This is a genomic window from Aquamicrobium terrae (assembly GCF_040545735.1).
GTDB lineage: Bacteria > Pseudomonadota > Alphaproteobacteria > Rhizobiales > Rhizobiaceae > Mesorhizobium > Mesorhizobium terrae_A.
This window is the reverse complement of the sequence record NZ_JBEPML010000001.1, coordinates 450,647-533,672: the sequence shown is the minus strand read 5'-3', so window position 1 is coordinate 533,672 and position 83,026 is coordinate 450,647. Positions and strand designations below refer to the sequence as shown.

Annotated in this window: 77 protein-coding genes, 2 tRNA genes and 1 pseudogene (1 of these 80 only partly in view); 27 read left to right on the top strand and 53 right to left on the bottom strand. The window is 63.7% G+C overall.

The features are described 5' to 3' along the window. Window positions 1-313 precede the first annotated feature (313 nt). The 7 genes from ABID37_RS02530 to ABID37_RS02500 all read right to left on the bottom strand — a co-directional run bounded on the left by ABID37_RS02530 (window position 314) and on the right by ABID37_RS02500 (window position 7,778). The gene (locus ABID37_RS02530; RefSeq protein ID WP_354192428.1) at window positions 314-1,132 is read right to left on the bottom strand and encodes an MBL fold metallo-hydrolase; all 819 of its coding nucleotides are present in this window, start codon (window positions 1,130-1,132) and stop codon (window positions 314-316) included. Beyond that, a complete protein-coding gene (locus tag ABID37_RS02525; protein ID WP_354192427.1) occupies window positions 1,129-1,929 on the bottom strand; it encodes a TatD family hydrolase in 801 nt (266 codons plus the stop codon). Before ABID37_RS02525 ends, ABID37_RS02530 begins: the two co-directional genes overlap by 4 nt. Continuing rightward, window positions 1,929-3,479: a methionine--tRNA ligase gene (gene metG / locus ABID37_RS02520; protein ID WP_354192424.1), complete on the bottom strand. Its 1,551-nt coding sequence runs from the start codon at window positions 3,477-3,479 to the stop codon at window positions 1,929-1,931. The genes ABID37_RS02525 and metG overlap by 1 nt, the downstream gene beginning before the upstream one ends. 90 nt (window positions 3,480-3,569) lie before the next feature. Continuing rightward, window positions 3,570-4,610, bottom strand: coding sequence for a DNA polymerase III subunit delta' (locus ABID37_RS02515; RefSeq protein WP_354192422.1), 1,041 nt, complete (start codon window positions 4,608-4,610; stop codon window positions 3,570-3,572). Further along, the gene (gene tmk, locus ABID37_RS02510; protein WP_354192421.1) at window positions 4,607-5,281 is read right to left on the bottom strand and encodes a dTMP kinase; all 675 of its coding nucleotides are present in this window, start codon (window positions 5,279-5,281) and stop codon (window positions 4,607-4,609) included. The genes ABID37_RS02515 and tmk overlap by 4 nt, the downstream gene beginning before the upstream one ends. A gap of 43 nt (window positions 5,282-5,324) precedes the next feature. Further along, a complete protein-coding gene (locus ABID37_RS02505; protein ID WP_354192420.1) occupies window positions 5,325-6,491 on the bottom strand; it encodes a D-alanyl-D-alanine carboxypeptidase family protein in 1,167 nt (388 codons plus the stop codon). Window positions 6,492-6,596: 105 nt separating this feature from the next. Then, window positions 6,597-7,778: a septal ring lytic transglycosylase RlpA family protein gene (locus ABID37_RS02500; protein ID WP_354192419.1), complete on the bottom strand. Its 1,182-nt coding sequence runs from the start codon at window positions 7,776-7,778 to the stop codon at window positions 6,597-6,599. A gap of 254 nt (window positions 7,779-8,032) precedes the next feature. On the opposite strand from ABID37_RS02500, the gene ABID37_RS02495 reads away from it, so the two are divergent. Beyond that, complete coding sequence (locus ABID37_RS02495; protein ID WP_354192418.1) at window positions 8,033-8,563, top strand: dihydrofolate reductase family protein; 531 nt, start codon at window positions 8,033-8,035, stop codon at window positions 8,561-8,563. A 60-nt stretch (window positions 8,564-8,623) separates the two neighbouring features. On the opposite strand, the gene ABID37_RS02490 is transcribed toward ABID37_RS02495, so the two are convergent. Then, window positions 8,624-8,713, bottom strand: a tRNA-Ser gene (locus ABID37_RS02490). Between the two features lie 232 nt (window positions 8,714-8,945). Here ABID37_RS02490 and ABID37_RS02485 point away from each other — a divergent pair. Next, window positions 8,946-9,593: a TerC family protein gene (locus ABID37_RS02485; protein WP_354192417.1), complete on the top strand. Its 648-nt coding sequence runs from the start codon at window positions 8,946-8,948 to the stop codon at window positions 9,591-9,593. Between the two features lie 6 nt (window positions 9,594-9,599). Here the strand turns inward: ABID37_RS02485 and ABID37_RS02480 are convergent, their stop codons facing one another. From ABID37_RS02480 to pcsA, 7 genes are all read right to left on the bottom strand, one after another. Beyond that, window positions 9,600-10,247: a glutathione S-transferase family protein gene (locus tag ABID37_RS02480; RefSeq protein ID WP_354192416.1), complete on the bottom strand. Its 648-nt coding sequence runs from the start codon at window positions 10,245-10,247 to the stop codon at window positions 9,600-9,602. Between the two features lie 134 nt (window positions 10,248-10,381). Further along, window positions 10,382-11,449 carry a BMP family ABC transporter substrate-binding protein gene (locus tag ABID37_RS02475; protein ID WP_354192415.1) on the bottom strand — a complete coding sequence of 356 codons (1,068 nt, stop codon included), beginning with the start codon at window positions 11,447-11,449 and terminating at the stop codon, window positions 10,382-10,384. A gap of 46 nt (window positions 11,450-11,495) precedes the next feature. Further along, window positions 11,496-12,470 (bottom strand): ABC transporter permease, encoded by a 975-nt coding sequence (locus tag ABID37_RS02470; protein ID WP_354192414.1) that lies wholly within the window; start codon window positions 12,468-12,470, stop codon window positions 11,496-11,498. Beyond that, window positions 12,470-13,576: an ABC transporter permease gene (locus ABID37_RS02465; protein WP_354192413.1), complete on the bottom strand. Its 1,107-nt coding sequence runs from the start codon at window positions 13,574-13,576 to the stop codon at window positions 12,470-12,472. The genes ABID37_RS02470 and ABID37_RS02465 overlap by 1 nt, the downstream gene beginning before the upstream one ends. Further along, complete coding sequence (locus tag ABID37_RS02460; RefSeq protein ID WP_354192412.1) at window positions 13,576-15,168, bottom strand: ABC transporter ATP-binding protein; 1,593 nt, start codon at window positions 15,166-15,168, stop codon at window positions 13,576-13,578. Before ABID37_RS02460 ends, ABID37_RS02465 begins: the two co-directional genes overlap by 1 nt. Before the next feature lie 118 nt (window positions 15,169-15,286). Beyond that, a complete protein-coding gene (locus tag ABID37_RS02455) occupies window positions 15,287-16,264 on the bottom strand; it encodes a quinone oxidoreductase family protein (protein ID WP_354192410.1) in 978 nt (325 codons plus the stop codon). Window positions 16,265-16,268: 4 nt separating this feature from the next. Further along, on the bottom strand, window positions 16,269-17,036 hold the full coding sequence (gene pcsA / locus ABID37_RS02450; protein ID WP_435521525.1) for a phosphatidylcholine synthase: 768 nt from the start codon (window positions 17,034-17,036) through the stop codon (window positions 16,269-16,271). Window positions 17,037-17,291: 255 nt separating this feature from the next. Here pcsA and ABID37_RS02445 point away from each other — a divergent pair, with 255 nt between their 5' ends. Next, a complete protein-coding gene (locus ABID37_RS02445) occupies window positions 17,292-18,518 on the top strand; it encodes a UbiH/UbiF family hydroxylase (RefSeq protein ID WP_354192408.1) in 1,227 nt (408 codons plus the stop codon). Here ABID37_RS02445 and ABID37_RS02440 read toward each other — a convergent pair. Continuing rightward, the gene (locus tag ABID37_RS02440) at window positions 18,495-19,454 is read right to left on the bottom strand and encodes an AEC family transporter (protein ID WP_354192406.1); all 960 of its coding nucleotides are present in this window, start codon (window positions 19,452-19,454) and stop codon (window positions 18,495-18,497) included. The genes ABID37_RS02445 and ABID37_RS02440 overlap by 24 nt on opposite strands. A gap of 120 nt (window positions 19,455-19,574) precedes the next feature. Here ABID37_RS02440 and hspQ point away from each other — a divergent pair, with 120 nt between their 5' ends. Further along, window positions 19,575-19,898 carry a heat shock protein HspQ gene (hspQ, locus tag ABID37_RS02435; RefSeq protein WP_354192405.1) on the top strand — a complete coding sequence of 108 codons (324 nt, stop codon included), beginning with the start codon at window positions 19,575-19,577 and terminating at the stop codon, window positions 19,896-19,898. Window positions 19,899-19,975: 77 nt separating this feature from the next. Here hspQ and aspS read toward each other — a convergent pair whose 3' ends face one another. Continuing rightward, window positions 19,976-21,766, bottom strand: a complete 1,791-nt coding sequence (gene aspS / locus ABID37_RS02430; RefSeq protein WP_354192404.1) for an aspartate--tRNA ligase — start codon at window positions 21,764-21,766, stop codon at window positions 19,976-19,978. Between the two features lie 218 nt (window positions 21,767-21,984). Here aspS and rnd point away from each other — a divergent pair, with 218 nt between their 5' ends. After that, on the top strand, window positions 21,985-23,142 hold the full coding sequence (gene rnd, locus ABID37_RS02425) for a ribonuclease D (RefSeq protein WP_354192402.1): 1,158 nt from the start codon (window positions 21,985-21,987) through the stop codon (window positions 23,140-23,142). Between the two features lie 6 nt (window positions 23,143-23,148). Here the strand turns inward: rnd and ABID37_RS02420 are convergent, their stop codons facing one another. Together ABID37_RS02420 and guaB are read right to left on the bottom strand one after the other, a co-directional pair. Next, window positions 23,149-23,571, bottom strand: coding sequence for an MAPEG family protein (locus ABID37_RS02420; protein ID WP_354192401.1), 423 nt, complete (start codon window positions 23,569-23,571; stop codon window positions 23,149-23,151). A gap of 43 nt (window positions 23,572-23,614) precedes the next feature. Beyond that, window positions 23,615-25,117, bottom strand: a complete 1,503-nt coding sequence (gene guaB, locus ABID37_RS02415; RefSeq protein WP_354192400.1) for an IMP dehydrogenase — start codon at window positions 25,115-25,117, stop codon at window positions 23,615-23,617. A 268-nt stretch (window positions 25,118-25,385) separates the two neighbouring features. On the opposite strand from guaB, the gene ABID37_RS02410 reads away from it, so the two are divergent. Further along, the gene (locus ABID37_RS02410) at window positions 25,386-26,804 is read left to right on the top strand and encodes an MFS transporter (protein WP_354192399.1); all 1,419 of its coding nucleotides are present in this window, start codon (window positions 25,386-25,388) and stop codon (window positions 26,802-26,804) included. Between the two features lie 6 nt (window positions 26,805-26,810). Here the strand turns inward: ABID37_RS02410 and ABID37_RS02405 are convergent, their stop codons facing one another. Then, window positions 26,811-27,521 (bottom strand): RlmE family RNA methyltransferase, encoded by a 711-nt coding sequence (locus ABID37_RS02405; RefSeq protein WP_354192397.1) that lies wholly within the window; start codon window positions 27,519-27,521, stop codon window positions 26,811-26,813. Further along, window positions 27,518-28,924, bottom strand: coding sequence for a Ppx/GppA phosphatase family protein (locus ABID37_RS02400; protein WP_435521522.1), 1,407 nt, complete (start codon window positions 28,922-28,924; stop codon window positions 27,518-27,520). The genes ABID37_RS02405 and ABID37_RS02400 overlap by 4 nt, the downstream gene beginning before the upstream one ends. Before the next feature lie 250 nt (window positions 28,925-29,174). Here ABID37_RS02400 and ABID37_RS02395 point away from each other — a divergent pair, with 250 nt between their 5' ends. Beyond that, complete coding sequence (locus tag ABID37_RS02395; RefSeq protein WP_354192394.1) at window positions 29,175-30,107, top strand: lysylphosphatidylglycerol synthase domain-containing protein; 933 nt, start codon at window positions 29,175-29,177, stop codon at window positions 30,105-30,107. A 157-nt stretch (window positions 30,108-30,264) separates the two neighbouring features. Beyond that, window positions 30,265-30,338 (top strand) — tRNA-Gln (locus ABID37_RS02390). 38 nt (window positions 30,339-30,376) lie between these two features. On the opposite strand, the gene dusA is transcribed toward ABID37_RS02390, so the two are convergent. Further along, complete coding sequence (gene dusA, locus ABID37_RS02385) at window positions 30,377-31,408, bottom strand: tRNA dihydrouridine(20/20a) synthase DusA (RefSeq protein WP_354192393.1); 1,032 nt, start codon at window positions 31,406-31,408, stop codon at window positions 30,377-30,379. A gap of 343 nt (window positions 31,409-31,751) precedes the next feature. On the opposite strand from dusA, the pseudogene ABID37_RS02380 reads away from it, so the two are divergent. After that, window positions 31,752-32,036, top strand: a pseudogene (locus tag ABID37_RS02380) (GNAT family N-acetyltransferase); the annotation flags it as partial. Between the two features lie 54 nt (window positions 32,037-32,090). Continuing rightward, a complete protein-coding gene (mazG, locus tag ABID37_RS02375; RefSeq protein WP_354192462.1) occupies window positions 32,091-32,915 on the top strand; it encodes a nucleoside triphosphate pyrophosphohydrolase in 825 nt (274 codons plus the stop codon). Window positions 32,916-32,964: 49 nt separating this feature from the next. Here mazG and hflX read toward each other — a convergent pair whose 3' ends face one another. From hflX to ABID37_RS02330, 9 genes are all read right to left on the bottom strand, one after another. Continuing rightward, window positions 32,965-34,368: a GTPase HflX gene (gene hflX / locus ABID37_RS02370; protein ID WP_354192392.1), complete on the bottom strand. Its 1,404-nt coding sequence runs from the start codon at window positions 34,366-34,368 to the stop codon at window positions 32,965-32,967. 10 nt (window positions 34,369-34,378) lie between these two features. Further along, window positions 34,379-34,615, bottom strand: a complete 237-nt coding sequence (gene hfq / locus ABID37_RS02365) for an RNA chaperone Hfq (RefSeq protein WP_035028646.1) — start codon at window positions 34,613-34,615, stop codon at window positions 34,379-34,381. A gap of 139 nt (window positions 34,616-34,754) precedes the next feature. Then, window positions 34,755-35,615 carry a D-amino-acid transaminase gene (locus ABID37_RS02360; RefSeq protein ID WP_354192391.1) on the bottom strand — a complete coding sequence of 287 codons (861 nt, stop codon included), beginning with the start codon at window positions 35,613-35,615 and terminating at the stop codon, window positions 34,755-34,757. 237 nt (window positions 35,616-35,852) lie between these two features. Further along, on the bottom strand, window positions 35,853-36,662 hold the full coding sequence (gene dapB, locus ABID37_RS02355) for a 4-hydroxy-tetrahydrodipicolinate reductase (RefSeq protein WP_354192389.1): 810 nt from the start codon (window positions 36,660-36,662) through the stop codon (window positions 35,853-35,855). A 106-nt stretch (window positions 36,663-36,768) separates the two neighbouring features. After that, window positions 36,769-37,326, bottom strand: a complete 558-nt coding sequence (locus ABID37_RS02350; protein ID WP_354192388.1) for an OmpA family protein — start codon at window positions 37,324-37,326, stop codon at window positions 36,769-36,771. Window positions 37,327-37,441: 115 nt separating this feature from the next. After that, complete coding sequence (locus ABID37_RS02345) at window positions 37,442-38,011, bottom strand: GNAT family N-acetyltransferase (protein WP_435521521.1); 570 nt, start codon at window positions 38,009-38,011, stop codon at window positions 37,442-37,444. Beyond that, a complete protein-coding gene (gene sseA / locus ABID37_RS02340; protein ID WP_354192387.1) occupies window positions 38,011-38,877 on the bottom strand; it encodes a 3-mercaptopyruvate sulfurtransferase in 867 nt (288 codons plus the stop codon). Before sseA ends, ABID37_RS02345 begins: the two co-directional genes overlap by 1 nt. Before the next feature lie 42 nt (window positions 38,878-38,919). Continuing rightward, complete coding sequence (locus tag ABID37_RS02335; RefSeq protein ID WP_354192459.1) at window positions 38,920-39,663, bottom strand: alanyl-tRNA editing protein; 744 nt, start codon at window positions 39,661-39,663, stop codon at window positions 38,920-38,922. Then, window positions 39,663-40,697, bottom strand: a complete 1,035-nt coding sequence (locus ABID37_RS02330; RefSeq protein WP_354192386.1) for a cysteine synthase A — start codon at window positions 40,695-40,697, stop codon at window positions 39,663-39,665. The genes ABID37_RS02335 and ABID37_RS02330 overlap by 1 nt, the downstream gene beginning before the upstream one ends. 199 nt (window positions 40,698-40,896) lie before the next feature. Between ABID37_RS02330 and ABID37_RS02325 the strand changes: the two genes are divergently transcribed. Next, window positions 40,897-41,736 carry an SDR family NAD(P)-dependent oxidoreductase gene (locus ABID37_RS02325; RefSeq protein ID WP_354192385.1) on the top strand — a complete coding sequence of 280 codons (840 nt, stop codon included), beginning with the start codon at window positions 40,897-40,899 and terminating at the stop codon, window positions 41,734-41,736. A 389-nt stretch (window positions 41,737-42,125) separates the two neighbouring features. Beyond that, complete coding sequence (locus ABID37_RS02320; protein ID WP_354192383.1) at window positions 42,126-43,574, top strand: DEAD/DEAH box helicase; 1,449 nt, start codon at window positions 42,126-42,128, stop codon at window positions 43,572-43,574. A gap of 75 nt (window positions 43,575-43,649) precedes the next feature. Here the strand turns inward: ABID37_RS02320 and pyrG are convergent, their stop codons facing one another. The 4 genes from pyrG to tpiA form a co-directional block, all read right to left on the bottom strand. Further along, a complete protein-coding gene (pyrG, locus tag ABID37_RS02315) occupies window positions 43,650-45,278 on the bottom strand; it encodes a CTP synthase (protein WP_354192381.1) in 1,629 nt (542 codons plus the stop codon). Window positions 45,279-45,413: 135 nt separating this feature from the next. Beyond that, on the bottom strand, window positions 45,414-46,535 hold the full coding sequence (locus ABID37_RS02310) for a L,D-transpeptidase (RefSeq protein WP_354192380.1): 1,122 nt from the start codon (window positions 46,533-46,535) through the stop codon (window positions 45,414-45,416). Window positions 46,536-46,746: 211 nt separating this feature from the next. Beyond that, window positions 46,747-47,190: a preprotein translocase subunit SecG gene (gene secG / locus ABID37_RS02305; RefSeq protein WP_354192379.1), complete on the bottom strand. Its 444-nt coding sequence runs from the start codon at window positions 47,188-47,190 to the stop codon at window positions 46,747-46,749. A 153-nt stretch (window positions 47,191-47,343) separates the two neighbouring features. Further along, on the bottom strand, window positions 47,344-48,108 hold the full coding sequence (gene tpiA, locus ABID37_RS02300; RefSeq protein WP_354192377.1) for a triose-phosphate isomerase: 765 nt from the start codon (window positions 48,106-48,108) through the stop codon (window positions 47,344-47,346). A gap of 125 nt (window positions 48,109-48,233) precedes the next feature. Between tpiA and ABID37_RS02295 the strand changes: the two genes are divergently transcribed. The 6 genes from ABID37_RS02295 to lexA all read left to right on the top strand — a co-directional run bounded on the left by ABID37_RS02295 (window position 48,234) and on the right by lexA (window position 54,524). Next, window positions 48,234-50,123, top strand: coding sequence for a SurA N-terminal domain-containing protein (locus tag ABID37_RS02295; RefSeq protein WP_354192376.1), 1,890 nt, complete (start codon window positions 48,234-48,236; stop codon window positions 50,121-50,123). Next, window positions 50,120-51,130 (top strand): anthranilate phosphoribosyltransferase, encoded by a 1,011-nt coding sequence (gene trpD / locus ABID37_RS02290; RefSeq protein ID WP_354192375.1) that lies wholly within the window; start codon window positions 50,120-50,122, stop codon window positions 51,128-51,130. The genes ABID37_RS02295 and trpD overlap by 4 nt, the downstream gene beginning before the upstream one ends. Window positions 51,131-51,132: 2 nt before the next feature. Next, window positions 51,133-51,948: an indole-3-glycerol phosphate synthase TrpC gene (trpC, locus tag ABID37_RS02285; RefSeq protein ID WP_354192374.1), complete on the top strand. Its 816-nt coding sequence runs from the start codon at window positions 51,133-51,135 to the stop codon at window positions 51,946-51,948. Next, window positions 51,945-52,448 carry a cyclic pyranopterin monophosphate synthase MoaC gene (moaC, locus tag ABID37_RS02280; protein ID WP_354192373.1) on the top strand — a complete coding sequence of 168 codons (504 nt, stop codon included), beginning with the start codon at window positions 51,945-51,947 and terminating at the stop codon, window positions 52,446-52,448. Before trpC ends, moaC begins: the two co-directional genes overlap by 4 nt. Before the next feature lies 1 nt (window position 52,449). Next, entirely contained in the window at window positions 52,450-53,658 is a 1,209-nt protein-coding gene (locus tag ABID37_RS02275; RefSeq protein ID WP_354192372.1) for a molybdopterin molybdotransferase MoeA, read from the top strand. A 146-nt stretch (window positions 53,659-53,804) separates the two neighbouring features. Beyond that, entirely contained in the window at window positions 53,805-54,524 is a 720-nt protein-coding gene (gene lexA / locus ABID37_RS02270; protein ID WP_354192371.1) for a transcriptional repressor LexA, read from the top strand. Between the two features lie 326 nt (window positions 54,525-54,850). On the opposite strand, the gene ABID37_RS02265 is transcribed toward lexA, so the two are convergent. After that, window positions 54,851-57,415 carry a ComEC/Rec2 family competence protein gene (locus ABID37_RS02265; protein ID WP_354192370.1) on the bottom strand — a complete coding sequence of 855 codons (2,565 nt, stop codon included), beginning with the start codon at window positions 57,413-57,415 and terminating at the stop codon, window positions 54,851-54,853. 94 nt (window positions 57,416-57,509) lie between these two features. On the opposite strand from ABID37_RS02265, the gene gltX reads away from it, so the two are divergent. Further along, window positions 57,510-58,931, top strand: coding sequence for a glutamate--tRNA ligase (gltX, locus tag ABID37_RS02260; protein WP_354192368.1), 1,422 nt, complete (start codon window positions 57,510-57,512; stop codon window positions 58,929-58,931). Between the two features lie 180 nt (window positions 58,932-59,111). Continuing rightward, window positions 59,112-60,401: a citrate synthase gene (gene gltA, locus ABID37_RS02255; RefSeq protein WP_354192366.1), complete on the top strand. Its 1,290-nt coding sequence runs from the start codon at window positions 59,112-59,114 to the stop codon at window positions 60,399-60,401. An 85-nt stretch (window positions 60,402-60,486) separates the two neighbouring features. On the opposite strand, the gene lpxB is transcribed toward gltA, so the two are convergent. The 15 genes from lpxB to ABID37_RS02180 all read right to left on the bottom strand — a co-directional run bounded on the left by lpxB (window position 60,487) and on the right by ABID37_RS02180 (window position 75,010). Next, window positions 60,487-61,668: a lipid-A-disaccharide synthase gene (lpxB, locus tag ABID37_RS02250; RefSeq protein WP_354192364.1), complete on the bottom strand. Its 1,182-nt coding sequence runs from the start codon at window positions 61,666-61,668 to the stop codon at window positions 60,487-60,489. Continuing rightward, window positions 61,665-62,576: an LpxI family protein gene (locus ABID37_RS02245; RefSeq protein WP_354192458.1), complete on the bottom strand. Its 912-nt coding sequence runs from the start codon at window positions 62,574-62,576 to the stop codon at window positions 61,665-61,667. The genes lpxB and ABID37_RS02245 overlap by 4 nt, the downstream gene beginning before the upstream one ends. Next, window positions 62,563-63,396: an acyl-ACP--UDP-N-acetylglucosamine O-acyltransferase gene (gene lpxA, locus ABID37_RS02240; protein WP_354192363.1), complete on the bottom strand. Its 834-nt coding sequence runs from the start codon at window positions 63,394-63,396 to the stop codon at window positions 62,563-62,565. The genes ABID37_RS02245 and lpxA overlap by 14 nt, the downstream gene beginning before the upstream one ends. A 9-nt stretch (window positions 63,397-63,405) precedes the next feature. Continuing rightward, window positions 63,406-63,870, bottom strand: coding sequence for a 3-hydroxyacyl-ACP dehydratase FabZ (gene fabZ, locus ABID37_RS02235; protein WP_354192362.1), 465 nt, complete (start codon window positions 63,868-63,870; stop codon window positions 63,406-63,408). Continuing rightward, window positions 63,863-64,915 (bottom strand): UDP-3-O-(3-hydroxymyristoyl)glucosamine N-acyltransferase, encoded by a 1,053-nt coding sequence (gene lpxD / locus ABID37_RS02230; protein ID WP_354192361.1) that lies wholly within the window; start codon window positions 64,913-64,915, stop codon window positions 63,863-63,865. The genes fabZ and lpxD overlap by 8 nt, the downstream gene beginning before the upstream one ends. Window positions 64,916-64,989: 74 nt before the next feature. Further along, the gene (gene bamA, locus ABID37_RS02225) at window positions 64,990-67,353 is read right to left on the bottom strand and encodes an outer membrane protein assembly factor BamA (RefSeq protein ID WP_354192360.1); all 2,364 of its coding nucleotides are present in this window, start codon (window positions 67,351-67,353) and stop codon (window positions 64,990-64,992) included. Window positions 67,354-67,566: 213 nt separating this feature from the next. Then, entirely contained in the window at window positions 67,567-68,703 is a 1,137-nt protein-coding gene (gene rseP, locus ABID37_RS02220) for an RIP metalloprotease RseP (RefSeq protein WP_354192359.1), read from the bottom strand. 106 nt (window positions 68,704-68,809) lie between these two features. Beyond that, complete coding sequence (locus ABID37_RS02215) at window positions 68,810-69,625, bottom strand: phosphatidate cytidylyltransferase (protein WP_354192358.1); 816 nt, start codon at window positions 69,623-69,625, stop codon at window positions 68,810-68,812. Continuing rightward, window positions 69,622-70,356, bottom strand: coding sequence for an isoprenyl transferase (locus tag ABID37_RS02210; protein ID WP_435521520.1), 735 nt, complete (start codon window positions 70,354-70,356; stop codon window positions 69,622-69,624). The genes ABID37_RS02215 and ABID37_RS02210 overlap by 4 nt, the downstream gene beginning before the upstream one ends. A 45-nt stretch (window positions 70,357-70,401) precedes the next feature. Then, a complete protein-coding gene (gene frr / locus ABID37_RS02205) occupies window positions 70,402-70,956 on the bottom strand; it encodes a ribosome recycling factor (RefSeq protein ID WP_354192357.1) in 555 nt (184 codons plus the stop codon). A 77-nt stretch (window positions 70,957-71,033) separates the two neighbouring features. Beyond that, on the bottom strand, window positions 71,034-71,756 hold the full coding sequence (gene pyrH, locus ABID37_RS02200) for a UMP kinase (protein WP_354192355.1): 723 nt from the start codon (window positions 71,754-71,756) through the stop codon (window positions 71,034-71,036). Between the two features lie 129 nt (window positions 71,757-71,885). Then, a complete protein-coding gene (gene tsf / locus ABID37_RS02195) occupies window positions 71,886-72,806 on the bottom strand; it encodes a translation elongation factor Ts (protein WP_354192353.1) in 921 nt (306 codons plus the stop codon). 118 nt (window positions 72,807-72,924) lie between these two features. After that, window positions 72,925-73,710: a 30S ribosomal protein S2 gene (rpsB, locus tag ABID37_RS02190; protein ID WP_354192352.1), complete on the bottom strand. Its 786-nt coding sequence runs from the start codon at window positions 73,708-73,710 to the stop codon at window positions 72,925-72,927. A gap of 171 nt (window positions 73,711-73,881) precedes the next feature. Further along, window positions 73,882-74,166 carry a DUF4031 domain-containing protein gene (locus ABID37_RS02185; protein ID WP_354192351.1) on the bottom strand — a complete coding sequence of 95 codons (285 nt, stop codon included), beginning with the start codon at window positions 74,164-74,166 and terminating at the stop codon, window positions 73,882-73,884. 10 nt (window positions 74,167-74,176) lie between these two features. Beyond that, window positions 74,177-75,010: a cell envelope integrity EipB family protein gene (locus ABID37_RS02180; RefSeq protein WP_354192350.1), complete on the bottom strand. Its 834-nt coding sequence runs from the start codon at window positions 75,008-75,010 to the stop codon at window positions 74,177-74,179. Window positions 75,011-75,147: 137 nt separating this feature from the next. Here ABID37_RS02180 and ABID37_RS02175 point away from each other — a divergent pair, with 137 nt between their 5' ends. The 3 genes from ABID37_RS02175 to ABID37_RS02165 are packed head-to-tail and all read left to right on the top strand — an operon-like array spanning window position 75,148 to window position 77,629. Further along, window positions 75,148-75,612 carry a RidA family protein gene (locus tag ABID37_RS02175; RefSeq protein ID WP_354192349.1) on the top strand — a complete coding sequence of 155 codons (465 nt, stop codon included), beginning with the start codon at window positions 75,148-75,150 and terminating at the stop codon, window positions 75,610-75,612. A gap of 6 nt (window positions 75,613-75,618) precedes the next feature. Continuing rightward, a complete protein-coding gene (locus ABID37_RS02170; protein ID WP_354192348.1) occupies window positions 75,619-76,344 on the top strand; it encodes a glycerophosphodiester phosphodiesterase in 726 nt (241 codons plus the stop codon). Between the two features lie 46 nt (window positions 76,345-76,390). Further along, window positions 76,391-77,629, top strand: coding sequence for a GNAT family N-acetyltransferase (locus ABID37_RS02165; RefSeq protein ID WP_354192346.1), 1,239 nt, complete (start codon window positions 76,391-76,393; stop codon window positions 77,627-77,629). On the opposite strand, the gene ABID37_RS02160 is transcribed toward ABID37_RS02165, so the two are convergent. Beyond that, window positions 77,598-77,927 (bottom strand): DMT family transporter, encoded by a 330-nt coding sequence (locus tag ABID37_RS02160; RefSeq protein ID WP_354192457.1) that lies wholly within the window; start codon window positions 77,925-77,927, stop codon window positions 77,598-77,600. The two genes, ABID37_RS02165 and ABID37_RS02160, sit on opposite strands and share 32 nt — an antisense overlap. A gap of 76 nt (window positions 77,928-78,003) precedes the next feature. Here ABID37_RS02160 and ABID37_RS02155 point away from each other — a divergent pair, with 76 nt between their 5' ends. From ABID37_RS02155 to ABID37_RS02140, 4 genes are all read left to right on the top strand, one after another. After that, complete coding sequence (locus ABID37_RS02155; RefSeq protein ID WP_354192345.1) at window positions 78,004-78,426, top strand: HIT domain-containing protein; 423 nt, start codon at window positions 78,004-78,006, stop codon at window positions 78,424-78,426. A 377-nt stretch (window positions 78,427-78,803) separates the two neighbouring features. Further along, window positions 78,804-80,615 (top strand): LTA synthase family protein, encoded by a 1,812-nt coding sequence (locus ABID37_RS02150; RefSeq protein WP_354192344.1) that lies wholly within the window; start codon window positions 78,804-78,806, stop codon window positions 80,613-80,615. A gap of 135 nt (window positions 80,616-80,750) precedes the next feature. Beyond that, window positions 80,751-80,918, top strand: coding sequence for a 50S ribosomal protein L33 (gene rpmG / locus ABID37_RS02145; protein WP_035033210.1), 168 nt, complete (start codon window positions 80,751-80,753; stop codon window positions 80,916-80,918). Window positions 80,919-81,049: 131 nt separating this feature from the next. Next, window positions 81,050-81,373, top strand: a complete 324-nt coding sequence (locus tag ABID37_RS02140) for a BLUF domain-containing protein (RefSeq protein ID WP_354192343.1) — start codon at window positions 81,050-81,052, stop codon at window positions 81,371-81,373. Window positions 81,374-81,687: 314 nt separating this feature from the next. Here the strand turns inward: ABID37_RS02140 and ABID37_RS02135 are convergent, their stop codons facing one another. Next, window positions 81,688-83,026 carry the 3' portion of a PleD family two-component system response regulator gene (locus tag ABID37_RS02135; RefSeq protein WP_354192342.1) on the bottom strand. Its footprint extends 38 nt past the window's final position, so only the last 1,339 of its 1,377 coding nucleotides appear in the window; its start codon lies beyond the right edge, outside the window; it ends in the stop codon at window positions 81,688-81,690.

The following is an 83,026-nucleotide window of genomic DNA, read 5'->3' as shown; positions in this document are numbered from 1 at the left end:
GAGGTGAACACTGGCACCTCAAGGGCAGGAGCGACATTCCAACTTTGCAGAAACAGGACATTTCTATTTTGCGGCAATATGTCAAAGTCGCATAAGATAGATTATGGAACCAAAAGGCCTTACGACTGGCGAGAGAAGCGATCCGTAGTTTCGTCAAATCCCTTGGCTATTGCTGATCCGATGAGAGATGGCGGTTGCGTCGGAATTCGAGATTTCACGCGCGACTGTCGGCAACGATATGCACCAGACCCGCCGTCATGAGGTGAAAGTCTGGACTTTCGGCTTCCATCCACAACGCCAACGTCCATACGCATCATATTGATTGGATGGGAAACTCCAGCGCCATGCCGTCATAGGCAGGCTCGACAATATCCGGCGTCTCGGCGCGCACGGTCTCGTAGTCCAGCGGCACATGCATGTGCGTCAGCACCGCCTGTTTGGGTTTCAGCCGTTCGATCCACTCCAGCGCCTCGCCAAGCGAAAAATGACTGGGATGCCGCCGGTATTGCAAGGCGTCGATGATCAGCAGGTCGAGCCCGTTCAATCGCGCCGCCGTTGCCTCCGGGAAAGCGCTGACATCGGGACAATAGGCAATGTCGCCAACCCGGAAACCGAGCGAGGTGATGTCGCCATGCACCTGCGGCAGCGGCTCGAAGGCGAGGGCACCGCCCTCTCCTTCCACCGTAATTGGCCGATCGTGATCGATATTGCGCGCCCACAGGATCGGCGGATACGAGCTGCCCGGAGGCGTCTCGAAGCAATAGCCGAACGCCTCGCGCAGCCGCGCCATGGTGAAGCTATCGGCATAGATATCGATCAACCGCTTCTGTTCCAGCACATAGCCACGCAGGTCGTCTATGCCGTGAATATGGTCGGCATGCGGATGGGTGTAGAGCACTGCGTCGATGCGCTTCACGCCGGCCATGAGCATCTGGGCGCGGAAGTCCGGTCCGGTATCGATGACCACGGTGGTGCGGCGTCCGTCTTCCTTGATGCGCTCGAACATGGCCGCGGCGCGCATGCGGCGGTTCTTCGGATTGGCAGGATCGCACGCGCCCCAGTCACCGGTGATGCGCGGCACGCCCGGCGAAGAGCCGCATCCCAGGACGGTAAAGCGCAGCCGGTCGCTCACGCCTTCGGCACCACTTCATCCGGGCTCGGCATCTTGCTGAAAAGACGGAAGAAATTATCTGTCGTCAGCCGCGCTACCTCGGCGCTGTCGAGACCGATCGTCTCGGCCAGAACAGCCGCCGTATGGGCCACAAAGGCAGGCTCGTTGCGCTTTCCGCGGTGCGGGATCGGCGCAAGATAGGGCGCATCGGTTTCCACCAGCAGGCGGTCAAGCCGCACGGCGGCGGCAATGTCCCTTATGTCCTGCGAGTTGCGGAAGGTGAGTATGCCCGAAAACGATACATAGCCGCCCAGCGCCACGCCGACCTCGGCCAGCCGTTTGCCCGACGAGAAGCAATGCAGGACGAAGGGGAAGGCCCCCTTCCCGGTTTCCTCTTCCAGTATGGCCGCCATATCGTCGTCGGCCGAGCGCGCATGAATGACCAGCGGCAAGCCGGTTTCGCGCGCGGCCGCTATGTGGGTGCGGAAACCCTTGGCCTGCGCATCGCGCGGCGCATGGTCATAGTGGTAGTCGAGGCCTGCCTCGCCGATGGCGACCACCTTGGGGTGCCCGGAGAGACGCACCAGTTCCTCGGCGGTCACGTCCGGTTCTTCGGCCGCATTGTGCGGATGAGTGCCGATCGAGCAGTAGACTTCGTCGAAAGTCTCCGCAATTTCGCGAATCTGGTCGAATTTCCGCACACGGGTGGAAATGGTCACCATGCGTTCGACGCCCGCCTCCCGGGCGCGGGCAACGATCGCAGCCCGCTCCTCGGCGAAATCCGGGAAATCCAGATGACAATGGCTGTCGACCAGCATCAGGCGTTCTGCTCCGGCTCGACATAGCGCGGGAAAACGGGCTGCGGAGCCGGCAGCGCCGCCCCCGGCGCCAGCGCCTCCAGCGTATCGACACGGTCGAAGCCGCGCTCTCCCTCGTCCACCGCCAGCAGATCCAGCAGCTTGGCCGCGGAACCGGGAATGAAAGGCTGGCACAGGATGCCGACGCGGCGGATGATCTCGGCGGTCGTCCACAACACGGTTTCCATGCGCGCCGGATCGGTTTTCTTCAGCGCCCAGGGCTCCTGCCCCGCGAAATAGCGATTTGCCTCGGCCACCACGCCGAAGATCGCCGCCAGCGCCTGATGGATCGCCTGCTCGGCCATCGCCTTGCGTGCGGTCGCCAAGGCATCCACCGCCTGCGCGAGGATGGCCTTGTCGGATTCAGCGAGGTCGCCACGCTTCGGCACCACGCCACCGCAGTTCTTGGCGATCATCGACAGCGAACGCTGCGCCAGATTGCCGAGATCATTGGCAAGGTCAGCATTGGTACGATTGACGATCGCCTCGTGGCTGTAGCTGCCGTCCTGCCCGAACGGCACTTCGCGCAGGAAGAAGTAGCGCACCTGATCGACGCCATAGTGCTCGGCCATCGTAAACGGATCGATGACGTTGCCGAGCGATTTCGACATCTTCTCGCCGCGGTTGAACAGGAATCCGTGGCCGAACACGCGCTTCGGCAGTTCGATGCCCGCCGACATCAGGAAGGCCGGCCAGTAGATGGCATGGAAGCGCACGATATCCTTGCCGATAATATGCGCATCGGCAGGCCAGAAACGCCATTTTGCTTCATTTTCATCTGGATAGCCGAGTGCGGTAATGTAGTTGGTGAGTGCATCCACCCACACATACATCACATGCTTCTCGTCGCCCGGCACCGGCACGCCCCAGTCGAACGTGGTGCGCGAGATCGACAGATCCTTCAGGCCCGAGCGAACGAAGTTTGCCACCTCGTTGCGGCGCTCGGCCGGCCCGATGAAGTCCGGCTGATTTTCGTAGAGTGCCAGGAGCTTGTCCTGATAGGCGGAGAGGCGGAAGAAATAGCTTTCCTCCTCGACCCATTCGACCGGCGTGCCCTGCGGCCCGTAGCGCACGCCGTCATCGCGCAACTCGGTTTCTTCCTCGCCGTAATAGGCCTCGTCGCGCACCGAATACCAACCCGCATAGCCGCCCTTGTAGATGTCGCCTTGGGCGGCCATCGCCTTCCAGATCGCCTGCGAGGCCTTGTAGTGGCGCTCTTCGGTGGTGCGGATGAAATCGTCGTTCGAGGCATTCAACGCCGTCGCCATGCGCTGGAACTCGGCAGCGTTGCGATCGGCCAGCTCGCGCGGCGAAATGCCTTCCTTGCGGGCCGTCTGGAGCATCTTGATGCCGTGCTCGTCGGTGCCGGTGAGGAAGAACACGTCCTTCCCGTCGCAACGCTGGAAACGCGCCAGCGCATCCGTGGCGATCAGCTCATAGGCATGGCCGATATGCGGCTTGCCGTTCGGATAGGAAATGGCCGTGGTGATGTAGAAACTGTCGCGCGACATGAAATGAACCGTCTTGAAGCCTGCAGGGTACGAATGTGCGGTGGATATAGCATCGGAATGGCGATTGCCATCCCGCGGCAAGGCGGAGCATCACATTCGAAATGCAGAATTCAGGCGGTCGATCATCGAAAGCGCGTGCTGCTTCTTGTCGAGGTTGTAGGTTTCCATTTCGATTATCGCATCGCGCGCTTCCTGCCAAGCGTCGGTTAGCATCTTGGCGCGGGCGAGATCGCCGGCAAGGGCCGCCTGTCGCGCGGTTTCCGAAAGCAGGTCCAGCGCATGGCGGTTGAAGATATCGAACGGAACGGCCCCATCACGGCCCGCGACCACATCGGCCAGCCGATGGGCCGCGGCAATTTCATAACGGGGTGAACGCACCAGATTTTCCAGCGCTTCGGCAATTTCCAGGCCACCATATTGCCAAAGCAGGATGGCAGTGCGCACGCTGCCCCCTGCCCGCTCCAGCAGCCCGCCGTCGCCGGCCGGCTGCCCCACGGCTTGCAGCACCTGCCCGAGGCTCTGCGGCTCCAGTGGCGACAACCGCACCACCTGGCAGCGCGAGCGGATCGTCGGCAACAGCGAGCCCGGCGCATGAACGATGAGGATGAACAGCGTGCGCGCCGGCGGCTCCTCCAGGTTCTTCAGAAGCGCGTTGGCCGCGTTGGCATTCATGTCGTCGGCCGGATCGACGATGACGACACGGTAGCCGCCGTCATGCGAGGTCAGAGACAGGAAACCGCCGACCTTGCGGATCTCGTCCACCGTGACCACCGACTTGAAGGCTTTGGTGCGCTCGTTGAGCGGCCGCGTAAGGTGCAGCACGGAAGGATGGGCGCCTTGCGCGACCTGCCGGAACAAGGGCGATGCCGGATCGGGAACCGCTAGTTGTTCGGGTGCCTCTTCATGGCGGGGATATTTCAGCAAATGATGGGCAAGATGGAAGGCGAACGTCGCCTTGCCGATCCCCACCGGCCCCACGAACATCAACGCATGCGGCAGCTTGCCGGCGCGATAGGCGCTTGCCAGCATGCCGGCCGCTTCCGCGTGCCCGACCAGAAACGGGGTTTCGGCAGGTTCCGGCACGCCGTCCAGCGTGTCGTGCTGTTCCGGGGCCAGCCGTTCGAACATCATTCGGCCGCGCCTTTCGACCGCTTTGCAGGCATCCGCTTTTCGAGCCGCTCGAAGACCGCTTCCGTGACGGCGTCTTCCACATCCTGTGGAGTGGCGGCGGCGTCGATCACCACGCAGCGTTCCGGTTCCGCTTTCGCGATGGCCAGAAATGCCTCGCGCCGCCGCTCATGGGTCTCCACCGTCTCCTTCTCGAAACGATCCGGGACGTCGCCGGCGGAACGGCGTGCATTGGCGCGCTTGAGGCCCTCGACCGGATCGATATCGAGAATGACCGTCATGTCCGGCATCATGCCGTTCACCGTCACCTTCTCCAGCGCGTCCATGAATTCGGCCGGCAGACCGCCGGTCACGCCCTGGTAGACCCGCGATGAATCGACGAAACGGTCGCACAGTACGATGGCGCCGCGCTCGATGGCTGGCCGGATAAGCTGCTCGACATGATCGGAACGGGCCGCCGCGAACAGCAATGCCTCCATTTTGGGGCCGAGCGCTTCGGCCGCGCCCGACAGGATGACATGGCGCACGGCCTCGGCGCCGGGCGAGCCACCCGGTTCGCGCGTGACGACGACATCATATTTCTTGGCGCGCAGCTTCCTGGCCAGCCGCTCGATCTGGGTGGACTTGCCGGCCCCCTCCCCACCTTCGAAGCTTATGAAGAATCCCTGGCGCACTGGCTGATGTTTCGTCCCGTTGTCGCGGTATCGCTACCGCTTATCAGCGCAGCCACCCGATGGCCAGTTCCTTCACGGCATCGAAGGCACGGCTGTGAAGTTCGCCAACCTCGACAGTCTCGGCGGCGAACAGCGGCATTTCCTGGCTGAGCGTGTCGCCGATCCATATGCGCAGCGACCCGACCGGCTGCCCTTCCTCCACCGGAGCGGGCAGCGGCCCCTGATAGACGATCCTGGCCGTCAGCTTGTCGCGATTGGCGACCGGCAGCAAAAGGTCCACCGGCCCCCTGGCCTTCAGCGCCACACCGCTTTTGGCGCCGCCATAGACCTGCGCGGTGCCCACCACTTCGTCAGCCGCGAAAATCTCGGTCTTCTCGAAGGAGCGCAGCCCCCATTCCAGCAGCTTGCGCGCCTCTTCCGCGCGCTCGCGGTCGGAGGCCAGTCCGCTCAGCGCCGCGATCACCCTTCTGCCGTTCTGGGAGATCGCGCCGACGATGGCGAAACCGTTCTGCTCGCTGGCGCCCACGGCCAGCCCTTCGGCGCCTATATCCATGGCCAGCAACGGATTTCGGTTGCGCTGGGTGATCTTGTTCCAGGTGAATTCGGTTTCCGCAAACAGACCGTAGAGGTCGGGATAGGTTTGCTGGAGATGGCGGGCAAGTTGCACGAGCTCGCGCACCGTCGTCACCTGCCCCTCGGCCGGAAGGCCGGTCGAGTTGACGAAGACGGATTTCTGCAGCCCGATCTTGCGGGCGCGCTCATTCATCTGAAGGGCAAAATTGCCTTCCGAGCCCGCCACGCCCTCGGCAATGACGATGCAGCCGTCATTGGCCGCCTGCACGGCGATGCCGCGCATGAGGTCTTCCAGACGGATGCTCGACCTCACGGCGGCAAACATGGTCGAAGTGCGCGAGGGAGCCCCGCCGGTGCGCCAGGCGTTCTCGCTGACGACGAAGGTGTCGTCGAGGGTCAGGCGCTTTGATTTCACCGCATCGAAAGCCATTTCAAGGGTCATCAGCTTGGCGAGCGACGCCGGCTGGACCGGCGCGTCGGCATCCTTGGCGAACAGGACGCTGCCCGTTTCTCCATCGACCATGAAAGCCTGCGCGGCCTTGGTTTCGAACAACTGGGCGAAGGCCGCACCGCTTCCCGCCCAAATGCAGGCAAATACGGCAAGGCCGATAAGCGGAACGCGCGGGAAAAATGACATGAAGGAACTTGTCCGTACTGCCTTGGCGGAAAGTGCCTCAGGCTACCAGTCCACGACCCGCCAAATCAACAGCCGTGCGCAGTCACCAACAGCCCTTGTGCCGCGTCAGTTGCGAACCACCAGCGCATCCGGCGCGCCGCTTGCCCAAGCGGCCTGCAGCATGGTGTCGAGATCGGCATGGCCATCGGCATAAACTTCGACGGCATGCCACTCCCTGCCCCCGGCCATGGAGCGCTTGACCGTGACCTTGCCGATGCCGGAGAGGCGCCGGGCGACCTCACGGGCAGCCGAGGCGCTGTCGAAAGTGCCCGCCGCGATGTAATCGCCGGGGCCTGCCTGCCCGGGATTGTCACGCTTCCACGAGGCCGCCACCGCCTGCGACGTCAGGCCATTGCCATCCAGAGCCGCAAAGGCCTGAGCCGCGCTGGCAATACGCTCGTCGGCATAGGAGAGCGACGCGAGCGCAAAAGGCGAATCCGACGGCAGGCCGGAATCCGGCCGGATCGGCACGATCGGCCCGTAATCGGGCAGTGGAACATCGCCGAAAGCCAGCGCCTGCCCCGCGTCGGGGAACGGCGTTCTGCGCCCGCCGCCCAGGCTCGGCGTTGCGCCATTCATGGCGATCATCACGCCCGTCGGCAGGCCGACCGATGGATCGGGCGCGCGATTTCCGGGTTGGTAGGAGGCCACCAGATAAGGCTCGTCGTCGCCGTCCAGAGGAGCACGGCCGATATAGTCGACCTTCACCTTGGCGGTTCCCGCGGCGCTGTAGCCCAGCATGTCGGCGGCTCGTTTGGACAGGTCGATGATGCGATTGCCGTGGTAGGGTCCGCGATCGTTCACGCGCACCACCACGGAACTGCCATTTGCAACGTTTGTGACGCGGGCATAGCTCGGCAAAGGCATGGTCGGATGGGCGGCTGTCAGGTGGGCTGTGTCATAGATTTCGCCATTCGCCGTCAGACGCCCATGGAAGGCATCGCCATACCAGGAGGCGGCACCGACCTTGGAGTATTTCGGGTCTTCCTTGGGATAATACCACTTGCCGGCGACCTGATAGGGCTTGCCGACCTGGTCGCGCCCGCCTCCCCGCTTGATCTTGGTGCCGTAGGCGACACGCGGGCTGGCCTTCACGCCATATTTGGATTCGGGGAAATATTCCTTGGAGCGCTTGGCCGACGCCTCCTTGGGCTGCGGTGTCCCGCAGGCTGCAAGGGCGACCGCCGATACGGCAAAAGACATGATTGTGAAAGTGCGACGAAGACGCCGTCGCGCCACGGCCTGCATGTAAGACAATCCCCTGACTTAAGAAGAAAGCCTTGCTATCGGAAGCCCGAACCGCGCGCTTCCGAAGCCAGACATCCTGCTTCCGCTCATTCGCATTTGCGCAGGAATTCGTTATCGGCCCATTAACCGATTGTGGCGGGAACTGGGCGTCTTTGTGTCAGTGTGCGCTCGGCATGGCAATTTGCGGCCAGCTTCACTTTCTGCGTCCTCCTGCTCATACTATCGCGAACACCTTGGAGCGGAGATTAAGTAGCATGGCGAAGCTTGTCTTCGGAATGAACCAGTCACTGGACGGCTACGTCGACCACCAGGAATTTGCGCCAGATCCCGCACTCTTTCGTCACTGGATAGAGCACGTGCGCGATCTGACCGGCAGTGTGTACGGCCGCCGCATGTACGAGGTCATGCGCTATTGGGACGAAGACCATGCTGACTGGAATGCGGAGCAACACGAGTTCGCGACGGCGTGGCGGCGCCAACCGAAGTGGGTCGTATCGCGCTCGTTGAGATCAGTCGGCCCCAACGCCACCCTTGTCCGGGATGACATCGAGACGGTGATACGCGACCTGAAGGCGCGGCTCGGCGGGGAGATCGCTGTTTCCGGACCAGACCTGGCCCGAAGCCTGACCGACCTTGGCCTTATCGATGAGTATCGGCTCTACTTCCACCCCGTCGTGCTTGGTCAAGGCAAGCCCTTCTTTGCCGGCCCACGGCCGCCGCTTCGCCTTGTTTCCACCGATCTCATTGGCGAAGGCACGGTCAGGTTGACATACGTTCCTGCCTAATCGGGAGCGCTTGCAATTTCACGGCAAACGCCCAGAATTCCGGTCCTTTACGAGAATTTGTGGCGGAGGGAGTGGGATTCGAACCCACGGAGACATCGCTGCCTCGCCGGTTTTCAAGACCGGTGCCTTAAACCGCTCGGCCATCCCTCCCCGCGTCGCTGCATCTGCCGATACGGACGGAGACGGCTTTAGCCCCGAGCATGCCACGCCGTCAACTCGTCCCGGCGTCCGCCGCACCCATTAACCGGCTGCGCGCTGCAACACGAACGGCAATGAACCTTCATACAGGTTGTACGTTCAGGCCATCGACAACCCTTGACGAGCCCCTGCCGCCGGGCGTACGCCCACTGGCATCCCCACAAACGGAAACGGCATTCTGGCGATGGAAATCTTTACCGCGGCTGGCCTTACTGCGCTCCTCCAGGTCATTCTCATCGATCTCGTCCTTGCCGGGGACAATGCCATCGTCATCGGCCTCGCCGCTGCGGGCCTGCCGGCGGACCAGCGCAAGAAAGCCATTCTCATCGGCGTGCTGGCGGCCACGGTGCTGCGCATCGTCTTTGCAGCGATTACTGTCCAGCTCCTCGCCATCCTCGGTCTCCTGCTCGTCGGCGGCATCCTGCTTCTGTGGGTGTGCTGGAAGATGTGGAGGGAATTGCGCACCTCCCACGAAGAAGAGGAAGAGGCGACCGAAGCGCTTTCCGACGGGCAGCGGTCGACTGCCAGCAAGATACCTCGCAAGACGTTGATGCAGGCCGCAATCCAGATCGTCGTCGCGGACGTATCGATGTCGCTCGACAATGTGCTCGCCGTCGCCGGCGCCGCGCGCGATCATTTCACCGTGCTCATCGTCGGCCTCATGCTGTCGATCGCGCTGATGGGCCTGGCGGCGTCCTTCATCGCGCGTCTTCTCCATCGCTACCGGTGGATCGCCTATATCGGCCTGCTCATCATCCTCTATGTCGCACTCGACATGATCTATCGCGGCGCGCTCGAAGTCTGGCCGCATGTCAACGGCGCGTTGGGCTGACGGCCCTTACCCTTCGTTCCGCGGGAACTGGGGTGGCGGCGTGACCCTGCCTGCAAGCTCGGCCTCCTTCGCCGCATAGCTGCGGTAGGCCGGGCGGTCGATCGCGCGGGCCAGGTAGTCCTGGAACACCTGCAGGTCGGGCAGCACCTTCAGGATGTTCATGGTGAAATGAATGCCGGACGCGAGCTGGGTGTCGGCCGCCGTAAACCTGTCGCCCGCCGCATAGGGATGAGCCGTCAGAAGCCGTTCGAGATTGGCCACCATGTCCTCGAACAGGCCGAAGGAAAAGCTGTTGCCGCCCTCATAATGCCAGCCTTGCGCGCGCGCCGCGATCACCGGATCAAACACGGCATCGCAATAGACGAGCCGTGTCAGATAGGCGGCACGATCGCTGTCGCCGATCGCAGGCGCAAGCCCCGCTTCGGGAAAGGCGTCGGCCAGATAAATGGTGATCGCCGCACGCTCGGTGACCACGGTGCCGTCATGGTCTATCGCCGGCACCTTCTTGTTCGGCTGGATGGCCCGATAGCTTTCGGGAACGCCACCCGGTGCGCGAATGTCGATCAACTCGATCTCGTAAGGCGCGCCGATCTCTTCGAGCAACCAGAAAACGCCGGAAGAACGCGACCAGGGCATGCAATAAAAGGTGAGCATCCGAACCTCCAGAACACCATGAGCGAATCCACGCTAACAGCTCCCTCCTGACACGGCACTGTCAGGAGGCATGTCAGGCGTCAAATGAAAAAGGGCGCCTGACGGCGCCCTTCTCATGCTATCAGGGCCGCCGCTTATTGCGGCAGCTTGTCGTCGATACCCTTGACGTAGAAGTTCATGCCGAGAAGGGTCTGGTCGTCGGCGACCTCGCCTTCCTTCAGCCATTCCGAGCCGTCCTGCTTGGCGATCGGACCGGTGAAGGGGTTCCAGCCGTCCTTGATCTTCTGCACGGTGGCCTCGGCTTCCTTCGCAACCTCATCGGGCACATTGGTGTAAGGCGCCATGTAGATGATGTTGTCCTTGAAGCCTTCCCAAAGGTTTTCGGCCTTCCAGGTGCCGTCCATGGCGGCCTTCACCCGGCTGACATAGTAAGGGCCCCAGTTGTTCACCGCTGCGGTAAGCTGGGCCTTCGGCGCGAACTTGGCCATGTCCGCCGCCTGGCCGAAGCCGTGCAGGCCGCGCTCCTGCGCGATCTGGAGCGGAGCTGTGGAATCGGTGTGCTGGACGATGATGTCGGCTCCCTGATCGAACAGGGCCTTGGCAGCGTCGGCCTCCTTGCCCGGATCGAACCACGAGTTGATCCACACGACCTTCACCTTGAAGTCCGGATTGACGGACTGGGCGCCGAGCATGAAGGCGTTGATGCCCATGACCACTTCGGGGATCGGGAACGATACGATGTAGCCTGCGACACCGGCCTTCGACTGCTTGGCGGCGATCTGGCCGCTGACATAGCGACCTTCGTAGAAACGGATGTTGTAGACACCCATGTTCTCGGAGGTCTTGAAGCCGGTGGCATGCTCGAACTTCACATCCGGGAACTTCCTGGCCACTTCGAGTTCGGCATCCATGAAGCCGAAGGACGTGCCAAAGATGATCTTGCAGCCGTCGCGCGCCAGTCGTTCGAACGAGCGCCCGGCATCCGGACCTTCGGCGACGTTTTCCAGATAGGCGGTTTCGACCTTGTCGCCGAGTTCCTTCTCGACTTCCAGGCGCCCCTGGTCGTGCTGGAACGAGAAGCCGAAATCGCCGATCGAACCCACATAGACCCAGCAGGCTTTGAATTTCTCCTGTGCCTGGACCGGTGCGGTCAATGCGAGGGCGGCAACAGCCGTCATGAGGCCGATCAGTCTTCTTTTCATAACAACGTTCTCCATCTGAGGTTTAACTTCATTCATGCCGATTTCTTTAACGCTCGGGCACGAAGGGTTGGGCCAGCGATGCCGGCGTGTTCATCATGGTCAGTCGCTTGTTCCGCGAGATCAGCACCAGCACCAGTATGGTCGCGAGATAGGGCAGCGACGACAGGAACTGGGACGGCAGCGACTTGATCAACGCTATCGGCTGGTAGATCAGCCAGGACGAGTTGGCGAAGCTGGAAAGATCGATCGCCTGCACGTGAAGCTGCCCGATCCAGATCGCGCCGAAGATGTAGGCTCCGGCCAGCACCCGCCACGGCCGCCAGGAGGCGAACACCACCAGGGCCAGCGCAATCCAGCCGCGCCCGGCGCTCATGTTCTCGACCCATTGCGGGGTATAGACGAGCGACAGATGCGCGCCGGCCAGACCGGCACAGGCACCGCCGAACATCACCGCCAGATAGCGGTAGCGGATGACCTGTATGCCCAGCGCGTGCGCCGAGGTGTGGCTGTCGCCGATGGCCCGCATGGTGAGGCCCGTGCGGCTGCGGAACAGGAACCATGCGACGGCAATGACCAGCGCGATGGACAGGTAGAAGATCGGGTCCTGGCCGAACAGCAGGCGCCCCACGCCCGGCAACGACGTAAGGCCGGGAATGTCCAGATTCGGCAATCGCACGCCCGGCAGGCCGACGAAACTGGTTCCCAGCATGCCCGACAGCCCAAGCCCCAGAATGGTCAGCGACAGGCCGGTCGCCACCTGGTTGGTGGCCAGCGTGAGCGTCATGAACGCGAACAGCAGAGAGAAAAGCACGCCGACGATGATGGCGGCGATCACGCCGAGCCACGGCGAACCGGTCAGGTAGCCCGCGCCGAAGCCGGCGACCGCGCCCATGATCATCATGCCCTCGACGCCGAGGTTGAGGACGCCGGCACGTTCGGCCACCAGTTCGCCCATCGCTGCGATGAGCAGGGGCGTGGCCGCCGTCGCGATGGTAAGAAGGATGCTGATCCAGATATCCATCAGTGTGCCCCTTCCTGAGCGACGAGCGTATCGGCAGCCGGAGCCGGCCGGCCTACGATGCGGATGCGGTAGTGAATGAGCGTATCGCAGCCCAGAACGAAGAACAGCAGCATGCCCTGGAACACGCGCGCCAGCTTGTCGGACACGCCGAGGGTCGCCTGTGCCGCCTCGCCGCCGAGATAGGTCAGGCCGAGCACCAGGCCGGCTGCGATGATGCCGAGCGGGTTGAGCCGGCCGAGAAAGGCCACGATGATCGCGGCGAAGCCATAGCCGGGCGAAATGGTGGGCTGGAGCCTGCCGATAGCGCCGGACACCTCCGAAATGCCCGCAAGACCGGCCAGAGCGCCGGAGAGCATGAAGGCGAAGAACACCATGCGGTTGATGCTGAAGCCGGCGAAGCGCCCTGCCCGCGGGCTGGAGCCCAGCACGCGCACCTCGAAGCCCTTGAGCATGCGGCTCATCATCAGCCAGACCAGCACCGCCGCGACGATGGAGAAGGCGAAGCCCAGATTGGCGCGTCCGGACGACAGCATTTCCGGCAGGCGCGCCGATTCGTTGAACAGCACCGTCTGCGGGAAGTTGAAGCCCTGCGGATCGCGCCACGGCCCGCGCACCATCCAGTCGAGGAAGAGTTGCGAGACGTAGACCAGCATCAGGCTGGTGAGGATTTCATTGGTGTTGAATCGCGCCTTGAGGAAGGCCGGAATGGTCGCATAGGCCGCACCGCCGATCATGCCCATGAGGAGCATCAGGGGCAGGACATAGGCTGCGCTCAGGTCGGGATAGAGCACCGGCAGGATCGAGCCGGTCACCGCACCGATGGTGAACTGGCCCTCGGCCCCGATGTTCCAGATATTGGCGCGGAAGCAGACCGACAATCCGACCGCGATCAGGATCAGCGGCGCCGCCTTGATCGCCAGCTCATGCAACTGCCACACCTCGGTCAACGGCGAGATGAAATAGGCATAGAGGGCCTTGGCCGGGTTCACGCCCAGCAAGGCGAACATGATGGCGCCGGCAATGACCGTCAGCACGAAGGCGATGAACGGCGACAACATGGAAAACAGCGCCGAACGCTGCGGGCGCTTGACAAGCTCGATGCGCATCACGCCACCTCTGCCGTTTCGGTCGCATGCGCGGTAGCGGCATGGCCGGGTTCGGCGCCGCCCATGAGCAGACCGATCTTTTCATAGGTCGCTTCGGCAATGGGCAGCTTCTGCGACAGTTCGCCATCGTGCATGACGGCAATGGCATCCGAGATCTCGAACAGCTCGTCGAGGTCCTGGCTGATGACCAGGACGGCCGATCCGTTGCGGGCAAGCTCGATCAGGGCCTGCCTGATGTGAGCGGCCGCGCCGGCATCGACACCCCAGGTCGGCTGGTTGACGATCATCACCGACGGCTTGCGGTCAAGCTCGCGGCCGACGATGAATTTCTGAAGGTTGCCGCCCGACAGGGAGGCCGCTTCCGGATCGGGCGCGCTCTTGCGCACGTCCATCACCTCGATGATGCGCTGGGCGGCGCTGTAGATCGCCTTGCCCTCGATCATGCCCGCGGTGCCGACGAACGCCTTGCCATCCGTCGCATGGCGCGACAGCAGGAGGTTTTCCGACAGCTTCATGCGCGGCGCGGCCCCATGTCCGAGGCGCTCCTCCGGCACGAAGGCGGCGCCCAGCAACCGGCGGCCGGTGATGTCGAGCCCACCGACCTGCTTGCCGCGAATGCGCACCGACGCCTTGTCCTGCTGCAGGACCTCGCCGGACACGGCCTCAAAGAACTCGCCCTGCCCGTTTCCGGCCACGCCGGCGATGCCGACAACCTCGCCGGCCCGAACCGAAAGATTTATGTTTTTCAAGGGGATGGAGAAAGGCGTTGCCGGCCTGCGGTTGAGGTTGACGATCTCAAGCAGCGATTCCGCCTTGTTCATGCCTTCGGCCGGCGGACGCTCCACGGTGCGGACCTCGCTGCCCACCATCATGCGGGCCAGGGAGGACGCCGTTTCCTCCCGCGGATTGCAATGTCCGACCACCTTGCCGTGACGCAGCACGGTGGCACGGTCGCACATGCGCTTCACCTCTTCGAGGCGATGCGAGATGTAGAGGATCGACTTGCCTTCGGAGCGCAGACGTTCGAGCGTCTCGAACAGCTTGTCCGCCTCCTGCGGGGTCAGCACCGAAGTCGGCTCGTCAAGGATGATGAGGTCCGGCGTCTGCAACAGGCAGCGGATGATCTCGATGCGCTGGCGCTCGCCGACCGACAGGTCGCCCACCAGCGCTTCGGGATCGAGCGGGAGACCGTAACTGTAGGACAGGGCCCGCGCCTTGGCCGCAATGGTGCTGATCGGTGCGCCGTCATCCAGCGAAAGCGCGATGTTTTCGGCCGCGGTCAGCGCCTCGAACAGCGAAAAATGCTGGAACACCATGCCGATGCCAAGCTTCTTGGCAACGCCAGGGTTGGTGATGCGGACCGACTGGCCGTTCCACAGGATCTCGCCGGAATGCGGCTCCAGCGAGCCGAACAGCATTTTCACCAGGGTGGACTTGCCGGCACCGTTTTCGCCCAGAAGAGCATGGATCTCGCCCTTGGCAATGCCGAGGTCGATGCTGTCGCAAGCCTTGAGGGAGCCGAATATCTTGGTCAGGCCGCGAACCTCAAGCAGGTTCGCAGCACCTTCATGTAAACTCACAGTGCCTCCCATCTGTAACCAGATATGTTCTGTGTTCCCGAAAGCATCGTAGGCATGACCGCCGCTCTAGGCAAACCGATACTTCGATTGAAAGAGCTTCAAGAATTTCGAGGCCATTCGATACTGGTTATCAAGGCAGCAATATCGTCGTCCCGGTGGTCTTGCGCGCCTCCAGATCCGCATGCGCGCGGGCTGCATCCGTCAGTGCATAGCGTTGATTTACCCTGATATTTACAGCGCCGGACAGCACGACTTCGAACAAGGCTGCGGCCGAAGCCTCCACCTCTTCGCGGGTGACGTTGTAGGAGAACAGCGTCGGCCGGGTGGCGAAGAGTGAGCCCTTTTGTGCCAGAATGCCGATATCGAACGGAGGGATCGGGCCGGAGGACTGGCCGAAGGAAACGAAGGTCCCCAGCCTTTTCAGGCACTCCAGCGAGCCGGCAAAGGTATCCTTGCCAACGGAATCATAGACCACGTCGCACTTTCTGCCCTCCGTGATCCTGGCCACTTCCTGCACGAAATCCTGGCTCCGGTAGTCGATGACATGATGGAATCCGTGGGCGCGGGCCAGTTCCGCCTTCTGCGGCGAGCCGGCCGTGCCGATAACCGTCGCCCCCAGATGGTTCGCCCACTGGCCAAAGATCAGTCCCACGCCGCCGGCGGCCGCATGGTAGAGCAGCGTGTCGCCGGGCTTTACCTTGAAGGTGCGCCGCAGCAGATATTCGACCGTCATGCCCTTCAGCATCATGCCGGCCGCCTGTTCGTCGCCAATTCCGTCCGGAATCTTCACGACATGGTCGGCCGCGATCACCCGCTGTTCGGCATAGGCGCCCAGCCGCACCACATAGGCGATGCGGTCACCGGGTTTAAGCCAACCCACCCCCTCGCCCACTTCAAGCACCACGCCGGCCGCCTCTCCGCCGGGCGTAATGGGCAGGCCGTTGGCCGCCGGATACAGGCCGGTGCGATGATAGACATCGATGAAATTGACGCCGATCGCGGTGTGCCGGACGAGAATTTCACCACGGCCGGGCCGGCCGGGATCAACCTCCTCGAAAGTCAGGACCTCGGGCCCGCCATGGGTGTGGATACGGATCGCCTTGGGCATGGTTTCAACCCTTCCTGGCCCCGAGATTGGGGAGAAACTGCATGATGCCGCCGATGCAGAACAGGTAAAGACCGGTGACGGTGATGCCCACCTTGGTGAACTGGCTGACATTCTCGGCCAGCACGCCGATCTGGCTGTAGAATTCGACCAGCGCGGATTCGGCCAGCGCCAGCATGCCGAACCCGCACCACAACAGCGTGACGGCGAGGTTGAGGGGGCGCAGGCGTTTCACCCGCACCGGGTGCAGGAAGTTGATCGGCACGAAGGTGAGCAGGCCCGCAATCACCACCACGGCGAAGGAAACCCACTCGCCCGGCCCGACGACGAACAGGGTGAAAACGACCATGTTCCAGACCACGGGAAAGCCCTTGAAGAAGTTCTCCTTGGTCTTCATGCCGGTGTCGGCATAGTAGATGGCGCTGGAAACGACGATGATGGCGGCGGACAGGAAGGACAGCCCCTCGCCCATCAGCCCGAACTGGTAAAGGGCGAAGGCCGGGATCAGCACATAGGTCACGTAGTCGATGATGTTGTCGAGCAATTCGCCCGACCAGGTCGGCAGGATTTCCTTGACCTCAAGCTTGCGGGCGATCGGCCCGTCGATACCGTCGACGAACAGGGCAAGCCCCAGCCACCAGAACATCGCCGTCCAGCGCCCCTCGCTGGCGGCGACCAGCGAAACGAAGGCGAGAAACGAGCCCGATGCGGTGAGAAGATGAACGGAGAATGCTCGCGCCTGCGGCCAGGTCACCTTCTTCCTCGGTCTCGGAATCCGGTCCCTGATCTTCCTGCCGGTCGGTTTGTTGTCCACGGCCCACCAGTCCATCTTGCATGGTGTCTATGATCCCCCTTGATCGACCACCAACCGGCCGTGGTCAATGCGCAAGCGACGACAAGATGAAAGGCCACACAGGAATTCACGCCTGACGTGCATGGTTTGCGCCCAATTCCTCTTGCGGCTGAAACGTCGCGTTGAAGTGGGCAACGCCCCGGCGCTATATCTTGTTCGACACGGGAGAATCCTGACATGCCCACGCCCGCCACCCCTGCCGAAACGGAAGCGAACATTCTTGTCGCCGGCACCGGCCCGGCGGGACTGATCGGGGCGCTCGCCTTCGCCGATGCGAATTTCCGCGTCACGCTTGTCGGCCCGGAGCCGAATGTGCAGGACGGACGCACCACGGCGCTGATGAATCCGGCCCTTGCCCTTCTGGACCGGCTTGGCGTGCTGCGCACGCTGGCGCACAAATCGGCGCCGCTCAAGGTGATGCGCATCTTGGATGGAACGGCAAGGCTGATCCGCAGTCCCGTCGTCACCTTCCATGCCAGCGAAATCGACGAGCACCGCTTCGGCCTCAACATCCCCAATGCCGTGCTGGTCGCCACGCTGGCCGAGGCTGTCTCGGCCAATCCTTCCATCGAATGGCGCAAGACGCTCGTATCCCAGTGGCAACTCGAGCCCGAACGGGCCACGGCACGGCTCGCCGATGGCAGCGCCGTTTCGGCAAGGCTCGTCGTGGCTGCCGACGGTCGCGCTTCCCCGGCCCGCGAGGCTGCGGGCATTTCGGTTTCGTCGCGCCCCTTCCCGCAGGCGGCGCTGGTGCTGAATTTCGCCCACACGGTGGACCACGCCTTCACCTCGACCGAGTTCCACACCGAGACCGGCCCGTTCACCCAGGTTCCGCTGCCCGGCCGCCGGTCCAGCCTCGTTTGCGTGGTTCGCCCGGAAACCGCTCAGGAACTCGCCGCACTCGATGACGACGCGCTTTCCCGGCATATCGAGCGGCGCATGCAATCCATGCTCGGCCGGGTAACGGTCGAACCGGGCCGCCAGATCTACCCCTTGTCGACATCGACGCCATGGCGTTTCGCCCACAGGCGCGTGGCCCTGGTGGGTGAAGCCGCGCATGTCTTCCCGCCGATCGGCGCGCAGGGGCTCAACCTCGGCATCAGGGATATCGTCGATCTCCTTGAAACTGCGTCACAAAATAGACCTGATCCGGGCACACCGAAAGCTCTGCTAAGCTACGATTTGAGACGCCGGCCCGACATCGTCGCCCGCACCAGCGCGGTGAACCTGCTCAACCTCTCGCTGCTTTCCAGCATGCTGCCCGCGCAGATTGCCCGCAGCACGACATTGGGACTGCTCGGGCGTTTCGCGCCCCTGCGCGCCTTCTTCATGCGCGAGGGACTGCAGCCCGGCAGCGGCTTCTCGGCCCTGGCCGGTTCGCTAAGGGAACAGGTCCAGCGGTAGCACCCCGGCACGGATCATGTAGAGCAGGCCTGTCACGGTGGCGATCGAGACACATGTCGTGATCAGCACCGTGGCCGAGGTGCGCTCGACCCAGACCCCATATTGCTGGGCAATGACAAAGACGTTGGTGGCGGTCGGCAAGGCGGCCAAAAGGACCGCCGAGAACAACCAGATCTCCGAGAAATTTCCGACCCAGCTCAGCACCGCGTAGCATAGCAGCGGATGCACGATCAGCTTGAGAAAGGTGATCGGAGCGATCTCGGCGGGAACACGCTTCAACGGTCGCAGCGCCAGCGTCACGCCCATGGCGAACAGCGCGCAGGGTGCCGCTGCGTTGGCCAGATAGGACAGCAGGCGGTCCACCGGCAGCGGCGGGTGAAACTCGAAATAGGCCGCCGCCACGCCGAATGCCGTGGCGATGATGAAGGGATGCAGCGCGATACGGCTGACGATGCCCGCCAGCAGTTGCGGCCATGGCCGTCTGTCATCGCCCGCCAGCGCCATCATCATCGGTGCGATGGTGAAGTGCATGACGTTCTCGAAGCAAAAGATCAGCGCCACCGGCACCGCCGCCTGCTCTCCAAAGGCCAGAACCGCCAGCCCCGGACCCATGTAGCCGATATTGCCATAAGCCGCCGCGAGCCCCTTGATGGTGGATTCCGCTATGCCGCCTGCCATCACGAGGGAAGCAACGAACATCGCCAGGAAAATCAGGAAGGTCGAAAACACCGACCCGAAGATGAAACCCCATTCGGTCAGGTCCTCGAAGGGTGTCTTGGCGAGAAGCTGGAAGAACAGGGCCGGCAGCGCGACATAGATGACGAAGGTATTCATCCAGCCCAGCGCGTCCACCGGCTGGCGGGTGATGCGCGCGACGGCAAAGCCGATGAAGATCAGCCCGAAGAACGGAAGGACGAGGCCGGCGATATCGGACATGATTTCTCCGCGAAGCCTGTGGGCTACCGATGGCGCGGCAGGCCGTCAAGGAGGTGCGACCAAGGCAGGATTGAATTGCGACGCGCCATAAGCCAAATAAGGACCATGGGCAATGCAACTATGAGAACTGCCAAATTCTCGATCGGACAGGTGGTCCGCCACCGCCTGTTTCCGTTTCGCGGCATCATTTTCGATGTCGATCCGCAGTTCGCCAACACCGAGGAGTGGTATCAGGCGATACCGGCCGAGGTGCGGCCGCGCAAGGACCAGCCCTTCTATCACCTGCTGGCCGAGAATTCGGAAACCGACTACATCGCCTATGTTTCCGAGCAGAACCTGCTCGAAGACGTCTCAGGCGAGCCGGTTCGCCATCCGCAATTGCGGGAGCTGTTCCTGAAGACACCGGACGGGCATTACGAGCCCAAATACCAGATCCGCCACTAGGCACCGTGCGTTCATTCGGACGCAAAACCCCACCGCCTTTTTGAAGCGATGGGGGTTTTGTTTGACGAGCCTCCGGCTCAGTCTTCTTTCTTCAGCGGCGCGACGCGCAGGGACAGTTCGCGAAGCTGCTGCGGCGTCGCCGGGGCCGGAGCGCTCATCAGCAGGTCATAGGCCTGCTGGTTCATCGGGAACATGGTCACTTCGCGCAGGTTCTTCGCCCCGACCAGCAGCATGATGACACGGTCGATGCCGGCCGCCATGCCGCCATGCGGCGGCGCTCCGTACTGGAAGGCACGGTAGAGGCCGCCGAAGCGATCCTCGACCGTCTGGCGGTCCAGCCCGACGATCTCGAACGCCTTGACCATGGTCTCGGGCAGATGGTTGCGGATGCCACCCGACGCGATCTCGAAGCCGTTGCAGACCATATCGTACTGGAACGCCTTGATGGTGAGCGGATCTTCGCCATTGAGCGCCTCGATGCCGCCCTGCGGCATGGAGAACGGGTTGTGGCCGAAATCGACGCGCTTCTCGTCCTCGTTCCATTCATAGAACGGGAAATCGACGATCCAGCACAATTCGAAGCGGTCGCGGTCGACGAGGTTCAGTTCCTCACCGGCGCGGGTGCGCGCGGCACCGGCAAAGGCGACGAATTTCTTCGGGTCACCGGCCACGAAGAAGGCGGCGTCGCCATCTTCCAGGCCGAGTTGCCGGCGAACGGCGTCGGTGCGCTCCTCGCCGATATTCTTGGCGATGGGGCCGGCGCCTTCGAGCTTGTCGCCTTCCTTGCGCCAGAAGATGTAGCCGAGGCCGGGCTGGCCCTCGCCCTGCGCCCAGGAATTCATGCGGTCGCAGAAGGCCCGGGAGCCGCCGGTTTTGGCCGGAATGGCCCAGACTTCGGCCTTGGGATCGTTGGCGAGGATGTTCGCGAACACCTTGAAGCCCGAGCCCCGGAAATGCTCGGACACGTCCTGCATCTCGATCGGGTTGCGCAGATCCGGCTTGTCGGAGCCGTATTTGCGCATCGCCACGTCATAGGGAATGCGCGGAAAGGCCTGCGTCACCGGCTTGCCGTCGGCGAAGGTCTCGAACACGCCGCGCATCACCGGCTCCATGGTCGCCAGCACATCGTCCTGCTCGACGAAGCTCATTTCGAGATCGAGCTGGTAGAACTCGCCCGGCAGGCGGTCGGCGCGCGGGTCCTCGTCGCGGAAACAGGGCGCGATCTGGAAATAGCGGTCGAAGCCCGACACCATGATGAGCTGCTTGTACTGCTGCGGCGCCTGCGGCAGCGCGTAGAAGGTACCGGGATGAATGCGCGACGGCACCAGGAAGTCACGCGCGCCTTCCGGCGAGGATGCGGTGAGGATCGGCGTCGAATATTCGGTGAAACCCGCCTCGCCCATGCGCTTGCGCATCTCGGCGATGATTTTGGTGCGCATGACGATGTTCTTGTGCAGCGTCTCGCGGCGCAGATCGAGGAAGCGGTATTTGAGGCGGATGTCCTCCGGGTAATCCGGCTCGCCGAACACTGGCAGCGGCAGCTCCTTGGCGGCCGACAGCACTTCTATCTCGTGTGCGAAAATCTCGATCTCGCCCGTTGCCAGGTTCGGGTTCACGGCCTCGGGCAGGCGCGCCTTGACCTCGCCGTCGACGCGGATCACCCACTCGCCGCGCACCGTCTCCGCCGTCTTGAAGGCGGGAGAATCGGGATCGGCGACGATCTGGGTCATGCCGTAGTGGTCGCGCAGGTCGATGAACAGCAGGCCGCCGTGATCGCGCACGCGATGCACCCAGCCCGAAAGACGAATGGAGGAGCCGATATCGGCTTTTCTCAACTGAGCGCAGGTGTGGCTCCGGTAACGATGCATCGCCTGATTTTCCGCTTAACTTGGTTCGATTGGGCCGAAGCACTTGCCCGACCTGAAAATTGGCGCGAAAAGCGCATGGGTGGTCTCCTTTGTCAAGGCAAGAGGGGCCTGAACCGGCTCGCGGGCAGCATGCAGCGCCTTCCATTTGGCGTTAGCCGACTTGACGCGCCCGGCCGCGGCTGGAATTGAGAAGCAACTTTGGTCCGAAAAGCGATTTGATGAACGTCATTACCACACAGGGTGAACTCGAGAGCGCCATAGAAACACTCGAGCAATCGGACTTCGTGACCGTCGACACGGAGTTCATTCGCGAAACCACCTTCTGGCCGGTGCTGTGCCTGATCCAGATGGCCGCACCCGGCTTCACCGCGCTTGTCGATCCGCTGGCGCCGGGGCTCGACCTGAAGCCGTTCTTCAGGCTGATGGCGAACGAGAAGGTGGTCAAGGTCTTCCATGCCGCAAGGCAGGACATCGAAATCATCGTCCATCAGGGCGATCTGGTGCCGCATCCGATCTTCGACACGCAGGTGGCGGCCATGGTGTGCGGCTTCGGCGACGCCGTCTCCTACGACCAGCTCGTGCAGAAGGTGACCGGCGTGCGGCTCGACAAGTCGTCCCGCTTCACCGACTGGCGCTATCGGCCGCTTTCCGAGCGGCAACTGGAATATGCGCTGGCCGATGTCACCCACCTCATCGATGTCTACAAGCACCTGACGGCTGAACTCGAGCGCGAAGGGCGCGCCCATTGGCTCAATGAGGAAATGCAGGTTCTGACCTCGCGCCAGACCTACGATCCCCATCCCGACGACGCCTGGAAGCGGCTGAAGCTCAGGATACGCAAGCCGCAGGAACTGGCCGTGCTGAAGTCGGTCGCCGCATGGCGCGAGCGCGAGGCCCGCGAACGCGACGTCCCGCGTGGACGCATCCTCAAGGACGACGCGATCTACGAGATCGCGCAGCAGGCCCCGAAAGACGCCGATGCGCTGGGCCGGCTGCGCAGCATTCCCAAGGGGTGGGAGCGGTCTTCCACGGCCGCCGCCCTGCTCGGCGCCGTCAACGATGCGCTGTCCGTTCCCAAGGAAGACCTGCCCAAGCTGCCGCGCCCGCACCAGCCGCCGGAAGGGTCCAACGCCGCGGCAGAGCTGCTGAAGGTGCTGTTGCGCATCGTGGCGGAAAAGGAAGGCGTTGCCGCCAAGGTGCTCGCCTCCAGCGACGACATCGACCGTATCGCCGCCGAGGGCGAAGACGCAGATGTGCCCGCCCTGCAAGGCTGGCGGCGCGCCGTTTTCGGTGACAAGGCGCTGCGCCTCGTGCGCGGCGAGATCGCCATCAAGTTCGACAAACGCCGGATCGCGCTGTTCGAGGTGAACGCCTGACTTCCGTCAGGCGAGCCCGGCCAGATGCAGGGCGAAGCAGCCCCACATCAGGACCAGCACCAGGAAACCGGCCCCGAAAATCATGCCCCGAAGCGGCGGGCGATTGCTGGTGACATGCTCGAAGGCATGCACATAACGCAGCGCCACGAACAGCCACGCCAGGATCACGGCAATCCATGACACGCCGGCCGTCACGTAAAGCGCCAGGCACACGACATGGAAGAGAACCGGCAGCTCGAACTGGTTCATGATGTTGTTCGAAACCGTGGCGCTGATTTCCGGCTCGCCGTTGGAGCGCAGCTTCCACTGGCTCGGGCGAACCTTTCCGGACTGGACAGCCTGCCGGCGGCGCAGGCCGAGCAGCGCGTAAAGCGCCGCGACCAGCACGAAATGCGCCACCATGGGCCACAGCATCGCGGTCGGGTTCATGCAGTCTCCTTCATGATCGCCGACCGCAACTGGCTACTATGCCTCAGACAGAACCCGGATAGTTGGGGCTCTCGCGGGTAATGGTCACGTTGTGGGCATGGCTTTCGCGCAGGCCGGCATTCGAGATGCGCACGAAGGTAGCGCGTTCACGGAATTCGGCAAGATCGCGGCCGCCCACATAGCCCATGGAGGCCTTGAGGCCACCTGCGAGCTGATGCAGCACGCCGGCGACCGGCCCCTTGTAGGGCACCTGCCCCTCGATGCCTTCGGGCACCAGCTTCAGCGTGTCGCGCACCTCGGCCTGGAAATAGCGGTCGGCCGAGCCGCGCGCCATGGCGCCTACCGAACCCATGCCGCGATAGGCCTTGAAGGAGCGGCCCTGATGCAGATAGACCTCGCCGGGGCTTTCCTCCGTGCCGGCCAGCAGCGAACCGACCATGGCGGCCGTCGCGCCGGCAGCCAGCGCCTTGGCGAGATCGCCGGAGAACTTGATGCCGCCATCCGCGATGATCGAGACTCCTGCCTTCTGCCCGACCTCGACGGCGGCCATGATTGCCGAGAGCTGCGGCACGCCGACGCCCGCCACGATGCGGGTCGTGCAGATCGAGCCCGGCCCGATGCCGACCTTCACCGCGTCAGCGCCCGCGTCGATGAGTGCCTGGGTGCCGTCGGCGGTGGCCACGTTGCCGGCCATGATGCGCACTTCATTGGACAATTTCTTGGCGCGGGTAACCGCGTCCAGCACCCGCTGCGAGTGGCCGTGGGCGGTATCGATGACCAGAAGGTCGACACCGGCATCGATCAGGCGTTCGGCGCGCTCGAACCCGTCATCGCCGACGCTGGTGGCCGCCGCCACGCGCAACCTGCCCTGCGCATCCTTGGAAGCATTGGGGTTGAGCTGCGACTTCTCGATATCCTTGACCGTGATCAGCCCGACGCAGATGCCCTTGTTGTCGATCACCACCAGCTTTTCGATACGGTTCTGGTGGAGAAGCCGCTTGGCCTCGTCCTGGTCGACATTCTCCTTGACGGTGATGAGGTTCTCGCGCGTCATCAATTCATAGACGCGCTGGCCGGGATCGGAGGCAAAGCGCACGTCGCGGTTGGTGAGAATGCCGACCAGCCGTCCGGCCGTGTGGCCGCCGGTGCCGCCGTTCTCCACCACCGGAATGCCGGAAATGCCATGGGCGCTCATCAGTGCCAGCGCATCCGCCAGCGTCGCATCCGGGCCGATGGTGACCGGGTTGATGACCATGCCGGACTCGAACTTCTTGACCTGCCGAACCTGCTCGGCCTGTTCGACCGGCGTCAGGTTGCGGTGAATGACGCCGATGCCGCCGGCCTGCGCCATGGCGATGGCCAGCCGCGACTCCGTAACCGTATCCATCGCGGCGGAAAGAATGGGCAAATTCAAGTCGATATCGCCGGCAATTCGCGTCGAGATATCAACTTCGCCGGGCATCACTTCGGAATGACCCGGCTGAAGCAGCACGTCGTCAAAGGTGAGCGCCAACGCGCCGGTGGACGTTTCGATGATTTTTGCCATGGCCATTTCCCGGAATGCGTGAAAGGCGCGGAACCCGCATGGACCACGCCGACTCGACTTTTCCCTTTCAGGAATGACGCTGGCTGCTAACACGTCTTCCGGCCGATGGAAAGCAGGACTGGCGCAGATGATTCGTTTCTACCCGTGCCGGATCGTGGAAATGTGACGCGAAATTAACGCGACAGGGCGGGTCCGTCATGTTAACCGACCTCCCCAACGACCGACTCCGGCCGGCCAGGTTGCATCTTTCGCATTCGGATCGACCCCCGTGAACCGTATCATCCCGCTCATCCTCGCGGTCGCCCTGTTCATGGAAAACATGGATTCGACGGTGATCGCCACCTCGCTGCCGGCGATCGCGGCCGATATTCAGACAAGCCCGATCGCGCTGAAGCTGGCGCTGACCGCCTATCTGGCATCGTTGGCGATCTTCATCCCCATCAGCGGCTGGATGGCCGACCGCTTCGGCGCCAAGAACGTATTCCGGGCGGCGATCGCGGTGTTCGTCGCCGGCTCCATCGCCTGCGCCCTTTCCGGCTCACTCGGCGCCTTCGTCGTCTCGCGCGCCTTGCAGGGCATCGGCGGCGCGATGATGACGCCGGTCGGCCGATTGCTGTTGGTCCGCTCCACGCCCAAGAGCGATCTGGTAGCAGCCATGTCGTGGCTGACGGTGCCGGCCCTCGTCGGTCCGCTCATCGGCCCGCCCGTGGGCGGCTTCATCACCACCTATTTCTCCTGGCACTGGATTTTCCTCATCAACGTGCCCATCGGCCTGGTCGGCATCGCGTTGGCGACCCGCTTCCTTCCCGGTACCGAGAAAATACAGACGCCGCCGCTGGATATGGTCGGCTTCGTGCTCAGCGGCGTGGCCGCCTCGGGGGTGATCCTCGGCCTGTCGGTGATTTCGCTGCCGGTACTGCCACCGGCTGCCGGTTTCATCACCATCGCGGTCGGCAGCATTTGCGGCGTGCTCTATCTCATCCATGCGCGGCGCGCCGCCAATCCGCTGCTGGCGCTCGATCTGCTCAGCAACCCCGTGTTCCGCGCGGCGGTGATCGGCGGCGGCATGTTCCGCATCGGCATCGGCGCTGTGCCGTTCCTGTTGCCGTTGATGTTCCAGCTTGCCTTCGGCCTGACGCCCTTCCAGTCGGGTATGATCACCTTCGTCACAGCAATCGGGGCCATAGGCATGAAATTCATGGCTACCCGGGTATTCCGCCGGTTCGGTTTCCGCCCCGTGCTCATCAGCGGCTCGCTGATCGCCGCCGGCACCATCGCCGTCAACGGCTTCTTCACCCCGCAGACGCCCTACATCGTCATGATCGCCATAATCCTCGTGGGTGGCTTCATCCGCTCGATGTTCTTCACAGGCATCAATGCGCTCGCCTATGCCGAGATCACGCCGCAAGACATCAGCAAGGCGACGCCGATCGTCGCCGTCGCGCAGCAGCTCAACATCGCGCTCGGCGTGGCCTTGGCCGGCGGCATCCTCGAAGTGCTGGCCAGTCGCCATCTCGGACCGCCGACGCTCTCCGATTTCCACACCGCCTTCTTCCTGGTGGCGCTGGTGTCGGCGACCGCTGCGATCTGGTTCATCCGATTGGCGCCCGATGCCGGCAATTCGGTGTCCGGCCACAAGAGGGTCGTCGCCAACGGCACCGGGACAGCCGCCTCGACCGGTCGCTGAAGCTTTTCAGTTCTCCTGCGACCTGCCGCGAAAGTCCTTGGCAAGCAGATAAAGCTCCACCGACTCGTCGCGCGAAGCCGGCGGCTTGACGTGATGCACCGTGCGGAAGTTCCTTTTCAGCGCATCGAGCAGCGCGGCTTCGGTGCCGCCCTGGAACGTCTTGGTCAGGAAATGGCCGCCGGGCCGCAGCACGGACATGGCGAAATCGGCCGCCACCTCGCACAGATGCATGGTGCGCAGATGGTCGGTGCGCCGGTGCCCCGTGGTGGGCGCCGCCATGTCGGACAGCACCACATCCGGCTCCCCGCCCAATGCCTCGACCAACCGGGCCGGCGCATCGTCGTCGAGAAAATCCATCTGCAGGATGGAAGCGCCGGGCACGGCATCCATCTCCAGATAATCGATGCCGACGACGCTGGGAGCCTTGTCGTCCGATTTCACGCGCGCGGCCGCCACCTGGCACCAGCCGCCCGGCGCCGCGCCCAGATCGATGATGCGCATGCCTGGCTTGAGCAGCTTGTGCTTGTCGTCGATCTCGATCAGCTTGTAGGCGGCGCGGGAGCGATAGCCGTCCGCCTTGGAACGCTGCACATAGGGGTCGTTCATGTGCCGCTCGAGCCAGCGGCGCGACGATTCCTTCAGGCCGCTCTTCTTCTTGATCTTCGTGCGCAGCACCCGGGAAGCGCCCGCCCCCGGCTTTTCCGGTTTTCTCGTCATCGCCTCGCCCCGTCGCGTCGCGTGTGGCGCCACACGCCGGCATCCGCCATCAGTTCGCTCAATATGCCCTCGCGCAGGCCTCTGTCGGCCACGCGCAGTCTCTGCGAAGGCCATACTGCCCGGATCGCCTCCAATATCGCGCAACCGGCCAGCACCAGATCCGCCCGGTCGGCACCGATGCAGGGATTGGCGACGCGCCGCTGGAAATCCCAGCCGAGCAGTTTCTCGATCATGCGGTCGACGCTGTCGCGGTCCATCCACAGCCCGTCCACCCGGCGCCGGTCGTAGCGCGGCAGGTCGAGATGCACGCCTGCCAGCGTGGTGACGGTGCCGGAGGTGCCAAGCAGATGGAAGCCGGGGCTTTCCAGCACATGGTCGAGCCGGTCCCTGCCCTCGAAGGACGAAAGCCTTTCGGCCACGTCATCGACCATGGCGGCGAAGGAGTCCGGCGTGACGACGCGGCCGCCGAAACGCTCGGCCAGCGAAACGACGCCGACCGGCAGCGAGGTCCACGACACGATATGATTGGCGAGCCGCTGTGAGCGCCGCCCGCGGCTGAGGTCGATCAATGCGATCTCCGACGAGCCGCCACCGATGTCGAACAGCACGACGCCCTGCGTTTCCCGCTCCACCAGCGACCCGCAGCCGGAAACGGCGAGACGGGCCTCGGTCTGGCGGTCGATGATCTCCAGCTTCAGCCCGGCTTCGCGCTCCACCCTTTCCAGGAATTCGGCGCCGTTTTCGGCCGAGCGGCAGGCTTCCGTGGCGATGAGGCGCGCGCGCCGGACATTGCGGCTGCGCAGCTTGTCGCCGCAGACCTTGAGCGCTTCCACGGCCCTGTCCATGGCCGCATCGGCCAGACGGCCGCTCGCTGTCAGCCCCTCGCCGAGGCGCACGATGCGCGAGAAGGCATCGATGACACGGAACTGGCCGTAGCGGGTCGGGATGGCGACGAGCAGGCGGCAATTGTTGGTGCCGAGATCGAGCGCGGCAAAGATCGGCAGGTCGTCCGAGGCCCTGCGCGCCACGTTTCCATTGGGAGATTGCCTGGCTTGCCCGGTCCGCTCGCGCTCCTGCCGAATCGATGGCTGCCGGCTGGTGTCCGCCTGCGGGCCCTTCGGCGGCTGGGAAACCTTTTCCGGCTGCGGTGGCTGCGACCCGGCCTGTCCGTCACGCACATAAACCTTGCGTCCGCGACGGCGCTTGCGGCGTTTCCTGGGCTTTCCGTTGTGGGCTGCGGGTCCTGCCTGTCCCGTAGCGGACAGGTCTGCCGGGGCGCCGTTATGACGGCCACCACCACGGGCAGCAGACGCTCCACCAAGCGCTGCCGAATCCCCGGACCCGCCAACCCCCGGCGCATCTGCGCCGGCGTCGCGGTCTTTCACGGTCGTTCCTTCCGGCACCGCGCGAACCGATAGACCGGACGCTGCAGGCGCTCACATTTCAAGTTGAGGAAAGATTAGCAGCGGTGCCCGCTTTCACCAAGAGCAAAGCGGCAAAAGAATCCCCCGAATGCATTTTGTCGGCGGCGAAAGGTTGAAGCCGCCACATTGATGAGGCATTCCTGAATTTCGGATTCTCCGGGGGGCCGGCGACCGCACGTCCCTGTCAACCCACTTCGTGGAGGTACTCGCCGCGCATGACAGGTCGCGCATGAACTGGAAACGCTATTTCTGGCCTGCCGTCGGCATGGCCGCCGTCGCCTTCTCGGCCTGGCTCCTGCTCGATGAACTGCGCGGCATCTCCCTCGACGATGTTTGGGACAGCCTTGTCGCTATACCTCCCGGCCGCTGGGCTCTTTCCGCACTTTGCGCCGTTGTGGCCTATGGCGCGCTGGCCGGCTACGATCACATCGCCCTCCTGCATATCGGCAAGCGGGTGTCGTGGCCGTTCGTCACCCTGTGCTCCTTCACCACCTATGCCTTGTCGCACAATATCGGCGGCTCGGTGTTCTCGGGCGCGGTGATCCGCTACCGCGCCTATGTCACCAAGGGGCTGACTGGACACGAAGTCGGCGTGCTGGTCGCCATCTGCTGGTTCACCTTCGTGCTGTCGACCATAGCGGTGGCCGCTGTGGTGCTGATTCTGGTGCCGGGGCTGCTGGACCGCTTTTCGAGCATCGGTTTTCGGGAATTCTCCAGCGCCACCGGCATTATCCTGCTCGTGCCCATCTTTGCCTATGTTTTCGGCTCGTGGCTGCATTTGCGGCCGCTGCGAATCGGCTCTTTCCAAATTCACTATCCTCGTCTGCCCATCGTCGCACGCCAGCTCATCATCGGGCCGCTGGAACTGTTCGCAGCCGGGGCGATCATCTATTTCGCGCTGCCGGCTGCGGGCAATCCTGGCTATCTGGTGGTGCTCGGCGTGTTCCTGGTCTCCTTCTCCGTCGCGCAGATCTCCCATGCGCCCGGCGGCCTGGGCGTGCTGGAAGTGGTGTTCCTGGCCGGATTGCCGGATATGGAGCCGGTGGACGTGCTGGCCGCCCTGCTCGTCTTCCGCCTGTTCTACCTGATCGTGCCGCTGGTGATCAGCCTCGGCGTGGTCTTGCTCTTCGAACGCGCGCAACTGCGCCGCAGCGACATCTGAATCCACAATCCTGCAATTGAAATCACGGGCGGGGTTGACTAATTCAATGCGGCGATTAAAACGCAGCCACTTGCCGGGCGCGCCCTACCGCCGCGCTTCGCAAGGGATCGAAAGAGCCCTTGCCGCAGGCATACAGGCATCGCATCCGATGCGTTGCTGGGGAATAGGTTAACGGTAGACCCGCGGACTCTGACTCCGTTAGTCCTGGTTCGAATCCAGGTTCCCCAGCCAAACTCGTCTACCAGAATATCCGAGATTTAAACGGCTCGTCAGGCCGCCTGCTCTTTTACCGGAAGTTCGACTTCCGCGAAGGCATCGCGCAGCACCTGAGGATCGGCCCCCGGCTGCATCGCTTCGGTGGAGAGGACTTGCCGCCAGCGCCGTGCTCCGGGCAGGCCGTGGAACAGGCCGACCATGTGCCGGGTGATGTGCCCCAGCCGCCCGCCTTGGGCGATGTGGCGAGCCGCATAGTCGCTCATGGTTTCGATCAGGGTCTCGAAATCGAACGCGTCGGCAGGTTTGCCGTCCAGCAGGATATCGACGCCGATGAGGATGCCGGGTGTGTGATATGCGGCGCGGCCGAGCATGACCCCATCCACCGATTTCAGGTGGTTTTCCGATTCATACAGAGTCTGAATACCGCCATTTATCCCTATGAAACGGCTGCCGTTTTTCTGCTTGAGCCGATAGACGCGATCATAGTCGAGGGGCGGAATGTCCCGATTTTCCTTAGGACTCAGGCCCTTCAGCCAGGCCTTGCGGGCATGCACCCAAAGTCCGTCGACGCCTGCCGCGAACACCTTGTCCGACAGGTCGTCCAGCGCTGTTTCGGGGTCCTGGTCATCGATGCCGATCCGGCACTTGACGGTCACGGGGATCGTCACAGCGGCTTTCATGGCGGCGACGCAATCAGCCACGAGTTGCGGGGTTTGCATCAGGCAGGCACCAAAGGTGCCGCTCTGAACCCGGTCCGAGGGGCAGCCGACATTGAGGTTGATCTCGTCATACCCGAAATCGGCACCGATACGCGCTGCGTCGGCCAGTTTTTGCGGGTCGGAGCCGCCTAGCTGCAAGGCGACCGGATGTTCCGCCGCATCGAAGCCGAGCAAACGGTCTCGCGCACCATGGATGACGGCATCGGCGACCACCATCTCGGTGTAGAGCAAGGCTTTTCGCGAAAGCTGGCGATGGAGGAAACGGCAATGCCGGTCCGTCCAGTCCATCATGGGGGCGACAGACACCGTCGGCCGCCCGTCTGCGGCGTGGTAGTCAAGCCTTGGTTCTGCGTGCGGTTTTGCCACGTCTTTTCGTCTGTCCTGTTGCCGTGATCGCCAGCCCTATATGGGGTGTGCATAGCGTCGTGCGAGCACCAATCGCAAGGGCCTGCCGGTTTGAATCGGAATGCGCTTTTGCATCCGGTGCCACAGTGTTAACCGTGGGGGCGCTTTCCCAGAAGGATGAACCATCGTGTCCAGTCAGCCGCTGCCGCCCATCGAACCCGTGACAGAAAAGGACGAGGCGGCCATCCTGAAGCTCAACAATCTGCACGCCGAGGAACTGTCCTGGCTGGAGCCCAAGCGCCTGTCCTTCCTGCTTGATCAGGCCTTCCACGCCCGCCGCATCGGCGAGGCGGAAGCCTTCCTGATGACCTTCGATCAGGATGCTGACTATGACAGCCCGAATTTCCTCTGGTTCCGCCAGCGCTATCCGCGCTTCGTCTATGTGGATCGTGTCGTCGTGGACGAAAGGGCCAGGGGGCGCGGCCATGCCAGGCGGCTTTACGAGAACCTGTTCGAGCGCGCGGCCAGGGCCGGCCACGACACGGTCGTCTGCGAGGTGAATGCCGAACCGCCGAACCCCGCTTCCGACGCCTTCCATGAACGGTTGGGCTTTCGGGAGGTCGGTGAAGCCGCCATTCATGGCGGCGCCAAGACCGTGCGCTATTTCGCCCGTAAATTGGATACCGGCAAGGCGATACCGTCCCTGACACCATCGCGGGATATTTCGCGGCTCATCGAGATCATGGCGGCGCTGCGCGCCCCGGTCGGCGGCTGCCCCTGGGATGTTGAGCAGAATTTCTCGACCATCGCGCCCTATACGATCGAAGAGGCCTATGAGGTGGCCGACGCGATCCAGCGCGGTGATTTCGACGATCTGCGCGAGGAGCTTGGCGATCTGCTTCTACAGGTCGTCTACCATGCCCGCATGGCCGAGGAAGAAGGCGAGTTCGCCTTCCCGGATGTGGTGGAAGCCATCACCACCAAGATGATCCGTCGCCACCCGCATGTGTTCGGCGACGACAAGGCCCGTAGCGCCGGCATGGCGAAGGGCATGTGGGAGAAAATCAAGGCCGAGGAGAAAGCGGAAAAGCGCGCTGCGCGGCTGGCGCGCGGCCGGGACCCCGAGGACAACGGCAAGGGTTTTCTGGACAGCGTACCGCTTGCCCTGCCCGCATTGACCCGCGCCCTCAAGCTTCAGCAAAAAGCCGCGCGCGTCGGTTTCGATTGGGGCGAGGCCGGGCCGATCCTCGACAAGATCGAGGAGGAGACCGGCGAACTGCGCGAAGCGATTGCAAAGGGCGAGACGGATGCGATCAAGGACGAATTCGGCGACATGCTGTTTGCCCTCGTCAACCTCGGCCGCCATCTGGGCCTCGATTCGGAAGCAGCGCTTGCCGGAACGAACGAAAAATTCCGCAACCGTTTCCATCACATAGAGCGGGTGCTTGAGGAACAGGGGCAATCGCTGGAAGCCGCCACGCTGGACGAGATGGAAGAACTTTGGCAGCAGGCCAAGGGCAAGGTTTAGAGATTCAGGCCGGAAACCGGGAACCGACTTTCCACGCTCCAAAGGCGCGTTACGCTTCCGCCGAGGGCTTGTCCTTGCCGATCCGCAGCCGGTTGCGGATTTCCTCGCGCGCGCTCTCGGTCGCGTTCACCACAAGCGAAAGGCTGCCATCCTCATTGTCCGCGCGCGAAACGACGTCGCCGTTTCGATAGAGCCAGTCGAGAAGCCCGAGCTGATCCGGCGCGAGGGTGACGGTCATTTCCGCCAGTTCGCCGGAAACATGGGCCTCGATGGCTTGCAGCAGGCGGTCGAGCCCTTCACCGGTCACGGCGGAAATGGCAACGGGGCTGTGGCGCCGGTCGTGCTGTGCCTCGACCAGAAGCCGTTCGCGGTTGGCCTCGTCCAGCAGGTCGACCTTGTTCCACACCTCGATGACGCGGCGGTCGTCGCTCGCATCGACGCCGAGATCCCCCAGAATCCGCTCGACGTCCTCGGCCTGCGCAGCGGTATCCGGATCGGAGATGTCGCGCAGATGCAGCACCAGATCGGCCTCCACCACCTCCTCCAGCGTGGCGCGGAAGGCCGCGACCAGATGGGTGGGCAGGTCGGAGATGAAGCCGACGGTGTCGGAGAGGATCACCGGCGTGCCATGCGGCAGGCGCAGGCGGCGCAAGGTCGGATCCAGCGTGGCGAACAGCATGTCCTCGGCCAGCACCCCTGCCCCGGTCAGCCGGTTGAACAGGGTGGACTTGCCGGCATTGGTGTAGCCGACGATGGCCACGACCGGGAACGGTACCTTCTTGCGCTTGGCCCGGTGCAGATCGCGCGTGCGACGCACCGTTTCCAGCTCGCGCTTCAGCTTGACGATCTTGTCCTGAAGGATGCGCCGGTCGGCTTCGATCTGGGTTTCGCCGGGGCCTCCGAGGAAGCCCGCGCCGCCGCGCTGGCGTTCGAGGTGGGTCCAGCTCCGCACCAGCCGGCCCTTCTGGTAGTTCAGATGGGCAAGCTCAACCTGCAAGGTGCCTTCCTTCGTGCGGGCGCGCTCGCCGAAAATCTCGAGGATGAGCCCGGTGCGGTCAAGCACCTTGACGTTCATTTCCTTCTCGAGATTGCGCTGCTGCACAGGCGTCAGCGGATGATCGACGATCACCAGCTCCGCTTCGCTGTCCTTCACGAGATCGGCGATCTCGGCCACCTTGCCGGTGCCCAAAAGCGTTCCGGGCCGCGGATCGTTCACCGTCACCACCAGGCTGTGCACGGGGTCGAGATCGATGGCGCGGGTCAGGCCCACGGCCTCGTCATGGCGGGCGGCGGGCGAACGCGTCAGGCGCGGCCGGGCCGTCTCGTCGGCGCTGGTAGGGCGCGTCAGGACCGGCACGACGACAACCGCGCGCGTCGGCGCGGCCCTTGCCTCGTCGGCAGCCTTGTCGGGTTGCTTTCCGGACTTGTCAGCCGCGTCGCGGTTGCGTGCCAATCAGGTGTCCTTAGCCTTCCTCGGCCTCGAACATCTGCACCGGCTGGCTCGGCATGATCGTGGAGATGGCATGCTTGTAGACGAGCTGGGAATGCCCGTCGCGGCGCAGCAGGACGCAGAAATTGTCGAACGACGTCACGACACCGGTCAGTTTCACGCCGTTGATGAGGAATATGGTGAGGGGGTTTTTGCTTTTACGAACCGAGTTCAGGAAAAGGTCCTGAAGATTTTGCGAGCGTTCGGCCATTTTTCTTATCTTCCCGCCGGATCCCTTTTTGTCTGCCTGCCAATACGCCGCTCCATATGGGCGTGTCCAGTCCACAAACAACCCTGCCTGCAACAACGCAAGCAGGACGAGATTTACTATTGTTTACACCCAGCGGTTATCAGGCCGGACTTTTTTCCGCAATCTCAAAAAAGGCCTGGCGCAACGAAAGTGCTACCGAACCGGGATGGCCATTGGCCACGGGATGACCGTCAATGGCAACGATCGGCGTTGCCAGCGTGGTGGCGGAGGACAGGAAAGCCTCGCGCGCCGCCAGGGCTTCCTCGACGCTGAAGGCCCGCTCCTCGACGCGCAGGCCAAGGCTGGCCGCCACGTCGAACAGCGTCGCCCGCGTGATCCCGCGCAGGATGCCATGGTCGGCGGGGCGGGTCACGAGAACGCCGTCTTTCGTCACGATCCAGGCATTGGTGGAGGCCCCTTCCTTGACCGTTCCGTCGGGGTCGACGAACCAGGCCTCGTAGGCGCCGGCTTCCTTGGCCTTCTGCTTGGCAAGAACGTTGGGCAGGAGGCCGACTGTCTTGATGTCGACGCGATCCCAGCGGTTTTCCGGTACGGTGATGACCTTGACGCCGGCTTCGGCCTTGTGCCGGAGCGCATCAGGGTTGGTCTTCTTCGCCGTTATGACGAGCGATGGCCGCACACCCACGGGAAAAGGATGGTCACGCGGCGCAACGCCGCGCGTGACCTGCAGATAGACCAGCCCGTCATGCACGCGGTTGCGGCGAATCACCTCGCGCATCACCGTCATCAGCGCCGAACGGTGTATCGGCCAATCGATGGCCAGTTCCGAAAGCGACCGATCCAGCCGGTCCAGATGGCGTTTGGAATCGACGATGAACCCACGCGCGACTTCACAGACCTCGTAGACACCGTCTGCGAACTGATAGCCCCGATCCTCGATGTGAACCGTGGCGTCCCGATGGGCGACGTAACGCCCGTTGACATAAGCGATGCGCGGCATGGCGGATTCCTGAAAAAAACAGGGGCACCTTATGCGATTCCCCGCCCGCCGCTATGCAACAAACAAAAAAGCGGAGCAAGTGCTCCGCTTCCTCGTCTGTCGCAGTCGCTGCCGGTACATCCGCGGTCAGCCACCTTGTCGACACCTGCCTTATAGAGAGGCAATGTAACGACAATACGACAGTTGCAGACAGAGTGCGCCCGACGTGGTTAACAAAGGGTTAACGCCACCTGTGGCTTATTCCATCAGTTCATCTAGGCCGCGCACCAGCCCCTTCATGGAGCCGACGCGGCGAATGGCCAGCAAGGTTCCGGCGACATAGGGCGCGGCGGACGAGCCGGCATCATGACGGATCGTCAGCCGCTCGTCCGGCAAGCCGAATATGGCCTCGCAAGACAGGATGTAGGACGGCATCCGAAGGGCGTGAACCTGGACGCCTTCCCCCTGCCCTACGGGTGCCCCGCGGGTCGCCGGCACACCGGACACCTGCGATTGCGGCAGGCTGGTGGCCGGCCGGCGAACCTCGGCAAGGCGCTCGGCGAGTTCGCGCGCCGTGCCGGACGGCGCGTCGGGCTTGCGTGCGCTCGCATAGTCGATGACCTCGACATCGGGCACATATTTCGCGGCCATCAGGGCGAAGCGTTTGAGCAGCGTGGCGGTGATCGAGAAATTGCCGGCGGCAAGGACGCCGACGCCCCTGGCACGGGCGGCGGCATCGATCTCGGCATAATCATCCGCGCCAAGCCCGGAGGTGCCGATCACCACATGCCGGCCCTTCGAGATCGCAAGAAGGGTGTTGGCCTTGACGATATCGGGCTTGGTGTAATCGACGACCACATCCGAGGGCGTAGTCAGGGCGTCTTCCAGCGTGGGAGAAACCGTAACGCCCGTCGTCATCGACAGGCCTGCCGCATGGCCGGCATCCTGCCCGGCGGCCTTGCGCGACACCGCACCGGCCAGAAGCAGGTCCTCCTCGGCCAGGATCACAGGAACCAGCGCCTTTCCGACCCAGCCGGTCGCACCGGCCATGACCACCTTGATCGTCATCGCATCTCCTTCCTTTTATCGAAGAAGACACGCCGAAGGCCCGGCACGTCAAGCCGGGCCTTGTCACGAAAGGGGGAGCGGAGGCCGCCTCGGCGGCAAGCAACAGCTAGCGAATGAAGCTGTCGATGCGGCGCAAGGTGACACGACGGTTGCGCCAGTTCTCGTTCGGAGTCGGAACCAGCAGGAATTCCTCGCCATAGCCGACGGTTTCCAGCGCACGGGACGGAACGCCGAACTGACGCACCAGAACCCGCTTGAGCGATTCCGCGCGGCGCTCCGAAAGCACCTGGTTGGACTGGGCCGAACCGACCGCATCGGTATGGCCCTCGATCAGCACCTGAGCGCGACGATCGCGGCGCAGGATGCGGTTCAGCGCATCGGCGATGTTCTCGACCTTGCGATATTGCGAGGGCGCGATCTCGGCGGATGCGAACTCGAAATTGATCGACTGGATGTCGATGGAGGGCGCCGCGCGGCGCAGATCCAGCCGGCGCTTGAATTCGCGCACCGTCACCCGCTGGTTGGGGTTGAGCTTCATGCGCGGCGCGCTCTGCAACTGGCGCTCGATGGTCGCGGCCGAGGGCGTCTGCGCCTGTGCGAAGGCGGCCCCGGGCATGACCACGGCGGCGATCAGGGCGGTTGCGAAGCTGCGGCGATCGAGCATTGTCTTCTCCTTGGATCACTTGCCCCGTTCATCCTGCCCGAGGCGTGAGGAGACTTTTAGCTTCGCCGGCTGAAGCGAGCATGAACGGCACGTTCAGAAAACGCCCATGCAATGTTCATCCGCACATCACGCTGGCAGAACGCTCCGCAAATGTCATGGGCTGGATGAACTCTTTCGCCTGCCCTACCGGCCGAAAGCCGAGTTTCTGATAGAGCGGCAAGGCGGCCGGATGGTCGAGCGTGCAGGTCTGCACCGTTACAAGCCGCGGTCCCATGGCCCAGCAGGCGGAGATGGCCGCGCCGAGGAACCAGCGCCCTATCCCCTGCCCGGTTGCATGCTCCATCATGCCGAAATAGGCCAGTTCGACCACGTCAGGCGCGGTGCGGTTGAGGTCGAAGAAGCCGGCCGGCGCGCCGTCGAGATAGAGCACCCACACCTCGCGTCCCGCGCGATGGATAGCCGCCGCAAGCTCCTCGTCGCTCTTGCGCAACGTGTTGACCCAATGCCACTTCCGCCCGACCCTGTCGGTCAGGTAGCGATAGAAATGCAGCGGTATGTTGCTGGTCTTCAGCAGCGCGATCTGCCGATTGTAGGGGAGCGGCGGGAAAGAGGCCGGACGGGCCTCCATCTCGAGAAAGGTGACCGTGACCTCGATAGGCTCCGGTTTGGCGTCCTGCATCGACATCAGGGCTTCGCGGGCTCGCCATTGCCGGTTTCGACCGGCGTGTCGGTCAGGCCGCCCCATTCGGTCCAGGAGCCGTCATAGAGACGGCTGTCGCCATGACCGAGGGTTTCCAGCGCCAATGTCAGCGCCGCCGCCGTAACCCCCGACCCGCATGAGGTGACCACCGGGCGGGCAAGATCGATGCCGGCATTCTCGAACAGCTCGCGCAGTTCCGGCACAGGCAGCAGCTTTCCATCGCGCGACAGCGCCGTCACCGGAATATTGCTCGCACCCGGCATGTGGCCGGAGCGGATGCCCGCGCGCGGCTCCGGTTCCGTACCCGCAAAGCGGCCGGGGCCGCGCGCATCGGCGATCTGGCTTTCCCGGTTCTCCACGATGCGGCGCATTTCAGCGAGGCTGACGACGCGCGATTCATCGAACTGCGCATGGAAGATGCAGGGAGCGATCTTCGTCGGCTCCGCCGTTACCGGCCGGCCTTCCGCCTTCCAGTTGTCGAAACCGCCATCGAGCACGTAGACCTGATAGACGCCCATGATGCGGAACATCCACCACGCCCTGGGGGCCGAGAAAAACCCGGGGCCGTCATAGACGACGATAGTGTCGTCGGCCGAAATGCCGAGCGTGCCGACGAAGCGGGAGAAATGCCGGGGCGAAGGCAGCGTATGCGGCAGTTCCGATTCCGGATCGGAAACCGCATCCTGGTCCAGAAACACCGCGCCGGGGATATGCGCCGCGTCATATTCGCCGCGCGCGTCCCGCTTATGCGCCGGCAGATACCAGGACGCGTCGACAACGGAGAGGCCCGGTTGGCCGAGACGCTGCTGCAGCCAGTCCGCATCCACGACGAAAGGGCTGTCTGCGGCCATTCTCGTATCCCTCCTCTGGAACGGAAATCTTATATAACGCGCTCAGGCTGCCGGCAAAGGCCCGAATCGGAGACGGAAGCGCCGGTTTTCCCTGCCCTTCTTCTCGATCTTGCCGATGTGGATTTCACCGATCTCGCCGGTGCCGGCCACATGCGTGCCGCCGCAAGGCTGGCTGTCGACGCCGCCCTCATTGCCGATGCATACCAGCCTGATGCGGCCGGTTCCCTGCGGAGGGCGCACATTCTTGGACTTCACCAGCCCCGCATTGGCGGCCAGTTCCTCCTCGCTGATTTGGCGGATGAACACCTGATGGTCCGCCCGCACCAGTTCCATCAGCCTTTCGGTCGCCTCTTCCTTGGTGAATCCGGCGTCGGGAATGTCGAAATCGACCCGCGAATCATCCGTCGAAACCGCTGCACCGGTGATCGGATAGGGACAGACCACGGTCAGCAGGTGGCAGGCCGTGTGCATGCGCATCAGCAGATGCCGGCGCGGCCAGTCGATGGCGAGTTTCAGCGTTTCGCCCGGTTCGACGACGGGCTGGTCGGGCGCCGGAACATGGATGATCTCATCCTTGGTCTGGCCGGTGACGGTTGCGGCGATGTCGATCCGGCTTCCGTCGGCGCGCTCGAAATGGCCGGTATCGCCCGGCTGGCCGCCGGAGGTGGCATAGAAGATGGTGCGGTCGAGGATGATCCCGCCGCGGTCGTTGACCGCCAGCACGCCGGCCTCCGCTTCCTTCAGATATGAATCGTCACGAAAGAGGGCGTGCGTGCTGAATTCCATCATTCCACCTGCTCGTACGGCACATTGATCTCCACCTTCTTCTCCATCCAGCCCGGAACAGGCAAGCCCTTTGCCCGCAGGAACTCGGGATTGAACAGTTTTGACTGATAGCGCGTGCCGTAGTCGCACAGGATCGTCACGATGGTATGGCCGGGGCCGAGTTCCTTCGCCAGGCGGATGGCGCCGGCGATATTGATGCCGGTGGAGCCGCCGACGCAAAGCCCCTCTTCCTGGATCAGGTCGAAGATGATCGGCAAGGCCTCCTCGTCCGGGATCTGGTAGGAGAAATCCGGCGTGAAACCGTCGAGATTGGCCGTGATTCGGCCCTGGCCTATGCCTTCGGTGATCGAATTGCCCTCGGCCTTGAACTCGCCGCTGGTGTAGTAGCTGTAGAGGGCGGCCCCCAGAGGATCGGCCAGGGCGATCTTGACGTCCCCGCTCTTCCGGCGAAGCCCCTCGGCCACGCCGGCCAGTGTGCCACCGGAACCGACTGCCGACACGAACCCGTCCACCTTGCCGCCGGTCTGCTCCCAGATTTCCCTGGCCGTGGTGTGGATATGACCGTCTCGATTGGCGACATTGTCGAACTGGTTGGCCCAGATCGCACCGTTGGGCTCGCTGGCCGCAAGCTGGGCGGCCAGCCGCCCCGACAGCTTCACATAGTTGTTCGGGTTGCGGTAAGGCACCGCCGGGACCTCGATGAGTTCCGCGCCAAGCACCCGGATGGCGTCCTTCTTTTCCTGGGCCTGCGTATCGGGGATGACGATGACCGTGCGATAGCCCAGCGCCTTGGCGACCAGCGTAAGGCCGATGCCGGTATTGCCGGCCGTTCCTTCCACGATCACGCCGCCCGGCCGAAGCAGACCACGCTTTTCGGCATCGCGGATAATGAACAATCCGGCGCGGTCCTTGACCGACTGGCCGGGATTCATGAATTCCGCCTTGCCGAGGATTTCGCACCCCGTCTCTTCCGAGGCTCTCTGCAGCCTGATCAGGGGTGTATTGCCGATAGCGTCGATCACCGAGCGGTGCATGGAAATTTCCTCGATCCAGTGGATTGGCCCGAACCTAAAAAGGTGACCTCTCGCTTTCAAGAATATAATTTCCGCATCGTCCACCTTCCCGAGCATATGGTTCTACACCTTATGCCCTCGCATACCGCCTTTGCTACAAGCCCCTTTCTTTCTCCCCCGCACGTGGCTAGACCCTTTTGCAGTGCAAACATGGTGACGAATGGGACTTTACAGGGCCAACCCGAAGGACGGGGCTGTCTGGATCACCGGCGGCAGTTCCGGAATAGGCAGGGCACTTACGAAAGAGCTGGCCCGTGCCGGATATACGGTGGCGGTGACCGCGCGCGAGGGCGACGAGATCGATGCGCTGGTGGCGGAAGCCGAAAACCTCGCCGGGCGAATCCTTCCCTATCCTTGTGATGTGACCGACGAAGCCGGGCTCGACGCCACCCTGGCCGCCATCGAAAACGAGGCCGGCCCGGTGGTGCTGGCCATTTTCAACGCCGGCACCTATGTCCCGGTCGCCGGCGAAAACCTTTCGGTACGGAAATTCCGCCGCACCTTCGACGTCAACCTGCAAGGCGTGGTCAACGGGCTTGTGCCCGCCACACGCCGCATGCAGAAGCGCGGTTTCGGCCATATCGTGCTGCTTGGATCGATCAGCGCCTGGTTCGGCTGGCCGACGACCGCTGCCTATGGCGCCAGCAAGGCCGCGATCAATGTCATGGCGCAGGCGTTGAAATACGATCTCGACAAGGTCAACATTCGCATCCAGGTCGCGAATCCGGGCTTCGTGAACACCCCTCTCCTGCAACTGCAGCAAACGGCCTCCATGCTGCCGGCATTGATGGAACCGGAAGACGCGGCAAGGCGCATGTTCCGGGGCATCGAGCGCGGCGGGTTCGAGATCGCCTTTCCGCGACGGCTGGCGTGGGGCCTGAAGCTGGCCAGCATGATGCCGCAGCCGCTTCGCCACTGGCTGATTGCGACGCTGACCGGATGGCGCTCCCGACCGCTGAGCTTCGGGCGCATGGGCCGCCCCAAAGCCGACAAGACCTGAAGCGCGCCGGGATCTTTCAGATCGCTGCCGTTCTTATGCATGTCGTTGTCCTGAAACCGGTTCCCATTTCGAACGACATGCTTCGGTGGCGATATTGCATCGCAACATAAACAGCTTGCATTTCATGCGGTTCTCCTCCATATGCGGTCCATAGGCGCTTGAGCCGGTTGAGCCGGCTTTCTCCACGAATGAGACTGGTTGCGTCTGTTTTCTCCCTTTCCGGCAGTCGGAACGGCGATGAAAAAGCCCCATGGCCTGGCCGTGGGCGCGACAGCGCAGCCGAGCGGATGTCATCATCCGTCGCCTTGTCGTTTCCGATATTTTGTGATGGCGGATTGCGCTCCGCCGCGCGTTTTGGCGGCCATGGGCCGCATGAAAGAAGACGAATTTTGACCAATGACAACAATGCGGAGCTGACCGGCTTCGCCGCGCTCGGGATTTCCGGGCAACTGCTCAAGGCCACCCACGCTGCCGGCTTCACCCAGCCGAAGCCGATCCAGGAACAGGCCATCCCGGCCCAGATCGAAGGTCGCGACATCCTGGGCATCGCCCAGACGGGTTCCGGCAAGACCGCGGCCTTCGCGCTTCCGATCCTGTCGAAGATCATCGGGCTTGGCACCAGGCGCCGGCCGAAGACCGCACGGGCGCTGATCCTGGCCCCGACGCGCGAACTGGCCGTCCAGATCGAAGAGACGATCAAGGTGCTCGCCAAGGGCGCGCATATCTCCACGGCCCTTGTGCTTGGCGGCGTCTCGCGCCACAGCCAGGTCAAGCGCATCGCACCCGGCGTCGATTTCCTCATTGCCACGCCCGGCCGGCTGACCGATCTCGTCCGCGAAAAGGACCTTGTCCTCTCCGAGACGACCTGGCTGGTGCTGGACGAAGCCGACCGCATGCTCGACATGGGCTTCATCAACGATGTGCGGCGCATAGCCAAGGCCACCCATCCGGCCAGGCAGACGGCACTGTTCTCGGCAACCATGCCGGACGAAATCGCCGAACTGGCCAAGGGGCTGCTGCGCGATCCGGTTCGCGTCGAGGTCGCTCCGCAGGGCACCACGGCCACCGAAATCAAGCAGAGCGTGGTCTTTGCCCGCACCAAGCAGAAGCGGCAGGTGCTGTCGAAGATGCTGGCCGATGAGGCGATGCGTTCCGTCATCGTCTTCGCCCGCACCAAGCATGGCGCAGACCGTGTCACCCGCGACCTGGAGCGCGACGGCTTCGAGGCCGCCGTCATCCACGGCAACAAGAGCCAGAACGCCCGCCAGAAGGCGCTGAACGGCTTCCGCGACGGTTCGGTCCGCATCCTCGTGGCGACGGATATCGCCGCACGCGGCATCGACGTCCCCGGCATCAGCCATGTGGTGAATTTCGACCTGCCGGACGAAGCCGAAAGCTACGTCCACCGAATCGGCCGCACCGGCCGCAACGGGCAGGACGGCGTTGCCGTCACGCTGGTCGATCCGTCCGAGAACGCCAAGCTGCGGCAGGTCGAGCGCATCATCCGCATGAAGCTGCCGGTGCTGGCCGATCATCTCGATCAACCCGATCCGCAGCCCAAGCCGCGCCAGCCCAACGGCGAGCGCAGGCTGGAAGCCGCGAACGACCACGAATCCGGCCGCCAGCAAGGCAAGCCTCGCAACGTCAACGCCGGCGCGAGGAAGCATCAGGGCAATGGCCCCAAAGGTGCCAAGCCCGCGGGCGGCCGGCCAAGCGGCAGGCAGGAATGGTCGGAACAGGCAAGCGCCCCGCGTCCCGGCGGCCAGAACAAGCCCGAGGGTGCCAAGCCGCGCAAGTTCCGCCGCAGGCCGAGGAAGCCGGCTGCCCGTGCTGCCTGACCATCGGCACAGTCCTGAACAAAAAACGGCGGGGAAACCCGCCGTTTTCATTTCCGATGATGTCTGGGCAGCAGCTTACACCAGCCGCGACTGCTCCACGGCCGCCTCGATGAAGCTGGCAAACAGCGGATGCGGCTCAAGCGGCCGGCTCTTCAGTTCCGGGTGGTACTGCACGCCGATGAACCACGGATGGTCGGGATATTCCACCGTTTCCGGCAGCACGCCATCCGGCGACATGCCGGCGAACTTCAGACCACACTCCTCCAGCCGCGCCTTGTAGTCGATATTGACCTCGTAGCGGTGGCGGTGACGCTCCGAAATGTCGGACGAGCCATAGATCGCGGCGATCTTGGACTCGGGCTCCAGCTTTGCCTCATAAGCGCCCAGCCGCATGGTGCCGCCCAGATCGCCGCTCGCCTTGCGCTTTTCGAGCATGTTGCCCTTGAGCCATTCGGTCATCAGGCCGACGACGGGCTCGTTGGTGGGACCGAACTCGGTGGAGGATGCCTTCTCCAGCCCCGCCAGCGAGCGCGCGGCCTCGATGCAGGCCATCTGCATGCCGAAACAGATGCCGAAATAAGGCACCTTGCGCTCGCGCGCGAACTTGGCGGCCAGGATCTTGCCCTCGGAGCCGCGCTCGCCGAAACCGCCGGGCACCAGAATGCCGTGCACCTTTTCGAGATAGGGCGCAGGGTCTTCCTTCTCGAAGATTTCCGACTCGATCCATTCGAGCTTGACGCGCACCCGGTTCGCCAGCCCGCCATGCGACAACGCCTCGATCAGCGACTTATAGGCGTCCTTGAGGCCGGTATATTTGCCCACCACGGCAATGGTGACCTCGCCTTCCGGGTTGTGGATGCGCTGCGCGACGGCCTCCCAGCGCTCCATGCGCGGCTTCGGCGCCGGGTCGATGCCGAACGCGGCCAGAACTTCCGAATCCAACCCTTCCTTATGGTAGGCCATCGGCACATCGTAGATGTGGCCGACGTCCAGCGCTTGGATGACGGCGGACTCGCGCACGTTGCAGAACAGCGAAAGCTTGCGGCGTTCTTCCTTCGGGATCTGCCGGTCGGCGCGCACCAGAAGGATGTCGGGAGCGATGCCGATGCCGCGCAATTCCTTCACCGAATGCTGGGTCGGCTTGGTCTTCAGCTCGCCCGCCGCCGGGATCCACGGCATCAGGGTGAGGTGCACATAGACCGCCTGCCCGCGCGGCAGATCGTTGCCGAGCTGGCGGATGGCCTCGAGGAACGGCATCGCCTCGATGTCGCCCGCCGTGCCGCCGATTTCGCACAGTACGAAATCGTAGTCGTCGTTGCCGTCGAGGATGAAGTTCTTGATCTCGTCGGTGACGTGGGGAATGACCTGCACGGTCGCGCCGAGGTAATCTCCACGGCGCTCCTTCTCGATGATGTTCTGGTAGATGCGCCCGGTGGTGATGTTGTCCTGCCTGTTGGCGGACCTGCCGGTGAAACGCTCGTAGTGGCCGAGATCGAGGTCGGTTTCGGCCCCGTCATCGGTCACGAACACCTCGCCATGCTGATACGGGCTCATCGTGCCCGGATCGACGTTGAGGTAGGGATCGAGTTTCTTGAGGCGCGCGCGATAGCCGCGCGCCTGCAACAGGGCTCCGAGAGCCGCAGATGCTATACCTTTGCCAAGCGAGGAAACCACGCCGCCAGTGATGAATACATATCGCGCCATGGGAACCATCGCTTAGCGCGGCCGGAACGATTCCGCCAGTGGAAAAACCCGCCGCATAAGGTTTTTTCCCGGCTTTGGTTTTGCAAGCAAAAAGGGCCGGCTCGAGCCGGCCCCTCGCCAGACTTCAGGAAACTGTCAGAGAACGACGACCTTGGTGCCCGTCTTTACACGCCTGTAAAGGTCCATCACATGGTCGTTGATCATCCGGAAGCAGCCGTTCGACGAGTTGGTGCCGATGGTCTGCGGCTGGTTGGTGCCATGGATGCGCAGATAGGTGTCCTTCTTGCCTTCGTAAAGGTAGATGGCGCGCGCACCCAGCGGGTTGTCGGGGCCGCCCGGCATGCCGTCCTTGTAACGGCCGTACTTGGCCGGCTCGCGCTGCTGCATCTCCTTGGTCGGGATCCAGCGCGGCCATTCCTGCTTGTCGCCGACGACCGTGGTGCCCTTGTACTGAAGCCCCTCGCGGCCGACGGCGATGGCGTAGCGGCGCGCGGTGAACGCCGATTCGACCAGATAGAGACGATGCGCGCTGGTGTCGATGACGATGGTGCCGGCCTCATAGCCGGTGAAATTCACCTGCTGCGGCTCGAATTCCGGCTTCACGTTGAACTTCTTCTTTGCCTGACGCTCCTGCAGCACCGAATCGAGGGCGCGGGTTTCGGGCAGATAGGCAATGCTGCTGCCGGCAGATGAACTGGACCCGAACAGGCCCGTCAGCAAGCCGCCGCGGCGCTGCTGGACCTCACGCGATTCGCTGCGCAGCTCGCCGTTGTTTCCCGTGCGGGCAATGGACAACGCATCCGCCGACAGCGGCTCCCGAACCTCCTCCACCTTGGCCTGGACGACGGCCTTGGCCGGAATGGCACGCGCGGGTTCCGGCTTTTCGGTGCGGGCCGTTCTGCTCTGGTTGCGCTTCTCGAGGAATTCCTTGCGGGCGGCTTCGGACTTCGCCTTGGCAGCTTCGCGCATGGCCAGCTTCCTGGCCTCGATCGCCTTGGCGCGCGCCGCGGCCTGCTCGATCTTGACCTGTTTTTCCAGTTCCTTGATGCGGGCCAGGTCCTCGTCGGTCGGCTTCTTCTTCTTCTTCCGCTTCAAGGTCCTCAGTTCCGCGCTTGCGCTCTTGGCGGCCACTTCCACGACATCGGTCACGGCGGGCGCCTTCGGGGCTGCGGTGGCGGCAAGCGGGGCGGCATGGGCCGGGCCACCCACGAACATCGTGGCGCACAGGCTCATCAAAATGAAGCTGCGAAGCTGCATGGCGAAAATCCGATCAGAAATGCTGTTGCCTGCGGCCTGGCCCGCGGTCCTCCAACGGGCGGCCATCGCCGTAGCTATAGTCGATTGGCCGGCCCCTGCTCAAGCGCGGCCGCGCACCTTGCCCGGCAAATCGTCGTGATGGAATGCATTTGCGGCAACTGTGGTCAAACGATCACAGTTGCCGCAACGTCAATCGGAAAACCGAAGCGGTTTAGTTGTTGGGAACCTGCGGCTGCGCAGGCTGGGCGCCTTCGGTCGGCGCGGGCACCGCGGCCGGGTCCGAGGAGGCCGGTGCCGAAGGCGCTGCATTGTCCGAAGCGGCCGGGGCCTCCGGCGCGACCTGGCCAGGAAGCTGGTCGAGGACGCCCTGCTGGGCAGGCGCGTTCTGCTGCTGGGTGGCGGCGGGAACGCGATCCAGAATATCGGTCGGCTTGGTGCCGTAGCGGGCAATGAGCGACAGGCCGAGCGAAGTGACGAAGAAGGCCGCGGCAAGAATCGCCGTGGTGCGCGTCAGCGCGTTGGCGGCACCGCGCGCGGTCATGAAGCCGGAGCCTCCGCCAATGCCCAGGCCTCCACCTTCCGAACGCTGAACCAGCACCACGCCAACCAGGGCGAGCACGATCATGAGGTGGATGACGATAAGTACGGTTTCCATGGGTCTACCTTGGCAATGCCTGTCGGCCGCTTGCGCGACGGCTCTTTGGAGGCGGCTCAATACAACGCTTTGATGGCATTTCCAAGTCCGCGCCCGGAATAAGGCTTCGGCCATCCATATAGGAAAGGAATTGGCCGGCCGCCATGCGGCGGATCACAACTGTTCGTAGGCTACCGCGATGCCGAGGAAATCGGCCGCCTTGAGGCTCGCGCCGCCCACCAGCGCGCCGTCGACATTGTCGACGCCGAGCAGTTCCACGGCGTTGGAAGGCTTGACCGAGCCGCCGTAGAGAATGCGCATGCCCTTGGCGCCCTCGCCCAGCTTGTCCACTAGCCGCGCGCGGATATGGGCATGCGCCTCGGCCACATCGTCGGCGGTCGGGGTAAGTCCCGTGCCGATGGCCCAGACAGGCTCATAGGCGACGATGGTGTTGGCCGCCGTGGCGCTGTCCGGCACGGAGCCGTCGATCTGCCGCGACAGCACGTCCAGCGTCTCGCCGGCCTGCCGCTGGGCATTGGTTTCACCGATGCAGACAACGGCGACGAGCCCTGCCCGCCATGCGGCCTCGGCCTTGGCGCGAACCGTCGCGTCGTCCTCGCCATGGTCGGTGCGGCGCTCGGAATGGCCGATGATGACATGGCTGGCGCCGGCGTCCTTCAGCATCTCGGCCGAGATGTCGCCGGTGTGGGCGCCGCTCTCCTTGGGATGGCAATCCTCGCCGCCGGCGCGAACCGGGGTGCGGGCAAGGATTTCGGCCGCACGCGCCAGAAGCGTGGCAGGCACGCAGATCAGCGCTTCCGTCTGCGCATCCAGCCCACGCATGAAACCGTCACCGATCGCTCTCAACTCATCGAGGGAAGCGCTGGTACCGTTCATCTTCCAGTTGCCCGCGACGAGCGGTCGAATTCCTGGCGTCATGTCTTTTTGATCTCCGACAGGTTCCATATGCGCGCCTTCAGTAGCAAAATCGGCCCACAAAGCAATCGACAGTGACGCCCAAGGAGGCTATTGCCCATGGGCCTTATCTGAAACCGGAAGTGAACATGCTCGACAGCCTGAGAAAAGCCGCGGGAACCTGGGTCGCCAAAACTTTGCTCCTCATACTGGTGCTGAGCTTTGCCGTTTGGGGTATCTCCGGCCAGGTTACAGGCGTCGGCGGTCACGAATCCGTGGTCAAGGTCGGCGGCACATCCGTGTCCGTCAATGAATACCGGCTGGCATACGATCGCCAGATCAATGCGCTGTCGCAGCAGTTCGGCCAGCGTCTGACGCAGGAGCAGGTCAATGCGCTGGGGCTCGACCAGCAGGTGCTGGCCCAGCTCGTATCGGGCGCCCTTCTGGACGAGCAGGCCCGCAAGATGGGCCTCGGCATCTCGCAGGACCGGCTTGCCTCGCTGACGCACGAAGACCCGGCCTTCCGCGGCCCCGGCGGACAATTCGACCGCCAGATGTTCGACTATGTGCTGCGCCAGGTCGGCATGCGGCCGGAAGATTATCTCCACAACCGCTCGCAGGTGGCCAAGCGCCAGCAGATCATCGAGGCGGCGACCGATGGCCTGAAAGTGCCGGACACCTTCCTCAAGGCCTTTGCGCTCTACCAGGGCGAGGACCGCACGGTGGACTATCTGGTGCTGCCGAAATCGCTGGTCGAGCCGATCGCCGCGCCGTCCGACGCCGACCTTTCTGCGTATTTCGAGGAAAACAAGCAGAGCTATGCGGCGCCCGAATTCCGCAAGTTCTCCTATGTGCGGCTCGAGCCGGAAGACATCATGGATGTCAGCTCCATCAGCGACCAGCAGGTGGCCGAGGATTACGAGAAGAACAAGGCGCTCTTCACCACGCCCGAAACGCGCAAGATCGAACAGATCGTGTTCGCCTCAGAGCAGGATGCCCAGACGGCGCGCGATTCGATCAACAGCGGCGCAACCTTCGACAAGGTCTATGCCGCGCAGGGCAAGACCGAAGCCGATATCCAGCTCGGCACCTTGTCGAAGGACAAGATTGCCGACCAGGCAGTGGCCGAGGAAGCCTTCGCGCTTGGCCTCAACGAGGTGAGCAATGTGGTCAAGGGTACGTTCGGCCCGGTGCTGCTGCGGGTCACCGAAATCAACCCCGAAGTTGTGAAGCCGCTTGCCGAGGTCACCGACCAGATCCGCAAGGACCTTGCGCTCAGCGAGGCCAACCGCGTGCTGCTCGACGTGCACGACGCCTACGAGGACGCACGCGCCGGTGGCGATTCCATGGAGGAAGCCGCGTCCAAGCAGCGCCTGAAGGTGGTGTCGATCGAGGCGATCGACCGCTCCGGCCGAGGCCCCGATGGAAACGTCCTGCGCGACCTGCCTGAATCAGCCAATCTGATCCGCGCCGTCTTCGAGGCGGAAACCGGCATGGAGAACGACAGCCTCACCACCGCCAATGGCGGCTACCTCTTCTACGAGGTCAATTCCGTCACTCCGGCCCGTGACCGCACGCTCGATGAGGTGCGCGATCGCGTCGTCGCCGACTGGACCGCCCAGGAAACGGAAAAGAAGCTGCAGGCCAGGGCCGAAGAGTTGAAGAAGCGCGTGGAGGATGGCGCGGAACTGGAAGCCATCGCCTCCGAGCTTTCTCTGGAAAAGCAGACCAAGCGCGGTCTGAAGCGCTCCGCCGACGACGCCGATTTCGGCCGCGAAGGTGCCGCCGAGATGTTCGACGTCGGTGAAGGCGGATCGGGCATCGTGGCCGCGCCCACCGGCGACGCGCAGATCCTGTTCAAGGTCGCGCAGGTGGTCGAGCCGGCCGGCGCGGATGCCAGCACGGTACCGGACGATGTGCGCAACTCGTTCGCGTCGGGCCTGTCCGGCGACCTGCTCGACCAGCTCGTGGCCCAGCTTCAGACCCAGTACCAGGTCGAGATCGATCAGGTCGCCATATCGCAGGCGCTGACCCGATGAGCGCATTGAAGCCTTTCATCGCCAGTGTCGCCGCAGGCAGGCCGCTGAGCTTCGAGGAGGCCCGCGAGGCGTTCGACATCATCATGTCGGGCGATGCCACGCCCGGCCAAATCGGCGGCTTCCTGATGGCGTTGCGCGTGCGCGGGGAAACGGTGAGCGAGATTTCCGGCGCGGTCGCCACCATGCGCGACAAGATGCTGCGCGTTTCGGCGCCCGCTGCTGCCATCGACATCGTGGGAACCGGCGGCGACGGCTCGCACAGCGTCAACATCTCCACCGCTTCCGCCTTCGTCACCGCCGCCTGCGGCGTGCCGGTCGCCAAGCATGGCAATCGCGGCCTGTCGTCCCTGACCGGCACGGCGGATGTCTTGACCAGGCTCGGCGTCAACATCGAGCTCGCGCCCGATGCGATCGGCCGCTGCGTCGAGCAGGCCGGCATCGGCTTCATGTTCGCCCCCTCCCACCATCCGGCCATGAAGCATGTCGGTCCGATCCGCGTGGAACTGGGAACCCGGACCATCTTCAACCTGCTCGGCCCGCTTACCAATCCCGCCGGCGTCGGACGCCAGCTTGTCGGCGTGTTCGCGCCGGAATGGGTCTTGCCGGTGGCCGAGGCTCTGAAAACCCTCGGCTCCGCCCATGTCTGGGTGGTGCATGGCGACGGCTATGACGAAATCACCGCCACCGGCGAAACGCATGTGGCGGAACTGGCAGGCGGCGAAATCCGCAGCTTTACCCTCACTCCGGAGGCGCTGGGCTTTGAACGCCACAGCAAGGAAGCGTTGCGAGGCGGCGATTCGGAGTTCAACGCGGCCGCCCTGCGCAAGGTGCTGTCCGGCGCGCCGGGCGCCTATCGCGATACGGTGCTGATGAATGCCGGCGCGGGCCTGGTCGTTGCCGATCAGGTGACGACACTGGCGGATGGCGTCGCCAAGGCCAGAGAGGCCATCGACAGCGGCCGCGCCATGGTGGTGCTTGACAGACTGGTCGAGGTTTCCAACGCTTAGCCATGTCCGATATTCTGCGTAAGATCGAAGCCTACAAACGCGATGAGATCGCCGCCGCGAAAGCGCGGGTTTCTCTGGACGAGCTCAAGGCGCGCGCCGCCGGACTGGAAAGGCCGCGCGGCTTTCTGGCCGCGCTGGAGGCCCGCAACCACGACGGCCAGTTTGCGCTGATCGCCGAGATCAAGAAGGCAAGTCCCTCGCGGGGGCTGATCCGGCCCGATTTCGACCCGCCCTCCCTCGCTCGCGCCTATGAGGCAGGCGGCGCAGCCTGCCTTTCCGTGCTGACCGATGCGCCGTCCTTCCAGGGCGCGCCGGAATATCTGACCGCGGCGCGCGATGCGGTATCGCTTCCGGCACTGCGCAAGGATTTCCTGTTCGACACCTATCAGGTGCATGAGGCGCGCGCCTGGGGCGCGGATGCCATCCTCGTCATCATGGCCAGCGTCGACGACGACATGGCGCGTGCGCTGGAGGAGACGGCCTTCTCCCTCGGCATGGACGCGCTGATCGAGGTGCATGACGAGGAAGAGATGGAGCGGGCCCTGCACCTCTCCTCCCGCCTCATCGGCATCAACAACCGCAATTTGCGTACCTTCGAGACGACGCTGGAAACCTGCGAGCGGCTGGCGTCCATGGTTCCGTCCGACCGGATGCTGGTCGGCGAAAGCGGCATCTTCACCAATGAGGACTGCAAGCGGCTGGCCGCGAGCGGCATCGGCACGTTCCTGGTGGGCGAAAGCCTGATGCGGCATGAGGACGTCGCCACGGCAACGCGTGTCCTGCTCGGTCTCGACGCCGAGGAGGCATTGACGACGTGAGCGACACCCCATCTGCGGCGGGGTCCCGCCTCACCCATATCGGGGCTTCGGGCGAAGCCCATATGGTCGACGTCGGGGAGAAGGCCGAAACCGTGCGCACCGCCGTCGCCGAAGGCAGCGTGCGCATGCAGCCCGCCACGCTTGCCATGATCCTCGAAGGCAATGCCAGGAAGGGCGACGTGCTGGGCACGGCCCGCATCGCAGGCATCATGGCCGCCAAGAAGGCGCATGAACTCATTCCGCTCTGCCATCCGCTGCTTCTGACCAAGGTGTCCGTGGACATCGAGGCGGATCCTGACCTGCCCGGTCTGCGGGTGCAGGCTCTGGCGCGCGTGACCGGCAAGACCGGCGTCGAAATGGAAGCGTTGACAGCGGCTTCCGTCGCCTGCCTCACCATCTACGACATGGCCAAGGCCGTGGATCGTGCCATGGTGATTTCCGAGATAAGGCTGGTTTCCAAGACGGGCGGGAAATCAGGCGACTATCAGTCAGGTGCATGACATGACGCTGGTTCCGCTGGAGACGGCGCTGGAGCGTCTTCTGGAGGACGCCCGCCCCCTGTCGGCCAGCGAAAGCGTGGCGCTGCACGAGGCTTACGGCCGGGTGCTGGCCGAACCGGTGGCGGCGCTGCGCACGCAGCCGCCTTTCGACGCCTCCGCCATGGATGGTTATGCCGTCCGGGGAGCAGACGCCGGCGTGGCCGGAAACCGGCTTTCGGTGATCGGCGAAGTCGCGGCCGGCGGCACCTTCCCCGGCACGGTCGGGGCCGGCGAATGCGTGCGCATCTTCACCGGAGCGCCCCTGCCTGCCGGTGCCGATACGGTCGTGATCCAGGAGGACGTGACCGTCGTCTCGCCCGGCATGGTCGAATTGCGCGAACCAACGAGAGCCGGCCGCAATGTCCGGGGCGCCGGGCTCGATTTCGTGGAAGGCGACCTGCTGATCGACAAGGGCCAGTTGCTTGGACCCAGTTCCCTGTCGCTCGCGGCTTCCGCCAATCATCCGCGCCTATGCGTGGTGAAGCGGCCGCTGGTCGCGATCATCGCTACGGGAGATGAATTGCGCGCACCCGGCAGCACGCTCGGACCCGGCCAGATCATTTCTTCCAACGCCTATGGTGTCGCCGCCCTAGCGCGCGCCGCAGGTGCCGAGGTGCTCGATCTCGGCATCGCGCCCGACAGCAGGGATGCAATCGCCGCGCTGGTGAAGAAGGCCGTTGCCGCCGGTGCCGACGTCATCGTCACGCTCGGCGGCGCATCGGTGGGCGATCACGACCTCGTCCACGAGGTGCTGACCGGCGAGGGCATGACGCTCGACTTCTGGAAGATCGCCATGCGCCCCGGAAAGCCACTGATGTTCGGCCGGATGGGCGACATCAGGTGCATCGGCCTGCCCGGAAATCCCGTCGCCAGCCTCGTATGCTCGCAGCTCTTCCTGAAACCCCTGCTTGCCCGCCTCGGCGGAAGGCCGTTCCGGCAGGACATGCGTACGGCCCGGCTCGGTGCCAGAATGCCCGCCAACGACCGCCGCCAGGACTATGTTCGCGCCCGCATCGACGAGTTGGACGGCGAACTCGTCGCCACGCCCTTCGACCTGCAGGACTCGTCCATGCTGCGCGTACTGGCCGCCTCGGGCGGCCTCATCGTGCGCGCGCCCTTCGCCCCCGCATCGGACGCCGGCGAGGCCTGCCAGGTGCTGATGCTCGGCTGACCCGCAAGCGATCGCAGCGGGGCGAGGGTTTATAAACCCTGAATCCATTCACTAAACTTTAAACGGTTGCGGAACACAAATGGAACAGATAGTGTTTGTTCCGGGTTTGTTTTCCGATTCTGGATTCGCCGCTGCCGGGGGAGCCGATGCTGACGCGCAAGCAACATGAACTGCTTCTCTTCATTCATGAGAGAATGAAGGAAAGTGGCATTCCGCCTTCATTCGACGAAATGAAGGACGCGCTCGATCTTGCCTCCAAGTCGGGCATCCATCGGCTCATCACCGCGTTGGAAGAGCGCGGTTTCATCCGCCGCCTGCCCAATCGTGCGCGAGCGCTTGAAGTGTTGCGCCTGCCCGATTCCATCGCGCCGGGTCTCCACACGGCAAGGAAGTTTTCGCCCAGCGTCATCCAGGGCAGCCTGGGGCAACCGCCGAAGGACGTGCGCCGGCCACAGTTGGCCAGCAATGACGACGATGCCGGGGCGGCGGTCTCCATTCCGGTCATGGGGCGGATCGCCGCCGGTGTGCCGATCGACGCCATCCAGCACAAGACGCACTCCATCTCCGTTCCGCCGGAAATGCTCTCCGGCGGCGAGCATTACGCGCTGGAGGTCAAGGGCGACTCGATGATCGAGGCCGGCATATTCGACGGCGATACCGTCATCATCCGTAACGGCAACACGGCGACGCCCGGCGACATAGTGGTGGCGCTGGTGGATGACGAAGAAGCCACCTTGAAGCGCTTCCGCCGCAAGGGTGCATCGATCGCGCTGGAGGCCGCCAATCCGGCCTATGAAACCCGGATTTTCGGGCCGGACCGGGTGAAGGTGCAGGGCAGACTGGTCGGGCTCATCCGCCGTTACTGAACAAGGTCACAGCAACCAAACGACGGGCGAATGCTGAGAACTTGCGCCTCGCCTTAAGGGGAAGCGGGACCGCCTTCCGGATTGTTCTGGTGATGAAGTGTCGGATGATGATGCATTCGATGACGATCCATGGACTATTGGAAAAACATTTTCTAACAATTAGATAGATGCTTTTTCTAACGAGCGATTGAGGCGAAATCCGATTGCCGGCAACCAGTTGGAGAGGTGCCGGTCTTCCTGTGCGCAAGCACCAACCGGACCAGGGCCGGCTCCATAGGCGTTATCGCCGAGGTATTGGCGGCTTGAAGCCGGTCTATCCCAGGAGGCTATTCCGCCGGTTCTTCGGAGAACGCTTCTCCCCCGATGTCTTCCGCCATGCCGGCAGGTTTATCCGCGACGTTGCCAAGCTCCTCTTCCGCAACGGCGGTTGCTTTGGTGCCGGATGCTTTCCGCTCGTAGGGCGGCAGGCCCCTCGCCTCCCGTGAGTACCGGCGCTGGTCGTGCCAGGGACGGTAGCTGCCTTCGATGGCAAAGCGCACTTCGGCCGGCCGCCCGCTAAGCTCGGGGTCGCTCGTCACGAAAAGCACTTCGGCGCTGCCCTTTTGGGCCAACTGGCGGCGCGTGACGACGGCTACCCGCCTGTCGCGGCACGGATTTCGTGCCGTGGCATCCTCGATCACGATGAGACTTGCATGAGCGCATGCCCGGCGCGCCGTATCCATATCCGGGGCCTGTACGACCAGCGCGCCTGACGGATGACGTGCCAGACACAGCTTTTCGGCACATGCGAAGCCCTCCTCTTTCCCCGAACGGTCGGTACTCGCAGTGATTTCCCCAAGAAGGGCGCCTATATCCTTGTCCTTCAGTTGCCTCGGCCGAAACACAGTCTCGGCGTCCAGCGCCCGTCTCCAATTGTCGATGGTAAAGGCGTTCGGTCGCGGCCGGTTGGCCGCGATCCGGTCGCTTCCCATGGCGACGGCAACCAGCCTCGCATCCTCCGAAATCAGCACGTCGGGTGCGCGCGCCCCACCCAATGTCGCCAGGCTCGCCACAGCGAAAGGCAACGCGGCCAGCCGCAGCCAGGTGGTGGTCATGGTCGCAATCACCAGCGCGACCGTCGCCAGTGCCACGGACCCGGCGGATATCAGCCCGACCGCATCGATCGGCGACATGTCGGCGATCCGCTCGGACAGGACGATCACCACGGTCAATCCCTTGCCCATCACCTGCAGCAGCGGGCCGTCCAGGCCGAAAGGCATGGCGAGCGAGGCAAACACCGCAAAAGGCATGACGATGATCGAAACGATCGGCATGACCGCGAGATTGGCCACGAGGCTGAGCGGTGCGACGCGCTGGAAATGCCACGCCGCATAAAGCGTCGTCGCCGCGCCCGCCACCACCGAGGTCGCGGCCAGCCCCACCATCATGACCGCGAAGCGATGCGCCAGCGCACCCGGGAGCGAGCGTTTGGGCGGCATGCCGGACGAAAGCCGGCTGGCGCGGTAATCCGACCACGCCGCATAGGCGCCCACCAGCGCCGCCGTCGCCGCAAACGACATTTGGAAACTGGGGCCCACCACCTCATGCGGCGTGACGAGAATGACGACGATTGCCGAAATGGCGAGATTGCGCATGGTGAGCGCGCTTCGGTCGAACAACAGCGCCACCAGCATCACCGCCAGCATGATGAAGGAACGCACCGCCGCAACGACCATGCCGGAAATCAGCAGATAGGCGACAATGGCGAACAGGGCCGCCAGCGCGGCATATTTCTTGACCGGATGGCGCGAGGCGAAATCCGGAAACAGCGCGAACAGGCCACGCATCAACCCCATCACCGTGCCGGCCACCAGCGCCATGTGCAGGCCGGATATGGAAATGATGTGATAGATGCCGGTCTTGCGCATCGCCTCGTTGATTTCTTCGGGGATGCCGGCGCGCACGCCAACGATCAGGGCCGCCGCGATTTCGCCCTCTGGCCCGCCGATGCTGTGCCTGATCCGGTCGGCGATCGATTGCCGCGCCTGCTCGATGGCCGCGCCGATACGCGCACCGGTCGAAGCCGGGCCGGCGGCAGCCGACAGTTCAGGCCCCGACAGGAAAAAGCCGCTGGCGCCGATGCCGCCGAAATAGCTGGCAAAGGAGGTGTCATAGCTGTCGGGCCGAATTGGGCCGCTGGGCGGCAAAAGCCGCACAAGCCCCGTCACTTCGGAGCCGGGGCCAATGTCCGCCGGCAGCTTGCGGGCGGAAGTGCGCACGCGTTGCGGCTGATAGCGCAGTTTCGGGCGCTCGGTGGAGAGGACATCGATGGTAAGCCGCTTGCAGCCGCTGGCCATGTCCTCCACGGTCACGACCCGCCCCGTCAGCCGCACGGTAATGTCCGTGCCCAGCATGCGCGTTCCCATGCGCCAGGTTTCCAGCTTCGAAACAGCCAGCCCGGCAAGGCACAGCAGCAGCGCCAGCAGGCACAGGTGAAGCAGGTAGCGTCGCCGTGCAGCCCAGGCGAGTGCCCCCAGAACAGCAATGATGCCAAGCAGCGGCGTCCAGTCCGGCTCGAAGGCCAGCGAAAAATAGGCAAGCACGCCGATGGAAAGAAAAACCGGCACGAGAAGGAAGCAGGCGCCCCGCTCCTGCTCCAGCACCAAGGCCTGGATCGCAGCCTGCCAGAGCCCGCGCGCCGAAAAGCCATGGAGCAGCGGCTTCGCAACTTGCGGCACCGGCGTGCTTGCCGATGCTGGGTCATCACAATAAGCCGGCGTGGAATAGCTTGAGGGTTCCGGCGCCTGTGGAGCCGGTGCCAGGGCCATGTTCTGCAAGACAAAAAGATTGCGCTCACTGACATCGAGCGGCGCGTTTGCCGCGTCTTTGCCGCCCGCCGACGATAAAGTCACCGGCTCTCCCCTTGCACCCCTGACCTCCTATGGTACATGAACGCGCAAACTGCGAAAGCCCGCCGGGCGGCTTTCGCCACCGCGCGAGAAATGAATGTCTGAGAAGGTCGTCACCCGCTTCGCTCCCTCGCCCACGGGTTTCCTGCATATCGGCGGCGCACGCACCGCGTTGTTCAACTGGCTCTATGCCAAACACGCCGGCGGCACGATGCTGCTGCGCATCGAGGACACCGACCGGGAGCGCTCCACCGAAGCTGCCACCGCGGCCATCCTCGAGGGGCTGACCTGGCTCGGCCTCACCTGGGAGGGCGAGCCCGTTTCGCAATACCAGCGCGCTGCCCGCCACCGCGAGGTGGCCGAGGAACTGGTGCGCCTGGGCAAGGCCTACTATTGCTATGCCACCCCGGCGGAACTGGAGGCGATGCGCGAGAAGGCCCGCGCCGAGGGCCGCCCACCCCGCTATGACGGCCGCTGGCGCGACCGCGATCCGTCCGAGGCGCCCGCAGGTGCCAAGGGGGCGATCCGCATCAAGGCGCCCATCGACGGCGAAACCGTGGTGCATGACCTCGTGCAGGGCGAGGTGCGCTTTCCGAACAAGGATCTCGACGATTTCATCATCCTGCGCTCCGATGGCAACCCCACCTACATGCATGCCGTGGTGGTGGACGACCACGACATGGAGGTGACCCATATCATCCGTGGCGACGACCATCTGACCAATGCGGCGCGCCAGACCGTCATCTATGACGCCATGGGCTGGCAGGTGCCGAAAATGGCGCATATACCGCTGATCCACGGCGCGGACGGCGCGAAACTGTCCAAGCGCCATGGCGCGCTGGGCGTCGAGGCCTATCGGGCCATGGGCTATCTGCCCGAGGCGCTGCTGAACTATCTTGCCCGCCTCGGCTGGAGCCATGGCGACGACGAGGTGATGTCCATCGAGCAGATGATCTCCTGGTTTGACATCAAGGACGTCAACAAGGGTGCGGCGCGCTTCGATTTCGCCAAGCTGGAGGCGCTGAACGGCGTGCACATGCGCGCCATGGATGACGCCAGGCTGACCGACGCCTTGCTGGCCACCCTGCCCTATCTGCCCGAAGGCGAGCAGCTGGCGTCCCGCTTCGACGAACCGGCCAGAGACCGGCTGGTGAAGGCCATGCCGGGCTTGAAGGAACGCGCCAAGACGCTGGTCGAACTGGCTGACAACACCTATTACCTGACGGCAAGCCGCCCCCTTCAGCTCGATGAGAAGGCGGTCGCCATATTGGACGCCGACGCCAGGGCTGTGCTCAAGGCGGTTGCGGAACGATTCCAGGGCCTTGGCGAGTGGAATGCCCAGTCGACCGAGGCGGCGGTTCGCGACTATGCGCAAACTTCTGGATTGAAGCTCGGCAAGATCGCGCAACCGCTGCGGGCCGCCCTGACCGGCCGCAGCACCTCGCCCGGCGTGTTCGACGTGCTCGAGGTGCTCGGACGTGGAGAGAGTCTCGCGCGCATCCAGGATCAAATCGATTAGGGTTCGCAACGACGAAAAAATGGCATTGAAAGGCTTGTTTTGCGGTGCAACATTAGCGCGCGGGCCGACCGGCCCGGCACCTTATAAAGGCTGCATTTTCGAACATTCCCGTGCTGTTGGATTTTGCATCGCAAGATGATTTTTTGCCGCTTGGGCATGAGACTTGACAAGGAGTTTGCAATGACCGGATCGACTGCGAAACTGGAACTTGGCGGCAAAACTCACGAGCTCAATGTGCGAAGTGGGACGATCGGGCCGGATGTCATCGACATAGGTGCGCTCTACTCCACCACCGGCGCCTTCACCTACGATCCCGGCTTCACCTCCACGGCAAGCTGCGAATCGCAGATCACCTTCATCGACGGTGACGCCGGTATCCTTCTGCATCGCGGCTACCCCATCGACCAGCTCGCCGAGCACGGCGATTTCCTCGAAGTCTGCTACCTGCTGCTTTACGGGGATCTGCCGACCAAGGCGCAGAAGGAGGATTTCGACTACCGCATCACGCGCCACACCATGGTGCATGAGCAGATGACGAAGTTCTTCACCGGCTTCCGCCGCGACGCTCACCCGATGGCGGTGATGTGCGGCGTGGTCGGCGCGCTGTCAGCCTTCTACCACGACTCCACCGACATTTCCGACCCGCACCAGCGCATGGTGGCTTCCATGCGCCTGATCGCCAAGATGCCGACCATCGCGGCCATGGCCTACAAGTACCATATCGGCCAGCCGTTCATGTATCCGAAGAACGACCTGAACTTCGCGGCCAACTTCCTGCACATGTGCTTTGCCGTGCCGTGCGAGGAGTACAAGATCAATCCGGTGCTGGCCCGCGCCATGGAGCGCATCTTCATCCTGCACGCCGATCACGAGCAGAATGCCTCGACCTCGACCGTGCGCCTGGCCGGCTCCTCCGGCGCCAACCCCTTCGCCTGCATCGCCGCCGGCATCGCCTGCCTGTGGGGTCCGGCCCATGGCGGCGCCAACGAAGCCGCGCTCAACATGCTGGCCGAGATCGGCCATGTCGATCACATCCCCGAATTCATCAACCGCGCTAAGGACAAGAACGACCCGTTCCGCCTGATGGGCTTCGGCCATCGCGTCTACAAGAATTATGATCCGCGCGCCAAGATCATGCAGAAGACCGCGCATGAGGTGCTCGGTGAGCTCGGCATCAAGGACGATCCGCTGCTCGACATCGCCATGGAGCTGGAAAAGATCGCCCTCACCGACGAGTATTTCATCGAGAAGAAGCTCTATCCGAACGTCGATTTCTATTCCGGCATCACGCTCAAGGCGCTGGGCTTCCCCACCACCATGTTCACCGTGCTGTTCGCCGTGGCCCGCACCGTCGGCTGGATCGCCCAGTGGAAGGAAATGATCGAGGACCCGCGCCAGAAGATCGGCCGCCCGCGCCAGCTCTACACCGGCGCCACCGAACGGGACTACGTGCCGATCGCCAAGCGCTGATATCGGCACTCCTTGAAAAAAGGCCGCGGAAAAATCCCGCGGCCTTTTTTCGTGTCGTTGCGGACAGGTTGCTGGACCAGCGCCGTCAAATCGCGCTGGCGCGCTTGACCAGTTCGAGGACGGCATTTGCGGCAATCGCTCCCGCCGGCCGCTCGGTCACCATTCGCCGGCGAACCTCGGCAAAACCGTCCTTCTGCCAGGTCCGCATGCCGCCTTCCATAAAGAGGGCCTCGACCTGCCGCGCCAGCAATTGCGGCCGCACGAAACGGTCGTAGAATTCGGGCACGATGGCCCGGTCGGCAATCAGGTTCGGCAGCGAGGCCGACCAGATCTTGAGCAGCAGCGGTGCGACCGGCTTGATGATCGGATCCAGTTTGTAGCACGACACCATCGGCACGCCGGACAAGGCCAGTTCCAGCGAAACGGTGCCGGACGCGATCAGCGCCGCATCCGCTTCCGCGAAGGCCCGCCACTTGGCCTCGGGGTCGGCGGTAATCTCTGGCTTGAACTGCCAACCGGCAACCGTCTTTTCCACCATGGCGGCCACATGCGGCACGGTTGGCAGAAGCAGGCGCAGGCTGTGCCCCCGTTTGCGCAGTTCCGTTACGGTTTCGCCGAACGGCTCCAGCAGCCGGCCGACTTCCCCGCGACGTGAACCGGGAAGCAGAAGAAGCGTCTTGGTGCGATCCGGCGACAGGTCGCGCGGCCCATCCTGTCCGGCAGCCGCCCTGGCCACGCCGGGGTCCTGCGTCAACCTGTGGCCGACATAGGTGCCCGGCGGACCGCCGAGGCGGCCCAGTTCCTCCACTTCGAACGGCAGAATGCACAAGATGCGGTCGACATAGGGCCGCATCGCCGCCGCCCGCCCTTGCCGCCATGCCCACACGCTCGGGCAGACATAGTGGACGATCGGGATGGACGGCGCCGCCGCGCGGACCTTCTTCGCCACGCGCAGCGAGAAATCGGGGCTGTCGATGGTGATCAGGCAATCCGGCCCCGAGCCGGCAATCGCCGCCGCCGTCTGGCCGATACGGCGGATCAGGCGCGGCAGGTCGCGCACGATGGCACTGATGCCCATCAGCGCCACCTCGCCCGCATTGAACAGCGACTTCAAGCCCAGGCTTTCGAGATGGCGTCCACCGACGCCGATCAGCTCGACCTTGCGTCCCGTCGCCTGTTCGAGGGCACGGACCAGATCGGCGCCAAGCAGATCGCCCGATTCCTCGCCGGCAACAATGGCGATGCGCAGCGGGCGTTCCACCTTCATGCCGCGCCTCCTCGGGCGGCAGGGCCTTTCGGCGGCAGGCCAATGACGAAGAGGCCGAGCGCATCGGCGTGCGCGATCATTTCCGGCCCGTCCAGCACCAGCGAGTGCCCGGCCTCGACTGCGATCCCGGCGAGGCCGGCCGCATGCGCTCCCTCCACCGTACGCGGGCCAATGGACGGCAGGTCGGTACGCGCCTCCTGTCCGGGCTTGGCGCATTTGACCAACACGCCGCGCTGCTTCCCCGCAAGGCGGCCGTGGCCGCGCAGGTCCCTGACCCGCTCCAGCATGGCGTCGGTGCCTTCTATGCCTTCGAGCGCAATGGCACGGCCGCCGATCGCCACCGCGCCCTGCCCGATATCGAGCGCTCCGATGGTCTCGGCCGCCACGCGCGCGGCCTCAAGGTCACGCCAATCCTGGGCGGTGGGAGCAACCTTGCCGAACTGCCCCTCTACCGCCACCAGATCGGGCACGATCTGGTGCGCGCCGACCACCTTGAAGCCGCTGCCTTCCAGCCATTCGACGACGAACCGCAACAGCCCGTCGTCACCCTTGGCCATCGCCCGGATCAGCGCCGGAACAAAGCGCAGCAGGCCAAGGCCCGGCCGCATCGCGGCGATGCGCGGGCGGCGCTTGATCTCGCCCGCCATCACCACATGGGTGATACCGTGGCGGCGCAAGCGCGCGACGAGCGACGGGGCCTGTTCCAGTGCGATGATTTCGTGGTCGTAACGCTCGAGGCCGGCTTGCGGATCGGGCTCACCCTCGACCATGAGGACGAAAGGCCGTTTTCCATGCCGCTCCAGTTCCTCCGCGATGGCGCCCGGCAGATTGCCGCCCCCGGCAATGATGCCAATCCTGCTGTCAGGACCGTAGGCAGGCGCCCGGGATAGGCTCTCAGTCCTCGTCATCGCTGTCATCGCCGCCACCGCTCCTCAACGGCGGCACCGTATAGTGGCGCTTGCCCCGGCTGTCGATGAAATCGATGATCTTGAGAGCGGTCGGCGAACCGCCGAATTCGGCCTTGGCGGTTTCGATGTTCTCCGCAACCGGCCGGCTGGGATCGAACAGCGTGCGGTAGCAATGGCGCAGCAGATGGATTTCCGAGCGCGGCAGTCCGGAACGCTTGAGACCGACGATGTTGAGACCGCGCAGCTTGGCACGGTTGCCCACGGCAATGGCGAAGGGAATGACATCGCCCACCACGGCCGAGCAGCCGCCGATGAAGGCGTTGTTGCCGATGCGCACGAACTGATGCACGGCCGTCAGGCCGCCAATATTGACGTTGTCGCCGATCTCGCAATGGCCGCCCAGGGTCGCACCGTTGGCGAAAGTGACATTGCTGCCGACCACGCAATCATGGGCGATATGAGCGTAGGCGAGGAAATTACCGTTCTCGCCAACGATGGTCTCGCCACGGCTGGTGTCGGTGCCGGTGTGCATCGTCACGCCTTCACGGATCGTGCAGTTGGCGCCGATGATGAGCGTGGTGCGCCCGCCCTTGTGCTTGGCGTTCTGCGGCGGAGCGCCCAGCGTCGCCATGGGAAACACCTTGCTGCCCGCACCGATGGTGGTGGCGCCGAGCACGGACACATGGCCGACAAGCTCGACATTGTCCCCGATCGTCGCATCCGCGCTGACATGGCAGAATGGGCCGATGCGCACGCCCTCGCCGATCCGGGCACCGCTCTCGACGACGGCGGACGGATGTATGATCGTCTGGTTTTCCATTGGACCTCGTCAGTCGTTCTCGACCATCATCGCCGAGACTTCGGCTTCGGCGACCTTTGCGCCGTCCACGAGACCTTCGCAAGCGAATTTCAGGATATTGCCGCGTTTCTTGATCTTGCGCACATGAATGCGAAGCTGATCCCCCGGCACCACCGGCTTGCGGAACTTGGCGTTGTCGATGGTCATGAAATAGACCAGCGACGGCTTGTCGGCATTGGCAAGGCGAATGCAGATGGCACCGGCCGTCTGTGCCATGGCCTCGATGATGAGCACGCCCGGCATCACCGGCTGGCCGGGGAAATGGCCGAGGAAATGCGGCTCGTTGATGGTGACGTTCTTGACGCCGACAGCGGAATCGTCGCCGTCGATCTCGACGATGCGGTCGATCATCAGGAATGGATAGCGATGCGGCAGAAGCTTGAGCAGTTCCTGGATATCGACCGCTTCAAGCACGGTACCGGCAACGTCAGCCATTCTTATCCCCCTTCGAAGACTTGGTGAATGCACGGATGGCCGAAAGCTCGCGGAAGAAGTCGCGCATCGGCTGCGCCGGCATGCCCGCCCAGCGCTCGCCGGCGGGAATGTCGTACATCAGGCCCGAGGAGGCCGCCACCTGCACCCGGTCGCCCACCGTGATGTGGTCGGCGATGCCGACCCGCCCGCCCAGCATGACGAAGTCGCCTAGCGTGACCGAGCCCGAAATGCCGCATTGGCCGGCAATCACGCAGCCGCGTCCGATGCGCACATTGTGTGCGATCTGCACGAGATTATCGATCTTGGTGCCCTCGCCGATGATGGTGTCGGCCATGGCGCCGCGATCGACGGTGGTGTTGGAACCGATCTCGACATCGTCCTGGATGATGACACGGCCGATCTGCGGCATGCGCTCCGGGCCCTTGGCACCCGAAACGAAGCCGAACCCATCCTGGCCGACGCGCGCACCGCCATGGATGATGACGCGATTGCCGATCAGGGCATATTGGACGGCGACATTCGGCCCGATATAGCTGTCGCGGCCGATGCGGCACGAGGCACCGATCACCGCATTGGGCGCGACGACCGTGCCCGAGCCGATGGCAACGTCCGGGCCGACGACCGCGCCAGCCTCGATGATGGCGCCCGGCTCGATGGCGGCGGTCGGATCGATATGAGCCTGAGGAGAAATGCCGCGCTCGGAGGTCGATGGCGCCGGCGTCGCAGCCGCCGGAAACATCATCCGGCCGACGAAGGCGAACGCCTGCTGGGCGCGCGGATTGACCAGCACGGCCACGCCGGTGGGCGCCTTGTCGGCAAGCTCTATCGGGCAAAGCACGGCTGCGGCGCGCAGGTCAGCCATCAGCGACGCATGGCGCTTGCCTTCCACGAAGACCAACGCATTGTCACCGCCTTCGATGGCGGAAGCTATGGTTTCGATGACCGTATCGGCATAGGCCGGATTTGCCAGCGTGGATCCGGTCAAGGTGGCGACCTCACCCGCCGTATAGCGGCGTGACGGCACGAAAAACACCGGATCGGTCATTCCAGAGCACTATCCCGCTGGCGCGGACAGTCCGTTCCGGGCGCGATCGCCCGGAACCGCCGTCACCCGCTGTTTTAGAACCGCGTCGACATGCCGAAATTGAATTCCTGCACGTCGTCGGAGGATTCCTTGGCGACCGGAACCGCGTAGTCGATACGAAGCGGACCGAAGGGCGATGCCCACATCAGGCCGACGCCAACCGACGCCCGCCACTTCATGTCCGTTGAATCAGTGGCATACGTGGTTTTGTTGCCATAAAGCGTGGCTGCATCCGCGAACACCGCACCACGCAGGCCGAAGCTCTCCGGAATGACCGGCAGCGGGAACTGCGCTTCGGCAGAAGCGTGGAAATAGGTCGTTCCACCCAGATGGTCGTCCGTCCTATCATCATACGGGCCGATGCCGTTGTAATCGAAGCCACGAATAATGCGATCGTTGCTCTTGAAATGGTCGAACACACGCAGTTCGCGATCACCATAGCTCTGCACATGACCGGCACCGGCGGTCACGAGGCCGACGATATCCATCTCTTCCGACAGCGTCTGATAGACAGTCCCGCGAGCCGTGAACTTCACAAACTTGGCATCGCCGCCGGCACCGGCAACTTCTGTGCCGAAATTGGCATAGATGCCGTAGTGCGGGTTCTTCATATCATCGATCGTGTTGTACACCAGATTGGCACTAACCGATGACTTGACCCAGGTTCCATCCGCAACGGCTTCATGGATTGCCTGAGACAAGGGGCCGCAATTGGGAAGATCATAGCTGCCATCGGCCAGCGTGCAGCGATCACGATAATCGTACTTCTCTTCCGAGTAGTTGTAGGCGAGCTGCGTCGTGATGTTGTCGGTGATCGGCAGGCCGAAGCGCACCGTCGCGCCGGTGACCTCGCTCTCATACTTCTTGTATTCGCGCGTCGACTTGTAGATGTCGAAGCCGGCTGCGATACGGCGGCCGAGGAAATATGGCTCGGTGAACGACACCATGAAGTCGCGCGAATCCTTGCCGCCGCCGGCCGACAGGCGGATGTACTGGCCACGGCCGAGGAAGTTGCGCTCGGTGACCGAGCCCTGCACCGAAGCGCCGGGGGTGTCGCCGCCGGTCGAGTAACCGGCGCCGATCGAAAACTCGCCGGTCGACTTCTCGACGACGTCGACCACCAGCACGACCTGATCCGGTTCCGATCCCGGCGCGGTCGAAATCTCGACGCGCTCAAAGTAATCAAGGGCTTCGATGCGCTTCTTCGCGCGCTGCACCAAAACCTGATTGAAGGCATCGCCCTCGCTCAGGTCGAACTCGCGACGGATGACATAGTCGCGGGTGCGGCTGTTGCCGCGGATATCGATGCGCTCGATATAGGCCTTGGCGCCCTGATCGATGGTATAGACCACCGAGATGGTGCGGTTCTCGAAATTGCGGTCGCCGCGCGGGGTGACCTGCGCGAAGGCATAGCCGCGCTCGGCAACGCGCTCGGTCAGCGCGATCAGCGTGTCCTCGACGGCCTTGGCGCTGTAGACCGAGCCCGAGCGGGTCTGCACCTGCGACTGCAGCGAATTGGCGTCGATCTCCGGGATCGAGCTGTCGACGCTGACATCGCCGAAGGTGTAACGCTGGCCTTCATCGACCGTAATGGTCACCGTATACTGGTTGGAAGCCTCGTCCAGCTCGCCGAACGACGACACCACCTGGAAGTCGGCATAACCGCGATTGTAATAGAAGCGGCGCAGCAGCTCCTCGTCCGCGCGCAGCTTGTCCTCGCTGTAAACGTCGTCGCGCAGCATGAATGACAGGAAGTTCGAGCGCTTGGTGTTGATGACGTCGGCCAGACGACGGCTGCTGAATGCCTGGTTGCCGACGAAATTGACGGCGGCGATCTTGGTGCGGCCGCCTTCGTTGACGTTGAAGACGACGTTCACGCGGTTGTCGCCCAGATCCATGATCTGGCTGGTGACGTTGGCATCCTCACGACCGACGCGCCGGTACGCATCCTTGATCGCCTCGATGTCGGCATCCACCGCCGCCTGCGAATAGGGGCTGCGCGGCTTCAGCTGGACGGCAGCCGAGAGCTGGGCGTCCTTGACCTTCTTGTTGCCCTGGAAGATCACCTGGTTGACGATCTGGTGCTCGGAAACCGTGACGACCAGCGAAGAACCAACCTGGTTGATGCGCACGTCGGAGAACATGCCGGTTCCGAACAGGGTCTTCACCGCCTCGTCGACATCGGCGCTGGAGAAGGTGCGGCCGGGCTTGATCGCGATCTGGTTGCGAATCGTGTCGGCATCGACGCGCGAGTTTCCGCGCACCTCGATCCGGTTGACCACGGCAGCCTCAGCGGCGGAAACAGACATCAACTGTACGGTGAACGCGCCTGGAACAACCAGCGCGGCGGACAAAGCCGCCGCGGAAGCGGCGCTCAAAAACTTGGATGCTGCCTTCATCGGGCTATATTACCTTCTCGTATTCCACGGCGAGAAACCGGACGCGCGGTCGAATTTCCATACCGTATTAACCGGATTTTCCCTACACGCAAGGCTTCTGGTTAATTAGTGTTTACTTGGCTCGCCAGCGTTGCTTTCGCGTCACGCATATCCCCAGCCATGGTAAATGGCTTCTCAACGCCCCACCCCCGTGACCAGAATTTGTTCATGATTTCAACAGCCGAACAGGTCGTTCCAGAACACGAAGCCCATGAAGCCGAGGACCAGTAGCATTCCCACCCGGTAGACGGCCTCCATCATGCGCTCCGAAACCGGACGCCGCATGACCACCTCCATGGCGTAGAACAGCAGGTGACCGCCGTCCAGCGGCGGAATCGGCAGGAGATTCAATATGCCGATGCCGACAGACAGCAGCGCGACCAACTGCACCAGCCAGTCGAAGCCAAGCCTGGCGGCCTGTGCCGACATGCCGGCGATCTTCACCGGCCCGCCGAGCTGGCACTTGTCCTCCCGCCCGACCGCGAATCGCTTCATGAACTGGCCGGTCCGCTCGATGATATGGCCGGTTTCGCGCACGGCGGCGCCGAGCGCCTCCGGCGGGGTGTAGGTGATCAGGCGCGGCTGGCCGAGTTCCTGGTTGTTCACCACGCCGATGACGGCGACCTTGATCTTGTTGCCGAGCGCATCTTCCTGCTCCATCAGCTGCGGGGTCGCCGTGAGGCTCACTTCGCGCCCATCCCGCAGCATGACGAAGGTCAGCGCATCGCCGGCCCGGCCGGAGACCAGCCGCTGCACATCGGCAAAGGTTTCCACCCGTTCGCCATTGACGCTGACGAATCGATCTCCCGGCATGATCCCGGCGGCTTGGGCCGGGCTGCCGGCATTGACCGTGGCCACCATCGGCTCGGCCACATAGCGGCCGTAGATGGAAAACATCACCGCGAACACGGCGATGGTAAGCAGGAAATTGAACAGCGGCCCGGCAAAGACCGTCGCCGCGCGCTTCCATACGGACTGCGTGTGGAAGGCGATGCGGCGCTGGGCCTCGTTGAGGCCGTCGTCGGCGTCCGTCGGGCTCGACGTGACGCTCATGTCCCCGACGAACTTCACATAGCCGCCGAGCGGAATGGCGCACAGTTTCCAGCGCGTGCCGCGCCGGTCGTTGAAGCCGAGCAATTCGGGCCCGAAACCGATGGAGAAGGCCTGCACGCCGATGCCGCAGGCCCGCCCGACCAGATAGTGCCCCATCTCATGCACGAACACGACGACGGTCAGCACGAACAGGAACGGCACCACGGTGCCGATGAGGAAGCCTTCGGTGCTGAACAGCGCCTGGAAAAGTTCGTTCAAATCAAGCCCTCGATTCGCCCGGCCACGCCCTGCTGGCGAGGACGCTGGTTGCGACTGACGCGCCAAACCCGGCAAATCCGTGACGGAATGTCATCGGCTCCAACGCTCATCCCCCGAACAGGCCAAGTGCCGGCGTGTCGGGCGTGGCAGCCAGGCTGCCGATGAGGTAAAGCGCGAGCGCTGCCACGACAAGACCGTCGACACGGTCCATGACGCCGCCATGGCCGGGAATGAGCTGGCTGGAATCCTTGGCGCCGTGCCGGCGCTTCACCCAGGATTCGAACAGGTCGCCGATCTGGGAGACGATGGACAGCAGCAGCGCGGCAAACCCGAGCAAAAGCACGTTGCCCGCACCGGCAAGAACCGCCACCACGATGCCGGCCACGACACCGGCCACGGTGCCGCCGATAGCGCCGCTCCAGGTTTTTCCGGGGGAGATGGCCGGCGCAAGCTTCGGCCCCCCGACCGCACGGCCGACGAAATAGGCGAGCGTATCCGTGGCCCAGACGACGGCGAACAGGAACAGGATGGCCAGCAGCCCGGCCTGGTCGGCGCCGCGCAAATAGGCCAGCGCGAAGCCGGAAAGCGACGCGTAAGCCAGGCCGGCCGCGTCCCACTGCCCCAGGCCACGCACAAAGCTGATCCCGGCGACGATGGCGGTGCCCGCGAGTGTCAAAAGGAGAAAATTCATGGCCGGCACGCCAAAGGCAAGTGCCACCAGAAGAACCGCCATGAATGCTTCAGGCACGAGCTCGATACGCCGGACAGAGGCGTGCCGCGCCATGCGCGTCCATTCATAGAACACGGCGCCGGCGATAAGCACGGCAAGCAGCCGAAACGGCACGCCGCCGATCCAGGTCAGGCTCAGCACGACGACCGCCAGCACAAGGCCGGAAATGATGCGCAATTGCAGATTGCTCATCTGGCCAGCGCCGGCGATACGGCCTCCTCGGACGACAGCCCGCCGAAACGGCGCTCGCGCCCGGCAAAGTCGCGCAGCGCGTCGGCAAGGTGTTCGCGGCTGAAATCAGGCCAGTAGCAAGGCACGAACACGAGTTCGCTATAGGCGGCCTGCCACAGCAGGAAATTCGACAGGCGCAGTTCTCCGCTGGTGCGGATGACGAGATCCGGGTCGGGAATGCCGGCCGTATCCAGCGCGCCGGCAACGTTTTCCGCCTCGATGTGATGCGGCAGGATCTCGCCGCGAAGCGCGGCCTCGGCCAGCTTGCGCGCGGCCCGCACGATCTCGTCCCGGCTGCCGTAGTTGAAGGCGATGACGAGGGTGAGGCCGCCATTGTCCACGGTCAGCGTTTCGGCCTCTTCCAGCAGGCCGCGTATATCGGGCTGGAGGCTCTCGCGGTCGCCGATCACCCGCACGCGCACGCCGTGACGGTGCAGTTCCGCCAGGTCGCGGCGGATGAACAGCTTCAGCAGACCCATCAGGTCGCTGACCTCGGACTTCGGCCGCGACCAGTTCTCGGACGAGAAGGCATAGACCGTCAGAACATTGATGCCGAGGTCGGGCGCGGCGCGCACCACGTTGCGCAGGGCCTCGACCCCGGCCCGGTGCCCGGCAACGCGCGGCAGGCCCCGGGCTTTCGCCCAGCGGCCATTTCCGTCCATGATGATCGCAACATGCGCCGGGCTTGTCATTCGTCCGCCTTCAGATCGGCTGGTCCGGTTGTTCCAAAGCCCAACTCAGACCTGCATGATCTCTGTTTCTTTCTCGGCCAGCAGACTGTCGATGGACGCAATGGTGTCGTCCGTCAGCTTCTGGACCTGATCGGACTGCTTGCGCAGATCGTCCTCGCTGATCTCGCCGTCCTTTTCCGCCTTCTTCAGCGAATCCATGCCGTCGCGACGGACGTGGCGAGCCGCCACACGCGCGTTTTCCGCATAGGTATGGGAAATCTTGACCAGTTCCTTGCGGCGCTGCTCGTTGAGTTCCGGCAGCGGGATGCGCAGATTGGTGCCGTCGACGATCGGGTTGAAGCCGAGATTGGACTCGCGGATGGCGCGGTCCACCGCACCCACCATCGACTTGTCCCACACCGAAACCGAAATCATGCGCGGCTCCGGCACCGACACGGTCGCCACCTGGTTGATCGGCATGGCAGAGCCATAGGCCTGCACCTGGATGGCATCGAGCAGGTTGCTGGAAGCGCGCCCGGTGCGCAGCGAAGCCAGATCGTGCTTGAAGGCGCTGATCGCCCCGTCCATACGCCGCTTCAGGTCTTCGAAATTGCCGCTCATGATCTTCTCCTCGGCCTCTCGTCAGGCTCGTAACTTGCGTAGACCGGTGTAGGCAGGCCAGCGCCGCCCCGAACCGGTCAATCGTCGGCAACGACCGTGCAACGGCCCCCGCCTTTCAAAATATCGCCGAACCCACCTTTTTCGTGGATGGAATAGACGATTATCGGAATGTTGTTTTCCCGCGCAAGGGCAATTGCGGCCGTATCCATGATGGACAGGCCACGATTGATGACCTCGGCATGGGTAATGCGGTCGAAACGCGTCGCGGAAGGGTCTTTCTTGGGATCGGCCGAATAGACGCCGTCGACCTGCGTGCCCTTGAACAGCGCATCGGCGCCGATCTCGGCAGCGCGCAGCGCGGCAGCCGAATCGGTGGTGAAGAAGGGGTTGCCGGTGCCGCCGGCGAAGATCACCACCTTGCCCTGATCCATATAGGCGGTGGCCTGGCGCTGCGAGAAGCTTTCGCACAGTTCCGGCATGGCGATGGCCGAAAGGACCACGGCGTCGACGCCGATCTTGACCAGCGACGTGCGGAGCGCCAGCGAATTGATGACCGTCGCCAGCATGCCCATATGGTCGCCGGTCACCCGGTCGCCGCCCTTGGAGGCCACGGCCACGCCCCGGAAGATGTTGCCGCCGCCGATGACGACGCCGACCTCGACGCCAAGCGCGCGGGCCTCGGCGATGTCGGAAGCGATGCGGTCGACCACGGACACGTCGATGCCGAAATGCTGGTCACCCATCAGGGCTTCGCCCGACGCCTTGAGCAATACACGTCGGTAAGGAAGCCTGGCCGTCATATGATCCTCGATATACGCGTTGAACGGCGGGGCCGGACGATGCCGCCCCGCACATAGTGGGCCGACCCGATACACGAAGGGCGCCGCGATGTCACGCGACGCCCTTCGCAGATAACAGGCGGGTGAAGCTTACTTCTTCACCGTCGCGGCAACCTCGGCGGCGAAGTCGGACTCTTCCTTCTCGATGCCCTCGCCCAGCGCAAAGCGCAGATAGCCGGAAATCTTGGCCGGAGCGCCGATTTCCTTCTCGGCATCCTTCAGCGCCTGCTCGACGGTGACGTCGGGGTTCAGCACGAAGGCCTGCTTGAGCAGCACGACTTCCTCGTAGAACTTCCGCATGCGGCCTTCGACCATCTTCTCGATGATGTTCTCGGGCTTGCCGGACTGGCGGGCCTGGTCGGCGAAGATGGTCTTCTCACGCTCGGCCGCGGCCGGGTCGAGCGCATCGACGTCCAGCGCCAGCGGGTTGGTCGCGGCGATGTGCATGGCGACCTGGCGGGCAAAGGCGGAAGCCTTGTGGGCATCGCCGGCGGTCTCGATGGCGACCAGCACGCCGAGCTTGCCGAGATTGTCGGCAACGGCATTGTGGACGTAGCTGGCAACCGCGCCCTGCGAAACGCCGAGCTTGGCCGAGCGGCGGAAGCCGAGGTTCTCGCCGATCGTGCCGACGGCGTCCTTGATCGTGTCGGTCACGGTCTTTTCGGAGCCCGGATACTTGGCGGCGGCAACGGAATCAGTGTCACCAAAGGCCAGCGCGACCTTGGCGACATTGGCGACGATTTCCTGGAAGGCGGCATTGCGGGCGACGAAGTCGGTCTCGGAGTTGACCTCGACCAGAGCGGCCTCGCGCAGGCCCTGATCGACACCGATCAAACCCTCGGCGGCGGTGCGGCCGGCCTTCTTGTCGGCCTTGGCGATGCCCTTCTTGCGCAGCCAGTCGACCGCGGCTTCCATGTCGCCATTGGTTTCGGCAAGGGCGGCCTTGCAGTCCATCATGCCCGCGCCGGTCAGGTCGCGGAGTTCTTTGACCTGTGCTGCTGAAATGCTCATTGTGTGCCTCTTTGTTCAGAAACGGGAATGCGCACCGCCGTAAGGTCAGCGATGCGCCAATGCCCGGACGCTCAGCGCGTCATATTGCGGAAAGTGCAGGGCCGGACGGCCCCGCGCCTCAGGCTTCCGGCGAAGCTTCGCCGGCGGGCGTCTCGTTCAGAGCCGGCTCGACGGGAGCCTCGGCCGAGGCACCGATATCGACGCCGAGGGCGCCCTGCTGGCGGGCGATGCCGTCGATGGCAGCCTTGGCGATCAGGTCGCAGTAAAGCTGGATCGCGCGGGCCGCGTCGTCATTGCCGGGGATCGGGAAGTCGACCTTGTCCGGATCGCAGTTCGAATCGATGATGGCGACGACCGGAATGCCGAGGCGCTTGGCCTCCTGGATCGCGATCGCTTCCTTGTTGGTGTCGATGACGAACATCAGGTCCGGGGTGGAGCCCATGTCCTTGATGCCGCCGAGGGCCTTGGCCAGCTTCTCGCGCTCGCGCTCGAGGTTCAGGCGCTCCTTCTTGGTGAAGCCCTGGGCCTCGCCGGCCAGCAGCTCGTCGAGCTTGCGCAGGCGCTGGATCGAATTGGAGATGGTCTTCCAGTTGGTCAGCATGCCGCCGAGCCAGCGGGAGTTGACGTAGTACTGGGCGGAACGCTGCGCGGCGTCGGCGACGATATCCGAAGCCTGGCGCTTGGTGCCGACGAACAGGACGCGGCCGCCGCGGGAAACGACGTCGGAAACCTGCTTCAGGGCCTGATGAAGCAGCGGAACCGTCTGCGACAGGTCGATGATGTGGACGTTGTTGCGGGCGCCATAGATGTAGGGCGCCATTTTCGGGTTCCAGCGATGGGTCTGGTGGCCGAAGTGCACGCCAGCTTCGAGAAGCTCGCGCATGCTGAAATCAGGCAATGCCATTCTTCATTTTCCTTTCCGGTTAGCCTCCACGGACACCGGCATCTCGGATCATCCCTCGATGCCACCGGAGGTTTCAGCCGGATTTCTCCCGGCAGACACCAAAGTCCGTGTGTGGAATGTGCGCGCATATATAGGCTTGCGCCGCAAAACGCAACCCGGACCGCCGCAGGCTTACGCCGCCTTGCGGAATGCCCTGCCCGGCACCCTCACCCGCCGGAAGATCGCCACGATCTCCTCGCGGCTGCACTCGACCGCGCCGAGCCTCACGGCCCGGTCGCGTTCGAAGCCGGTGATGTCGTAATGCGCTGCCGAGGTTTTCGGCGGCCCCTGGTAGGAGGAGCGCTTGAGTCCGAGCCGGGCCGCGAAGCGATGCAGCTCCTCCTCCTCGTCGGCCATCAGGTGGCACCAGCGCCGGCCCACGAAGTGCCAGATCGGCGCATCGACATAGACTGCCATGCAAAACGCCCTATTTCCCGCAGGGCTTCTGCAGCGCCTGATCGAACAGCGACAGATCGACCAGCTTGCCGGTCATGGTGAAGTCGCCATAGTCCATCATGAGGTCGCGGGTCAGGCCGTTCTCATGCAGCTTGAAGCTGATGCGATATTCCGGCATCTCCTCGCCGCCGTCACCGTCCTCGGTGTTGAAATAGGCGATATCGACCGGCCAGAACTTGTCCTTTTCCAGCTTGGACAGGGCCGGAAGCTCGGGATCGTTGTTGCCCGCGGCAGCCGGCTTGCCGACCACCACCGTGGTCAACATCACCCGGTCGGCATCCTCGGAGCCGTCGAACAGGCTGGTCTCGTAGAAATTCTCGCCCTTCTCGGCCTTGTCGATCAGTTCGAACAGATGCTGGGTCGGAAACTGGGTCGAAGCCAGCGTCACCGTGTTGGGCTCGGGCTTGTCGATGTCGACGCGAATCGAATCCTGCTCGCGGCGGGCCGTGCCCTTCACTTCCTTTTCCAGGTTCTGGTCGACGAAGGATTTGGTGACGAAGGAGAAGGTCTTGCCCTCTCCATCCTCGAAGGTCGTCGTCTGCTGGTCGGTCATGCGCATGCTGTCGGCGGTGCTGATGCGCGTGACCAGACGGAACTTGACCGTGTAGCCGTCGCATTGCGAGCCGTTGAACTCATAGACCATGCGGCCAGAAATGCCGGTGATGCCGGAGCGGTCCGATGCCTTGTTCAGAGAGATGTCGTAGACGGCGCGGTGCGGCTGCAACACCGGCCCGGCCAGGGCTGGAACGGTGGAAAAGGTGATCGGAAGCAGGAGGACGGTATAGGCAAGGCGCGTTGCGCGCATGTACAAGCTCCGATCGTGGCGGCCAGCCGTTCTGCCGGCGAATGTGGCCAAGCATAAAAATAGTCGTGGCGGAAGCGAGGCAAAAATTGCACTTTCGGCCGAACCGCCACCGGGGCATCCAGCAATAGGAAATTACCATGAGCGAAACAATCGAAAAGCGGCTGAATGATCTGGGCGTGACCTTGCCGGTGGCTGCGGCGCCCGCCGCCAACTATGTTCCGTTCGTGCAAAGCGGAAACCTGCTGTTTCCTTCCGGCCAGTTGCCGATCAAGGACGGCAAGCTCGCCGTCACAGGCCTGCTCGGCAAGGATGTCGATCTGGCCGCCGGGCAGGAAGCCGCGAAACTGTGCGCCGTCAATGTGCTGGCGCAGGCCAAGGCCGCGCTCGGCGATCTGGAGAAGATCAAGCGGCTGGTGAAGATCACCGTCTATGTCGCCTCCGCCCCGACCTTCACCGAACAGCACTTGGTCGGCAACGGCGCATCCGACTTCTTCGTCGCCGTGCTTGGCGAACGCGGCAAGCATGCCCGCGTGGCCATCGGCATGGCGGCTCTGCCGCTCAACGCCTCGGTCGAGGTCGAGGCGATCCTCGAAGTCGAATAAGCCCAGATGGCCGACCTCTCCTGGCTCACCGCCCGTCCGATCGCCCATCGCGGCCTGCACGACCTCAACAACAGGCGCTGGGAGAATACGCTTTCGGCGTTTTCGGCAGCCGCCGATCGCGGCTACGCCATCGAGTGCGACGTGCATCTCACCGCCGACGGCGTTCCCGTGGTCTTCCACGACCATGACCTGAGACGGCTGGCGGGAGAGGACGGGTTCGTCTGGCAGCGCACCGCTGCCGAAATGGCGGCACTGCGGATCGGCGGCACCGACGATCATGCGCCGACCCTGGACGAGTTGCTCGATCTGACCACTGGGCGCGTGCCGCTGGTGATCGAACTGAAGGGCACGCCAGGCCGGGACGGCGGACTCGTCGAAGCTGTCGGGGAACGCCTGAAACGCTACCAGGGCGAAGCGGCGATCATGTCCTTCGATCATTGGCTGATCCGCGATTTCAGCCGTCACGCCCCAGGCATCCCGAGCGGGCTTACCGCCTGCGGGCGCCGCGAGCACGAGATCGAAGCGCATTTCACCATGCTGGCGCACGACATCGCATTCGTGTCCTATGCCGCCGGCGACCTGCCCAACCGCTTTATCTCCTTCGTGCGCGAAAAGCTCGCCATGCCGGTCATCACATGGACGATCCGCGACCAGCCGGCCGTCGACCTTACCTTCAAATATGCCGACCAGATGACGTTCGAAGGATTCGAGCCTCCGCTGGCGGTCGCCTGACCCGTTGCGGGCTTGCACCTGCCTGCCGGCGGCTTAAGTAAACCGCATGGATCAGGGCGACGATCAGGCGACAAGCAGGGTGACGGAGCATGCGGTTCGCATCGCCACCAGCATGGGCGCCTTCACGCAGCAGGAATGGGACAGGCTGCAAGGTGTCCAAGGAAAATCAGGAAATTCATACAACCCGTTCGTTTCGTTTGCATTCCTGAGCGCGCTGGAGGAGTCCGGCTGTGTCGGCGGGCACAGCGGCTGGCAGCCGCATCATCTGCGCCTCGAAACCTCCGGCGGAGACCTGCTCGGCGCCCTGCCGTGCTATGCCAAGTCGCACAGCCAGGGCGAATATGTGTTCGACCACGGTTGGGCTGATGCCTTCGAGCGCGCCGGCGGGCGCTATTATCCCAAGCTGCAATGCGCGGTGCCGTTCACCCCTGCCACCGGCCCTCGCCTGCTGGTGGCCGAAGGCCATGATCTCCTGTCCGTCAAGGCCGGGCTTGCCGAGGCGCTCAGGATCGTCACCGACAGGCTGGGCGTGTCCTCGGCCCATGTTTCCTTTCTGCCCGAAGAGGACGTCGACGTGCTGGAAGCCGCCGGTTACCTGCACCGCACCGACCAGCAGTTCCACTTTTTCAACGACGGCTTTGCCAGCTACGACGATTTCCTTGCCACGCTGGCTTCACGCAAGCGCAAGGCCCTGAAGCGGGAACGGCGCGAAGCGCTGGGCAACGGCATCACCATCGACTGGCTGACGGGCAGCGACCTGACCGAGCGGGTCTGGGACGACTTCTTCGCCTTCTACATGGATACCGGCGGGCGCAAATGGGGCCGGCCCTATCTCACCCGCCGGTTCTTTTCGCTGATCGGCGAGCGCATGCCCCGGGATATCCTGCTGGTGATGGCGAAACGCCACGGGCGCTACATCGCCGGGGCCATCAACTTCATCGGCTCGGACACGCTCTATGGCCGCAACTGGGGCTGCGTCGAGGACCATCCCTTCCTGCATTTCGAGGTCTGCTACCATCAGGCCATCGACTTCGCCATCGCCAACAAGCTCAAGGTGGTCGAGGCGGGCGCCCAGGGCGAGCACAAGCTGGCGCGCGGCTATCGCCCCGTCACCACCCATTCCGCGCACTACATCGCCCATCCCGCCTTCCGGCGCGCGGTGGCGGACTATCTTCGTCAGGAACGGCGCGACGTAGCCAGGATGAGCGAATATCTGGCCGGACATACGCCCTTCCGCAAGGACGAAGTGCCGCTCAATGAACGAGCGTCTTCGAAAACAGATTGATGATCACCACGCCGGTGAGGATCAGGGCCATGCCGGCCAGCGCCGGCAGGTCCAGCATCTGCCGGAACCACACCCAGCCGATGGTGGTGATGAAGATGATGCCGGCGCCGCTCCAGATGGCGTAGACGATGCCGACCGGCATGGTGCGCAGGGGCAGCGCCAGGAAAAAGAAGGCGCATGCATAGCCGACGACGGTGACCAGCGAAGGGACAAGGCGCGTGAATCCTTGCGTTTCCTTCAGCGCGGTTGTCGCGACCACCTCGAACATGATCGCCACGAGCAGGTAAATATAGTTCAGGAGCACTGCCACTCACCCTTGATTCGCACGCCGGTGCGAGATGATTATGCCCCCGAGCAGAGGACGAGAAACAAGCATGGCCTACGACACCACCAATATTTTCGCCAGACTTCTGCGCGACGAAATTCCGTCTTATCGCGTCTATGAAGACGAACATACGGTTGCGATCATGGATGTGATGCCGCAGGGCATCGGCCACACGCTGGTGCTGCCCAAGGCCCCGTCGCGCAACCTGTACGATGCCGACCCTGAATCGCTCGGCGTTCTCTTCAAGACCGTGCAGAAGGTGGCGAAGGCGGTGAAGAAGGCGTTCGCCGCGGACGGTGTCGTCGTCTCGCAGTTCAACGAGCCTGCGGCCGGGCAGACCGTCTTCCACCTGCACGTCCACGTCATTCCGCGCTTCGACGGCGTGCCCCTGAACAAGCACAGCGGCGAGATGGAAAAGGCCGAGGTCCTGGCGGCCAATGCCGAGAGGATCAAGGCCGCGCTGGCCGAGTAGGCCAAAGCCTTCTCACCGCGATCAACACCGAGGCCGGGCCATCGTTCGCCGATGGTCCGGCCTCGGCAGTTCAGGAACTGTTTGGCGCCCCGGCGGCGACGCCGGAACACCCGCAAAACCCGCATCCCCATGCCCTGCAAGGGATCACGTATCGTTAAAACGGAACACGATTCTTTCGCCGGCTCTTCCCAATTTCGCCACACGCCATAGCTTTTCGTGACATATGCATGACAGTTGCATGACAGTGGCGTTTACCGGGGAATTGTGAGTTGGCGAACGGCAGACCAGATTTTGTTGAAAAGGCACCGCCAGCAGGTGGAAAAACCACCCGCAGGGGTCGTGCCGTCCTGTTTTCGAGCTTCCGCCATGCGCTGTTCATGGTTCTGGCTTCGGCCCTGCTGGTATTTGCCATAGAATGCGTATTCCGCGGCGATTTCGCCAGCGCCATCACCTTCTTCACCCAGCCCTACAAGCCCGGCTGGACGACGGTGCTCGTCTTCGCCCTCATTTTGCTCGGGCTGGACGCGCTGCTGGGGCGCGCCTGGCTGGGATTGCTCATTGTCGCGCCGCTCACCCTGACGCTGGCCTTCGTCGGCTACCAGAAGTCGCTCTATCTTGGCGACCCGCTCTACCCGACGGATTTCCTGTACGCCCGCCAGATCTTCGAGCTGATGCCGCTGCTGTTGCGCGAGCGGCCGTGGACGGGCGCCGGGATGGCACTCGGCATCGTCATGGCCCTCACTCTCTTCATGTACGCTTGGCGCTTCGTGCAGCGCCGGGTGTCGCGGATGAGCTACAAGGGACGCGCGGCGCGGCTCGTGCTGGCGCTACCCGCCCTCGCCTTCTTCGTCTCGCTGATGGACTATGCGACGTTTTCCTGGACTCGCGACCGCCTCCAGATCATCCCGATGATGTGGGACCAGAAGGAGAACTACGCCAGCAACGGCTTCACGCTCGCCTTCGCCCTCAACGTACCGATGGCGCATGTCGCGGCGCCGAATGGCTATTCGGACAAGGCGATCGATGCCATGCCGAAGCCCGCCGTCGATTCCGCCCTGCCGGACGAGCGCCCCGACATCATCATGGTGATGAGCGAATCGTTCTGGGATGCGGGCAAGCTCCCCGGCGTCACCATCTCACCGGACCCGATCCCCTCGACCCGCGCGCTCCAGTCCGGCGAAATGTTCTCGCCCGAGTTCGGCGGGATGACCGCCAATGTCGAGTTCGAGGCGCTGACCGGCTTCTCCAACGCCTTCCTGCCCGCCGGCAGCATTCCCTACCAGCAATATGTGCGCAAGCCGCTGCCTTCGATGGCGACCTTCCTGCGTTCCGAGGGCTACCAGACGCTTGCCATCCATCCCGGCACGGAATGGTTCTGGAACCGGTCCAATGTCTACAAGGCCTTCGGCTTTGACGAATTCCGCTCGGAAAAGACCATGGCAAGCAACGCCAAGCGCGGGCTGCTGATTTCCGACGAGGCGATGACCGACGAGATCATCGCGTCAGCCGATGCGGCCGAGAACCCGCTGTTCCTGTTCGCCGTCAGCCTGCAGAATCACGGCCCCTACGAGCCGAACCGCTACGGCAACGCCACCCACAGCGTGAACGCCCTGACCAGCGACTGGGCGCGCTCCTCCCTCCAGAGTTTCGCCGAGGGCATGGCCGATTCGGACCGCGAACTGCAGCGCCTGATCGACTGGGCCAGCAAGCGCGAGCGGCCGACCGTCATCGCCTTCTTCGGCGACCATCTGCCGCCGCTCGGCCCCGTCTATGTCGAGACCGGCTTCCTCAAGACGAACGTAGCGCCGCGCAGGGACACGCCGGAGAACATGCGCCTGCATCGCACGACACCGCTGGTCGTATGGTCGAATCGTTCGGGCCAGGCGAAGGACCTCGGCGCGGTAAGCCCCGCCTTCCTGCCGCTGCATGTCTTCAAGACCGCTGGCATCAGCCATCCCTACTACACCGGCTTCCTCAGTGACCTGCGCCAGCAGTACAGCGTCGTCGAACGTTCCCTGCTGCTCAGCGCAAACGGCGAGCCGACCCTGGACTGGGCCCGGCAGAAGGAAATCGACCCGGCTATCCGCGATTTCCGCTACCTCCAGTACGACATGATGTTCGGCAAGCATCACGGCGCGCCGGCCTTCTTCCCCGAAACCATCGGCGATCTGGTCGCACATACGAGTTGAGGCGGAACCGACCGAAAGGCGAGCGGAGACTTGACATTCCGGGCACATTCATTATGTGTCGCGCCAAGTTTCCGCTTCCGGGCGCCGCCCCGTGCTGTTGCGGCTTAACCCCAGGAACATAAACGGACGAAAATCATGGCAAAAGCCGCGAACATCAAGATCAAGCTCCTTTCGACCGCCGACACCGGTTTCTTCTACGTGACGAGCAAGAACAGCCGCACGAAGACGGACAAGCTGTCCTTCCGCAAGTACGACCCGGTCGTGAAGAAGCATGTCGAGTTCAAGGAAACGAAGATCAAGTAATCTTCGTCCCCTGATCTGCAAAAAGGCCGCCCATCGGGCGGCATTTTTGTTTGTGCCGTTAGGGTCTGGTGACTTTCGTCGGCGTTTGAGGGAGACTGCCTCCGGCGTCCCCGACCATAAGGCCTGCCCGCATGCTCATCCGCCTAGCCTACACCTCCACCTTCAAGCCGCACATCACCGAAGCGGACATAGGCGAACTCACCGAAAAGGCGGCGGATTTCAACAAAAGGAACCACATAACCGGTATTCTTGCCGTGGAGGGCGAGCGCGTCTGCCAGATTCTGGAAGGTCCGAAGGAAGCCGTCGAAAAGCTGTTCGAGTCCATCCAGCGCGACCAGCGTCATTTCGGCGTGGTCGAACTCGACGTCGCCCCCATCGACAAGCCGCGCTTCGAGGCCTGGGGCATGGTGCGCCGGCCGATGGTCGACATCGTCACCCTGGCCTTCTCGCTTTAAAGGAAACGATCCTGCCGCTTGGCAGCCCTGATCCGGGTGGATTGGGGGCCGGTCGGCTATGGCAGCGGTACGAGGAGGCCACTAAACGCCAAGGCCGGCCGGCCGACCCCACGGACCCAGGAGATGCGGCGGACCTGAGAAACATGGGGCATTCATGCGGCGCAAAGGAATACACTACCCCGACGCCCATCTGATGCAACGTCGCGCAAGGCAACATGAAAATCAACCGTTTCTTAACCAAGGCAACGGAAGCGACCGAATTAAGGTAAATCAGAAACCATATTTGCCTGGCGAGCCGCGGTTGCGGCCGGTTTTCACGCCGCCGCGCGGGCCACGACCCGGTTGCGGCCGTTCCTCTTGGCCTCGTAGAGCGCCATGTCGGCGCGCTTCAACAGGCCGGCGACACTGTCCGCCACCCCCTGCACAGAAGAAACGCCGACGCTGACGGTCACCTCGACCGACTGGCCCTGCTTGCCGATGGCGAAGGGAACACGGGCGATTTCGGCGCGTATGCGCTCGGCCACCTTCTCCGCGACGGACCCGTCGGTATCCGGCATGATGATGACGAACTCTTCGCCACCGAACCGGCAGATGAGATCGATGCCGCGCATGTTCTGGCGCAGGCGGCGGGCGAATTCGCGCAGGACGTCGTCGCCGCCATCGTGGCCATAGGTGTCGTTGATGGCTTTGAAGCGGTCCAGATCGACCATCATCACCGACAGCGGGCGCCGGCGCGCCACGGCACGATCGAACAGCGTCTGCAAATGGCTGTCGAGATAGCGCCGGTTGTGCAGTCCGGTGAGCGCATCGGTCACCGCCATTTCCAGAGACTGGGTGACGCTGGCCCGCAACTGGTCGTTATAGCGCTTGCGCCTGATCTGCGTGCGCAGCCGCGCCGTCAGTTCGTGCGGCTCGATGGGGCGCACCAGATAGTCGTTCACACCCAGTTCCAGCCCACGAATGATGCGGTGATCGTCCTCGCGGTCGGCCAGCAATATGATCGGCAGGAAGCGCGTGCGGTCGAGCGACCGCAATTGCGAACACAGGCGCAAGGGATCGACATCCGACAATGCCGTCGAGACGATCACGCATTCATGGTTGCCTTCCGCCGCCTGGAAAAACCCGGCATGCGGATCGGTCGCGACCTCCAGTTCGACGTCGCCGCCAACCTTGGCGCGTATGCGTTCGAAAGTTTCGCGGCGCTCGTCGATGAGCAGCACCCTCGCCGGCTCTTCCGCATCCTTGTCCACGGACCAAAGCAGGCTGTCGAGGCCGATATTGGTGGCGGTAACGGTGCGCAGCCGCAGTTCGTCGGTGAGCATCTTGAGCCGCACGAGGCTCTTCACCCGCGTCATCAGTTGAAGATCGTTCACCGGCTTGGTGAGGAAGTCGTCGGCGCCGGCCTCGAGCCCGCGCACCCTGTCGGCAACATGGTCGAGCGCGGTGATCATCACGACGGGCAAATGCGCGGTGGCGGGATCGGCCTTCAGGCGCCGGCACACCTCGAAACCGTCCATCCCCGGCATCATCACGTCGAGCAGGACCACATCGACCTTGCTCGCCTCGCAGATCTCCAGCGCTTCGGGACCCGAATTCGCGGTTACGACCTCGAAATATTCGGCGAGCAGCCGGACTTCCAGGAGCCGCACATTG

Excerpts from the sequence above, each read along its gene's own strand:
- ABID37_RS02525 (WP_354192427.1), bottom strand. The coding sequence starts at position 1,929 with ATGCTGGTCGACAGCCATTGTCATCTGGATTTCCCGGATTTCGCCGAG.
- metG (WP_354192424.1), bottom strand. The coding sequence starts at position 3,479 with ATGTCGCGCGACAGTTTCTACATCACCACGGCCATTTCCTATCCGAAC.
- ABID37_RS02515 (WP_354192422.1), bottom strand. The coding sequence starts at position 4,610 with ATGATGTTCGAACGGCTGGCCCCGGAACAGCACGACACGCTGGACGGC.
- ABID37_RS02505 (WP_354192420.1), bottom strand. The coding sequence starts at position 6,491 with ATGTCATTTTTCCCGCGCGTTCCGCTTATCGGCCTTGCCGTATTTGCC.
- ABID37_RS02500 (WP_354192419.1), bottom strand. The coding sequence starts at position 7,778 with ATGCAGGCCGTGGCGCGACGGCGTCTTCGTCGCACTTTCACAATCATG.
- ABID37_RS02495 (WP_354192418.1), top strand. The coding sequence starts at position 8,033 with ATGGCGAAGCTTGTCTTCGGAATGAACCAGTCACTGGACGGCTACGTC.
- ABID37_RS02485 (WP_354192417.1), top strand. The coding sequence starts at position 8,946 with ATGGAAATCTTTACCGCGGCTGGCCTTACTGCGCTCCTCCAGGTCATT.
- ABID37_RS02480 (WP_354192416.1), bottom strand. The coding sequence starts at position 10,247 with ATGCTCACCTTTTATTGCATGCCCTGGTCGCGTTCTTCCGGCGTTTTC.
- ABID37_RS02475 (WP_354192415.1), bottom strand. The coding sequence starts at position 11,449 with ATGAAAAGAAGACTGATCGGCCTCATGACGGCTGTTGCCGCCCTCGCA.
- ABID37_RS02470 (WP_354192414.1), bottom strand. The coding sequence starts at position 12,470 with ATGGATATCTGGATCAGCATCCTTCTTACCATCGCGACGGCGGCCACG.
- ABID37_RS02465 (WP_354192413.1), bottom strand. The coding sequence starts at position 13,576 with ATGCGCATCGAGCTTGTCAAGCGCCCGCAGCGTTCGGCGCTGTTTTCC.
- ABID37_RS02460 (WP_354192412.1), bottom strand. The coding sequence starts at position 15,168 with ATGGGAGGCACTGTGAGTTTACATGAAGGTGCTGCGAACCTGCTTGAG.
- ABID37_RS02455 (WP_354192410.1), bottom strand. The coding sequence starts at position 16,264 with ATGCCCAAGGCGATCCGTATCCACACCCATGGCGGGCCCGAGGTCCTG.
- ABID37_RS02445 (WP_354192408.1), top strand. The coding sequence starts at position 17,292 with ATGCCCACGCCCGCCACCCCTGCCGAAACGGAAGCGAACATTCTTGTC.
- ABID37_RS02440 (WP_354192406.1), bottom strand. The coding sequence starts at position 19,454 with ATGTCCGATATCGCCGGCCTCGTCCTTCCGTTCTTCGGGCTGATCTTC.
- hspQ (WP_354192405.1), top strand. The coding sequence starts at position 19,575 with ATGAGAACTGCCAAATTCTCGATCGGACAGGTGGTCCGCCACCGCCTG.
- aspS (WP_354192404.1), bottom strand. The coding sequence starts at position 21,766 with ATGCATCGTTACCGGAGCCACACCTGCGCTCAGTTGAGAAAAGCCGAT.
- rnd (WP_354192402.1), top strand. The coding sequence starts at position 21,985 with ATGAACGTCATTACCACACAGGGTGAACTCGAGAGCGCCATAGAAACA.
- ABID37_RS02420 (WP_354192401.1), bottom strand. The coding sequence starts at position 23,571 with ATGAACCCGACCGCGATGCTGTGGCCCATGGTGGCGCATTTCGTGCTG.
- guaB (WP_354192400.1), bottom strand. The coding sequence starts at position 25,117 with ATGGCAAAAATCATCGAAACGTCCACCGGCGCGTTGGCGCTCACCTTT.
- ABID37_RS02405 (WP_354192397.1), bottom strand. The coding sequence starts at position 27,521 with ATGACGAGAAAACCGGAAAAGCCGGGGGCGGGCGCTTCCCGGGTGCTG.
- ABID37_RS02395 (WP_354192394.1), top strand. The coding sequence starts at position 29,175 with ATGAACTGGAAACGCTATTTCTGGCCTGCCGTCGGCATGGCCGCCGTC.
- hfq (WP_035028646.1), bottom strand. The coding sequence starts at position 34,615 with ATGGCCGAACGCTCGCAAAATCTTCAGGACCTTTTCCTGAACTCGGTT.
- ABID37_RS02360 (WP_354192391.1), bottom strand. The coding sequence starts at position 35,615 with ATGCCGCGCATCGCTTATGTCAACGGGCGTTACGTCGCCCATCGGGAC.
- dapB (WP_354192389.1), bottom strand. The coding sequence starts at position 36,662 with ATGACGATCAAGGTGGTCATGGCCGGTGCGACCGGCTGGGTCGGAAAG.
- ABID37_RS02350 (WP_354192388.1), bottom strand. The coding sequence starts at position 37,326 with ATGCTCGATCGCCGCAGCTTCGCAACCGCCCTGATCGCCGCCGTGGTC.
- ABID37_RS02345 (WP_435521521.1), bottom strand. The coding sequence starts at position 38,011 with ATGTCGATGCAGGACGCCAAACCGGAGCCTATCGAGGTCACGGTCACC.
- sseA (WP_354192387.1), bottom strand. The coding sequence starts at position 38,877 with ATGGCCGCAGACAGCCCTTTCGTCGTGGATGCGGACTGGCTGCAGCAG.
- ABID37_RS02335 (WP_354192459.1), bottom strand. The coding sequence starts at position 39,663 with ATGGAATTCAGCACGCACGCCCTCTTTCGTGACGATTCATATCTGAAG.
- ABID37_RS02330 (WP_354192386.1), bottom strand. The coding sequence starts at position 40,697 with ATGCACCGCTCGGTGATCGACGCTATCGGCAATACACCCCTGATCAGG.
- ABID37_RS02325 (WP_354192385.1), top strand. The coding sequence starts at position 40,897 with ATGGGACTTTACAGGGCCAACCCGAAGGACGGGGCTGTCTGGATCACC.
- pyrG (WP_354192381.1), bottom strand. The coding sequence starts at position 45,278 with ATGGCGCGATATGTATTCATCACTGGCGGCGTGGTTTCCTCGCTTGGC.
- ABID37_RS02310 (WP_354192380.1), bottom strand. The coding sequence starts at position 46,535 with ATGCAGCTTCGCAGCTTCATTTTGATGAGCCTGTGCGCCACGATGTTC.
- secG (WP_354192379.1), bottom strand. The coding sequence starts at position 47,190 with ATGGAAACCGTACTTATCGTCATCCACCTCATGATCGTGCTCGCCCTG.
- tpiA (WP_354192377.1), bottom strand. The coding sequence starts at position 48,108 with ATGACGCCAGGAATTCGACCGCTCGTCGCGGGCAACTGGAAGATGAAC.
- ABID37_RS02295 (WP_354192376.1), top strand. The coding sequence starts at position 48,234 with ATGCTCGACAGCCTGAGAAAAGCCGCGGGAACCTGGGTCGCCAAAACT.
- trpD (WP_354192375.1), top strand. The coding sequence starts at position 50,120 with ATGAGCGCATTGAAGCCTTTCATCGCCAGTGTCGCCGCAGGCAGGCCG.
- trpC (WP_354192374.1), top strand. The coding sequence starts at position 51,133 with ATGTCCGATATTCTGCGTAAGATCGAAGCCTACAAACGCGATGAGATC.
- ABID37_RS02275 (WP_354192372.1), top strand. The coding sequence starts at position 52,450 with ATGACGCTGGTTCCGCTGGAGACGGCGCTGGAGCGTCTTCTGGAGGAC.
- lexA (WP_354192371.1), top strand. The coding sequence starts at position 53,805 with ATGCTGACGCGCAAGCAACATGAACTGCTTCTCTTCATTCATGAGAGA.
- gltX (WP_354192368.1), top strand. The coding sequence starts at position 57,510 with ATGTCTGAGAAGGTCGTCACCCGCTTCGCTCCCTCGCCCACGGGTTTC.
- gltA (WP_354192366.1), top strand. The coding sequence starts at position 59,112 with ATGACCGGATCGACTGCGAAACTGGAACTTGGCGGCAAAACTCACGAG.
- lpxB (WP_354192364.1), bottom strand. The coding sequence starts at position 61,668 with ATGAAGGTGGAACGCCCGCTGCGCATCGCCATTGTTGCCGGCGAGGAA.
- ABID37_RS02245 (WP_354192458.1), bottom strand. The coding sequence starts at position 62,576 with ATGACGAGGACTGAGAGCCTATCCCGGGCGCCTGCCTACGGTCCTGAC.
- lpxA (WP_354192363.1), bottom strand. The coding sequence starts at position 63,396 with ATGGAAAACCAGACGATCATACATCCGTCCGCCGTCGTCGAGAGCGGT.
- fabZ (WP_354192362.1), bottom strand. The coding sequence starts at position 63,870 with ATGGCTGACGTTGCCGGTACCGTGCTTGAAGCGGTCGATATCCAGGAA.
- lpxD (WP_354192361.1), bottom strand. The coding sequence starts at position 64,915 with ATGACCGATCCGGTGTTTTTCGTGCCGTCACGCCGCTATACGGCGGGT.
- bamA (WP_354192360.1), bottom strand. The coding sequence starts at position 67,353 with ATGAAGGCAGCATCCAAGTTTTTGAGCGCCGCTTCCGCGGCGGCTTTG.
- ABID37_RS02215 (WP_354192358.1), bottom strand. The coding sequence starts at position 69,625 with ATGAGCAATCTGCAATTGCGCATCATTTCCGGCCTTGTGCTGGCGGTC.
- ABID37_RS02210 (WP_435521520.1), bottom strand. The coding sequence starts at position 70,356 with ATGACAAGCCCGGCGCATGTTGCGATCATCATGGACGGAAATGGCCGC.
- frr (WP_354192357.1), bottom strand. The coding sequence starts at position 70,956 with ATGAGCGGCAATTTCGAAGACCTGAAGCGGCGTATGGACGGGGCGATC.
- pyrH (WP_354192355.1), bottom strand. The coding sequence starts at position 71,756 with ATGACGGCCAGGCTTCCTTACCGACGTGTATTGCTCAAGGCGTCGGGC.
- tsf (WP_354192353.1), bottom strand. The coding sequence starts at position 72,806 with ATGAGCATTTCAGCAGCACAGGTCAAAGAACTCCGCGACCTGACCGGC.
- rpsB (WP_354192352.1), bottom strand. The coding sequence starts at position 73,710 with ATGGCATTGCCTGATTTCAGCATGCGCGAGCTTCTCGAAGCTGGCGTG.
- ABID37_RS02185 (WP_354192351.1), bottom strand. The coding sequence starts at position 74,166 with ATGGCAGTCTATGTCGATGCGCCGATCTGGCACTTCGTGGGCCGGCGC.
- ABID37_RS02180 (WP_354192350.1), bottom strand. The coding sequence starts at position 75,010 with ATGCGCGCAACGCGCCTTGCCTATACCGTCCTCCTGCTTCCGATCACC.
- ABID37_RS02175 (WP_354192349.1), top strand. The coding sequence starts at position 75,148 with ATGAGCGAAACAATCGAAAAGCGGCTGAATGATCTGGGCGTGACCTTG.
- ABID37_RS02170 (WP_354192348.1), top strand. The coding sequence starts at position 75,619 with ATGGCCGACCTCTCCTGGCTCACCGCCCGTCCGATCGCCCATCGCGGC.
- ABID37_RS02165 (WP_354192346.1), top strand. The coding sequence starts at position 76,391 with ATGGATCAGGGCGACGATCAGGCGACAAGCAGGGTGACGGAGCATGCG.
- ABID37_RS02155 (WP_354192345.1), top strand. The coding sequence starts at position 78,004 with ATGGCCTACGACACCACCAATATTTTCGCCAGACTTCTGCGCGACGAA.
- ABID37_RS02150 (WP_354192344.1), top strand. The coding sequence starts at position 78,804 with ATGGTTCTGGCTTCGGCCCTGCTGGTATTTGCCATAGAATGCGTATTC.
- rpmG (WP_035033210.1), top strand. The coding sequence starts at position 80,751 with ATGGCAAAAGCCGCGAACATCAAGATCAAGCTCCTTTCGACCGCCGAC.
- ABID37_RS02140 (WP_354192343.1), top strand. The coding sequence starts at position 81,050 with ATGCTCATCCGCCTAGCCTACACCTCCACCTTCAAGCCGCACATCACC.